The 115,343-nt window shown below is 43.5% G+C and carries 95 protein-coding genes, 1 rRNA gene, 1 other RNA gene and 2 pseudogenes (1 of these 99 running past the window's edge); 37 read left to right on the top strand and 62 right to left on the bottom strand.

Going from position 1 to position 115,343, the window contains the following annotated elements:
• Together arsC and arsH are read left to right on the top strand one after the other, a co-directional pair.
• Positions 1–242, top strand: the 3' portion of a protein-coding gene (gene arsC / locus L5L98_RS12060) for a glutaredoxin-dependent arsenate reductase (RefSeq protein ID WP_198573266.1). The gene continues 193 nt to the left of window position 1, outside the view; only the last 242 of its 435 coding nucleotides appear in the window; its start codon lies beyond the left edge, outside the window; it ends in the stop codon at positions 240–242.
• The gene (gene arsH, locus L5L98_RS12055; protein WP_317633953.1) at positions 239–961 is read left to right on the top strand and encodes an arsenical resistance protein ArsH; all 723 of its coding nucleotides are present in this window, start codon (positions 239–241) and stop codon (positions 959–961) included. The genes arsC and arsH overlap by 4 nt, the downstream gene beginning before the upstream one ends.
• Before the next feature lie 158 nt (positions 962–1,119).
• Here the strand turns inward: arsH and L5L98_RS12050 are convergent, their stop codons facing one another.
• The 8 genes from L5L98_RS12050 to L5L98_RS12015 all read right to left on the bottom strand — a co-directional run bounded on the left by L5L98_RS12050 (position 1,120) and on the right by L5L98_RS12015 (position 14,059).
• On the bottom strand, positions 1,120–4,227 hold the full coding sequence (locus L5L98_RS12050; protein ID WP_131524961.1) for an EAL domain-containing protein: 3,108 nt from the start codon (positions 4,225–4,227) through the stop codon (positions 1,120–1,122).
• A 586-nt stretch (positions 4,228–4,813) separates the two neighbouring features.
• Entirely contained in the window at positions 4,814–6,064 is a 1,251-nt protein-coding gene (locus L5L98_RS12045) for a response regulator (protein ID WP_263141089.1), read from the bottom strand.
• Entirely contained in the window at positions 6,057–8,405 is a 2,349-nt protein-coding gene (locus L5L98_RS12040) for a hybrid sensor histidine kinase/response regulator (protein WP_263141219.1), read from the bottom strand. The genes L5L98_RS12045 and L5L98_RS12040 overlap by 8 nt, the downstream gene beginning before the upstream one ends.
• Positions 8,395–8,727 carry a hypothetical protein gene (locus L5L98_RS12035; protein ID WP_263141088.1) on the bottom strand — a complete coding sequence of 111 codons (333 nt, stop codon included), beginning with the start codon at positions 8,725–8,727 and terminating at the stop codon, positions 8,395–8,397. The genes L5L98_RS12040 and L5L98_RS12035 overlap by 11 nt, the downstream gene beginning before the upstream one ends.
• Positions 8,728–8,759: 32 nt before the next feature.
• Positions 8,760–9,980 (bottom strand): EAL and HDOD domain-containing protein, encoded by a 1,221-nt coding sequence (locus tag L5L98_RS12030; protein ID WP_263141086.1) that lies wholly within the window; start codon positions 9,978–9,980, stop codon positions 8,760–8,762.
• 960 nt (positions 9,981–10,940) lie between these two features.
• A complete protein-coding gene (locus tag L5L98_RS12025; protein WP_263141085.1) occupies positions 10,941–11,231 on the bottom strand; it encodes a hypothetical protein in 291 nt (96 codons plus the stop codon).
• A 119-nt stretch (positions 11,232–11,350) separates the two neighbouring features.
• A complete protein-coding gene (locus L5L98_RS12020; protein WP_263141217.1) occupies positions 11,351–12,217 on the bottom strand; it encodes a PhzF family phenazine biosynthesis protein in 867 nt (288 codons plus the stop codon).
• Positions 12,218–12,673: 456 nt separating this feature from the next.
• A complete protein-coding gene (locus L5L98_RS12015) occupies positions 12,674–14,059 on the bottom strand; it encodes a PLP-dependent aminotransferase family protein (RefSeq protein WP_263141083.1) in 1,386 nt (461 codons plus the stop codon).
• 161 nt (positions 14,060–14,220) lie between these two features.
• On the opposite strand from L5L98_RS12015, the gene L5L98_RS12010 reads away from it, so the two are divergent.
• From L5L98_RS12010 to L5L98_RS12000, 3 genes are all read left to right on the top strand, one after another.
• On the top strand, positions 14,221–14,829 hold the full coding sequence (locus tag L5L98_RS12010) for an FMN-dependent NADH-azoreductase (RefSeq protein WP_263141081.1): 609 nt from the start codon (positions 14,221–14,223) through the stop codon (positions 14,827–14,829).
• Between the two features lie 102 nt (positions 14,830–14,931).
• Complete coding sequence (locus L5L98_RS12005; RefSeq protein WP_263141079.1) at positions 14,932–15,996, top strand: redoxin family protein; 1,065 nt, start codon at positions 14,932–14,934, stop codon at positions 15,994–15,996.
• A gap of 29 nt (positions 15,997–16,025) precedes the next feature.
• Positions 16,026–18,086, top strand: a complete 2,061-nt coding sequence (locus L5L98_RS12000) for a protein-disulfide reductase DsbD family protein (RefSeq protein ID WP_263141077.1) — start codon at positions 16,026–16,028, stop codon at positions 18,084–18,086.
• A 497-nt stretch (positions 18,087–18,583) separates the two neighbouring features.
• Here the strand turns inward: L5L98_RS12000 and L5L98_RS11995 are convergent, their stop codons facing one another.
• The 4 genes from L5L98_RS11995 to trpC form a co-directional block, all read right to left on the bottom strand.
• Complete coding sequence (locus L5L98_RS11995; RefSeq protein ID WP_263141075.1) at positions 18,584–19,030, bottom strand: GNAT family N-acetyltransferase; 447 nt, start codon at positions 19,028–19,030, stop codon at positions 18,584–18,586.
• Between the two features lie 546 nt (positions 19,031–19,576).
• Positions 19,577–20,269 carry a response regulator transcription factor gene (locus tag L5L98_RS11990; protein WP_263141073.1) on the bottom strand — a complete coding sequence of 231 codons (693 nt, stop codon included), beginning with the start codon at positions 20,267–20,269 and terminating at the stop codon, positions 19,577–19,579.
• Positions 20,270–20,402: 133 nt separating this feature from the next.
• Positions 20,403–21,128, bottom strand: a complete 726-nt coding sequence (locus tag L5L98_RS11985; protein ID WP_263141071.1) for an SDR family NAD(P)-dependent oxidoreductase — start codon at positions 21,126–21,128, stop codon at positions 20,403–20,405.
• A 176-nt stretch (positions 21,129–21,304) separates the two neighbouring features.
• Positions 21,305–22,108, bottom strand: coding sequence for an indole-3-glycerol phosphate synthase TrpC (gene trpC, locus L5L98_RS11980; protein ID WP_263141069.1), 804 nt, complete (start codon positions 22,106–22,108; stop codon positions 21,305–21,307).
• Positions 22,109–22,832: 724 nt separating this feature from the next.
• Between trpC and L5L98_RS11975 the strand changes: the two genes are divergently transcribed.
• From L5L98_RS11975 to L5L98_RS11965, 3 genes are all read left to right on the top strand, one after another.
• On the top strand, positions 22,833–26,444 hold the full coding sequence (locus L5L98_RS11975; RefSeq protein WP_263141067.1) for a transporter substrate-binding domain-containing protein: 3,612 nt from the start codon (positions 22,833–22,835) through the stop codon (positions 26,442–26,444).
• Positions 26,445–26,629: 185 nt separating this feature from the next.
• The gene (locus L5L98_RS11970) at positions 26,630–27,223 is read left to right on the top strand and encodes a RidA family protein (RefSeq protein WP_263141065.1); all 594 of its coding nucleotides are present in this window, start codon (positions 26,630–26,632) and stop codon (positions 27,221–27,223) included.
• Between the two features lie 98 nt (positions 27,224–27,321).
• On the top strand, positions 27,322–27,711 hold the full coding sequence (locus L5L98_RS11965) for a VOC family protein (RefSeq protein ID WP_263141063.1): 390 nt from the start codon (positions 27,322–27,324) through the stop codon (positions 27,709–27,711).
• A gap of 118 nt (positions 27,712–27,829) precedes the next feature.
• On the opposite strand, the pseudogene L5L98_RS11960 reads toward L5L98_RS11965, so the two are convergent.
• Positions 27,830–28,009 (bottom strand): annotated as a pseudogene (locus L5L98_RS11960) (IS5/IS1182 family transposase); the annotation flags it as partial.
• A gap of 480 nt (positions 28,010–28,489) precedes the next feature.
• Between L5L98_RS11960 and bla the strand changes: the two are divergent.
• On the top strand, positions 28,490–29,362 hold the full coding sequence (gene bla / locus L5L98_RS11955; RefSeq protein WP_263141060.1) for a class A beta-lactamase: 873 nt from the start codon (positions 28,490–28,492) through the stop codon (positions 29,360–29,362).
• A 456-nt stretch (positions 29,363–29,818) separates the two neighbouring features.
• Positions 29,819–30,043: pseudogene (locus L5L98_RS11950) on the top strand (transposase); the annotation flags it as partial.
• An 854-nt stretch (positions 30,044–30,897) separates the two neighbouring features.
• Here L5L98_RS11950 and L5L98_RS11945 read toward each other — a convergent pair.
• The 9 genes from L5L98_RS11945 to L5L98_RS11905 all read right to left on the bottom strand — a co-directional run bounded on the left by L5L98_RS11945 (position 30,898) and on the right by L5L98_RS11905 (position 41,499).
• Positions 30,898–31,731 (bottom strand): TIGR02391 family protein, encoded by an 834-nt coding sequence (locus tag L5L98_RS11945; RefSeq protein WP_263141057.1) that lies wholly within the window; start codon positions 31,729–31,731, stop codon positions 30,898–30,900.
• Positions 31,732–31,840: 109 nt separating this feature from the next.
• Positions 31,841–32,527, bottom strand: coding sequence for a hypothetical protein (locus tag L5L98_RS11940; RefSeq protein ID WP_263141055.1), 687 nt, complete (start codon positions 32,525–32,527; stop codon positions 31,841–31,843).
• A gap of 68 nt (positions 32,528–32,595) precedes the next feature.
• Entirely contained in the window at positions 32,596–33,039 is a 444-nt protein-coding gene (locus tag L5L98_RS11935) for a hypothetical protein (protein WP_263141053.1), read from the bottom strand.
• A 684-nt stretch (positions 33,040–33,723) separates the two neighbouring features.
• The gene (locus tag L5L98_RS11930; protein WP_263141050.1) at positions 33,724–34,842 is read right to left on the bottom strand and encodes an IS91 family transposase; all 1,119 of its coding nucleotides are present in this window, start codon (positions 34,840–34,842) and stop codon (positions 33,724–33,726) included.
• Positions 34,821–35,684 (bottom strand): tyrosine-type recombinase/integrase, encoded by an 864-nt coding sequence (locus tag L5L98_RS11925; RefSeq protein ID WP_263141048.1) that lies wholly within the window; start codon positions 35,682–35,684, stop codon positions 34,821–34,823. The genes L5L98_RS11930 and L5L98_RS11925 overlap by 22 nt, the downstream gene beginning before the upstream one ends.
• Before the next feature lie 812 nt (positions 35,685–36,496).
• Positions 36,497–37,108: a type I-F CRISPR-associated endoribonuclease Cas6/Csy4 gene (gene cas6f, locus L5L98_RS11920; protein WP_088213010.1), complete on the bottom strand. Its 612-nt coding sequence runs from the start codon at positions 37,106–37,108 to the stop codon at positions 36,497–36,499.
• Position 37,109: 1 nt separating this feature from the next.
• Positions 37,110–38,159 carry a type I-F CRISPR-associated protein Csy3 gene (gene csy3, locus L5L98_RS11915; protein ID WP_263141044.1) on the bottom strand — a complete coding sequence of 350 codons (1,050 nt, stop codon included), beginning with the start codon at positions 38,157–38,159 and terminating at the stop codon, positions 37,110–37,112.
• 9 nt (positions 38,160–38,168) lie between these two features.
• Positions 38,169–40,274, bottom strand: coding sequence for a type I-F CRISPR-associated protein Csy2 (locus L5L98_RS11910; protein WP_263141041.1), 2,106 nt, complete (start codon positions 40,272–40,274; stop codon positions 38,169–38,171).
• A 100-nt stretch (positions 40,275–40,374) separates the two neighbouring features.
• Positions 40,375–41,499 carry a TniQ family protein gene (locus tag L5L98_RS11905; RefSeq protein WP_263141039.1) on the bottom strand — a complete coding sequence of 375 codons (1,125 nt, stop codon included), beginning with the start codon at positions 41,497–41,499 and terminating at the stop codon, positions 40,375–40,377.
• Positions 41,500–41,780: 281 nt separating this feature from the next.
• Here L5L98_RS11905 and L5L98_RS11900 point away from each other — a divergent pair, with 281 nt between their 5' ends.
• From L5L98_RS11900 to L5L98_RS11870, 7 genes are all read left to right on the top strand, one after another.
• Positions 41,781–42,986: a hypothetical protein gene (locus L5L98_RS11900; RefSeq protein WP_263141036.1), complete on the top strand. Its 1,206-nt coding sequence runs from the start codon at positions 41,781–41,783 to the stop codon at positions 42,984–42,986.
• Positions 42,987–43,243: 257 nt separating this feature from the next.
• Positions 43,244–44,383 (top strand): reverse transcriptase family protein, encoded by a 1,140-nt coding sequence (locus L5L98_RS11895; protein WP_263141033.1) that lies wholly within the window; start codon positions 43,244–43,246, stop codon positions 44,381–44,383.
• A gap of 289 nt (positions 44,384–44,672) precedes the next feature.
• Positions 44,673–46,142, top strand: a complete 1,470-nt coding sequence (locus L5L98_RS11890; RefSeq protein WP_263141029.1) for a type I restriction-modification system subunit M — start codon at positions 44,673–44,675, stop codon at positions 46,140–46,142.
• Complete coding sequence (locus L5L98_RS11885) at positions 46,139–47,356, top strand: restriction endonuclease subunit S (protein WP_263141026.1); 1,218 nt, start codon at positions 46,139–46,141, stop codon at positions 47,354–47,356. Before L5L98_RS11890 ends, L5L98_RS11885 begins: the two co-directional genes overlap by 4 nt.
• 40 nt (positions 47,357–47,396) lie before the next feature.
• Entirely contained in the window at positions 47,397–49,952 is a 2,556-nt protein-coding gene (hsdR, locus tag L5L98_RS11880) for an EcoAI/FtnUII family type I restriction enzme subunit R (RefSeq protein ID WP_263141023.1), read from the top strand.
• 127 nt (positions 49,953–50,079) lie between these two features.
• Positions 50,080–50,250 (top strand): hypothetical protein, encoded by a 171-nt coding sequence (locus L5L98_RS11875; RefSeq protein ID WP_259529719.1) that lies wholly within the window; start codon positions 50,080–50,082, stop codon positions 50,248–50,250.
• A 56-nt stretch (positions 50,251–50,306) separates the two neighbouring features.
• Positions 50,307–51,836, top strand: coding sequence for an anti-phage dCTP deaminase (locus L5L98_RS11870; protein ID WP_263141019.1), 1,530 nt, complete (start codon positions 50,307–50,309; stop codon positions 51,834–51,836).
• A gap of 47 nt (positions 51,837–51,883) precedes the next feature.
• Here L5L98_RS11870 and L5L98_RS11865 read toward each other — a convergent pair whose 3' ends face one another.
• Positions 51,884–52,192, bottom strand: coding sequence for a helix-turn-helix domain-containing protein (locus L5L98_RS11865; protein ID WP_259529707.1), 309 nt, complete (start codon positions 52,190–52,192; stop codon positions 51,884–51,886).
• A gap of 220 nt (positions 52,193–52,412) precedes the next feature.
• Between L5L98_RS11865 and L5L98_RS11860 the strand changes: the two genes are divergently transcribed.
• A complete protein-coding gene (locus L5L98_RS11860) occupies positions 52,413–52,934 on the top strand; it encodes a hypothetical protein (RefSeq protein ID WP_259529705.1) in 522 nt (173 codons plus the stop codon).
• Positions 52,931–54,349: a DEAD/DEAH box helicase gene (locus L5L98_RS11855; RefSeq protein WP_263141014.1), complete on the top strand. Its 1,419-nt coding sequence runs from the start codon at positions 52,931–52,933 to the stop codon at positions 54,347–54,349. Before L5L98_RS11860 ends, L5L98_RS11855 begins: the two co-directional genes overlap by 4 nt.
• Here the strand turns inward: L5L98_RS11855 and L5L98_RS11850 are convergent.
• The 9 genes from L5L98_RS11850 to L5L98_RS11810 all read right to left on the bottom strand — a co-directional run bounded on the left by L5L98_RS11850 (position 54,331) and on the right by L5L98_RS11810 (position 63,089).
• Positions 54,331–55,353 (bottom strand): TniB family NTP-binding protein, encoded by a 1,023-nt coding sequence (locus L5L98_RS11850; protein WP_263141011.1) that lies wholly within the window; start codon positions 55,351–55,353, stop codon positions 54,331–54,333. The genes L5L98_RS11855 and L5L98_RS11850 overlap by 19 nt on opposite strands.
• Entirely contained in the window at positions 55,350–57,200 is a 1,851-nt protein-coding gene (locus L5L98_RS11845) for a Mu transposase C-terminal domain-containing protein (protein ID WP_263141009.1), read from the bottom strand. The genes L5L98_RS11850 and L5L98_RS11845 overlap by 4 nt, the downstream gene beginning before the upstream one ends.
• Complete coding sequence (locus L5L98_RS11840; protein WP_263141007.1) at positions 57,200–57,829, bottom strand: TnsA endonuclease N-terminal domain-containing protein; 630 nt, start codon at positions 57,827–57,829, stop codon at positions 57,200–57,202. Before L5L98_RS11840 ends, L5L98_RS11845 begins: the two co-directional genes overlap by 1 nt.
• Positions 57,830–58,032: 203 nt before the next feature.
• Positions 58,033–58,638, bottom strand: a complete 606-nt coding sequence (locus L5L98_RS11835) for a hypothetical protein (protein ID WP_263141214.1) — start codon at positions 58,636–58,638, stop codon at positions 58,033–58,035.
• 94 nt (positions 58,639–58,732) lie between these two features.
• Positions 58,733–59,770 carry an acyltransferase family protein gene (locus L5L98_RS11830; RefSeq protein WP_263141004.1) on the bottom strand — a complete coding sequence of 346 codons (1,038 nt, stop codon included), beginning with the start codon at positions 59,768–59,770 and terminating at the stop codon, positions 58,733–58,735.
• Between the two features lie 2 nt (positions 59,771–59,772).
• On the bottom strand, positions 59,773–61,170 hold the full coding sequence (locus L5L98_RS11825) for a hypothetical protein (RefSeq protein WP_263141001.1): 1,398 nt from the start codon (positions 61,168–61,170) through the stop codon (positions 59,773–59,775).
• Between the two features lie 193 nt (positions 61,171–61,363).
• Positions 61,364–61,714 (bottom strand): YkvA family protein, encoded by a 351-nt coding sequence (locus L5L98_RS11820; protein WP_168826089.1) that lies wholly within the window; start codon positions 61,712–61,714, stop codon positions 61,364–61,366.
• A 49-nt stretch (positions 61,715–61,763) separates the two neighbouring features.
• Complete coding sequence (locus L5L98_RS11815) at positions 61,764–62,522, bottom strand: helix-turn-helix transcriptional regulator (protein WP_263140998.1); 759 nt, start codon at positions 62,520–62,522, stop codon at positions 61,764–61,766.
• Positions 62,523–62,546: 24 nt separating this feature from the next.
• Complete coding sequence (locus tag L5L98_RS11810) at positions 62,547–63,089, bottom strand: YbhB/YbcL family Raf kinase inhibitor-like protein (RefSeq protein ID WP_263140996.1); 543 nt, start codon at positions 63,087–63,089, stop codon at positions 62,547–62,549.
• Between the two features lie 470 nt (positions 63,090–63,559).
• Between L5L98_RS11810 and speFL the strand changes: the two genes are divergently transcribed.
• The 4 genes from speFL (at position 63,560) to L5L98_RS11795 (ending at position 68,845) form a co-directional block, all read left to right on the top strand.
• Positions 63,560–63,676, top strand: a complete 117-nt coding sequence (speFL, locus tag L5L98_RS22450) for a leader peptide SpeFL (protein ID WP_100199882.1) — start codon at positions 63,560–63,562, stop codon at positions 63,674–63,676.
• A 322-nt stretch (positions 63,677–63,998) separates the two neighbouring features.
• Positions 63,999–66,161, top strand: a complete 2,163-nt coding sequence (speF, locus tag L5L98_RS11805; protein WP_105250508.1) for an ornithine decarboxylase SpeF — start codon at positions 63,999–64,001, stop codon at positions 66,159–66,161.
• Positions 66,162–66,247: 86 nt separating this feature from the next.
• Entirely contained in the window at positions 66,248–67,567 is a 1,320-nt protein-coding gene (potE, locus tag L5L98_RS11800; protein WP_105250509.1) for a putrescine-ornithine antiporter, read from the top strand.
• A 123-nt stretch (positions 67,568–67,690) separates the two neighbouring features.
• Positions 67,691–68,845, top strand: a complete 1,155-nt coding sequence (locus L5L98_RS11795) for a porin (protein ID WP_263140989.1) — start codon at positions 67,691–67,693, stop codon at positions 68,843–68,845.
• Between the two features lie 353 nt (positions 68,846–69,198).
• Here the strand turns inward: L5L98_RS11795 and L5L98_RS11790 are convergent, their stop codons facing one another.
• Positions 69,199–69,774, bottom strand: a complete 576-nt coding sequence (locus L5L98_RS11790; protein ID WP_131525390.1) for a gluconokinase — start codon at positions 69,772–69,774, stop codon at positions 69,199–69,201.
• Between the two features lie 85 nt (positions 69,775–69,859).
• Between L5L98_RS11790 and gntU the strand changes: the two genes are divergently transcribed.
• The gene (gene gntU / locus L5L98_RS11785) at positions 69,860–71,203 is read left to right on the top strand and encodes a gluconate transporter (protein WP_105250511.1); all 1,344 of its coding nucleotides are present in this window, start codon (positions 69,860–69,862) and stop codon (positions 71,201–71,203) included.
• A gap of 53 nt (positions 71,204–71,256) precedes the next feature.
• Here the strand turns inward: gntU and gntR are convergent, their stop codons facing one another.
• The 3 genes from gntR to L5L98_RS11770 form a co-directional block, all read right to left on the bottom strand.
• Complete coding sequence (gene gntR / locus L5L98_RS11780; RefSeq protein ID WP_263140984.1) at positions 71,257–72,255, bottom strand: gluconate operon transcriptional repressor GntR; 999 nt, start codon at positions 72,253–72,255, stop codon at positions 71,257–71,259.
• A gap of 222 nt (positions 72,256–72,477) precedes the next feature.
• Entirely contained in the window at positions 72,478–74,928 is a 2,451-nt protein-coding gene (locus tag L5L98_RS11775; protein ID WP_263140983.1) for a YgiQ family radical SAM protein, read from the bottom strand.
• A 215-nt stretch (positions 74,929–75,143) separates the two neighbouring features.
• The gene (locus L5L98_RS11770) at positions 75,144–75,554 is read right to left on the bottom strand and encodes an MAPEG family protein (RefSeq protein ID WP_263140982.1); all 411 of its coding nucleotides are present in this window, start codon (positions 75,552–75,554) and stop codon (positions 75,144–75,146) included.
• Positions 75,555–75,712: 158 nt separating this feature from the next.
• Between L5L98_RS11770 and L5L98_RS11765 the strand changes: the two genes are divergently transcribed.
• Positions 75,713–76,933, top strand: coding sequence for a threonine/serine exporter ThrE family protein (locus tag L5L98_RS11765; RefSeq protein ID WP_105250515.1), 1,221 nt, complete (start codon positions 75,713–75,715; stop codon positions 76,931–76,933).
• Between the two features lie 191 nt (positions 76,934–77,124).
• On the top strand, positions 77,125–78,771 hold the full coding sequence (locus L5L98_RS11760) for a hypothetical protein (RefSeq protein WP_263140981.1): 1,647 nt from the start codon (positions 77,125–77,127) through the stop codon (positions 78,769–78,771).
• Positions 78,772–78,836: 65 nt separating this feature from the next.
• Here L5L98_RS11760 and L5L98_RS11755 read toward each other — a convergent pair whose 3' ends face one another.
• Positions 78,837–79,541, bottom strand: coding sequence for a DJ-1/PfpI family protein (locus tag L5L98_RS11755; protein ID WP_263140979.1), 705 nt, complete (start codon positions 79,539–79,541; stop codon positions 78,837–78,839).
• 238 nt (positions 79,542–79,779) lie between these two features.
• Between L5L98_RS11755 and L5L98_RS11750 the strand changes: the two genes are divergently transcribed.
• Positions 79,780–80,406: a TetR/AcrR family transcriptional regulator gene (locus L5L98_RS11750; RefSeq protein ID WP_263140977.1), complete on the top strand. Its 627-nt coding sequence runs from the start codon at positions 79,780–79,782 to the stop codon at positions 80,404–80,406.
• A 28-nt stretch (positions 80,407–80,434) separates the two neighbouring features.
• On the opposite strand, the gene L5L98_RS11745 is transcribed toward L5L98_RS11750, so the two are convergent.
• The 5 genes from L5L98_RS11745 to rsmI form a co-directional block, all read right to left on the bottom strand.
• Complete coding sequence (locus tag L5L98_RS11745; protein ID WP_263140973.1) at positions 80,435–80,689, bottom strand: hypothetical protein; 255 nt, start codon at positions 80,687–80,689, stop codon at positions 80,435–80,437.
• Between the two features lie 11 nt (positions 80,690–80,700).
• Positions 80,701–81,204: a hypothetical protein gene (locus L5L98_RS11740; RefSeq protein ID WP_263140970.1), complete on the bottom strand. Its 504-nt coding sequence runs from the start codon at positions 81,202–81,204 to the stop codon at positions 80,701–80,703.
• Between the two features lie 9 nt (positions 81,205–81,213).
• Positions 81,214–81,537, bottom strand: a complete 324-nt coding sequence (locus L5L98_RS11735) for a DUF883 C-terminal domain-containing protein (RefSeq protein WP_263140969.1) — start codon at positions 81,535–81,537, stop codon at positions 81,214–81,216.
• Between the two features lie 372 nt (positions 81,538–81,909).
• Positions 81,910–82,261: RNase P RNA component class A (rnpB, locus tag L5L98_RS11730), an RNA gene on the bottom strand.
• A 65-nt stretch (positions 82,262–82,326) separates the two neighbouring features.
• Positions 82,327–83,169 (bottom strand): 16S rRNA (cytidine(1402)-2'-O)-methyltransferase, encoded by an 843-nt coding sequence (gene rsmI, locus L5L98_RS11725; protein WP_263140967.1) that lies wholly within the window; start codon positions 83,167–83,169, stop codon positions 82,327–82,329.
• Between the two features lie 88 nt (positions 83,170–83,257).
• Here rsmI and L5L98_RS11720 point away from each other — a divergent pair, with 88 nt between their 5' ends.
• The 4 genes from L5L98_RS11720 (at position 83,258) to dolP (ending at position 86,727) form a co-directional block, all read left to right on the top strand.
• Positions 83,258–85,153, top strand: a complete 1,896-nt coding sequence (locus tag L5L98_RS11720) for a penicillin-binding protein activator (RefSeq protein ID WP_263140963.1) — start codon at positions 83,258–83,260, stop codon at positions 85,151–85,153.
• Positions 85,150–85,476 (top strand): YraN family protein, encoded by a 327-nt coding sequence (locus tag L5L98_RS11715; RefSeq protein ID WP_219251813.1) that lies wholly within the window; start codon positions 85,150–85,152, stop codon positions 85,474–85,476. The genes L5L98_RS11720 and L5L98_RS11715 overlap by 4 nt, the downstream gene beginning before the upstream one ends.
• Before the next feature lie 94 nt (positions 85,477–85,570).
• A complete protein-coding gene (locus L5L98_RS11710) occupies positions 85,571–86,164 on the top strand; it encodes a phosphoheptose isomerase (protein ID WP_105250525.1) in 594 nt (197 codons plus the stop codon).
• Positions 86,161–86,727, top strand: a complete 567-nt coding sequence (gene dolP / locus L5L98_RS11705) for a division/outer membrane stress-associated lipid-binding lipoprotein (protein ID WP_105250526.1) — start codon at positions 86,161–86,163, stop codon at positions 86,725–86,727. The genes L5L98_RS11710 and dolP overlap by 4 nt, the downstream gene beginning before the upstream one ends.
• A gap of 75 nt (positions 86,728–86,802) precedes the next feature.
• Here the strand turns inward: dolP and L5L98_RS11700 are convergent, their stop codons facing one another.
• Positions 86,803–87,687 (bottom strand): DMT family transporter, encoded by an 885-nt coding sequence (locus L5L98_RS11700; protein ID WP_219251814.1) that lies wholly within the window; start codon positions 87,685–87,687, stop codon positions 86,803–86,805.
• A 120-nt stretch (positions 87,688–87,807) separates the two neighbouring features.
• Here L5L98_RS11700 and L5L98_RS11695 point away from each other — a divergent pair, with 120 nt between their 5' ends.
• On the top strand, positions 87,808–88,680 hold the full coding sequence (locus L5L98_RS11695) for a LysR substrate-binding domain-containing protein (RefSeq protein ID WP_173913161.1): 873 nt from the start codon (positions 87,808–87,810) through the stop codon (positions 88,678–88,680).
• Between the two features lie 61 nt (positions 88,681–88,741).
• Here L5L98_RS11695 and trpS read toward each other — a convergent pair whose 3' ends face one another.
• The 3 genes from trpS to rpe all read right to left on the bottom strand — a co-directional run bounded on the left by trpS (position 88,742) and on the right by rpe (position 91,160).
• Entirely contained in the window at positions 88,742–89,740 is a 999-nt protein-coding gene (gene trpS, locus L5L98_RS11690; protein WP_113941452.1) for a tryptophan--tRNA ligase, read from the bottom strand.
• Positions 89,741–89,805: 65 nt separating this feature from the next.
• The gene (locus L5L98_RS11685) at positions 89,806–90,483 is read right to left on the bottom strand and encodes a phosphoglycolate phosphatase (RefSeq protein ID WP_263140955.1); all 678 of its coding nucleotides are present in this window, start codon (positions 90,481–90,483) and stop codon (positions 89,806–89,808) included.
• A 2-nt stretch (positions 90,484–90,485) separates the two neighbouring features.
• Positions 90,486–91,160 (bottom strand): ribulose-phosphate 3-epimerase, encoded by a 675-nt coding sequence (rpe, locus tag L5L98_RS11680; protein ID WP_012090481.1) that lies wholly within the window; start codon positions 91,158–91,160, stop codon positions 90,486–90,488.
• Positions 91,161–91,436: 276 nt separating this feature from the next.
• On the opposite strand from rpe, the gene L5L98_RS11675 reads away from it, so the two are divergent.
• Together L5L98_RS11675 and L5L98_RS11670 are read left to right on the top strand one after the other, a co-directional pair.
• On the top strand, positions 91,437–91,802 hold the full coding sequence (locus L5L98_RS11675) for a hypothetical protein (RefSeq protein ID WP_105250531.1): 366 nt from the start codon (positions 91,437–91,439) through the stop codon (positions 91,800–91,802).
• A complete protein-coding gene (locus L5L98_RS11670) occupies positions 91,802–91,987 on the top strand; it encodes a DUF2970 domain-containing protein (protein WP_131525403.1) in 186 nt (61 codons plus the stop codon). Before L5L98_RS11675 ends, L5L98_RS11670 begins: the two co-directional genes overlap by 1 nt.
• A gap of 18 nt (positions 91,988–92,005) precedes the next feature.
• Here the strand turns inward: L5L98_RS11670 and L5L98_RS11665 are convergent, their stop codons facing one another.
• The 9 genes from L5L98_RS11665 to L5L98_RS11625 form a co-directional block, all read right to left on the bottom strand.
• Entirely contained in the window at positions 92,006–92,845 is an 840-nt protein-coding gene (locus L5L98_RS11665) for a Dam family site-specific DNA-(adenine-N6)-methyltransferase (protein ID WP_131525404.1), read from the bottom strand.
• 48 nt (positions 92,846–92,893) lie between these two features.
• On the bottom strand, positions 92,894–94,330 hold the full coding sequence (locus L5L98_RS11660) for an AAA family ATPase (protein WP_263140949.1): 1,437 nt from the start codon (positions 94,328–94,330) through the stop codon (positions 92,894–92,896).
• A gap of 18 nt (positions 94,331–94,348) precedes the next feature.
• A complete protein-coding gene (gene aroB / locus L5L98_RS11655) occupies positions 94,349–95,425 on the bottom strand; it encodes a 3-dehydroquinate synthase (RefSeq protein WP_113941457.1) in 1,077 nt (358 codons plus the stop codon).
• A gap of 9 nt (positions 95,426–95,434) precedes the next feature.
• Complete coding sequence (gene aroK, locus L5L98_RS11650) at positions 95,435–95,950, bottom strand: shikimate kinase AroK (protein ID WP_006083542.1); 516 nt, start codon at positions 95,948–95,950, stop codon at positions 95,435–95,437.
• A gap of 216 nt (positions 95,951–96,166) precedes the next feature.
• The gene (locus tag L5L98_RS11645; protein WP_212601377.1) at positions 96,167–98,218 is read right to left on the bottom strand and encodes a type IV pilus secretin PilQ; all 2,052 of its coding nucleotides are present in this window, start codon (positions 98,216–98,218) and stop codon (positions 96,167–96,169) included.
• 21 nt (positions 98,219–98,239) lie between these two features.
• Positions 98,240–98,755: a pilus assembly protein PilP gene (locus L5L98_RS11640; RefSeq protein ID WP_105250537.1), complete on the bottom strand. Its 516-nt coding sequence runs from the start codon at positions 98,753–98,755 to the stop codon at positions 98,240–98,242.
• The gene (locus L5L98_RS11635) at positions 98,755–99,378 is read right to left on the bottom strand and encodes a type 4a pilus biogenesis protein PilO (RefSeq protein WP_263140934.1); all 624 of its coding nucleotides are present in this window, start codon (positions 99,376–99,378) and stop codon (positions 98,755–98,757) included. Before L5L98_RS11635 ends, L5L98_RS11640 begins: the two co-directional genes overlap by 1 nt.
• On the bottom strand, positions 99,375–99,959 hold the full coding sequence (locus L5L98_RS11630; protein ID WP_105250539.1) for a PilN domain-containing protein: 585 nt from the start codon (positions 99,957–99,959) through the stop codon (positions 99,375–99,377). The genes L5L98_RS11635 and L5L98_RS11630 overlap by 4 nt, the downstream gene beginning before the upstream one ends.
• Positions 99,947–101,026 (bottom strand): pilus assembly protein PilM, encoded by a 1,080-nt coding sequence (locus L5L98_RS11625; RefSeq protein ID WP_263140930.1) that lies wholly within the window; start codon positions 101,024–101,026, stop codon positions 99,947–99,949. Before L5L98_RS11625 ends, L5L98_RS11630 begins: the two co-directional genes overlap by 13 nt.
• Before the next feature lie 188 nt (positions 101,027–101,214).
• Here L5L98_RS11625 and L5L98_RS11620 point away from each other — a divergent pair, with 188 nt between their 5' ends.
• Positions 101,215–103,737, top strand: a complete 2,523-nt coding sequence (locus tag L5L98_RS11620; protein ID WP_263140927.1) for a penicillin-binding protein 1A — start codon at positions 101,215–101,217, stop codon at positions 103,735–103,737.
• A 100-nt stretch (positions 103,738–103,837) separates the two neighbouring features.
• On the opposite strand, the gene argH is transcribed toward L5L98_RS11620, so the two are convergent.
• The 5 genes from argH to argC form a co-directional block, all read right to left on the bottom strand.
• Complete coding sequence (gene argH / locus L5L98_RS11615; protein WP_263140925.1) at positions 103,838–105,205, bottom strand: argininosuccinate lyase; 1,368 nt, start codon at positions 105,203–105,205, stop codon at positions 103,838–103,840.
• Between the two features lie 108 nt (positions 105,206–105,313).
• Positions 105,314–106,552 (bottom strand): argininosuccinate synthase, encoded by a 1,239-nt coding sequence (locus L5L98_RS11610; RefSeq protein WP_173248114.1) that lies wholly within the window; start codon positions 106,550–106,552, stop codon positions 105,314–105,316.
• Positions 106,553–106,611: 59 nt separating this feature from the next.
• Positions 106,612–107,517 (bottom strand): ornithine carbamoyltransferase, encoded by a 906-nt coding sequence (locus L5L98_RS11605; RefSeq protein ID WP_219254166.1) that lies wholly within the window; start codon positions 107,515–107,517, stop codon positions 106,612–106,614.
• Between the two features lie 12 nt (positions 107,518–107,529).
• Positions 107,530–108,312 (bottom strand): acetylglutamate kinase, encoded by a 783-nt coding sequence (gene argB / locus L5L98_RS11600; protein WP_219254164.1) that lies wholly within the window; start codon positions 108,310–108,312, stop codon positions 107,530–107,532.
• 31 nt (positions 108,313–108,343) lie between these two features.
• Entirely contained in the window at positions 108,344–109,324 is a 981-nt protein-coding gene (argC, locus tag L5L98_RS11595; RefSeq protein WP_219254162.1) for an N-acetyl-gamma-glutamyl-phosphate reductase, read from the bottom strand.
• A gap of 623 nt (positions 109,325–109,947) precedes the next feature.
• Between argC and ppc the strand changes: the two genes are divergently transcribed.
• Together ppc and L5L98_RS11585 are read left to right on the top strand one after the other, a co-directional pair.
• Complete coding sequence (gene ppc / locus L5L98_RS11590; RefSeq protein ID WP_113941466.1) at positions 109,948–112,617, top strand: phosphoenolpyruvate carboxylase; 2,670 nt, start codon at positions 109,948–109,950, stop codon at positions 112,615–112,617.
• A complete protein-coding gene (locus L5L98_RS11585; RefSeq protein WP_263140922.1) occupies positions 112,617–113,162 on the top strand; it encodes a DUF1439 domain-containing protein in 546 nt (181 codons plus the stop codon). The genes ppc and L5L98_RS11585 overlap by 1 nt, the downstream gene beginning before the upstream one ends.
• Positions 113,163–113,253: 91 nt before the next feature.
• Here the strand turns inward: L5L98_RS11585 and L5L98_RS11580 are convergent, their stop codons facing one another.
• Positions 113,254–114,528 carry a CinA family nicotinamide mononucleotide deamidase-related protein gene (locus tag L5L98_RS11580; protein WP_263140920.1) on the bottom strand — a complete coding sequence of 425 codons (1,275 nt, stop codon included), beginning with the start codon at positions 114,526–114,528 and terminating at the stop codon, positions 113,254–113,256.
• A 566-nt stretch (positions 114,529–115,094) separates the two neighbouring features.
• Positions 115,095–115,210, bottom strand: a 5S ribosomal RNA gene (rrf, locus tag L5L98_RS11575).
• Between the last annotated feature and the right edge of the window lie 133 nt (positions 115,211–115,343).

The following is a 115,343-nucleotide window of genomic DNA, read 5'->3' as shown; positions in this document are numbered from 1 at the left end:
TTGAACCATTTGAACGACTAGGACTTTCTGAAGACACATTTACTGATGAAGAACTGGTTAACTTCATGCTGACTTATCCCATTTTAATTAACCGTCCTATCGTCGTTACGCCGCGAGGCACAAAACTCTGTCGCCCGTCTGAGACAGTGCTTGATATTTTGACCAAAGCACAACAAGGCCCTTTCACCAAAGAAGATGGCGAAATCATCATTAATGAACAGGGACAAAGAGTTCGCACATGAAACCACTAAACCACGATATGCCAGCGCTCAAACAAGAATTAATATTTAATAACATGGATATGGATTGTTTTAATCTAACTCCTTTAACCCACCCGCCTAGAATACTGATGCTTTATGGCTCAGTACGAGAACGCTCCTATAGCCGACTGACGACGGAAGAAGCCGCACGACTATTAACACACATGGGCGCAGAGGTGCGTATTTTTAACCCTTCTGGACTCCCACTTCCTGATGATGCGCCTGACAGTCATCCCAAAGTCATGGAACTAAGAGAAATGGTACGTTGGTGCGAAGGTATGGTGTGGTGTTCACCAGAACGCCACGGTGCGATGACCAGTATTATGAAAGCCCAAATCGATTGGATCCCTTTGGCTGAAGGTGCTGTCCGGCCTTCACAAGGTAAGACATTAGCAATAATGCAGGTGAGTGGTGGTTCACAGTCCTTCAACACACTAAACCAAATGCGTATATTGGGACGATGGATGCGCATGTTCACCATACCCAACCAATCTTCAATTGCAAAAGCTTGGTTAGAGTTTGACGAAGCAGGCCGAATGAAACCTTCGCCTTACTACGATCGTGTAGTTGATGTTATGGAGGAATTGATGAAATTCACTTTACTCCTGAGGGGCAATGTTGATTTCCTCACGAACCGATATAGCGAACGCAAAGAAAGCGCTTCAGAGCTATCAACCCGAGTAAATCAAAAAGAAATATAGATTAAACACTAAAAGTATTCTGAACTATGGAGCAAAAGATTAGCCCAGCGCCAACTTTTGCTCCAGATAAGAACCATCACGCCAAATAAGTACATTCCAAATACACGAGTGAGCACCTAAATCCTTAAAGCCAGCTAAAAACTCTCTGTAACTTGCTATTAAAGATGCAATTCGTCCATTTGCTTGAATTCATGTTTAATCTGTTGATATTGCGATGGCCATTCATCGTACCAAAGAGCAAACTCCTCTACAGGCATAGGCCGAGCAATGCCATAGCCTTGGCACAATTGGCAGCCCAATTCAGCTAAACTTTTACCATGGGCAATGGTTTCAACACCTTCAGCAATCACATTAAGATTAAATACTGACGCTAAACGGATAACACCCTCCACGATACGCCAATCATCTTCGCTATCGAGCATACCTCGCACAAAACTCTGATCAATTTTTATCGTCGATATGGGTAATTGGCGTAAATACGTTAACGACGAATAACCTGTACCAAAATCATCTAGGGAAAAATGAACCCCCAAACGCTTACATTCCTGAAGGATATCAATTGCCAATGTCATATCTTCAATGGCGGCACTCTCTAAAATTTCCAATTCTAGATCCGAGGCCGTCAAATCGGGATATTGCATTAACGTCGATTTTAAGAACGCGCTAAAGTGTTCAGCCAATAGCTGCCGAGCGCTTACGTTAATACTTACTGCTATCGGACGACCACTCTGCTGCCAATTTTGCCATTGCGCTACTGCAGTATTGATAACCCATTCACCTAAAGCAATTTCAAGATCACTGCCTGCAATATCCGGTAAAAACTCACTCGGACCGACTATGCCTCGCAGTGGATGACGCCAACGAATTAAGGCTTCCGCACCAATAATTTTACCGGTAGCGAGATTCACTTTTGGTTGGTAAAACATCACAAATTCATGACGTTCAAAAGCTGACTTAAGTTCTTCTAACCAAGTTCTCCGAGCAATAATGTTACGATCAATGTCAGGATCAAACATTTGGAAACGATTCTTACCTGCCGATTTTGCCATATACATGGCTTGGTCGGCATGGCGCAATAAAATGTCGGGGTCAACGTTATCCTCTGGATACAAACTCACGCCAATACAAGCCGTTAAACAAAGATTTAAATCGCCGATTGATATCGGCTGATCGACCGCCGCCAGTATTCGTAATAGTACTTGAGTACATTCTTCCTCAGACATCATCTCAAATAAGATAACGAACTCATCGCCTCCTACCCGGGCCAACGTATCTTGCTGCCGAATCACCACAGACACATTATTTGCAATCGCGATCAACAGTTGGTCACCAACCTCATGGCCATAACGATCATTGACCACCTTAAACCCGTCAAGGTCCATAAAACACACGGCACAGATACTGCCATTACGTTGAACATGGGCAATCATTTGCTGAAAACGGTCTAAAAGTAAGCGACGATTTGGTAATCCTGTGAGTGCATCATAATTTGCCACGCGATCTAACTCAGTCTCATGGGTCTTTAATAACGTGATATCGGCTTGGGTTCCCGAAATCATCAACGCTCGACCTTGACTATCCTCTTCAACGACTCGCCCCTTACACAATATCCAGCACAGCTCGCCAGTCTTTTTAATGCAGCGCACTTCCAACTCTATACTGCTTGTTTTATGGATGAGATGCTGTAGAACCTGTTGCTCTATATTTTGCACATCTTCGACATACACATATTGGCGCCAATTATTAACCGTCAACTTCATCTCGCCAGCTTGATATCCCAAAATGGCTTCAAATCTTGGGCTGATTTGCACTTCTCCAGTAACAGCATTCCAGTCCCAGAATCCTTGTTCAGAACCTTGAATAACCCTTTGCAATTGTGCTGTTTGAGCCGCTAGTTGTTGTTGAAGCTGTCGCGCCTGGGTAATATCTTGCACTGTACCGTGCAATTTAAATATCTTACCGTGCGGATCACGCTGTGCTTGACCCCTAGCCATAATCCAACGATGGGCACGATTAGGATCTAGCAACTCAGCTTCGCATTCATACTCTTCTCCCGTATGCACACATCGCATCACCAGCGTACTTAACGCTTGCCAACTCTCAGGAGTAAATAATTTCTGCACTTGTTCTATCGAAGGGGCAGCTTCTTTATATGGCAAGCCATAAATCACAAAAACCTGTTCAGACCAAGTATGCGAATCAGTAACTAAATCCCACTCCCAACTGCCAATCCCTGATAATTGTTGTGCTTGTTTTAATCCCAACTCACTAATGAGTAAATGTTCAGCATTTTTTTCTTGAGTCGTGACATCCCTTGCTATTCCAAATAAGCCACAAATTGCACCTTGAGCGTCAAACACAGGACCTTTGGTCACTTGAAAAATGGCTGCTTCACCCTGAATATGTAAATACTCTTTATGTGTGGTGACCATTCCGGACACTAATACAGTGCGATCTTTTTCTTGGATAATATCAATAGAGTCAGCATCAAAAATATCAGTGTCATCTTTGCCCAAGATGTCACCCATGCTCTTGCCGACAAAGGTAGCGGCACCTTGGTTGACCAAGATATAACGCCCCGCCAAATCCTTCACAAAAATACCATCAGTTGTTTGAGAAACCACAGAATCGAGCAGTTGATGATTCACATCCAATTTCTGTAATGAAGCACGTAAATAGCCGCTTAGTGCACTGATCACTATGCCGTAAACACTTAGACTAATAAGCTGTAACCAATCTACCGAATGAATATTGTCGAGACTATTGGCGGTTGGATGAAGATAATAGACACACAGAACAGAGAGACATGTCGCGACTAATCCGGGGGCGAATCCGCCACCAATAGCGCTTAATGAAATAGGCAACATAAAAATCAGCAATAGTAAGCGCTGGTGCTGCTCAGCTGAAAGCGAATTGGCAAACCATAGCGTTATCAGCGTAAAACTCAATATCGCAATGTATTTAAGCCATGAGATATTGCTTATCGCTACAGAGCGAGCAAAGGTTATTTCTAGCAAATTACCCGATGGAGCATTATGACGGTCAGGAACGGCATTCAGAACAAAAAGTAGGATAAAGGCACTGGTAAATACAAAGAAAAAACCTTTAGCGAGGGATAAACGAAACACAGTTTCAGTGTCCGTAAATACAAGCAACAATTGATCGGATAAAAAGATCCACCCAAGCGCTGCAAGCGCATAAATAGCCACAGCTAAAATAATATATTGAGTCCGAGATTTATGATTATGTACAGTATTGTCAACCATCCTAACTCCATCACAACTAGCGCCATCAAAACGACTCCCTTGATCTATGATTGGCACTAACGCCAGCCAACAATAGGTGGTCATTCCACAGATGAACATCATATTCAAGCTAAAGACTATAACTTAAAAAGTATCAGTATAATCTAATAAAAACCCGAAAGAATAATGTACAACATAAAAATGCAAATCAAATACATGCCTAAAATATAGCTATCAGATATTAAACTGCAAACAGTATCTAAAAATGATTATTGAGCGTTCAATCATTAACGATAGAAAGCGATATATTGCTAACTTACAGTAAATTTCCTAAGTAAATGCACAGCATATCTGGCTCACAGTGCGATGAAAATCCAAAATCCCCGGCGTAAATCATTAGGAACTCAGTCACCACATCGCATTTCTAACACACCAATAAGATGAGTGCTGAATCAGCCATGCTGACATAAAACCTCTACCTCCAAAACATAAAAAAACCATAATTTAAATACCTAAAAAGGTAGATATTACGGGTAAGGATATAAGCCCATACCTGTGAGGTTAAAAGAAAAATATACAAGAACTATTAAAACCCATGTCTATAGAACTATCGCAAATGCAATGGAATATCATACTTCCTAAAAAGCTTGACTATTGAATCCTTATATAGTGGCTTGATAATGTAACCTTTAGCTCCTGCAGCTATTGCCTGCTGAACTGATGACTTATTTTTATTCCCAGTCAACATAACAATGGGCGTAATTGCATTTATTCCATTAGACTTATTAATGTGGTTAATAATATAAAACCCATTAGTATCAGGAAGATTTATGTCCATTAAAATAACGTCATATTTTTTCTTAGAAAGTAAATCTAACGCCATACGTCCAGACAATGATGTATCAAGTTCAATGGCATACGTTCTAAGAAGCATAATAGTTAAATTCAAACTAATGTGATCATCCTCAACAATTAACATCTTTGGCACTACAGGAACTTCAACTGATACAAGAGAATTTTTTGACTCCGAATACAATCGATTATACGTGTATTTAGTATCAGGCACGGTTGGAACTGCCTTGTTGCTAACCTCAATATGCTCCTGTTCTGGCAAAGGGGCTTCTGCGACCGTCGCCACATTTGATACATCAGTAACAACAAGTTCAAGTAAGTGCAACGCCTTACTTTGTAGTTTCAACAAAGCTGGTCTAATTTCATTAGAACGAATAAATGATAATATCTTCTTCAATGAAGCCAGATCTAACTCAGCGGTTCTATTACTTGCAAGGTGCGCTTCTGCCTTATCTAATGATTGCTCAATTTCAATCAAACTTAATTCAAAGCTATGTTCTAAATCCTTCTTGCGCTGAACACCTTTAAGGACAATCTCCTTGATATGCGAAGAGTAGTTATCTTGCACATTTACAAACTCTTCTACTTTTTTATATTTTCCTCTTAACCCAATTTCCCGCAATAAATGTGTACATATTATAATTGCTCTATGCACTTCATACATTGGCCTAGCAATTAAATAATCATTAATCACTCCACTACGATAAGCCTCGTACGCTTCTCTTTCTTGATGTTTTGGAATAAGAGAAACAACAGCATGCTCACATATTTCTACAGCCTGCAATTCCTCTATGGCTTCGTAATAAATAAGTAAAGTTTCTTGTAAAGTTTCAGCAGCAACAAGAATCACTTTTGGGGTTGATTGTTTGATTTGCTCAACAAGCTCAGCATTCGTTTTAATCACATGAATACGAGAAAAATGACGAATTAGAACACTTATCAATAATCTATCATTATCTTGGTCGTTCGTATAGAGAACGATATGCTCAAAATTGACTCTATCCACTAGCATTACTCCTTTGCATAAAAAACTCAATTAGCGCAAATAAATCATCATCAACCTCTTGCCAACATTTTAAGATAACTTTGTAATCAATAGCATTGTTATGCGAAACACACTCTAGTTCTTGGCAAGATAAATTTAATTTTTTTGCTCCTATGTAAAGAGAATTACTTTTAAGGGTATGGCTAATTGCAGTAATAATACGAAGATCATTATCCACAATTGCAGACCTTAATGCTTCACGCTTAACAAGTAAATTACTGTAATATTGCTCTAAAAAAATAGATAATTCTTCATCGCTTATATCTTCACCTACAAAGTTATATATATCTGATAAGTTGACTATCTGTAAGATATTCACTAATTCCTGCGGTGCTTCATCACAACAGAAAAAGCTATTATCAAAAGAAGTATTATCAGTTTTAACTGTAGACTTTTTTAAACTTGCATTATTTGACAAAGTGACTTTTACTTCATCTAAAAGGCCAATCAAATCATTCAACGTCAGAGGCTTTACAAGTACGCGATTTGCTCCAGCCTGCAAACATTCATCTTTACATATGTCGCCATGATCAGCGGTCAACATCACAATAATCGATGGCGCTAATTCCCGATACCCTTCAACTTCTCTAATGACGCCAATGAGGTCTGAGCCCGATATAGTTGGCATTATCACATCAGAAATAACGACATTAAATTTATTTGTCTTAAAAAGCTCAATTGCTTGCATCGGATCTTGAACACAGGAAACTATGACTCCAACAGATAATAACTGTTTTTCGATAACAAATAAGTTTTCTTGACAATCATCAATAACTAACACACTAATATTACTATAATCAGCACTATCCGAAGCCTGCTCGTCAATAATATTCAAATAATTTTTAACATTAACGAAATCAGTTACTGATTGAATTCTGAGTGGTGGATATGAAATCACTTCGTAGTCGGAGTTAGACTTAGAAAGTGACACTCTCCTTAACTCTGCAACTCTTTCTTTTCTTGTAAAAAGACTAGTTACAAATTCATTCTTTGAGATAATATCATTTTGATTCAAGTCAATAAAAAGTATTGAGCTTTCAGTTTCAAATTCCAGTAATTCATTACTTGGTAAATATAGCAACTCGAAATCAAGCTCTTTGGAATATCTTGAAACTGATTCGTGAAAAATGGAACTGTTAGTATATGCTGTTACTGAAGCATCAATATCAGAACGATAGGAGCCGCTTACATCAGGTGCCGTAAAGTGACTATCTAAAGCAAAATCAATAACAAAATAGAAAACGCTACCATCACCGATACGACTAATAACCTGAAGATCACTTCCCATTGAACGACATATACTTTTACTTATGTATAGGCCTAAGCCAACACCACCATACTGACGGTAAGAATTTGATGATGCCTGCTCATACTTACCGAACACTTTTGATTGTTCCTCTTCAGTTAAACCGATACCATTATCAATAACAGAAAACTTTAGTTTTACATTTTCGAATGACTGTTCCAGAACTTCTACTTCTAATAGAATCGACGAGTCAATTTTATTGGAAAACTTAATTGAATTGGAGATTAAATTATAGATAACTTGATTTAGTTTAACTTCATCACAAATAACTCTGCGATTAAAATTTAATGGCATAAAAAAGTCTAAATTAATGTCTTTTTTATCTGCTTGAAGGCTAAACGCATCAACAACAGATTCGCCTAACAACCTAACATCTACCGAGTCATTTTTAACATCTGCACTACTCTCATTTGTCTTTTTAAAATCCAACATACTATTAATGAGTAATAAAACTTGTTTTGAAGTACTGAATGCGACAGATAATAACTTCTTATCCTGTGCCCTTACATTACCTAAACTGAGCTCAATTAAGCCTAGCACTGCATTTAATGGTGTTCTAATCTCGTGACCTAGAGTGGCAATAAAATCACTTTGAAAGCTATTCAATTGTTCCAGCTCTGAACATTTCTCTATTAATACTTTTTCTTTCTCATATCGTTTAGATTCATCTATAATTAACCCAAACCGAGCTCCATCATCAAGGAATAAATCTCTATACTCAAAATACAACCCTGATTTAGTTTTAAAAGATAGACATATTTTTTTATTAGTTGCAAATTTATATCTAAACCACTTCATAATTCTATAATTATTTCTACCAACAATCTCATAGATAACAATATCTTGAATTAAACTAAAAAATGACTTACCAATATAATTATCAAAATGTAAATATGGAAACAGGTATTTAACCCCGCCACCAATAAAATCAATATTGCCAAGAATATTTATGACAAGAAAACCGTCTGAAGCAATTTGCTGATATCTAGATATCATCACCCGCAGGCTCCTCACGCCTGAATTGGTTATACTCAAATTTTTTTATTATTGGCGCATCATGCTCTACAACACAGAGCACAATAAAATTTTTATTGACCATCTTTAATAGGCTAAACTTTAAACAGTTACTTCCTATCATTAAGCATTCATTAGGCGTGATATCCTGTTTAAGTTTTTCAAAATGCTGAATTATTTTTTTCTTGGCATTTTTTAAAAAATTATTATTTGAGAAAATTTGATTCTCGCCTAACCACTCCCCCTCAGGTGATAGCATAAATGCACAAGAATCAAACAAGTCTAAATCAATACCATTCATCATCGCATATCCTTATTGCAAACTAGCATTCATTACTACTGAACTGAATTTTTATACTGATTAAACCAGCTATACACTTTATCACACGCTGAGATGAGCCTCTCAGGATCCATATTATAATTATCAATGAAATAATCGACAGTAACCCAATCACCTTCCATATACGCCAGAGTAAGTTGTAAACAATGAGCTAGGTATCCATGATTATTAAGTAAAGCACGCTTTATTTGCTGTTCAAGAGGAAGCTGCTCTATCGCTCTGTTCATTGGCTTATCTAAAATGGCATCTAAAGTAGATAATAATCCAGTCAAAAATGCTGACTCTTTCAACAAAGGAAATCCCATTAATGATATTAACTCTTCACATAACCGAGCCCTGATTATAGTATTATTAATTAACACAACTGGTTTATTGGGATTAAGTTCAGCCAAAATAATGAGACTTACAAACTTACGAAGTTTATTTTCACCTAAAAAAATCATAGTCTGCTTAATTGAGGTAAATTCATTCACATGCTCAAACTGACTTGAATTGACATACCTTAGTAATTTATAGGTAAGATCTAAATCTTGAGAAAAATAATGTTCAAGTTTTTTATAACTAAAATCAGACTTAAAAACCTCATTGTAAATAGACATAACAAAATGTTGTGTAGCACCTATTTCACTCCCCTCTATGAGTTCTGGCTTATAAAAATAATAACCTTGAAAATAATCAAAACCGAGTGACTTAGCTAGCCTATACTCTTCCAATGTTTCAACTTTCTCTGCAAGTAGTTTTAAATTATACTGTCTAAATTTAGGAATCAGATGAGAAACACTATCTAAAGGCGTTGAAATTATATCAATTTTTATAAGTTTAAAAAAAGGAAAAAAACGTTCCCACTCAGGAGAATAAACAAAGTCATCTAAAGCAAGATAATAACCCAAGTTAAATAACTCTTTAATTAAAATAAAGTTATCCTCGCTTGGGCTAACAGTTTCCAATACCTCAATAATAATATTTTTGTATGGAAACATGTATAACAAATGGTCTCGCAAGAAATGAGATGGAAAATTAATTAATGCTGGCTTCCCTTCGGTTAAATCCTCTAGATCCATACTTAAATAACTATTTACAAAAACTTTAGCTGTAGCAACATTGTCTGTAACACCCTGTGGGAAATAGTTATCCCGACTATTTCTAAAGAGCAACTCATAAGCAACAACGTTTTTATTTCTATTCAGTATAGGCTGTCTTGCCATATAAAAGCGCATAGTTCACCTCTTCCCTTTGGGTCACTTAACTTTATAATCATTAGTGAATCAGTCCTTTAATTTTTCATTCTAGACCTAGGTGCATCATCTTTCAACAGCACTTTCTCAAGCCTACACTATAAATTGATATAAGTAGCGATTAAATCCGGCTTAAATCTCAGATTTATACTTAATTTAGGTGAATATTTAAGAAATCATACTCAAGATATAAATACCTATTTTGAGGTATAACTATCTTGTTTATCCATAAAAATCAAGTATTAAATGAACCGCTATTCTAGTATCCCGCAACGAAATAAAATGAGTAAAATGAACAGTTAAAACTGAAAAAAACTATTATTAATCCTTTTAGACATAATGGACTTATTGGCTTATTGGCTTATTGGCTTATTGCCAGTTAATGGCGTCATTACATAGCAGTGATACTAGATGAAGAACTTACCGCACTAGGGTTTGTTGGCGAGGATGTCACAACGATTTGACTGGATTTGATGCGAGGCTGAGCCCGTGTAGTGTCGTTATCCACATAAACGGGCAACATAAGCAGGTGATGAACACAATTTTGAGCTAGCTTGATAACAACACTGTCGCAGAACCTAAATCATGACATAGCAGTGTCAATAGGAACAATTACTTAGCTAAATCATGTAACCCTACATTGACATAAAATGTACCCATAGCCTGACAAATAGGAGTAACCAAAAATAACTCAAATGGGAAAGTGTGATGTTACAACGAATGTGATTTAAACCTTTGCAAACTTACAATTGGACAAAAGCGAGTGAGGTATCTGCTAGAGATAAATGACAGGTTTCAGCTTGTAAATCAAACTTGCCTAGTTAGATTCAAAGGCACAATTAGAGGCTAAATAATCATTAGAGAAGCTATGGTTAACGCCAAATGAACGGGCTGAAGAATAGGCCACCGTATTTAGTCATATTAATACTTGTTAGTTCCGATTTACTCCAAACTACTCAGGGCGGTATATGAATCAAACCCTATTTCCTGATAGGTACCTTTATCCAAACTCACGGTATGAAATTCTGGCTTCCCCTCGCAATTAATAAAATTGACTTCAAGCCAAACTTGCTCGTGCTCATCAATAAGCCAGACTTTCCAAAGTAGCTTAGAATCTATGAGCAATTTATATACTCTATAAGTTCTGTAGAGCTCTGACTTTGTATTTTTAGACACTTCTAGTAAATCGCTAGGTAAGTTGGTTACTTGAACCAAATAGTCGATGATTTTCATTTTCTATCAGCCTTTCTCATGCTTCTCCCCAAATAAGAATTCCACCAAGTCGCTGCACACCTCTCAAACTCACTGCAATCCCATAGCGGCAAGCGTTACGGATTTGCTTAAATTATTTGTTATACGGAGATTTCCAGCAGCCCAACCTCATGCGCAAATCCACCAACCATAACCCTGAGAATATCCTGCTCCTTCGACGTAACTGACGCCGTAATTATTGAAATACAGTCCATTGCCCTGCCCTGCTCGAAAGTAAAACGACTCGTATGTTCACCGCCAAGGTGCTTGGTTAGATAACATGCTAATGCTCCACTAGCACTCCCCGTGGCGGACTCTTCTGGAATACCAAACAAAGGAGCAAAATTCCGACAACTCGCTGTCAACCCACTGTTTTTATCACATAATTCAAAAGCATGAATACCAATAACATCATGTTTTTTACAGAAGTCACTGAGCAAACTTTCATTCACTTGGATTCTATCTAGATATCCATATGGCACTGGAACAATAATATCAGGCAAGCCTGTTGAAATAACCTCAATAGGTAACTGAGTTGACTCTAGTACTGCCGGATCAATGCCAATTAACTCTGATATTGCCTCGTAACTAAACATCCCAAGGTATTCAGGTAACTTCAGCTCCATCACTATATTGCCATTAGACTCTATCGTTACGGTAAGTAAACCCGCTTTAGTCCTTTGAACATATTGCCCTTCGGCTACCATCCCTTTTTGATGCATTGTTGAAAATGCCGCTAATGTTGCGTGACCACAGAAATCAACTTCACCCGTTATGGTAAAAAAAGACAACTCAAAGTCGACTTCGTCATCTTGAGAAACAAAGGCAGTTTCTGAATAACCAACGGCTTGTGCTATTGCTAATTTAGCTTCGTTAGACAGATTATCGGCGTTCAATACTACGCCTGCAGGGTTGCCTCCGCTTCCATTGGCAGTAAAGGAATTAACCAAATAAGCTTTAACTTTCATCAATATCAATTTCTCCATATACCGTCTTAGTATTTATGCGTTGCGATGATAGCAGGGCATAAATCGCGTGTTGACTCAATCTCGACTATGGCCGTTGCCACGTCCATGCTAACTGATGTTAATGAGCTATAGAAACTTGCTTTTTAGGGATAGCTGTTTCATGCGGCTTTGTGCGTAATCATTTGATATCATTTTTGCTTTTTTATTCACTCTAGCTCACCTAGAGTGATTCACGGGCACGATTTAACGCATTAATGCAATGGTTTCTACTTCGAAAAAACTGCTAGCCTTTGTTTTTTGTAAGCAATGTCTTTGCTATAGAGCCCCTTTAATGCAGAAAAAACGACCAAATATCCCATTGCTACTATGTGACGCATAGTTTTCCACTAAGCTCAACTTTCGTAATCACTTCAGCTCATTTTTCCATAATAAAATCCAGCGATTTTTATAACTCTCTCACATACAATTAGCATTGCCTAAAATATCTTTGAAGCGAGAAACTAAGGTTCGACATTCTTCTTCAGTACTAATATTGGTAAAGCTTAAAATTAAGCTTGGGTGAACAGGTCTTGATGACCATTGCGATAACCCTTGAGCAAATAACCCTGCCTTCATCATCCTGTTGGCCAGCTCAGCATCATCAATATTGGGGTCGGTCAGCTTTACCATCATATACATTCCACCCGGTTGTGGTTCAATCGATACCTTATCGCCTAACACTTGTTTAAAGACTCTGGCGGTTAATTCTCTGCGCTCTCTATATAGATTTTTCATCCGTTGAATATGCCGGGAAAGATGGCCTTCCTGCATAAAAGCCAACACGCAAGCTTGGGTAAGCCCCGAAACATTGCCGGCATACAGTTCAGAGCATTGCTCGAACGCTGACACTTTACTTTTGGGCACCACTATATAAGCCATTCGCAAACTGGGGAAAAGCACCTTACTGAAGGTGCCTGAATAAATAACCCTATCAAAATTATCCAAACTTTTTAACGCCGGTAGCGGCTGACCTGTATGGCGATATTCACCGTCATAATCATCTTCAATAATCCAACTTTGGTTAGTCTCTGCCCAACTGAGTAATTCCTGTCGACGCTGGAGCGATAAGGACACGCAAGTTGGACTCTGGTGAGCAGGGGTCACAATCACCGCGTCCGCTTGGGTGTTGGACGGTAAATTTATGCCTTCTTTATCGACAACGATTGGCACAATATTGAGGTTCTGATTAGCCAAGATTTTCCGGGTCAGTGGGTAACCGGGATCTTCTACGGCGACATTGGCTTGTGGCGTTAGCAGCACATGGGCTATCCAGTTAATGGAATGGACATATCCAGAGGTGATAAACACTTGGGTGGGCTCACATTGTACCCCTCGGGAAAGCTGTAAATACTGCGCTATGGCTATCCTGAGTTGCGGGCTGCCATAAACAGAAGGATAAATCAGATCATCCATCTGGATGTTACGGGCGCATCTTGCCGCCATTCTTGACCAAGCTTGCCTTGGAAAGGCATCTAACGCTGGAATACCTAGCTGAAAGGGAAGTACGGCAGAAGTTTCTATTTCAGTGTGGAAGCCGGGCTGGCGAGTGTGTAGCTGAATGGTTTGGACCTTAGCTAGCTCGAAAAAATGTCGACTGACCACAGTGCCAGCTTGGCCTTTAGACTCAATGTAGCCTTCGGCTTTTAAGATGGCATAACCTTCCTCTACCGTTCCGCGTGCGACACCCATTTCCTTGGCAAGGGTACGAGCAGAGGGGAGCCGCTCACCGGACTTGAGTATCCCTTGCAAAATCGCAGTATGAATGCGTTGATAAACTTGCTTATAGGCCAAGACTTTAGTCATTCCTCTGCCCCTAGAACTCAGTAATAAGCGACACACACCTGCCAACATGGTCCACTAAAAAAATAACTTTATGGCTCTTATTATGAGCCATGGGTATTTGTATCATATCGGCGTATTGGGGAAAACTGAAACATGACAATGCTTATCTGTAGAGAGAAAATATGAAGATTTTAGTGATTAACTGCAGCCCGCAACAGCTAGCGTCCTCGACCTATAGTGTGGCGCAAGCCATGATTGACCAACTCACTGATTTACATGAACTCAATATCGACATGCTCGATGCCACAGGCCTGCCACACATCGGCAGTGATTATGCTAACTCACTCTGCGCGGCTGACAGTGCTCATGATCTTAACAAGGGCAGCTTAGCCATTTCGGATCGATTAATCCGCTCACTTGAGAGGGCAGATCTGGTGATCATAGCTTCTCCTATGCATAACTACTCCGTACCTTCCTGTCTTAAAAGTTGGCTGGACCACGTGGTTCGAGTCGGCAAGACCTTCAATATTACCGCCACCGGAAAGCAGGCATTATTGGCCGATAAGCCGGTTTATGTTTTAGTCTCGTCGGGCGGAGTGTTTTCTGGTGAAGCCGCCTACCAACCCGATTTCTTTACCCCCTATATCAAAGCGATCTTGGCCACCATTGGCCTCAATAGTGTCTTATTTTTCACGATTGAAGGCACAGCAAATCGCACTGACTTAGTACAACAAAAAATCGCAGATGTTCAACGTCGAGTATGTGAGCATTTAGCGACCGTCTTAGCTTAATCAACTGTCTTTACAGCCATTTAATTCATGACCTTTTAGGCGCTGGGACACTCAGGCTAAAAGGTATCTTACGTTTTCAGTAAAAATGATAGGAAAATTGTTATGACTACCGGCTTTAATACCTTACTAAAAACGCCATTGATCGCATTGTTATGTTTATTTACCTTGGCTCAAGTGGCCCATAGCGCAGACGATTATTCGGCCGAGGGTGAACGAAGAGCTAAATCAGCTGGGGAGTCCTTGGTTGGCACGCCAGCCCCTCAAATGAAGATGACAACCATTAATGGGAAGACGATTGATCTTGCTGATTTTTATGGTAAGAAGCCAGTTTACATTAAGTTCTGGGCAACCTGGTGTGTCCCGTGCCGTGAACAAATGCCGAGCTTTGAAGATATCTATAAAAAGTACGGTGACAAGGTTCAAGTCATTGCGGTGAACACAGGTATCAGCGATAACATAAAATCTGTCACCGAGTTTAGTAAAAAAATGGGCTTGACCATGCCCATTACTATTGATGATGGCAAGCTAGCACGTGCGTTCCACTTACGTGTTACCCCTCAACATTTATTGATTGATAAAAATGGTAAATTTGCTTATTTCGGTCATAAGGATGATAAAGAGTTCCATCAGGCTTTGGATAAAGTAGTCGCTGAAAAAGCGACAGGTAAACCTTTACATAATCCGACCTTTGTAGCGAAAGATTCAGGTTATAACTTGGGCGATACAGTGCCTGATCTCGCTTTTTCTACCATTGACGAAAAGCCGCTTAATATTAAATTTAATACAGCCAGCAGTAAAAAAGTGGCAGCGGTATTCTTTGGCCCTTGGTGTGAGTGGTATTTAGAAACAACAGAGCCTAAGACTTCGCAGGCCTGTACTCGGGTGCGTGAGCTGTTGGAGAAAAAATCGCAAGCATCCACAGTGCAATGGGTAACGGTTTCGACCAACTTATGGTCATCAGTTGCTGAGCTTAAGGATTATCGTAAGAGTTATGGCACGACTATGCCAATCGTGTTTGATCGCGATGGTGAGTTGTTCAAGCAATTTGGTGTTAACCAAGTACCAAGCATTAGTTTAATCGACGCTGACGGTAAGGTTATCCTAAAATCCTCGATTCAAGATGATGATTTTGATGCCGTTTTACACACGATTTCAGCATTAAAATAACCCCTTCATCTTGATAATAAAGGCGTGACATGAAACGTTTAGCTCAGTTTATAACAGGATTTATTATCCTAATATGTTCGTTGCAAGTTATGGCCAATGAGCTAAGTCAGTCTCAGCGCCTAATTTCTATTTCCATGATGATGGAGTCTGACAAGCCTGCAGCTGGAACCCACGAGCTCGCTATCACCATGACACCTCAAAAAGGCTGGCATGGTTATTGGCAAAATCCCGGTGATGCAGGCTTTCCAACGCGGTTTGATTGGCAGTTGCCCGAAGGCGTGACGATAGGAGAGGTGCAATATCCGGCGCCGAGTCAGCTGGTGACCAGTGATATCATGAATTACATTTATCACGGCGAATATACCTTGCTTGCGCCTATCACTATTGATAGCAGCATTGCAGTTGGTACTTCGTTGCCCATCAAGCTCGATATCAGCTATCTAGTATGTAATCCAACAAGCTGCTTGCCAGAACAACAGACGATCGAGCAAGACTTCATGGTCGGGAATGGCAAGGTTGAGCAGCATCATCAGCGGCAATTTAGTCAATGGCGTCAGATGCTACCTAGACCATTGGATGCTAAGGGGCAGTTTGCAGTCGAGAACAATACTCTGACGCTGTCTTTACCGCTACACGGTTCAGTCGACAGCCGTAATGCCCATATCTATCCCATCATCAATAACACCCTAGTAAACAATGCACAGCAGATCCTGAACCATGAAGGCGATGTGCTGAGTATGCAAACGCAAGAGGGTGATGAATTAGCTGATTTATTTCAAGGAGTTTTAGTATTAGAAAATGGTACCGCATTACGCTTTGATGCCCATAAAACTGACCATGTCGCGTTTATTGTACCGCCGATAAATGAAGATAATACCAGCAATCAAAACATCTGGTTGATTGGCATCACGGCTTTTGTGGGCGCAATTCTAGGCGGCTTACTACTTAACATCATGCCCTGTGTATTTCCTATCCTGAGCTTAAAGATTTTGAGTCTGTCACATCAAGGTTCGGAAAAAGCGGCGAGGATGGGCTCAGTTGCTTATACCTTAGGTGCGGTGTTGGTCTGTATTTGCTTAGGTGGCGCTATCTTAGGCCTTAGGGCCTTGGGGCATCAAGTCGGCTGGGCATTCCAGTTGCAAAGTCCAGCTGTAATTGCCGCATTGATCCTGTTAATGAGCGCGATTGGGTTTAATTTGGCGGGCTTGTTCGAAATAGGGACATTAACCTCAGGTTCTAAATTGCAAGATCAAAAAGGCCCCATGGGAGATTTCTGGACTGGGGTATTAGCGGCATTCATTGCAACGCCTTGTACCGGGCCCTTTATGGCGACAGCTTTAGGTGCCGCCTTAGTATTACCAACGACGGTGGCATTGGTAATTTTTGCCAGCTTAGGTTTTGGCATGGCATTACCGTTTCTATTGGTGGGTTTTATTCCGGCATTACGTACTCGCTTACCTAAGCCAGGGGCTTGGATGGTCACCGCAAGGCGGATCCTTTCTTTGCCTATGTTTATTACCGTATTAGGCCTAGTGTGGATTTTGATGCGCCAATCAAATGATAATTATGTCTTGTCTGTACTTGCAGCAACCATGCTATCCACCTTTGGTCTATGGCTTACTGGTTTGTGGCAACACTCGCAGCATAAAGGCCAGTGGTGGCCTAGCCTCTTATTGACGTTACTGCCTCTGTTGGCAATCCTTTATTGGGTTCCACAGGCTGAATCCCATGCACAGGGTGAACAAAAAGAGGTGGCGGAAGCGCTTGTCTTTAGCCAAGAACAACTCAATATCTTAGGCGCGCAGCAAGATGTGTTTGTGTATTTTACGGCTGACTGGTGTTTAACCTGCAAGGTAAATGAGAAAACATCGATTGAGCGCCAAGAAGTCAAAGCAGCGTTTAAACAACATAATGTCGCGACTATGATTGGCGACTGGACGAACGGAGATAGTCAGATCACTGAGTTTTTATCACAACATGGGCGTTCTGGAGTACCTTTGTATTTGTGGTATAAAAAAGGCGTAAACAAACCGATTGTTCTACCTCAAATATTGTCTCAAACAATATTAATTGAACGGGCCAAAGGATAAAAGTTTAAATACGACACTGTAATGTCACATTTTAAGCATTAATTTAACCATCTGCACTTAGTGTTGGCTTTGCTGAATAAATTCTAGCATTAATCAACTTTGACGTAATAAGCAGTCCTGATAACTCATTAGGACTGCTATCACCTAGATGCCATTGAGATATAGAGCTTTGATTACTTGGGATTTACTCTATTCTATCCCTGAATATTAAGGAAGCTACCTCACAAAGATGCACCACCAAACACCCGATCAATCACGAGTGTCATGGCAGCGCACGGTCCTCCGAGCGGCAATGAGCAGGACATCGCAGCCCCCTAATTTGCCGCTCAGCCCTTCGGGCAACTCGAACAGCAGTGCTTTAAATATCGTGGAGGTGATCAGAGCGTGAGCGTAGTCCATGTCCTACGGTAGCAATGGATTAGCCCCCAGTTCGCATTCAACCAGTTAGTACAGGAACTGGCTCGCATGCGGACCGGCATTGATCAACAAAACATTATTCATGCTTGTTCCCCACCCCGAAGTTTCTGGGTGAAGTGCATACCACGAGCCAGCAACCCATGACGAAAATAGAAGCGTTGTGCTAAGGGCTTATGCAGGCCGGTATCCAAGACAAAGTGATCACATTGACGCTTCACAGCCTCATCACGCACTGCAGCCAACAGTCTTCCTCCCAAGCCGCTGCGTTGAAGGTCTGGGCTCACGACTAGGTCATCGACGTAGATGAAACGTCCGTAGATCAGGTTTTCCAGCTCGCGGTAACCCGCCAAGCCGACGATGTGAGCACCGTCCCACGCTGCGAGCAAACGGTAATCTTGCTCGGCCTGACGCGCCAATTGCGCGACATAGACAGCTGGAGAGGTGATATGCGGCCGCAAGATACGCATTAGGTCAAAACTGGCCCCAAAGGCCTCTTTGCTATCAAGGTGTTGAAGTGTGTAAGCCATACCCGTTGTCGGCTAAAAAGTGATGGTCAACTTTAAAGCCGCAATGACTTAAGCTACAGGGCCAAAAAGTGCATAAATGACTAGGCCATGAATGCTCCATTCAAATAATACCGCTGAAGTGGTCAATAAAAATGGTGCCAACTTTATGGAGCTATGTGGATAACACTGCCAACGGTATGGGTTCAGCGAAACTACTGTCGCTGAAACCAAACCATGACATCTCAGCGTGTCTAGGAACAAGTACTTAGCTAAATCATATAACCATACATTGACATAAAATCTACCCATAGTCTGACAAATAAGGAATCCCAAAATAACTCTAGTGATAAAGTGTAATTTTACTACGAATATCCATTAAACCTTTGCAAACTTACAATTGGACATTTCTGAGTTAAACCTTTAACTCTAACTTGTGAGTTTCAGCATAAAATATCTATGGGGTAACGACGCATTAAGGTGTAAACAACGCTACAGATAACACTACAGTAGCGCCGAACTTCAATCACATGAGATGAGATAACAACGGTAATGGAGTATGAGAGTGCGTCAGTGCGTTTTGCTAAGCTCTGCCTCCAATTTGAACAGCTCTGAGTCGGTACTAATACCAAGTTTGCGGAAGGCGGCTTGCTTTTGGCCGCTGATAGTCTTTTTGCTACGCGAGAATTTCAGGGCGATCTGGTTGACCGTAAGGCCTGTGAGACAGCAGCGAAGCACTTCGCTTTCCTTTGGTGACAAATCAGAATAGTTAACTAAGCCTTGTTTACTCTCGTTAGGGCAAGCAACATCAATAGATTGGGAAAAGGACTGTTTTTCCTGCTCTGTTGCAAAACTCGGCGACAAATATAACCGTCCGCGCGCGGCCATTCGAATAGCCTTAATCAGGTCGTCGGTATTTTGCGATTTGCCGACAAAGCCGTTGGCACCAGTGCGGATACTCATATGTACAGTAGCGGGACGTTCAGCGGAGGAAAAGATAACTATGCGCAAATCGGGATAACGTTGGCGAATTAGACCTATCAGACGCAAACCATCCAACTCACCGTCACTCAGTTGGTAGTCAAGCACCAGAAGATCGAAGGTATTCCGGCGCATTGCATTGAGCAGCTCGGTGCTGGTTGAGTAGACACCTTGTAAACTGAAGTCGGGTTCTGCTGAGATACGCATACTCAGCGCCTCGCGGATCAATGTGTGGTCATCCAGCAGGGCAATTCTGATTAGTGGCTTGCGTGACCATTGCATTGGTGTCAGCTCCTTTGGATTACCTGGTACTTTAATCTAATACAGTCAATTCCTGCAAAGGTAGCAGGTTTTGTCGGATGTTAAAACCTAATGCCCTGCTTAAGGAGTACTGCTCAATCAAGTTAGCTTTGGCTTACAAACTTACTTTTAACTGCTCAAGGCTTAGGGCTTTGGAGTGCAAATCAAGCCGTGGTGTCAGTACATGCTCTCCCTGTGTTAGAAGAAAATCCACAGCATTAACTATGTCGACTACCTGAATCTTGCTTGCATTGTCGATGCGACCATCGTTGGTCATGTCCGTATTGACTACACTTGGACACAGGCAGGTGACATGCACATTGAATGGTAGTAGTTCTTTGTATAGCGCCTCGCTGTAGCTGATCAGCGCTGCTTTACTAGCCGCATATACACCTAGTTTTGCAAGATTCTCTACACCAGCTCGGGATGACAAGATGAAAATATAGCCTGCTCCGATCCTTTTCATATGATCGGCTAAGTGATTGGTAATTATCATCGTCGAGGTTATATTTATCGTCAGCATTGTACTTACTTGCGCTGCACTTAGTTTCGAGGTCCCTGCCAACAAAATCCCGGCGCTATTAACCAATATGTTGATGGGGGCTGAGTTAGTTAATAGCGAAGTTATGGCTTGGTCAACCGCTTCGGGGTATTGCATATCCACTGGTATCAGTTGGATTTGGCAATTGGGGTGTGTGGACAATATATCCCTCCTAGCTCGCTCAAGATTCCTAGAATTCTTCGCTAGTAATATTAAATCTGAGCCCTGTGCCGCAAAGCTTTTGGCAATTGCTAAGCCGATACCGCGGCTACCACCGGTTATTAAAGCACGTTGGTTCATCGTTCTACTGTCTCATTTAAAGAGTTTGCACAAATTTTCTTTTTAGTTTTGGGAATTCATGTAGAGCTCTGCATGTCCATGAAGCATGGAAACCGCTGGAAGCAAGCCTTGCATGAATCTATATACTATCTATGAGAGATTGGTATGTTTGTTGTTGGTCAACGTCTAATGAATGTTCAACTTTGGGGAAGGCCAGTTAATAGCTCTCTGGTTGCATTTGCAACGTCCTTTTTCCTCATCAAACTTTCACCAACTAAGAAACTATTAATTCCCACGTTTTTCAGGCGTAGGCAGTCACTATGGTTAAAGATTCCGCTTTCACCTACGAGCAGTTTACTGTCTGGGACCATATGAGCCAGATTTTCGCTCGTATTTAGGCTAACTTCAAAGGTATTCAGGTTCCGATTGTTGATGCCGAGCAGTGGTGACCTCATTCGCAACGCTCGTAACAATTCCTCTACGTTATGGACCTCGATCAACACATCCATACCAAGTTCTAACGCGATATCTTCAAGCTCGGCCGCTTGTTCATCGGTTAATACAGCCATGATTAGCAGGATGCAGTCACTTCCCCAGGCGCGAGACTCATAGATTTGGTAGGGATCAAACATGAAATCTTTGCGCAGCGTAGGTAGATTGCAAGCACTACGCGAATCGATAAGGTGCTGTGGCGCTCCACGAAAGCTCAGCATGTCGGTGAGCACGGATAGACAAGTAGCACCACCTTCTTCATAAGCCCTTGCTAAATTTGCCGGATTGAAGTTTTCTCTTATAAGCCCTTTTGATGGGCTGGCTTTCTTTATCTCACCTATCAACCCAAGTTGACTATGCTGATTTTGAGATTTAAGTGCATTGTAGAAACCACGAGCGGCAGGCTGTTCCATTGCCATCATCTTGATCTCATCAATATTAATTTCGGATTTAGCTACTGCAATTTCCTGAAGTTTGTAGGACTTGATTTTTCTGAGGATATCGCTCATTTATTTTCCTTATTCGTCAGAGGTTAGCGTAACCTAGAGCCCTAATTTATAAAATTAGCTGGATTAAAAAGAGAGTACACACTTCTATCTAGGTATTGAGTAACCACTGACGTGGAGTTCTAAAACTTTGCTCCCAAGGTTCAACTGCAGACTCAATGTTTTCAATTTTTAGTGAGCAGATTTTGCAGCTTATATGCCTCTATGGGTAGCAATCTTAGTTAGTTCTAATTTCTTCTCTGTACAGCTATTAATATGGATTTATCTAGATGCTTGACAATTATATCGAGATTACCTTCGATTGCGCATAAGACTGGTCTTAAATATGTGGCGGCAAGTCAATATTTTCATCGGACATTGAATGCGGTCAGGAAAGGTATTTTTCTATGACGCTGTTACGAGCATGTGAGTATAATACATAATAAGCCCAGTCTATCCGTACCTAATGTCTCGGTAGTACCTTTGCAATACAGTATGTGGGAATGGCAGTATGTGTAAAGTTAGAAAACTCGCCGCGCTCAACAAAGCGCAGGCGAGATTCTTTGATGCCTGCCAGTTAATAGACGCGCTTCTGTAGCTCCTAAGGTTGCACTATGTTACTCAAAACCGCTCATGTGTCGCCATGGATGATGAGGCGATTGAATTTGCTTGAGGTTTAGTTCGAAACTTTGATTCATTAACTTAACCATCCTTCGATTTAAATCCTCAGTTTTTGGTACAAACCATTATGAAATACTCATATTTCCTACTTCTATTTTTAGGTTTTGCTACCTCCTGCCTGTTTCGCGCTGTGGCTTATGGTGAGGAGACGGATAGCGTACGGCTCTTGAACCGTACGCCAGTGGTGAGTCCAAAAGTACATTTCAATACGCAAACTCAGTCTTGGCTTGATAGAAAATTAGAGGTTAGAGTGGCTATATGGGGCGAAGCGTGGCCACCTATGCATCTGGGACTTGATTCGGCTCACTTTGAGGGAGCTACGGCTGATGTTTTGGGGGCATTAGAGCAGACATTGGGGGTTCGCTTCAAAATTGTCCGCTATTTAGGTCGCGAGGACGCGATGCAGGCGCTAGTCGCTGGCGAAATCGAGATTCTTGCCTTCAATGATACAGGGCAACCGAGTGATTCGCGTGTTCGCCAGTCGGTTGCCTATTTGGTTAATCACCGTGTTGTCATCCGACGTACGAGCGATGCCTATAATACTGATCCGAAAATGGCCAATGAGCGGCTTGCCTATGTTGGCTCCTCCCTGCTGGAAAAACAGCTCATGCAGCGCTACCCGCTCGCTAAACTGATGAGGTATCGCAATCGCACGCAAGCACTCACTGCGGTGGTTTATGGCCAGGCGGATGCCATGTACACGAGCTCCACCACTGCAGCATATCTGATACCGCAAATGTTTCCTAACCTGCTTTATTTCGATCACATAAAGGATGTACCTGATGTTGGGAACATTAACTTCGCCGTCAGCGCCAAACAGCCCGAGCTGCTAGACGCAATTAATCAGTCGCTCTCAGCTATTTCCCTGTCCGAGATGCTAAGAATTGCTTCGCGCTGGGAGCTGAGCGAAGACTTCGTGATCCCCAGAAAACCTCTTCGGTTAAGTGCAGAACAGCAAACATGGGCGATGGCGAATCCGGAAATCAGAGTGATTGTGTCCGCCCTTGATGCGCCGCTGACCTTCTATGATAAACATGGCCAGCTGCACGGGTTGAGCGTTGACCTGCTTAAGCAGATTGAGCGCAGTACTGGCCTGAGGTTCGAGTTCATACGCGGCGATGGCGTTGGGGATATGATCGGAAGGGTTCAGAGAGAGCAGGCTGACCTAATCGTTGCACTAAGCGTCGTTGGTTCTGTGACTGGACCTTTGCATTATACACGTCCTTACCTGATGAGTCCGTTGGTGGTAGTGACCCGGCGAGAACAGGCCAATATTCACGGCCTCGATGATCTTCATGGCCGGCGTTTGGCTATTGTACGTGATACCCCTGGTTTTGCATGGTTGGGCAAGCATCATCCGAGTATCACCGCGGTAGCAGTCGAGAACACCTCGCAAGGACTGGAGATGCTGATAAGCGGGGAAGTCGATGGCAGTGTGCAGAGCCAGTTCGTTGCCGATTACTTCATCAAGCAGTATTTCCAGGCTGACCTGCATGTTGCTTCGGTGTTTGGGCCGAGGCCTGACAGGATCGTCATGGCTGCAGCCTCCGACAAGCAAATATTGAAGGACATCATCAACGAAGCTTTACTGGATATCCCACCCGAGCGCCTCAGACAGTTGACTGATCGCTGGTATAACCATGACGCACCTGCAATTGCTAGCTCATGGAGCACATACAAAAACGAGATCTACACAGTTATCGGTGGTGGTGCGCTGTTTGCGTTGATCTTCGTCCTTTGGAACTACTACTTAAGGAGGCAGGTTCGTCGCCGACAAAGGGCCGAAGAGGCTCTGAAGGATCAGTTGGAGTTCACTCGAACCTTAATTGATGGTTCACCAGTCGCGTTGTATGTACGTGACCAGCATGGACGCTTGATTCATTGCAATCAGGCGTATCTGGACTTTATGCAGGCGTCGCGGGAGGAGTTCGTCGGTAAGACATTGCTGGAAAACAGCTACGTCGCACCTTGGCTGGTCGCGCGCTATCACCAGATGTACTTGGAGGTAGTGAAAACGGGCAAGCCTGTTGTCGCGGATTTAGATGTAGATGTAAAAGGACAACCTTTCCATATTTATCATTGGATACTTCCGTTTCAGGATGGCATGGGCCGCTACCGAGGCGTGATTGGAGGATGGCTGGATATCACTGAGCGCGTGAAACTGCTGCAGCAATTGCAGCAGGCGAAAGAGCAAGCTGTTGAGGCCAGCCGATCCAAGTCGGTGTTTTTAACCACCATGAGCCATGAAATTCGCACACCTATAAGTGCTGTGGTGGGGCTGATTGAATTGTTGCGCCTGAGAACCGACGATCCCGAAAAAATGGCGCAGAACCTAGATGTGGCTTATCAGTCTGCACAGTCTCTTTTAGCGCTGATCGGCGATATTCTTGACTTATCTAAGATCGAGGCAAACGTCCTTGAGCCGTCTTTCAGAGCAACAGACTTGGAGGTGTTGATACAATCAGTTCATCGTCTGTTTGAGGCCAATGCGCGGAAAAAGAACCTCGAATACAAGCTGCTTATCGACGTTACCCATAGGGGAGTAATGATTGATAGCCTAATGCTTAATCAGATTATTTCCAACTTGCTCAGCAATGCTATCAAGTTCACAGAGCAGGGGATTGTACAGTTGGTACTACGTGAAGACATGAGCCGTATATGTGATGGATATGCTAGCTATGAGATCCAAGTCCAAGATAGCGGATCAGGCCTGAGCGATGCCGACCAAGAGGTGATATTCGAACCCTTCGTACAGGCCGGCGGTGTGCAGCAGCGTCGTGATGGTTCAGGCCTTGGATTGAACATCTGCCAAAGATTGGCCAAGTTACTAGGGGCAACGCTTTCGGTTGAAAGTGATCTAGGTAAGGGCTCGTGCTTCCTCCTGCGCTTCGAGGCTCCGCTTGTTCATGTGGACACCCAGCCACAATTGGTGCCATTGCAATCGGCATCTACCCACAGGTTGCGAATTTTGGTAGCTGAAGACCACGCTCCTAGTCGTCTGCTTTTGTGCCAGCAGCTTGAATACCTTGGTCATGAGGTTGTTCCTTGCGACGACGGCGAGTCAGCACTCAATGTTTGGGCCCATGCCTCTCTCTCATTCGACCTCACTATTGCCGACTGCAACATGCCTAACATGGATGGCTTCGAACTCAGTAGCCGTATCCGCGCGATTGAGGAGGAGAAGGCGGAAGGTTTTCATCCGATCTTCGGCCTGACGGCCAATGCTCAATCTTCTGCTGTTGAGAAAGGGCTGGCTGCTGGTATGACCAAATGTTTATTCAAGCCTGTCAGCATTGAGGAACTTTCGAGCTTAATTGGCGAAATATCCAGAAGCAGTGAGCTACAAGCAAAAGCCGCTGGCGCCAATAACGAACTGGAGAAGCTCCGCATTCTTAAACCGGAGGCATACGATGATCTGGTCGAGGAAATCTTGCGGACCTTACGGGAGGACTCGCTAAAGTTGGCCGAGATAGGTGAGGGAAACGATCTCAAGGCGCTTGCTCGGCTGGCTCACAAGATTAAAGGGGGGGCGCAGCTTGCCGGTGATGCGCAACTTGTCAAAGTGTGTCAGGTGCTAGAAGACGGTGCGGAAAAGGGAGATAAGAGATCTTTCGATAACATTAGTTTGGCGCTGCATCTCCTAGATGCGCTTCAGATGCGGCTGCTGGCGGAGAGTTGAAAAACCAATTAGCTCTATGCCGAGTTAATTGGTTTTTAAGACAAGTCTTATATCGACTATGTAAGCTTAATGGTTAAATCTATCCGATAAGGATGTGTCTTAAACGATGAGCGGTCTGCCGCTATAAGAGGTTCGCAACTCATACTGGAATTTTCTCAAACCAAGTAAGTTAAAAGGATAGCAGAATGACTAAGTCAAGCTTGTCACGGTTAGCTGTATGTTTTTCTCTTTATACGGGGGCGATTTCGGCTAATGTTGTCGGTGCTACTGTTGTTAGTGCTAGTGATGCGGATAATTACATTATTCGTCATTCGGTCAGCGCAAGTGTTCCTGTTTCTGCCGCTGTTGAAGTGCCCGTCTCTGCATCCATGGTGTATTTATCTGGTAAACTCCCACCAATCCAAGATCACGATCAACCACTCGATAGCCCTCTAGCTTATGGTGGTGACACCCAGAATCAAACGGTAGCCGTACTACGTGAGATAGAAAAAACCTTGGTGAACATTGGCCTTGAGCTTGGTGATGTGGTGAAGATGCAGGTATTTCTAGTGGGAGACCCTGCGTTGGATAATAAAATGGACCTAGAAGGCTTTGCTAATGGTTATGCTCAGTTCTTTGGCACTAAAGCGCAACCCCATTTACCTGCCCGTACAACATTACAAGTGGCGAGTTTGGCCAATAGAGGGATGCGTGTTGAAATAGATATTACGGCGGTACGAAAAAATCCTAGTGTTATCGTATCGGAAAAGCTTGAAACGACTCCTTCTGATTGTAGGTAGCCATTCACAATTCGACGTTAGGCATTCAAGAGCATATTTTATCTCTGCACTCTATATGTAGCGCTAAGAATTGTTAATTTTATTTTCGGAATTTTAGTATGAGCAACTCAATCTACCAGAAGATTACGTTTCATCACGTAGGAATCCCAATAACTGAAAGGCTTCCTGATAAAACTTATAATGCTGGCTTGAAAATGCATGCCACAGGATATTTTGAATCCCCCTATGCTATGGAGTGGATGGAGTTTGATAAGGACAGTCCGCTACCTGAAATCATAAGAACACAGCCTCATATTGGCTATGTAGTTGAAGACCTGCAAAAGGCAATCAAGGGCCGAAAGGTGATTCTCGAACCAACGAGCCCCTGCAATGGGGTTACAGTAGCGTTTGTTTTAGAAGGTCGTGATTTGGTAGAGTTTCTACAGTTTGATATGCCAGAAGAAGAAGTATGGCCACACCCGACTAAGTTCCTTCTTGAGTGTTTTTAACAGGTTTTGTTGCCGAATTCTAGTTAAGACTCCCACATTATTAAACCATATACTTAACCTGAGATCGGTTTAACAAGCCATAACTGCAATAGCCGTTAATGAGGTTCAGTAGTGGCTGTAGTGATGTGATGGACGCCACATCACTATAGCTAAACCCGCGACCACGCACGCCATGATGTTCATGGCAGTACCACGCTTTTACTGCAGCTTCATCCACCCAGAAAGTGAGCGAGCCACAGCTCACTAATGCTTGGTTACATTGCTTCCAATTAACGATTTTATGTATTGATTTACCCATGTAGCCGCCCTGAAGGTGAGTCAGGAGATCTGATGATGGGAACACCGATTATTTCACTGATTTGCTCAACAACGCCGCATAAACCCATAGCCAGTTAGCTAATTGTAAGAACATAATTAAGTTCACTCGAATTCATAACAAAGCCAGTGAAGAGTTGAAAAAACTCGTAGCCACAAGATTGCCCAGTTTATTGTCTTTTAAGACAAGTCTTATGTCGGCTGTGTGAACTTGATGGTTAAATCAATCCGATTAGGGTTTGACTTGAGTCTATGAGTAGTCCGCATCTGCGAGCGGAAAGCCATTCATACTGGGACAGCTTCTCAAATTTATCAAACCAAATAAGTTAAAAGGATAGCTGATTGATTCAATCGAACTAAAAATTTGAGCTTCATAGTGGAATAAGATTCAACCTTAAAACTCTTATATAAATACGGTTATTTAAATGACTGCATTATCTATTTTAACACTTAAAGGAAAGTTATGAGCAAGTCAATAATACCTAAGTTATCACCTATCTATTCATTGTTATTTTCTACCTGTATTATTGTTTCACCGAACGTTGCAGCTTCTATACTGGGAGATAAAGTACAGTATTTTGAAAAACAAGGTTGGAGTATTGGGGTTACAGTATTGGACACCGAGTCAAACGAGATGGAATCCGTACATGGGGATAAGCGTTTCCATTTCAACAGTACAATTAAAGCATTGGCTTGTGCGAATGTATTGGCCAAAGTGGACAAAGGACAGCTTAGACTCAGTGATTCCATCATATTAAAAAAGAGTGATATTATCGAATATTCTCCAGTTACAAAAAATTACGTTGGTAAAGAACTCACTCTCAATGATGCTTGCGAAGCTACATTAACATATAGTGATAATACTGCTGCGAACTACACTATATCTGCAGTCGGTGGACCAAGTGGGTTGACTAACTTTATGCGATCAATAGGTGATAATGTCTGGCGTTCAGATCGTTACGAACCGGAATTAACGAAGAATATAGAGTATGATATAAGGGATACGACGAGCGCTAATGCAATGGCTGAAAGTCTAAATAAACTTCTTTTGGGTAATATTCTATCAGCAGAATCAAAGTTAAAATTGAAGCAGTGGATGGAAGGAAATAAAGTAGCCGATGGTCTTCTAAGAGCATCATTACCTAATGGTTGGTCAATCGCGGATCGTTCTGGCGCCAGTGATTATGGTGTGCGAGGTATTATATCAATGGCTTGGTCAGAAGCACAAAGTCCCGTGATTGTTACAATATTCGTAAGAAAAAGTGGAACAACAATTGAAGAAAGAGATAAAATAATCTCAGAAATAGGAAAAGTTATTTATATTAAATATCAATAACTTGATTAGTTGAGAATTACCTTTTTTATTAGAGGAGTCTACTCCTTCTATAAAAAAGGTAACTATCACATTGCATACTAGCAATTAAATCATTAAACACTAAGCTGCTTTACTTAATTTAGTTGAGGACTGTGGAATCGATGAATAAATCGAGAAAACTAACAAAAAATTAAAAACAGGATACATTCTGGCTGCATTAATTTAAACAGAAACAAGGCGATAAAACCGAACACGATTAACAGAATTGATGAGATTAGAACCCGTATAGGTCGGAAAATCATGAATTAGCCATCCATAGCCGGAGAATCAAAATACCATTTATCAATATGACAATAGTATAGATTTCTATCAGTGCAAATTGGGCTGGTGCGTCGCAATTAATTTTATCAGTGTTCTGATCTAATCCCATCGGACACTTAATTTGAGACAGTATGGTCAACAAATTAAGAGGTCTATATGAGTCTGAAGAAATCACATAAGAGTTATCCGCAGGCATTTAAAGATGAAGCCGTCTTGATGGTGTTAGAGCAAGGCTATCGCGTTGCTGATGCAGCATAGACTTTTGGGGTTAGTACTAGCCCGCTTTACAACTAGAAAGAAAAACACGATGCCTTGCAGCAAGGCATCACCTTAGAAGAGTCTGAGCGTGATGAGTTGAAGCGATTACGTAGAAAAAACAAATGATTACGCATGGAGAAAGAAATACTAAAAAGGCAAGCGCCTTGCCGATATATCAAGCTCTTTATCAAAGTGCATGTCAGGTAGTGTCACCAATATATTCATACTTAAAAATTCCCTATAAACTAGATATGCACATATATTTGTTAAACGCGCATGCACATTTAACCAAATGTATAGTTTAAGCTTTTCTAAATAAAAACTATTGCTTAACAAGGGCTCTAACTGAGTCGTGATGTATAAACGACCACTAAGTCAGCGCACAGCAAAATGGCTCGGTTATATACGTGAATCAGACTAGGTAAGCCTGATTCACGGTAACGATTTTTGAAGCCCCTTATGGTCATTTGGTATCTATTTCAAATTATCAGACAACAAAGGGCGGATCTTCGAGCTGGGGCAGAAATGAATTAGGAACTTTGTATCTTACAAATACAAACCTCTTCCCATAATAATGGGAAGAGGTCTTACTGCCGATTCGGCAACTACTTGTCGCTGAAACCAAACCATGACATAGCAGCATACCTAGGAACAAGTACTTAGCTAAAACATATAACCATACATTGACATAAAATGTACCCATAGTCTGACAAATAGGAGCAACTCTAAAATAACTAAAGTGAGAAACTGTAATTTTACTACGAATGTCTATTAAACCTTAGCAAAATCACTTTTGGACAAAAGCGTGTTAGAACTTCAACTGTATCAGGTGAATTTCGGATAAGAATTTCTATGGCTTAATGCCTGCCTAAGGGGCTGGCAACGCATAACACTAAACTCAAACACAACAACCATAACAACAGCTGCTCATTGGGACTGGAAACGCCACACGTTGACTGTCCCTCTTGAGGCGTTTGCTAGGCATTTTCTCGGACTTTTGAAGACTCTTCCAAAATAAAAAGTTGATTCAATAGCATGAATTCTCTTAAATCTTCATGGATGTCGTCATCTGGTTCTTGATGAGCGCGCCGATTTCTGTAAGCCATAAAAACGCATGAAAAAAGCGTTGCACGCCCCTTAGCTTCACTTCCATCAAGATCATCCCAGTATAGTGATGCATCCTCCCCCTGAAATGCTTTGGAGAATAGCTTTGCACCTGTTTCCTGAGTTAAACCCGACTTGTCCTTGATCAAGCGCTCTAACAATCTATAACCTGCTAACAGCGCATTATCGGGATTTTTTTTAAATGAAAGAGCTATTTCATATAGCCGAGGATCTAATAATGAAAATGGGATTTCTGGAGGAAAATATTGTCTTACGCTGAATTCAGAATAGTGTCGCTCATAAATATAGTCATACCAACGCAGGGGTCTTATTGGGCGTTGCTCTGATAACCAATTTAAGTCTTTTTCAGTTAGCGCAGATTTATTTATTCTCTCGAGGAATTTATAAGAAACCAGATACTCATCAATTTCTTCTGTGAATTTTCTGAGTATTGATAGTACATAAGAAAAAGATCTCGGACCTTCACCAGAATAGCCTGATGTGAATCCAGACTTTATTGCAACAATTACATCGGTATCGACATTTAATATAAGTGCATGATGACAGTCGTAACCACTTCCTGAAGTTAAGATTTTCACTTCGTTTATCTGCCTACCGAAGTGTATCATTTCGACAACTGCATCTATACAGTGCTGCGAAATTCCTCCAAATCCTCGATAATCTATGCCTGCTAATCTCGCTATCATAATCCTTTATTCCTACTAAATGCCTAACGCTCGGCTTTGGGGTTGACTTGGAGCTGCGGAAAGACAGTCCCTGCCCAGAAGGGGCGACAATAGCCGTTTGTTATGTTGTTTATGCAAGATGCTGGTCCGCAAAGCCTTGAACAAACAACAACATCATTTCTACTTGAGACTCATCGTATTCGTTGTACTGACCATGAGCTGCTTTATTCCGTATGTGCGCCCAACTTGTGATCTGCTTTTGTGTCAGCTTTGAGTAAACTTCATTTTTTGCCAACTCAGCATTTAACGGCTCAATTGTTAATGGAGAGCCGTTCGGCTTGGTAATAGCAATATTATTTTTCTTACATAACTCTCTAAGGCCATCTTCAAGAACAGCACCGATTGTAACTGCCGCTGCATCTTTATAGCCTTCAGATAATAAGTGCTCACCAATTTCTAAAAAGTTTGCAAAAATTTCAGCCTGTAGCAAGCCCTTAATGCTGCTAATGAGATCATTTTCAATATCATGCTTAACGGTTAAGGCTATTCCTTGGACTTGAGAAATATGGCCATACCAATTGCTATGAATTGTATAAAAATTCTTAGTCGAGATTGCACGATCAAAATTCACATAATGCTGGCTATTTTCGCCGTATAGCTTTCTTAAAAGTTGGCCGATTCTGGTTACCCATGAAGAAACCTCTGCCAAGTCACTGCCCTCTAAGCTACTATCAGCCCTAGATGCTTTCTGAAGAATTGTATCTCCAATCTCAATTAGCGCATTAATTTCGTTTTTTACAGTTTTACTTAATTCCATAATCCATTATCTCGATTTTAATGATGTCGCCTGAGAACAACATAACGCCGTCCCTCTGCAGCGCATTGTTATGTTTTTTGGTAGAGAAGGTGGAACTCCCTGCTACCAGTGCCATCGTAAACGTAAATATGACTAAAGATTGGTAAGGACTTACTTTCGACTAGGTTTTTAACATTCATTTTTTCTTCTTTCGAAACTGCGCCAGCACTATTAAAAGGCGTGAAGATTCCGACAAGGAGAATTCCTGGACCATGAGCTGAAGCAACTTTTTGCATTGATTTTTTATCATATTTATTTTCGATCACTGCCAACAACGATGCTCTAAAAGTATCATCTGGTTCCAAGATGAGACGACCACTATCAGATATATGCTCTACATCATCAGCGGCACCGGATGTTAGACCTTTAGCATGGGCGATATCCAAAAATGCATCGGTAATTTCAATCCAGGATTGCTTACCATCAATTTCAACGATTGCTTCAGGAGGCTCTGGTTTGGATATGACTTCCAATACTGAGCCCAATGACTTCAGATAAGATGTGAACCCTCGTAGAACGGCATCCTCGTGAACATTTTTTAGATTTCTTCGACTAACCACTACCACTCCTGATATTGATACTAAACATAACGCCCGCAGCACGGGAAAGTTGAAGCGCAGCGGAAACTTTGTCCCTATGACTGCGCTTGTTAGCCATTGAATGCACTTAGGCCAATAGGTGCAAACCTGCCACGCTGCTGACTCCGATAGCCCATACAGTTTCAAACGTAGAGCTTAAAAAAATACGAGTTCGAGCAGTTAATGTTTGTACCATAGACACCTCCTTATCACTGTTGTCGTTGGCCAAAGGAACCATACGGATACTAACGTCTTAGTATTTATGCGCTGTGCTGTTTGCAGGGCATAAATCGCTTGTTGGACTTGGCCGCTGCCACATCCGTGTAAATGGGTATGAATAATGCTATAGGAATTTGCTTTTTTGCGGTAGCGGTTTTTTATACAGTTTGATGGGTAATCACTTGATATCGTTTTAGCTTTCTCATTCTTTTACGCTCACTTTCGACTGATTATTGACCTTGGTTGACCGCATTTGGGCCCCGCATTCAGGCTGACACTCACACCCTATCCCCTCATCGGCTTAACCCAATAAGGCAGGCTGCTTTTCGCTGTCGGTTACGCTACGTCTTGAGGGAGTGGTTATCCTGACAGGCATATTGGCTGACTTTGGTTGTTAATCATCACTAATCCCTGCTGTCTTATCAGCCCAATAAACTGTAAATGACCTAACTGGCATTGCGGACATGACCACAAACAGTCCTCCTTAACTAAAGGACTCACCAATACCACCTGCGGCTTACGTAATTGCGGCTGGATAAGCGCGAGCTTTTTACGGCGGCAAGCGTTGGCGAGAAAACCAAAGTGTCTCACTCGCATCAGCCCTTTGGGCAACACATGCAATAAGTAACGGCGGATAAACTCATCACAGCTTAGCCGCATTTGCTTATGCTGCTGACCGTCACGATAGTCCTTGTAGTAAAAGCTGACATGCTCTGCGGTGACGTCGGCAATTCTTGATTCATGCAGCATGCCTTTACGGGTATAACGCCCGAGGTATTCCACCACGGTTTCGGCGCGGCTCAGACACGCTTTGCTGTAAACACACCACGGTTTTGCCATTAAGGTGTCAGCCGCAGGGATAGCCAGCTCATGTTGTCGAAGCACCCGTAATAACTTGGCCCGATACACGGTGGACAAGGCTTTCACCGGAAACAGATAATCCGTTTTCACGCTATGCCAATCTCCCGCTGACGTCAGCACCCCACCCGGGATTAAGCAATGCAAGTGAATATGCTGACTCAAGGTTTGCCCCCACGTGTGCAGCACCATAGTGCAACCCAATTGACCCTGAAGGTGTTTCCGTTTCATGCCAAACTGCGCAAGCGTCTGCCACACCGACTCAAACAGGGCGCTGTATAGCGGCTTGGCAGCGTAGTGCGCCAAGATGTTCAACTCGTGGGGTAAGGTAAAGACCAAATGGAAATAGCGGCAAGGCAAGACTTGCGCCTGTTGCGCAGCAATCCATGCTTGTGTCTGCCTTCCCTGACAACGAGGGCAATGCCGGTCACCACAGGAACAAAACACCTGCTGCTCATACTGGCAAGTATCACAACGCCAGTGCTGTATGCCTAAGGTTTGCGTGCGACACTGCTGAATATGCTGGCAGACTAAGGCTTGCTGTTCGGTCAGTTTATGCTGCTGTTGGTAGTGGGCTAAGTGCTGATGAAGGATATCGCTTAAATGGTAGGTGGTTGCCATTGCATCCCCCCAAGACTTGCTAGCAAGTCACACCCTTGATGACCCAATTCCGGCGACCAATGCAAGTAGCGCTCGGTGGACTTAATACTGTGATGACCAAGTTGGGCCTGTAATTGATGAAGGGGCATACCCGCTTGTAATTGATGGGTCGCATAAGCATGCCTTAGGCTGTGTGGGCTGCATGGCTTAGTGATACTCGCTAAGCGGGCCGCCTTCGCTAACGCTTTACGAAAGGTCGACTCATGCAGCGGATAAACCACATCATGATAGGTCGAGGCAAACAACCATTCGACGGGATGATACGCTTGCCAATACTGACGCAACAGGGTGAGTAAAGTCGGTGAGAGTATCACCCAGCGGTCGCAGGCCCCCTTGCCTTGACACACTTTGAGCAACTGCCGCTGCCCATCGATATCAGCAACCTTAATATGGGTTAACTCACTGACACGCAAACCACAACCATAACACAGCGCCAACATGGCGCGTTGTTTCAGGCTTTGACAGTGGTACAGCAGTGCCGCGATATCTTGGCAACTCAGCAATTGCGGCAGTTTGTGCGGACGTTTAGGTAAACTTAGCTGAATCGTAAAGTCACGTTTTAGGACATGTTCATAGAAAAAATGAATGCCATTAAGCTGTAACTTTAAGGTAGCTCTGGAATGATGCCGCTCAAGATTCAAATAACGAAAATAAGCCGTAAGCTGCTCATCCGTAATGTTATCGAGCGGTTGGTTGGCATACTGCTGCAGTTGGGTGATGGCATACAAATAAGCGTTACGCGTACGGGCCGAGTAACCACGTAAACGAATCTCATCATGGAATTGTTGCAGAAGTGATGACATGGTAGACCTCCTAGGTGAGGGGTTATCCCTAGGAGTAAGTGTGGAGCAGTGGTTCGCTTTAGGCTCCGCGCAGCGGCTTAGTTCAACAGTTTATTAGTGCGCATCTGCGTTTATCATGTTAGACCAGTGAAAACACGCACAGTTAATTGGTTGTATTGTAAAGAACTTATCAGCTTTTTATTAAATACACCATCTGTGAAAATGCGCATGCGCGTTTTCCAAACCTATTATCTAGCTAATGAGTAATATAAATTATTAATTTTAAAGCTATTTATTTTGAAAGTAATGAGAAAGTGTGCACGAATATGGACTAAAAATTCGTCTAAATGCTTGCGAATATGGTACTACGTATACCCATGCAATATTAGTCGCTTTACGGTAGGGCCAAACATTGAGTAAATAGATAAGAATTTGTAGGGCAACTCGTTTGTAAGTTTGCTGTTCATCAGCCGAGTGCTATCAAGCTTTGGGGCAGAAATGAGTCAGAAACGATGAATCTTACAGATAAAACCCTCCTCCCATAACAATGGGAGGAGGTTTAACTACCTTTTCGGCAGGCATCTCAAAGTCGACTTTAAAATCACGATTTTCGCGATTTTCAGCTGCCTATTCGGCAGGTCACATCGAGGGTTTTGTATAACTTTATTTGTAATAATTTTCAACTGCCTATTCGGCGGGTCACTATACACTTATAAAATAAACCTATATAAAATCAATTACTAGAGCCAAAACTCAGAAAATAACCATATAATTTCTCTAACAGATAATTGGCTTTAAAATTAAAATGTTACTGCAACAACAAAACCAAAAGGTCAGATTTTATCTACAAGACGAGATAGCTCCGGTACTGTTCCATTTTGTTGTTGATTGCTGGCAAATCCATAGCTACTAAATAATGGTTCAGTTTGCTTCTTTGCTACCATTTTCTGAATATGAAGAAGGTAATCTTGCTTATTACTACCGCTGCTCATTGCTATACGATGGAAAATGTTAAACTCTCTTGGCTGAGTATTTTTTATAGGATTAAACGTCTCACCTCGAGCTAACGCTCGTTTTTCCAAACGTTTTAAGCGTCTGCGGGCCTCGCCAACAAAAATCTTTGCAATTGCCTGATTACGTTTGAACATCACTTCAGCACAATCATCAGGTACAACGTCAACGTTACCAAGACTAAAAAAGCCACATTCTTTCATATCTTGAAAATAGGATTGCTGCTTCAGCTCACTCAATACAATTTCATCAGAATGAACAAAAGCAATGACATTACCGATAGAAGCGTTTGACCAAGCAGGAAATGTCACCCCAAGACCTTTAATTTCATGTTTACAGATGTATCCATGCATTACTGAGATACAACGCCCCATTAGCAAGGCCAAGTTTGCTTCTTGTGGTAAGAAACGCACCATAAAATAGTAGCGCTGCATATTATGCCTTCTTCGTTTCGGCTTTCTTCTGGAACATGCCACCCTTTATCAGGACAGCAAAAAGATAGAAAATATTAGGATGAATTGAATGCCCTGACTCTGCGGCCTGTTGCTTGAGTTCAGCTAAATACAGCTCTGTATTTACAAATAAGGTATAAAAACTCAGTGCAGATTCAGGTGAACGCCGTGCAATACCCAGCTCTTTGTCTGCACCGTACTCATGTACTCGTAATCGTTTAACATCGTCCTGATCCCACCAATTATCAATTGATTGAATCGCCGCACCTATCTTGACCGAATTAAAGCTCACCGCATAACGACCATCAGCACATTTAACCTTAGTAAACTGTTTTGAAGTTTCACCTTCTGCGAACTTTTCACCAAAGGTTTGGCTTGGGTAGATCTCTTGGCAAAAGACAGTCTCAATTTTTGCTGTAATATCGGCGTTCCAAAATACATTCGGATCAGTCAAAGCTAAGTGCATCTCTTTACTTAATTCATCAAGAACAGTCCGGGCTTCATCAGACCAAATATTCCAAGCTAACTGCCTCGTATTACTGATTTGATAATACTTTCCCGCACTGGTTTTAATATCTATTTGAGTGTTACCAGAGTTTTGATTACGCCAGAGCCAAGTTCCTAACAGCAGATTTTTACAAAAACGGCTCGCCAGCTCTTGGTAACCTTCGCACTCCTTAAATGCTGCAGACAACTTTTCAAGCAAAGTTGAAACTTCAGGATCGCTGCAGCCAGATGGTTTGAGTGAGTTAGCTTGTACTCTTAGCGAGAAACGGCAATAGATGTGCCCTACATTTGGCGGAACATAACATTCTTCAATCGTTAGAGGATTACAGTGTGTAAGGTCCTGGGGTGCTAAGTTTTTCGATTTAAATTGAGGAGTAAATGCTTCAGTGAATCCAGCTTTTTGACCACGTATACGAGTGATTTCAGCTTCAAGAGGAACAAAATCAGAATCGGCCGTTTTATAGAAAAATACCGCCTTACTTGGGTAGAGGGATCGGTCATACTTTAAAACATTGCATAGCTCCATACACCTTCCTTAAATCCGTTTCATCAGCATTGAATGCTCTTTTGCTTCTAACATCCAAAACGCTCTCTTAAAATAGTTTATTTGCCCCTGTAACCTTATCTCAATTGCCGATGCACACTCAACTACGCCAAGCGCTGGTTCAGCATAGCAATGTAAAGGCTCTAGGCTACCAACTCGGCTAACGGGTTCAGTTAATGGTAAATAGCCAACCATAGTGGGACACAGCGATGAATTTTTATCCAACAAAAACAGAAGATCACTAATATTATCTATTGAATATCTCGTCGGCATAATCCATTTTCCTGACATAGGCAGTCTTTTCAATGTTGAGAAAAGTTCAGCTTCGGATTGATAAAGCTGGCACCACGCACCAACAGCATCTAACTCGGGAGGATGCATTACTCCACCGGCAAAGTTCGCCGGAAAACTTGCTTTCAACATTTCAGTTCGATTATCTAAGATAACTAAATCGTCTTCATAACCATCAATATGAATGACAAGATCAAACACTAAATCACAATGTCTATTATCAATTATTCCAGCTCGTCTAAATTGATTCTCTTTCGATCCTTGCATGCCGTACTCAGGCAGTTTTTTGCCCGAGACAGATGAGTACTGACGAATAAACCACGAAAATGAGGTTAATCTAAGCTGAGTACCCAAGCCTTCGTTTAATCGCCGCTGGTAGTTATGCATCATTCCCCAAACAGCTGTGAGAGAAGGAATGCCAACACAATACGGATTAGATAAAGCTTGGGCATCAAACACTCGAATACCTTTCAAATGTAAATATCGCTGGAAATGCTCACCTTCAGCATCATTTTGTAGCAAAGGTTCTTTATAAGCCCAATGAGTTAACAACCATTTCAAGCTATTTCGAAGAAGGGGCATCAGTCTCTGATGAAAGGCATACTGACTTATCATTGCTGAATGCGACATCACCGAATTCAATCTGCCGAACAGAGGCAGCAGCAATTCAGGTAATAGCTCATTCTCAAAGGTTAAAAACTGATACTCTAATGAGCCATTAATAGGCTCAAGCTCGCTAAGAAGAATCGGCCCCTCTTTAACCTCTAATCGCCATTCCAACATTGGCGCAAGCCACTCAGATAACATCGCTCTTATCTGTCTAAGATTGGCGACTTTTTGTTGCCTGCGTTGCTTTAACGCCAATGCTGATTCATTCGATAACAGCTCATCCAATACCCTCACAAATCGAGGCTGTGACAATACATTTTGATTCAATACATCCTGACCAGATAAAACCCTAGCCAGTAAATTGTTGCCTAATCCGTGAGTTTTTTTATTAATACGAGGCGGATAATTCAGGGCTTTAGCATTACCGCCAAGAGATGCGACTAGCTCACTGACTGCCGCAGGACGAATAAACTCAAGACTGGTATATCGGCCCTGTTTTTTGATTGCTGCTTGCTGGAGTTCAGACTGAAGTGCATGGCTTACAACGGGGGTAATCGCTATATATCCATCACGGAATGGCATTCGAACCTGTACGGAGTATTTATCGACTTTATCTGGGCTTAACTGCGCAGGTAAAAAATGCTTCACCCTGCCGCAAATATTCATAAACTGTTTAACAGGCATGCCAAGTTCTTGAAAAGCCTCTTTCCAGTGTTTTGGTGCTTCACACATTAATGTTGCAAGGCAAGTTACTTTACCTTGCCAAATAAACTGGCGGCCAAACAGCTTGGCAAAATTGACTTTCGCACTGTCATGAGACCACCCTAAAGTACGCAGGCAATTAGCGCTACTCAACATATTGGGATGTAATTGAGGACTGAAGGCAACGAGCCTTTGTTTACTGACCCGAATATCTGGGTACTTGAGATTATGGGTATGCAGCCATTGTACTTCGTCAATGCAAATATCAATATGGGTTTGGTTGTTAACAGTTGTTCTAGCTAAGCTTTTATCTAGTAAGTCATCCACCAACTTTTTCGGATAGGTAAGATTAAGCAAAATAATTAGGGCAGAGCTTTCCTCGCCAGTCACATCTAACGGTTCTGTATAAGCAGCAAATGCACGCCTCAACGCTGCCGAACGTGCTTGAACATCTTCAATATCTAGCAGTTCTCGCAAATGTAAATTCTTTACCATGCCGATAAGTACATCCCCTGTCTATCACTGCCGAAGCTGCTTTTATACTCAATCACTTGTCTTAAATAAAAAACACCAATATGTGGATCAATCCTCTGCTTCATTTTTGCCTAAACGCCGACGTTAATATCCCATCTTGATGAAGCCGATAAACTTGCTCTTGGGTTGTTGACAGGAAAACCGCCGTTTCTGCAACTGTCACTAGAGTATCAGCCACGTTAGGCTTTTTCGATTTATGGTGTAGCTCAACTAATCTTTGCAAATAACACATTAAAGCAACATAGATAAAATGTGGATCTTTATCCTCTGGATACAAACAGCGGGAATGCAGAATTAACTCACCATAAATAAATCGAAATGCAGTGTGGTTAAATAACTTTATCAGCCTTAATTCAGCGCCTTGCGTCAGTTTATCCAGTTCTTGATAAAAGTTGTCAGGCCAGTTATCAAAATACTCAATTGCATCGCTAAAAGAATTGTCATTACTTCCACCATGACGCTTTTGGTACCAAAGTAGAGCCGCAAGTCGGTGAGTCGCAGATGTTTCATTAATAAGTGAATTTGTAGAGGTAACATCACCACCAATAAGGCTCCTCGCTAACATGAGATCAGGCTGTTTAGCGCGAACAATTTCCGCTTTTGAAAGCTCAAATCCACATGAACAATAGCCAATTGATTCATTCTCAATATAGTTGAGCGGTGCTTTGCATTCGGGGCAATGATGAATCAATTCGCACTCATGCTTGGTACAGGCAGTGTATGGCTTTAAATGCCAAACTTGCCGAATATAAGGCTCATCCTTTAAGCATTGAGGGCAAACGGGCACACTCTCAACATTATCCTCATTTGCATAACGGATAAAACTTAAAGGGATATCGATACCATTACGATGCACGGCAGCGTTAGACCCCATAAAGACTCTGTTCGATCTAAATAGGGCTATTTTCTCCAGTTCATGAGGAGGTAAACCAAGAAGGGATTCAAGCAAACCCAACGCCCTCATCCTAAAGTGGCTATTGTGCTTAGCATGATAAATATTGAGGCGTTTTAGCTCGATAGGAAAAGCACCATGGGCTTCAAAATCAAGCTCATGCAGCTCTTCTCGTATCGCCAGGCTGAGTTGCTGGTAAGAGTCAAAAAAGTTCTCAGCCACTACTCGCAGCAAGTAGCTTTCAAGCGACTCATCATTAAACGCACGAGATTTAGGTGAAAATAGAAAAGCCATACCACACCAAAACTAAGGAAGTCTTAGCTTAACTTATAAGCCTTTATCTAAAATTACAAGAAACAAATATGTTACATCGATAGCTTTGGCCGTATCGCTCTCATCAAAATTACAATTGGTGTGCAATAAACGCTTCAAACATACTTAAGTATTATGAAATAGTTACAATAAATCATTTGAAAACTTGACCAAAAACCATCACTTACTGCAAATTAGTTGGTAAGATGAGTTCGAAATTTTACCAAATCAAACAAAGCTATAGCTTTAAACGAGTTCGTTTGGTGGCAACACAAGGAGTTCACTTGCTTTCCAATATTCCTGCAACTCAAGATTGGCTGTCTCAGTTTTTGCCACAAGACCGGCCTGTTGCTTGCAATTTACTTGATGAATTAGTTTATATTCCTACAGATCGTGTGATTAGTGACCTTAAGTTGGTTGTAGAATCAATCTTAAAGCAGTATGAAAGTGCTGCAATTTATCCAATTAGGGAATTATTTTCAGAAGATGAAAGCTATTTTTCACTAACTGATGCTATAGAGCCTCCTACGATGCAACACGGGCAAGCTGTTCAAGGTAGCGAGGCATTCGTTTCAAATTTAATTACTAGATTAAGTAGGTCTTTGCAGGCAAAGGTAATCCTAGAAAAAGTATCCACTGAAAATGGCGAAATGAAAGCTTCTCCATCAATAACCACGATCAAAAATAAGAAAATCAAGACTCTCATTCTGATTGATGACTTAATTGGTTCAGGTCACAGAACTCGTGATTTCCTCGAAGCAGTATACAGACATCCCTCCATTAGAAGTTGGGTGTCAGGTAAGTATCTAAAAATTATTGTTGTGGCGTTTATGGCGACGAATCAAGGTAAAAAATGTGTTGAAAAGTGGTGCAAAAATGAAATGAAAGCCAAGTTGCTTGTTATTAACGAGTGCCCCACATTTCATAACTTACCTAATACTGAAGCGATTTTTGATTTATGTATTAGATATGCAAATAATAGAGAAGGAATTCCGTTAGGGTATGATAACACGGCTGTAAGAGTCATCTTTGGGCACTCTGCACCTAACAATATTCCTGCGATTTTGCATCGAAAAGTGGACAACTACAAAGCGAAATCTACGACTTTACGTGGTAGGCTTTCTAGCTGGACCCCTCTATTCCCTAGTAGAGATGTACCAGAACAACTAAAAGCTCAGATAATGACAAAGAAGAAAACGCTTACCATAAAAGCTTCTATTCGATTATTGCTGAATAAATTGGAACAAGCCACTTCTCTTGGCAAAGATAAATTATTTCAAACTCTCGAGTGGCCTGTTGCTGATTGGGAGCATTACGTGGCGTTGTGTTTAAAGCTCAACATGATCACCGAGAATGGTGACCAACTGAAAATTACAGAGCAAGGTAGGGTTGAGTTGGAAGTGCTTAACCGAATGAAATATACAATTGAATTTAATAACAAAAACTATTACCCTAGCTTAATTGAGTAGGGTCGTACGTGTCCCAATGCTAGTGTTAACCAATCGGTTTACGATTGGTGCATCTTTTTAGGTGTTCAGGCTTCAACTTAACTGTTGGCGGAGAGCATGTTTTTGCTTAACCAAATATGCTCTCTGGTATTGGTGTTACTTACCAATGCTATGGAAAATGTGAAACTTAAGTTTTTGGGGCGGCTCCAACTAATCGGTCGATGTCTCGGTCATAGTCGGAGCCGCCACAGCAAAACCTAAGCATCAAAGGTAGCTTTGTGACAATTGGCCCTGCTCATACTTATATACAAGAAGGCATTCGTAATGGTTATTCCGAAGCACAGCTTTCTGATCTTTTAAAGCTTTCCTCTCTTCAAAAAGAGAAAGGTATTTCATATCTCCATAGCTTGAATCACATTAGCCATATGACAGGTGCTCATTATCTTTTTTTGAGGGCTGTTGTCGACAGAACTTCTTCCCCGTATAAGCAATTTTCTATCCCTAAAAAGAATGGGGGCACACGAAATGTATCTGCACCTGATGAACAACTTAAAATTGTACAGAGATGGATTTGTTCCAATATTTTGTCGGAAGTACCCCCCCATTGGAGATGCTTTTCATTCCATAGAAAAGCTTCCATTATAAAATGTGCGAGAGAACATAGCGGAGCTAAATGGCTCGTGAAAATTGATATTGAGAATTTTTTTGATTCGATTAAAGAAACTCAGATATACAGTGTATTTAAGTCGATGGGGTACAATTCGTTAGTTTCTTTTGAATTAGCCAGACTCAGTACAGCGCTGCCAGAAAGCCCTGCCGATGAAACAAATCACGAGTTTAGCCGAGCAAGTATTGAGTCTCTGCCATATAAACGACAGCAAGGCCTTCTTGGAGGTCGCTTGCCACAAGGCGCTCCGACCAGTCCAATGTTATCGAACCTAGTTTTTGAGAAATTAGATAATATTTTTCAGCGTCTTGCCGAGAAAAAATCATTTGTTTATACACGCTATGCTGACGATTTGTGTTTCTCGTCTTGTAAAACCTCTTTAAAAAGAAATGACTGCCTACAAATTATCAAAATAGTCTCAAGAGTTTTACGTGCCAATAGTTATCAAATTAACCAGAAAAAAATAAAGATAATCCCTCCAGGTACCACCAAATCTGTTTTAGGACTCAATGTTGATTGGAATTCTCCGAAGCTGTCAAAGCAGTATAAAAAACGTTGCCAATTCCATGTCCGAGGCATCGCAGAATTTGGGCTAGCTGAACATGCCAAATATCGTCGGTTTGAATCTGTTTTTGGTATGATTAATCATGTTTATGGATTGATTAATTACTGCAAAGACGTCGAGCCTAGCTTCGGGGCTAATCTGGAAACACTCTTTACGAATGCTCTTGAAAAAGAGGGCGTTAGATAGTCAGAGCCTCTTATGCGCTTCCTATTGAGTAAAATACCAACCACGACATGTCTAAATCGTGCAATATATTCTCGCTAAAACTTGACCGAAAACCATAACTTACTGCAAATTAGTTGGTAAGATGAGCACCATTATTTTTAAGTACTGCTTCTAAGTACTGCAAGCCCTAATCGAGCGCTTATCAACCAGTTTTCAGTCTCTCTTTAAAAGCTCAAGGGCAAACCATATTTCACTAGCTCAAAGCCAAATCTTGCTGCTAGTACCATATTGCAATAGGTATAAATTACATATGTTTGAACAAACATTTAAAAACATCGATGACATTTTTCATAAAGACGCAGGTTGTTCTAGCGAGCTCGATTACACCGAGCAATCATCATGGATGTTGTTTCTTAAATACCTTGATGACTTAGAGTATGCAAAATCACTTGAAGCACAGCTAATGGGTCAGGAGTATCAATACATCATCGATGAAGACCATCGCTGGAGTAAATGGGCTGCGCCAAAAGACGCTGACGGCAATTTTGACCACAACAATGCCCTAACCGGTGATGACCTAATGGATTACGTCGACGGTGAGCTATTCCCTTATCTAAAAGGCTTTAAACAACGCGCAGAAAGCCCTAACACTATTGAATATAAAATTGGTGAAATTTTTGGCGAGATTAAAAACAAAATTCAGAGCGGTTACTCATTACGTGATGCTTTAGAAAAGGTCGACCAATTAAGTTTCCGCTCGCAAGATGCCACTCACGAGCTGTCTCACCTATATGAAACCAAAATTAAAAATATGGGTAATGCTGGCCGAAATGGCGGCGAATACTACACCCCAAGGCCACTTATTCGCGCCATGATCGACGTAGTAAAGCCACAAATTGGTGAAACAATTTACGATGGCGCAGCAGGTTCGGCAGGTTTTTTATGTGAAGCGTTTGATTATTTGCGCCAAGGCGGCCGCGAGAAAAAGCAACTTTCAACCAGTGACTTAAAAATACTGCAAGAAAGCACCTTCTACGCCAAAGAGAAAAAGTCACTGGCCTATGTTATTGCCATCATGAACATGATTTTGCATGGCATTGAAGCACCCAACGTACTGCACACCAATACCTTGGGCGAAAACTTGGCAGACATACAACCAAGCAACCAGCACGATATTATCTTAGCTAACCCACCTTTTGGCGGTAAAGAGCGTCCAGAAGTACAGCAAAACTTCCCGATTAAAACCGGTGAAACGGCCTTCCTGTTTTTACAGCACTTTATTAAAACCCTAAAGCCAGGTGGTCGCGCCGCCATTGTTATCAAAAATACGTTTTTAAGCAACACAGACAATGCCGCCATCGCTCTACGTAAAGAACTATTAGAAAACTGCAACTTACACACAGTGCTTGACTGCCCAGCTAAAACATTTTTAGGTGCAGGGGTTAAAACCGTCGTGTTGTTTTTTACCAAAGGCGAGCCGACTCAAAGCACTTGGTTCTACCAACTCGAACCAGGTCGCAGCTTAGGAAAAACTAACCCACTTAACGACAATGACTTGAAAGAATTTGTCGAGCTGCAAGCTGCATTTAAAGACTCGGATAAATCTTGGTCATTAGATGTATCTAAACTCGATCTAACAACCTGGGACTTATCTCTAAAAAATCCTAATACTGAAGTAGAAGTTACATTACGAACACCCAAAAACATTATTGAAGACATCATTACATTGGACAACGAAAGTAAAACTATTTTGGCTAAAATTCAGGAGTTGTTGAGATGAGTTGGCCAATAATTAAACTCGGTAATATTTGTCGCATTGAATTAGGCAAAACACCATCTAGAGCAAATAAAAAGTATTGGGATGAATCCAAAACTAGTGACAATACTTGGCTCTCAATAGCTGATATGCCTTTATCTACTAAACCCGTAATATCTAATAGTAAAGAATATATCTCTAACGAAGGGGCCAAGCTTTGCAAGATTGTGCCTAAAGATACGCTTATTGTGAGCTTTAAACTTTCATTAGGGCGTCTCGCATTTACTGGACGTAATCTATATACAAATGAAGCAATAGCAGCACTTTATATTAATGATGAAAATACAGTCTTAAAAGATTATCTTTATTGGTATTTAACATTTTTTGATTGGGATGTTGCTGCTGGTAGCGATATTAAAGTAAAAGGTAAAACGCTTAACAAAGCCAAATTAAAAGAAATAGATATTCCACTCCCTTCGATCCTAGAACAAAAGTATATTGTTACGATTCTCGACCAAGCCTTTGTTGAAATTGAACAAGTTCGAGATAAGACAGAACTAAACCTTAAAAATTCCCGCGAACTGTTTGAAAGCTATTTACATCAAATATTTAGCACAAATGGAGATGGATGGATAGAAACCACATTAGGTCAGGAAATAGATCTATTAACTGGCTTTGCATTCAAAAGTAAAGAATATGTCACCCATTCTAACTCTATCCCCTTGATACGGGGAGACAATGTGGTTCAGGGCGCATTACGGTGGGCAGGTGTAAAGCTATGGCCTAAAGAAAGTATTTCTGAGTATGAAAAATATCTTCTTCAAGAGAACGATATAGTTTTAGCCATGGATCGCACATGGGTAAAAGCAGGAATGAAATTTTCAAAAATTACAGCCACAGACCTACCGGCATTATTAGTACAACGAGTAGCAAGAATTCGCAGTCTAAATAATGTGGATTCGAATTATCTATATCATGTGATTGGTAGCAAACAATTTGAGGACTATGTTTTATCAATTCAAACAGGTCTTGGTGTACCTCATATAAGCGGTAAACAGATTCAAGCATTCAAATTCAGCAAGCCAAATCTAGAATGTCAAAAAGTTATTGTAAAAACAATGGATTATCTTTCAATAGAAATTGAACAACTAACAGGTATTTATCAATCGAAACTATTAGCATTAAGCGAACTCAAAAAATCAATCCTGCAAAAAGCCTTTGCAGGCGAACTAAAGTAAGTGGTTAGTAATGGAAATGAGCCAATAAGGATGTATAGCTATGCCGATGAATGAAGCCGATACCAGAGCCAACTTAATTGACCCCAAGCTCGTTAAAGCTGGCTGGGGTGAAGTTGTTGCGAGCTTCATTCGCCGTGAGGTAAGCATTACTCAAGGGCGCATTATTGGTGGTGGCAAACGCGCAGCAAGTTTAAGTAGCGACTATGTGTTGGAATACCGTGGCCGTAAACTGGCAGCCATTGAGGCGAAAAAAGAACAGTTAAGCTATACCGAAGGCGTGCGCCAAGCAAAAGACTATGCCGAGCGATTACAATGCCGCATTGCTTATGCCACCAATGGCCGTGAGATATATCAAATCGATATGGCCAGCGGTGTAGAAGAACTAGTAGAGCGTTTTTTAAGCCCTGATGAGCTGTGGGCACTGGCCTTCGATCCTGCCTTTAGTACCGATGCTAACGCAACCGAGCCAAACTACACTCCCATTTGGCGCGAACGTTTTGCGCAAATTCCTTTTGAGTGTAAAGGTGATTGGCAGCCACGCTATTATCAAGAAAACGCCATCAATAATGCCTTGGAAGCCATTGCCCAAGGTAAATCTAAGGTATTGTTAACCTTAGCTACCGGTACAGGTAAAACTTGTATTGCCTTTCAAATTGCATGGAAGCTATTTCAAAGTCGTTGGAGCTTACCAGCGCAAAAGCACCCTAGCGCAGCAAAGAAACGTCCACGGATATTATTTTTAGCCGACCGCAATGTGTTGGCTAACCAAGCCTTTAACGATTTTGGCGCTTTTGGTGACGATGCGCTGGTGCGCATGACACCTGCAGATATTCGTAAGCGTGGCGGTGTGCCTAAAAATGCCTCTATCTTTTTTACCATCTTCCACACATTTATGAGTGGCCCAAACAAAGATATTGAAGAAAAAGAAGACGGCGAAATAACCCAAGACGACGATGCTTATTACAAGCACTACCCAGCTGACTTTTTTGACCTAGTTATCATTGATGAGTGTCATCGCGGTGGTGCAAATGATGAAAGCTCATGGCGCGACATTCTTAAGCATTTCTCACTTGCTGTTCAACTAGGATTAACAGCCACGCCTAAGCGCACCGACAACACCAACACCTACACCTACTTTGGCGACCCGGTTTACAGTTACACCCTCAAGCAAGGTATTAATGATGGCTTTTTAACCCCGTTTAAGGTTTACCCCATTGTCGGCACCATGGATGAATATGTTTATACCCCTGGGGATGGTGTTGTTATACAAGGTGATCCAGAGCCTGGTAAGCTTTATAGAGAAGGCGACTTTAACCGTATTATTACCATTCCCGTGCGCGAGCAAAAACGTGTGCATTACTGGATGGATAAATTCAACCCAAAAGAAAAAACCATTGTTTTTTGTGCCACGCAAGAACACGCAGGCAAAGTGCGCGATGAAATTAATCAATATGCTAGGCAAAAAGGCTGGACGACCAATACAAATTATTGTGTTCGCATCACGGCTAATGACGGTAAAGACGGCGAGAAAGACTTAGAAATATTCAAGGATAACGAGAAGACCATTCCGACGATTTTAACCACGTCACGCAAGCTGTCTACCGGTGTTGATGCCCGTAATGTGCGCAATATTGTGTTAATGCGCCCTTGTAATAACATGATTGAGTTTAAGCAGATTATTGGTCGTGGCACTCGGCTATATGATGGTAAGGACTTTTTTACCATTTACGACTTTGTAAAAGCCCATCATAATTTTGCTGATCCTGAATGGGACGGCGAACCGGAACCAACACCACCTTGTGAAACATGCCATGAAAGCCCTTGTGTTTGCCAACCAGAACCTTGTTCAATTTGTGGTTTTACACCTTGTAACTGCCCTGACGAGCCATGTATTGAGTGTGGCAACGAGCCTTGCACTTGCGAGCAACCACCATGTACCAAATGCGGCTTAAGCCCTTGCATCTGCCAACCAGAGCCTTGTGGTGAATGCGGTAACCAACCATGTACTTGCGGCAGCGCTGAAAAAATAGTGATTAAACTGTCTGACGGCAAAGCGCGGCAAATATTACATATTTCATCCGTTATGTACTGGCATGGTGGTAAACCTGTTACCGGTAAAGAGCTGGTTGAGAGCTTATTTGGCGATATGCCGCAATTCTTCAAAGATGAAGAGCATTTACGCGCAATATGGAGTGATCCAGATACCCGCGAACAACTACTGTTAAACCTCGCAGAAGCCGGTTACGACCACGAAAAGCTTGAAGGGATGAAAGACCTCATCGATGCTAAACAAAGCGATGTATACGATGTACTGAAGTATGTCGCGTTTGCCACTGAGGTCCACACAAGACAGGAGCGAGCCAACAACGCTAGACCCGCTATCGTGCAGTCGTTTGGGGATTATAAACAACAGGAGTTTATTAACTTCATCTTGGGTAAATACATCGAAGATGGTGAAGATGAACTTTCACCCAAAAAAATGCGTAGCTTGTTAGACCTGAAGTACAACAACATCAATGACGCCATCGCCGAGCTAGGCACACCCTTAGTCATTCGAGACACCTTTATTGGATTTCAGAAGCATTTGTATGAATGAGGCTTTAAAAAACGATAATTTATGTTGATTTATCGACCAATCGGCTATAAGTTTTATTGAGTGCGTTTTCATTGAAACATGGAAGGCTCTGTGTATAATACGCGCTTCTTCTAGGAAGGATATGAACATGATTGCTAAATTAAGTGATTATCGGCCAGCGAAACCAGCGCCAACTAACAACAAAAATACAACCAATAATGGATCAAATGTTCGATCTTTTGAACAAAAAAAGGCATCCGATAAATTTGATAACGCTAAACGCCAAGTATCTGAGGCTGCATCAAAATTAGGCTGGTAAGTGTTTTAATTCTTATCCTCTGATATCCTCTAATTTTTCAATGATAGGATATCAAAATGGCGCAGCCGCAACTCGTTACCCAAATCGGTAAAAAATCCAAGAGTACTTTAGATACCATACGAGCAAGACACTCCAAGGAATTGGTAATTGGTCTATGTGGTGCTGTTGGCGCAGGTGTAAGACGCTTACATCAACAACTTACAGAAGAGTTAGAGCTTTCTGGTTATCAAGTTGAGCATATCAGATTAAGTGAGTTGATTGCTGCTCAGTTCGATAATCCAGAGGAAACACTCGCCCTTAAAGGTTATCCGCGCTACGAAAAACTGCAAGATTTAGGTGATAATTTAAGGAAGAGCAAATCTATTTCAATCATCGCAGATATGGCAATACGTCGGATATCAATTATTCGTACAGCTTTATTTGGTGATCCTTCACAACCTCAAACGACTGCTTTAAAAATTGATAAAAGAGTCGCGTACATCATCGATCAGCTTAAAAACCCTGCAGAAGTTAAAATTTTCCAAGAAATATACCGAAATAACTTTTATTTACTAGGTCTTTTAAGAACCGAAAATGAAAGAGTTAAAAATATAATTGATGAAGGTATTAGTAGGGAAAATGCATATAAGTTAGTAGAGAGAGACAGAAAAGGGCGAGATGATTTTGGTCAACAAGTTGAAAGTACCGCATTTTTATCGGATTACTTTATTAGAAACATTGATAATCAAGATAAGTTAAAAGCATCCGTTGTACGCTTTATTAAATTAGTTCATGGCGTTGAAAATATTACACCGACAAGAAATGAAAGTGGAATGTTTTCAGCTTATTCAGCCTCCTTACGTTCTGCATGTATGTCTAGACAAGTAGGCGCAGCAATCTCCGATACCGAAGGTAGAATTCTTGCCACTGGTTGTAATGATGTGCCTAAATTTGGTGGGGGACTTTATGATACTGATGACGACGATGATAAAAGGTGCTTTGGTTATAAATCTGGGGATTGTCATAATGACAAGCATAAAAATTTATTAAAAACTCAGATAGAAGAGATTTTAAAAGAAAACAAAGTCCCTAACAGTGCTGATTTAGCCATGCAAATAATGTCTAATTCTAAAGCGAAAAGTTTGATTGAATACTCACGAGCTATTCATGCTGAGATGGATGCAATCGTATCACTTGCCCGAGATACTACAACATCAACAACTGGTAAAATCCTCTATTGTACAACCTACCCTTGCCATAGTTGCGCAAGGCATATTGTTGCTGCAGGAATAAAAAAAGTTGTCTATATAGAACCTTATGAAAAAAGTCTCGCCTTAGACTTACACGACGATACAATCTGCTTAGTTGATGATCAAAAACCAAATAAAGTCATTTTTGAAAATTTTGAAGGTGCTTCTCCTAACCGTTACTCTAAGTTTTTTGCATACTCTAAAAAGAAAAAAGCTCATGGTAAAGTAATTGAATACAAAATAATTGATGAGGAGCACTTAGACACACAACCATTAGATTGTTATGGTGATTATGAATTAAAAGTTGTTGAAATGACAAATGAGATGCTAGGTGAAGATAACTATATGCCAGTATAAATAACCCCTGTAACAGGTCATGCCATTTGTTTATGAATGGCACTGAGTTATGTTTTTAACCGCTTTACCAAATCAGCTTTCTCTTCCTCAGTCATCTTTTCAAGCAAGCACAGCAGCTCAGCTGTGCTTTCTGACTCACAAAAAAAGTAAGCCACAGGTACACCTAGTTCATCGGCCATGGCCTTTAAGGTCTTGTAGTCAGGTGTATGCTTGCCTTTTTCATACTGATTCATACGCGCACTCGCGCTACCAACTTCCATGCCTAGCTGGATACCCAGCTGTTTTTGACTAATTCCCTTAGCAGTGCGAGCTTGTTTAAGCCTAAGAGGTAATGGATTGGTGATTTTATCTGCCACAGCTTCAACATGATTTGTCCTTTGATAACTCAGATTGTCTTAGTTTTTTCACATAAGGTATACTAAGGAATCCTTAGCTTTTTAGAGCTTGTTGTCAAGATTTAATCTGAGCTAAGTAATATCAAGTTACCTATCAATGAAGGCTCTGTTGATTTAAGCGTAACCAAATGTCATGGAGTGGCTCGTTAAGCATTGAAATTAAAAACTATTGGTAAAAACCGTGGCTATAAAATTAATCCGTATAAATGAAATTTTGTTTAGTATTATCATTGCCGTAGAGCTTGAAAAATTCACTATTACTCAGATAAAAAACTTGATAATAGAAGCAAATTCTTCAGTATCGCCAAAAGATATAGATCAGCTGGTGCGTCGTGCTTGTGCAAAGCTGGTCAATGTTAGATTTTTGGAGAAAAGAAATCAGGGGAATAAGCACGTTTATTATAAAACAGCACTGTTCGATAAATCACAGCTAGTACCCAGCAACGCGCGGGTAAAAGCAATAGTAACCACATCTTTAAACTCACAAGAACTAACGCGACTTAAGGCCACACTCAACCAATATCAAGTTGATTTACTTGGATACATTGGGGAAGCGGAAGAGTTTAAACGTCTCATTGAAGAGATCCCCAATTCGAAACCCAGGCTTTATCCGAGATACATGAATGCTCGTAATCAAAGTTCAACATTGATGGGGAAGATTAAAGCTGTAGAGTCATGCCTTAACGATCTCAAAGGCCTATGACTGTGAAGTTAAGACAATGGCAAAGCCAATGCGTTGATGCGGCGTTGGCACGATATCAAACTCAAAGTCACTTTATGTGTTTAGCCACGCCAGGTGCTGGTAAAACTATTATGGCTGCAGAACTAGCTGCAAGACTGATTGCTATGGGGAAAATTGATTTTGTACTGTGCTTCTCTCCGTCATCAGAGGTGAATGACAGCATTCGCTCAACCTTTTCAAAGCGTCTGAACAAGCGATTTGACGGGCTAATGGGTGCCATTGGTAGTGTCTATACCTATCAGTTCATGCCCTCCTTAACTGAGGCGTTTTGGCAGCTATTACGAACGCATAAAGTGTTTGTGATCATGGATGAAGTTCATCATCTAAAGGGCAATCTTCTTAGTAATGCCAATGCATGGGGAGAAGAGGTACTACTAAATATTCAATATAATGCGGCATATACGTTAGCGCTTTCTGGTACACCTTGGCGCTCAGATAAGGCCCCTATAGTGCTTTCACGATTCACTGAACCAGATAATACAATCCACTGTGATTTTAGCTATGGATTAAAGCAGGCAATTGCGGATAACGTCTGTCGTCAGCCTAATATCGTTTTAATTGATAACAACAAAATCAAACTAGAAATTGATCAAGAGATTGAGACATTTGCATCTATAGCTGAGCTCTTGTTAGGCCCAAGATATAGTTATCAAGCGTTAATAAATCATCATCAAATAATGCATTATATGTTGAATCAAAGCGTTAAAAAATTAGCTGAAACACGCCTGAGTAACCCGAATGCCGGCGGTTTAGTTGTCGCGGCATCAATTAAGCATGCTAAACGATTACTCCAAATACTTGTCTCTGATCTTAAGCAAAGTGCGTGTATCGTGACATCTAACTCAAAGCATCCTTCCTGTATTATTGATGGATTTCGACAAAGTCACACCCAGTGGATTGTTAGTGTGGGGATGATTTCTGAAGGTACTGATATCCCTCGGCTGCAAGTATGTTGTCATTTGAGCCGAATAAAAACTGAAATGCATTACCGACAAGTGCTAGGTCGAATATTAAGGGTTAATTCAGATGAGGCTCAACAAGCTTGGTTATTTACGTTAGCTGAAACAAGCCTGACGGAGTTTGCTTACAGAATTGACCAAGATTTACCAGAGCAATCTGTGGTTATCGAGCAGACTGGCTCACAGGATTTAGACCTAGAGTTACCGCAATTAACATCGAGTGAGGCTACCCAAGGGAATATAGGTAATGAGTTACATGTAGATCTGTCAGGTTTTTCATTATCCAATACTAATGGGCATGCTAGCGCTTCACATAAGTCAGCCATTGACGAAGAGAACTCTTACAATTTGGCATTGCTAGGTTCATATAAAGAGCAAATCGTCAGAATGTTTGATAATTATTTACTCAGTAGCTGAGCTAAGGTTTGTGGTTTAGAAAATACTCTAGCAATCAGCATGTCTTCTGCTGACATTGCATTTGAGTTATACCTAGAATGCTCAAAAACTTCAGAAATCAGAATATCCTCTATTGGTTGAGTAAATGGATTATTTGAGACAGTCCCTGATGTTCGATTGAAAAGTGTTGTATAAGCGTCCGCAAAATGTTGATTTTCTAGCGTGTTAGCACCTGCGAGTAGCGCATTCTTCAATGCTTCTAAAAGAAAGTGTTTTAGAATCCTATTTTCACCTCTACAGGCTGCAAATAAGGGAATTGCCACATGCTTGTCTTCCAGCTTGGGAGGCTCCTCAAAGGGCATGTACTTAGCTAAACCCATCAGATATTGGCGGTAATACTTGCTGTCTTTTTGAAGACTAAAATATTCAAGTTTTCTTCTTCTCACTAAGCGAGATGACCACTGTGGTTCTTCTGCAATTTGTTCGGCCCAAGGCATACCGACTAACACAATAGGAACTCTGGCTTCTTCACTTATATACTTGAACGCATTTGCAATCAGCTGTCTCTCTTGAACTGTTTTGAACTCGATTAATTCTTGAAACTCATTAATGATAAGCAGCTCAACTTTGGCTTTAACCAAGTTATCGACCAGTTTTTTCCTCAAGTCAGTGGCATAGCCATGCTTCTTTCTTTGATGGCTTCCAAACAGTTCAAGATCCATCAACATCTGAGTTAGTGTTGCATCTAATCCTTTGCCACTAGATATACGGCTAACTAGAACTGGTATAGATTCACGACCATAATTCTGACTAGCTAATACGCGTTTTTTATAGTGATTAATTAGGTGGCTCTTGCCTACTCCGGTATCTCCCGTTAAGAGCATACATTGCTGATCTGATTGAAAAGTTCGATTCAACCTTAGCTCATCAAAATCATTAAAAATGGTTATCAACTGAGGATGCATGACAATACAGTCGCTAAATTTACCCAGTTGTTCAATTTGAGTATGACTTAAGGTCTTCATTCAAAAGCCTCTAAATCATCATCCCAATTATCGAAAACATTGATTTTCTTAGTGTCTGATTTATTTGGTAAAAACAAGTCTAGTTCTTCTCGGTTTAGACTAATTGAACCTTGGCCCGTATTACTGATATCGGCCAATTGAGCTTGTTTTTTTACTGCTGTAATTTTAGCTTTTGTTTTTGATGCAATAAATGCTTCTTGTTCCTGCTTAACTCGCGCATGAATTGCCATACGGGCTTTAGCTAGCCCCAAATTATCTTTGCCTTCCCGAATCACCTCACGATTAATTTGCTTAATCACCTTATGCTCATGGAGGCTCAATCCATTGGTATACCCACTGTTATCTGTGCAGGGGACTTTAAGATAACCGCCTAATTCCTCAAGATATACATTGATACTTGATAGATCATCAGGGTCGATTTTAATCATTTTTTTTATTGTGTCGTTAGTTTGTGGGTAGCGTTTGCGATAATCAGCCAATGCCGTTGAGTCATACATTAGAGCTTCAAATTTAAAGCCATTTCTGGTTAAAGTTCGCTCATCTGAAATGCCCATTAAAACAGTGAATCGCTGTTCGTCCTCTGTACTCATTTTTAATGGCGGGTAAATATCAAAGCCATGTTGCCACTGTTTGATGGGGATACGCGTTTCGCGTGAGTTTGAATCTTGATGATATATATCAACAATCCAACGATGGAATTCTTCAACAAAAGTAGAGAAGCGCATAATGGCGTCTTTTTCAGGTTTATAGTCCTCTTTTGCAAGGATATTCGAGAAAGTCTTACCAGGTAACTCAGTTAAAAAGCATTCGTTTATCATCCCGAAGAAACGCTCTACAAATGGCTTCAACCAAGGTTTGCGAACGGGGTTATATTGAATGTTTATACCTGCTTCTTTACAGGCATGCTCTAAACTTTTTGACCAAAACTCAGCTCCATTATCCACAACTAGGTTTTCAAATTTACCAAAGCAAGGCCACTCATTTTGAAGCTCTATATCAAGACCTTCAAATGATTTAGGTTTTATTGCATGTACGATTGCCTTGGCAGCTGAAACATATGAAGGCGACCGATAACTTAAGTGGAACCCCAAAACACAACCACTAAAAACATCGACGATTAAGGTTAAATAAGGTCTGCCAAGTGGGATAGATAATTCATCATCAAGCAGGATTAAATCAAGCGGTGTGTGATCGATTTCGACACGCTCTAATATTCGCGTAGGGGGAATATGAGATGAGCAATAAGCAAACCATTGATCTGCTTTAAATTTACCATATCGCGCCACTGCAACAGGATAAGGAGGTAGTGACTTTATTCTTTGGTTAAAGCTTTTGTAAGAAATTATAGGAATTTGTCCATCAACAATGTTTTCATTCTCAATAGTGATGGCGTCTTTATAGTATTGATATGCTGTAGATACTTTGGGTCTTTTTGCATCTAAAAAACGAGTTAGTGCTTGCTCAAAAAATGCTTCATCACCCTGAACTCGACTCGTTCTGTTGCCCATTTTGTGTCGCTTGGCGACTAATGACGCAAGATCGCCGTTACTGTCAATGTAGCTTTTACGCCAACGAACTAACGTTCGCCAGTTAGGGCGCTTTTCCATGGCTGTAGTAAAAAGTGCATCAAGAATTGGGTCTAGATTTTTTTGAGTCCATCCACCAGTGATTGTTTTTTCGATGAAGGCAATGAGCTGGTATTTATCGAGCGCTTTGTTTTTTAAAAAGTCAGGAAAGGTATCTAAGTCTCTTTTGACTAATGCTGCATCTTCTAGCTTCACATATTGAATGGGGGTATCGGGCTTCTTGACTAATTCAGACTCACTGAATTCATCCTCGAAGTCCATCAATCATTGCACCATACTAAAGGGTTACAAGTAAGATCCTCTTGATTTAAGTTGGTTTTGATTAATCCTTTATGTATAAGAGAATAAAGATATGCCCTAGCCTCACCTAAAGGTAATGCCATCTTAATTGCGACATCACTTACGCTAATTTCCCCTTTATTCCTTATAAGCTTAAGCAATTCAGTTTGAATGATACTCAAGTCATATTCCCCCGAATAACGGTGCAACATTTTTAGGTTATTTAGAATAGGATTAACGCGAATTTGTCGTTCTGTTACCAAGATAAGATCTGCTCCCAAAGACTGAGCAGCCGCTTTCTTGGCTACAAATTTAGCTCTAAAGATTGGATCGAATGTTTTGCTATAAGGTTTGTATTCATGGAACTTTACAGTCCCATCGATAAAGTGAATTATCGCATCAGGAGTATAGGGCAATTTTTTGCCCTCAAAATCGTAATAGAACCCTTCGGGCTGGCTACCAAACACCTCTATACAATCATTGTATTCATGATGAAAGCACGCATCAAACTCCAATGAACTTTCACACATTATCGTTTCGCTAACTTTTGCGCTAGCGAATTTAAATACATTTTTGTTCGGTGATGGTTTGCGTAAGCTTCTTATATACATGAGTGAAATCCGAGCGAATAAAGTATATTTAGCATACTTAGGCGCAAGAATTTGTCAATGTATGGGTTATTAATCTTTCAAGATACTGATATTAAAGAAAATGACTTTTGTAATATAATTACAAAAAGTCATTTTTATGTCATTGAATGGGTTAAATTTGTCAGACTATAGGTATATTATGTCAATGTATGGGTTCAGCGACACTACTCATGCCCCCAAGGCTTTGGCGGTAATGCGACGGGTTGAGTGAGATCAAAATCGACTTTGAAATTGCGGTTTTCGCGCGTAAGTTGATAGCTAAACGTTGTTGGGGTAATTTCCATGTGCCACACATTCGTGATCGACTGGGTTAGCCCATTCTTAACGAAGTTATCGATAGATTCCCGATCAATGGGGAACGATTGTTTCAACACTGTCCCATCATTCATGGTATAGCCGCCATACATAGTCACAGCATCTTCACTGCCATCTTGATGGCGATGGTCGTGTTTCAACTTAAGTCCTTGCTGCGTCTTAGTCAGCACCCAAGTACGTGAATGGTCATCACCGACATGGAACGGGATCTTAAGCTCAGTGTCGCTGCATTCGCGCACGTGCATAATTAAAGACTTACCGCTAAAGGCCGAGTCCGCAGTGTCACCCGAAACCACTTTGCCCGCAAAAGCTTGGCCACAATGGGCGGCAATTTGTGCAAAGAAAGTATTCTGGGTCTCAGTGGATATGGGCTCAGCTTGAGCCGCTATGGATGGTAAGGCAATCGAAGACAAACTGGCGAGCGCGAGACTCTGTAGGGCAATTCTGGACTTCATCATGTTCTCCATTTTTTAGATGAAAAACACCCTAACACTAGGAAATAAATTCAAACTGAATTTTCCCTAGTGTTAGTGACGATAAGCCAAGTGATTACCAGCCGATATAAGTACGCGAACGATTACCGAGACGCTTCTTGATAAAGCGAGCCGTAATAATACTTCCCATCATCAGGAAGATAAAAATCCCCGCAGAGAAGAGCACGCTAGTGACCCAAGATCCCGGCGGTAAACGGTAACGCATTAAGGTAGCAGTAGCGTTAAACATCATGTCGAACAGCGGATGAATAAAGAAAATCGCAAAACTCATCTCAGCCACTTCCACTAACCAAGGCAATCGACTGCGCCCCGACAACCATTCACAGAAATTCAGTACTAATACACATAAACAAAGTTTCTGAATAAACTGCCAATCGATACCGTTATACTCAAACGGTGCCTTATGATAGTTACCAATATGCTGCACTATGTAAGTTTGTTCGACTAAGCTCACCACTAAAAAAATCATCGCTAGTGCGGTGAAAATAGAGCCAAAGCGCGTCACAATATGTTCATCTTGCGAATATAAAATACCAATCAAGTAGAAAGGTACAAAATACACGACTGAGTGAATGAAATTGACGTTACCTATAGGTCTATGCAATAGGATTGCTACCACACAACTCAGTACAAATAGTGTCCAACGCATCTGCTGTGAGCAACGGATAAACCACAAAAATATCGGCGAAAATAAAAACACCGCCATGATGAATGGAATATACCAATGCGGATACAGGATATAACCGTTACGTATTGTGTAAAAAATACTCAGCAAGAGTTTATCGAGCGACTGGTGCTCCATAAAAATCCAGCGTAAACACAAACAGAACAAACCGATCAGAGAGACGACTAAAAAAGGATAAAGTACGTTCTGTACTTTGTTCTTCATGAACTTGCTGTAGTCGAAATCCTTATAAAAAATACGATGGAAAAAGTATCCCGAGATAAACACGAACAAGGCCGTGCCACCGCGTAATAGGTTTTCCAATAACAGCGGGAAACCTTCTCCAGAGTTGTAAATACTGTGGCCAAGCACGATAAAGATAATCGCAATGCCACGCATGTAGGTAAATTCGAGCTGATTTTTTCTCATTATTAATTCATCGCACAGTAGAGGGTTCTTCCATCAACAACACTCGCAGAAACCCTAATAGTTCCATGGACTTCTGCTTCATTGAATACCAGATACTGACCCTCACGCTGAAAGGGGAATGCCAAAGGTAACAGAGTTGCAGCCTCAATGCCCTCACAATAATTTTGTACAGGAACATCGAGTAATGGACTGCCACTCACTGACAAGTTACTAAATTGCGCGCTCATCCCTAAATAAGCTTGAGTCATTTCCTCTTGATAGGGCACCACATAAAAGCCAGAACGTACGTCACCCACATCAATAAAACTGCTACTATCGCTCACGCTCGGCATAACCAATAACGGCACTTTTGGATCCTGCACATTCAACAACAACTGAGACAGTTTTGCTTGAGTGGCAGGGTAATACGCTAGCATCTCCTGCAGCTGTTTCTTCTGTTTAGTGTCTTTCTTGTCTAGCGGGGATACTGGCTTTACGCGGTTCAGTAGTAAATCCACAGGCAACATACCCGACATGACCGACTCTTTCCACACATAAGGGTCTTGAGTGCTATCCAACAATATGCCCGCCAGAGCGCCAATATTTGCCGCCTCAGCCGTCCAACCAACCCACATCTTCTGCTGTTGATAATAGTCATACACATATTTTGTCAGTATTTGCTGATAACCAAGTAAAGTTTGATTTTGACTCAATACACGCGCACCAGCGACCAATTCCACATACTTAGCGCTGCCTTCAACGAGATCATTGATGTAACCGACTTTATCTTCATTCGGCGCAATTTGGCGCCATTGCTGCAACCAATAAGCTGCATAGCTAAGGTGTAATGACTGTTGCTCGGGTTGTGCCAGCGCCGCCATTAAAGCATCAAATAACTGTAAACGATAATAGCGAGCATCGAAGTTGAGCGGAAAGACTTCGCCCTCATAACGCTTACCGTCTTCCAATACTCGCCATTCGGATTGGGCATAAAAATGGAAGGCTTCATGCAAGCCATTGCTCGCCCAGATTAAAAAAGCTAAATCCGTAGGCTTAGTGTCGCGAGTAAATTGGATGTTCGGCACTTCGAGCTGGATCAATACGCCTGGCTGGCCATTATATTGCGGAAAGCCGAAACTCACCGATAGACCAGAATGCAGATTGACCGACTCTAACACACTGTTATCTTGGATTATTTCGCCACCAGGCTGTCGAAGCCAGACATTACCACCATAACTAAAAAGGTGTACTTTATCTTCAAGGCGAAAACCGGGCCACAAAGCTTCGCTCTGGCGACTATTCTGTGCCATAAAATCGAGGTAAAGACGGGCGAGTTGTTCCGGAGAGGCCTCATCGGCAAGCGCGGGGGTAGCGGCAGAGACACCTAAAAGCCATAGGATCACTACCATAATATTTTTCATTTATCTGCCTAAACAAACACAAGGGGTTTACAAAACAGCGCTAGCATATAGCGCAATCAAGCAATAGTGAAACATTTGCAAAAAAATATTTTTACCCCAGAAAATCTCAGTCAAAACCAAATCAACGACTCCTAATGAAATCATATTTTTAGCACAATTTTGCATCACTTAGGCGATTGCGTTCGCAATAGGCTTAAGTCTTAGGTTCGCTCGGCTTATCTCCAAACCACAGTGCGAGTTTATCCGCTGCAAGGGATTTCACTTCATCATCGATATATAAGGTCACCATAGTCAGGGCAGCGGCAAGGGCACCTAAATCATCGGTAAAGCCAACTAAAGGAGTCAGATCGGGAATCGCATCTAAAGGCAAAACAAAATACGCTAACGCGCCGTAGATGACTGACTTAGCCCACTTAGGCGTATTGGGTTGTTGCGCTGCATAATAAAGCCATAGTGCCCGCTCGATGACCTCTCTACCTGCTTGACGGCTAAAGAGTTTGATCTTGTTCCAAAATCCGCTGTCAGTAAATTGCTCATCCGCCATCATATTTCTCCAATACCCTAAAGTTGTTTGGGTATACACCCATGCCACTTCACAGTGTACGACGATAAGCCGCAGGGGTCAGGCCAAATTGTTGCTTAAAACGTAAGGAAAACTTTTCCGCAGATTGATAACCACAGGCCAAAGCCACTTGTAATACTGGCTCACTCGAATTCTGCAACATGGCTAAACCATGACAAAGCCGCACTTCTACCAGTAACTGCCTAAAACTGGTGTCTTCTAAGGCCAATTTACGCCTAAGGCTTGCCGTGCTCATGTGTAACTTGTCGGCAATATCCTCCTGCTGCCATGACGCCGAAGGACTCACACTCATCAAGGCCAAGGCCGCTTGAGTCACGCTGCGTTGGGTGTGTCCATACAACCAGTTCACACTGCGTTTATCCGGCAAACTTAACAGTAACGCGGCCAAATAATGCAGTTGAACAGGATCGGCCAGAGACAAGGTCAAACTCTGTAATAGCGCACTCCAAGCTAAGTCCACAGCGCGTGATACGTTTTGGACTGGCATAGGGTCACGCCAATCGGTAGCGCTTGATAAAATGCCTTGGGGTAAATCGTGGGGGAGTAATAACTGCACCGCCCGATAACGCCCAAGAAAAGGTCGATTAACAAAGCTAATATGCGAACCAGCAGGAATTAACAGTAACTGCCCTTGGCCTACTAAAACAGATTCATCTTGCCAGAGCAGAGACTTTTCACCATAGATAACCCGAATAATCGACGGCTGATGTACAGGGACTTGAGATAAAGATTGTGCCTGCTTCGAATCATATTCAAACATACGGATCATGACACCAGCCTAATTATCAATGGATTATCGATTATATACCGCAGTCAACTTGGCGCTGCCGAGCGCTTGTGCCCTGAGCATAAAGCCCAATAAGGCAGGGCTAGCATCCTTTGGCAATTCTAAAGCACTGGGTAATGCCCACACAGTAAATTCATACCTGTGAACACCATGACCTTGGGGCGGGCATGCGCCACCAAAATTTGTAGTGCCAAAATCGTTCTTCAAGGCAATAGCACCTTTGGGCAGTGCATCAACATGCGAGCCCGCACCTTGTGCGAGCGAAGTTTGCGCTAAGGGTAAGTTATATACGGCCCAGTGCCACCAACCGCTGCCCGTTGGCGCATCAGGATCATAAGCTGTCACTGCAAATGCTTTAGTTCCTGTGGGCACCTCAGTCCAAGTCAGTTGTGGCGAAATATTTTCCCCTTGGCAACCAAAGCCATTAAACACTAATTGCGATGTCAGTTTATTGCCCTCGCTCATATCTTTGCTCGTTAATGTCATAGCACTTGCTTGTCCAACGAATAACCCAAGCACTAAACTCGCCCCTAACCACCCTTTATTCATGTCTATCTCCTATTCATGTTCGACCTGACTCACTTTACGTCAATCAAAAAAATAACATCTGCCCTAAAACGACAACTTTCTGCCCCAAATGCTCAAATGTGAGAAAAAAGTTATCATTTTTGCATTTTTCAAGTAGAAAGATGATTTTATAACGAAAATATCTGCATAACAATTCAAATATGGAATACGGTATAAATCGGAATGATGATTACAGCAGCCTTTAAATTAAGATTAGATATTTGAAATAAGATATTTTATGCAAATAATATTATTTAAATAATGCTGACAATATTTACTTTCATAATTTAGATAAAGATACTTAAGCATGATTGACTCCATTTAATATTGATAAATTAAGTTAAATTGACGTGCTAATTATTTAAAAATAAGACATAGGTCATGATTTTATTTATAACTCGCATATAAACTTCATTACGTAATAAAAACCTAACCATTTTCTCTAAGTCATAATGGAGTCGTATATGAAGAGGAAATCTAAAATTATGGCGCATATCAGGCGCACACGGCATATCATGATGCCTAGTCAACGTGACTATTTCGATCACTCCTTTATCTTCCTCCGCTAACCTTAGCGTAGGTAGTAGGCCAATTAACAGGTCTAAAGTGCTATTTCCCTAATAGGCGAAAAACACTTATCGTACTGTTTTCATTTGGTTTATTATCTAACACCTTAATCAAAGCATTCTTTTATCAGTGCAGTTTTTCTGCGGCTAAGCTATTCATACGCTCAATAAATATATTTCTACTTATATTTATTTCGTAACTTTGGCATAACCACATTTAATCTGCGCACGGAATAGCTATATCTAATTTTCATACCATTAATGTTTTTAATTAGGTATAGGCACACTTGTATCTATTTTTTATAAAGTAAAAGGGAAATTAACTATGAAATCATTAAAAGTAGCCGCTAGCTTATCTGTTAGATCTTGTTTCGATATCGACAGAGAAGTTGTCAATGTATTAACCACAGATTTTTGCGATGTGGGCGCGGCTGTCGTCTCTGTTGATGATGTTAGAAATGGTATTGTTGAAAAGATTAAAAACACCGGATTGAAACTGCCCATTTTCGTTTCAGTTTGCTGTGAAGAAACCTTCCCTGATGATGTTTGCTCATCGATTACAGGGGTATTTGAACTCTGCGGTGATAACACTGACTTCTACGGAAAACAGGTTGAGACTGCAATAAGTAAATATGAACAAGCGCTATTGCCACCTTTCTTCGGTACGTTAAAAAAATACGTCGAAATGGGTAACTCTACCTTTGCCTGTCCTGGTCACCAAGGCGGACAATTCTTCCGTAAACACCCTGTGGGCCGCCAATTCTTCGACTTTTTTGGCGAAACAATTTTCCGCGCGGATATGTGTAATGCCGACGTGAAACTGGGTGATTTACTGATCCATGAAGGCGCTCCACTGGAAGCACAGAAATACGCTGCCAAAGTTTTTAATGCCGATAAAACCTATTTCGTACTTAACGGCACTTCGTCATCAAATAAAGTCGCGACTAATGCGCTGTTAGCGAAAGGCGACCTCGTGTTATTCGACCGCAATAACCACAAATCAAACCACCATGGCGCATTAATTCAAGCAGGTGCTACACCTGTTTATTTAGAAACGGCACGTAATCCCTTCGGATTTATTGGTGGCATTGATGCCCACTGTTTCCAAGAGTCCTATTTAAGAGAGCAAATTCGTGAAGTCGCGCCAGAAAGAGCCGATGAAAAACGCCCATTCCGCTTGGCGATAATCCAACTCGGCACCTATGACGGCACCATCTACAATGCTCGACAAGTTATTGATAAAATTGGCCATCTTTGTGACTACGTCTTATTTGACTCAGCTTGGGTGGGTTATGAACAGTTCATCCCTATGATGAATGACTGCTCACCACTCTTGCTCGAACTAACTGCTGAAGATCCAGGCATTATCGTGACTCAGTCGGTGCATAAACAGCAGGCCGGTTTCTCACAAACCTCGCAAATCCATAAAAAAGATAAACATATCAAAGGCCAAGATAGATATTGCAACCATAAACGCTTCAATAACGCCTTTATGATGCATGCCTCTACCAGTCCCTTCTATCCTTTATTTGCGGCGCTAGATGTAAACGCGAAAATGCATGAAGGCGCGAGTGGTCGTTATCTGTGGCGCGAAGCGGTAAAAGCGGGTATCGAAGCACGTAAGCTATTACTCAAAAAGTGTAAATATATCAAACCATTCGTGCCAACAATGATCGACGGCCGCCTATGGCAAGACTATGAAACCGAACAAATGGCCGATGACTTACGCTTCTTCGAATTCGAACCTGGTCAGAAATGGCACTCCTTCGAAGGTTATGAAAAAGGCCAATACTTTGTTGACCCTTGTAAGTTCTTATTAACAACACCGGGCATAGATGCTGAAACAGGCAAATATACCGAATTTGGTATTCCAGCGACTATTCTGGCTAACTTCTTACGGGAAAATAATATTATTCCAGAGAAGTGCGACTTGAATTCGATTTTATTCCTGATGACACCTGCGGAAGATATGGCCAAGATGCAACATCTGGTATCACAAATATCTCGTTTCGAGAAATTAGTCGATGAAGATGCGCCATTATCTGAAGTATTACCTAACGTTTATAACGCCAATAAAGCCCGTTATAAAGACTATTCTATCCGTCAACTCTGCCAAGAAATGCACAATCTTTATGTCAGCCATGACGTAAAACAACTGCAGAAAGAAATGTTCCGTAAAGCGCATTTTCCTACAAAAGTGATGGACCCACAGGAAGCAAACCTAGAGTTTATTCGCGGTAAAGTAGAACTAGTCCCACTCTCGCAAATTGAAGGCCGTATCGCTGCCGAAGGTGCGCTGCCATATCCACCAGGCGTGTTATGTATGGTGCCAGGTGAAATATGGGGTGGTTCTGTTCAGCGTTATTTCCTTGCCCTTGAAGAAGGCATCAACCTATTACCTGGATTCTCACCAGAACTGCAAGGTGTTTATCTCGAAAATACCGCAGACGGCAAAATTCAAGCAATGGGCTATGTACTAAATAAATAATGAAGACTGACTGCAGAGTTTATTAACCCCACTCTGCGGTCAAATTCATTCCTCCTATAATAAGTCACCTAAATTAGGTTATTAGTATGAGTAAATCAGAAAATAAAATTGGCGTCGTCCAATTAACTATTATCACCATAGTCAACATGATGGGTTCGGGCATTATTATGCTGCCAACCCAATTAGCTCAAGTCGGTACTATCTCCATTTTATCTTGGTTAGTAACAGCAGCAGGGTCAACGGCCCTCGCCTTCGCCTTTGCTAAGTGCGGTATGTTCAGTAAAAAATCCGGTGGTATGGGCGGTTATGCCGAGTATGCCTTCGGCCGTTCTGGCAACTTTATGGCCAACTACACCTATGCCGTCTCGCTGTTAATCGCCAACGTCGCGATTGCCATCTCTGCCGTGGGTTACGCTGCCGTGTTGCTGGAAGTTAACTTAAGCCCGATGGCAATTTGTCTTGCGACCATTGGCGTACTTTGGTTGGCAACCATTGCTAACTTCGGTGGTGCCCGCATCACGGGTCGCGTCAGTAGCGTGACTGTGTGGGGGATTATTCTGCCTGTGATTGGTGTATCTTTAATTGGTTGGTTCTGGTTTGACATCGACCTCTATAAAGGCGCATGGAACCCGCATGATATGCCATTCTTCAAAGCGTTAGGCGGTTCTATCGCTATGACTTTGTGGGCGTTCCTCGGTTTAGAATCGGCCTGTGCAAACTCAGAAGCCGTCGATAACCCAGAAAAAAACGTACCTATCGCCGTTATGGGCGGTACCTTAGGTGCAGCAGTGATTTATATCGTTTCCACTAACGTCATTGCCGGTATTGTGCCAAATGCCGAGCTTGCCATGTCAAATGCGCCATTCGGCTTAGCCTTCGCACAAATGTTTAATCCAGTAGTTGGTAAAATCGTGATGGCCTGCGCCATTATCTCCTGTACTGGATCACTCTTAGGTTGGCAGTTCACTATTGCCCAAGTGTTTAAAGCCTCTGCCGATGAAGGATTTTTTCCGAAAATTTTCTCTAAAGTCAGTAAAGCCGATGCGCCAATTTGGGGCATGACTATTATCGTCTCGATCCAAACAGCATTATCGCTGATGACCATTAGCCCATCACTGAGCAAACAGTTCGAAGCACTCGTTAACCTCGCCGTCGTCACCAACATTGTGCCTTATATCTTATCTATGGCCGCGCTTGGCATAATGCAAAGACAGCAAAAAGTGCCGATCAATAAAGCCCGCGTTGCCAACGTGATCGCCGTAATCGGTGCGTTATATAGCTTCTATGCTCTGTACAGCTCAGGCGAAACCGCAGTGATGCTTGGCGCCATAGCCACCTTCTTCGGTTGGACTATTTTCGGCGTGATCTCAAACCAAGCGCCTGTTGCCGATACACGTCCAGCCTAAATACGGCTAACGCAGATCGGAAACAATTAATACCAACATCCACATCAAGACTAACGATAACTCAGGGATCATAGGCCAAGCCTATGATCCCCTGGAGAATACTTGCTCATTATCGGGGGATTTATGAATAAGACTTGTCTCGCTTTAGTGTTACCTATGCTATTAACGGCCACCACCAGTCAGGCGGTTGAACTCTATAAAGATCAAAAAAATACCTTAGATTTAACGGGTTGGTTAGGGTTTGCAGCATTAAATGACAGCCACGATACTTCAGTTATCGACGACTCATCACGACTAAGATTCAGCTTCGAGCGCAGCGAGAAAAATGGTTGGACCGCTTTTGCTACCACAGAATGGGGGATCAACATGGTCTCCAGCGACGATGGGCTAGTGATGCAAGGGGGCAAACTAGCCGCCGAAAAAACCGATGATTTTCTCTATAACCGCTTAGGTTATGTTGGCATGTCCCATGATACATGGGGCAACCTGAGTTTCGGTAAACAATGGGGAGCCTATTACGATGTCGCAGGCACTACAGATTTACCGAACGTATTTGCAGGTTACAGCGTTGGCGCTTACACCTTCGGTGATGGCAGCCTCACAGGTACAGGCCGTGCCGATTCCGCATTCATTTACCGTAATAATTTAGGCCCAGTACAAATCGCCCTGCAATATGCCGCCAAAACCAATGGTGATGTCAGCCTAAAGAACGATGACGGTAGCGAGATGACCAACTCAGAACTGAGTTTTGACAGCAGCTACGGCGCCAGTATCACTTATGCGGTAACCGATAAATTTAAGCTACTCGCAGGTTTTAACCGCGGCGATTTTGAAGGCCACTTAGGCAATACTCAAGTCGATGAAACCAATGAAATTATGGGCATTGGTGCCATGTATGGTGACTACTATCACTATGCCGAAGGACGTGAGGCCAGCGGTCTCTATGTGGGCTTTAACGCTCACAAAAGTAAAAATAATGAACTGGTCAACGGCGATCTCTACGACGCCACTGGTGCCGAGTTGATGACTGCCTATCAATTCGACAACGGATTTGTGCCCATGGTTGTACTCAGTTATTTAGATTTAGACACAGATGCAGCTACGCCGATTCAAGGTCAATGGACTCGCCAATTTGCCATGCTGGGGCTGCATTATCGCTACAGTAACGACACTGTGATGTTTGCCGAGATGAAGCTAGATTTCAGTGATATGGATGATCCTGCACTCGAAGCACAGGAAGACAACAGCTTCGCAGTGGGGATTAACTACTTCTTTTAAAGCTCAAGGAAGTTTTACCAAGGTTGCTACAGCACCCATTCAACTTTGGCATTGCTTAGTCGCATGAAGCAGGACGATTTTGAGTAACAGTCTTTAGTGACCGTTCTAATCACATGTTGAGTTAAATCATGTTTAGCAGGATAGGCAGCTCGCGTCATCGCTCATATGCGTGAGCTTATTTGAGACTGAGGTGCGGCGCACGTTCCGTCTACAAACGCTCGCCGTAACACTCATTGGATGGTACCGCAGGCTTACCATTATCTCTACGCCACTCCAAGTTAGCTTCTGGAGTGGCTTTTTTCTAAAAAATTGAGCGGTTTAAGCCGATGTGCATTACGACTTTGCGCTTGACTTCAATGGCCAACGTTTAATCCTTCGCCATTTATCGCATTAATACAGCGTTGTACGACTTCTTCGAAAGTGCCATCTATACTCACTTGGATAACGTCAGCTTCATCAGTCGCGGGCATTTCCAGCGTGTCGAACTGACTCTTGAGTAGCTCAATCGGCATGAAGTGGGCTTTTCTGGCAAACATGCGTTCTTTGACTAATTCAAAATCTCCGTATAGATGAATGAACACCAGCTTGCTGTTGTTCTGACGGATTAAGTCACGATACTGGCGACGCAGTGCAGAGCAGACAATAACCCCCTGCTCCCCCTTTTGCTCAATGCTATACACAGCGTCGTTGATGCGCTCAAGCCAAGGAGCGCGATCGCTATCGTTGAGCGGTGAGCCAGATTTCATCTTGATAATATTGGCTCTAGGATGCAGATCATCACCATCAATAAATTTCGTCTCTAAAGCCTCTGCGACCGCGGCACCAATTGAAGATTTGCCACAACTAGAGACGCCCATGAACACATAGCTATTGCCTTTTTTTCTCTCAGTCACTTTGTTAACCTCATGCCAATTCTCGAATTTAGTCACTTCCCACTCTACCATATTACGGGTAACATGTTACCGGTAACCTACAAAAATGTGGACAACTTAACTAACAAGGAAAAGTCCTCTTATGTCTGATATGTCATTGATTCTGACAGCGCTGGGTTCAATTGCCCTGCTACTGTTCTTAGTGATGAAAGTGAGATTACATGCAGTAGTATCACTGATACTGGTGTCGATCATTGCCGGCCTTTTCTCTGGCATGAACCCAGCTGATATTACCAATACAATTCAACAAGGTATGGGGGGAACACTGGGCTTTGTTGCGGTTGTGGTCGCTTTGGGAGCCATGTTTGGCCGGGTAATGGAAGAGACTGGCGCGCTAGATCAGATAGCCCATACACTGCTGAATAAATTTGGTAACGACAAAGCTCACTGGGCCATGACCTTTACAGGCTTTATCTGTGCATTACCTCTCTTCTTCGATGTTGCTGTGGTACTGCTGATTGGCATCGCCTTTGCCGTGGTTCGTAAAGGGGGCGGCAGCGTCGTTAAAATTGGTATTTCACTGCTCGCGGGTATTGCCACCTGTCAGGCATTTCTCATCCCTGCACCGGGGCCTATTTTGGTCGCTTCCCAGCTCAATGCCGACTTTGGCTACATGATAGTCTTCGGTTTATTGGCATCGATTCCGGCGATGATTCTAGGCGGCCCGCTCTTTGCCAGCCTCATCTCCCAAAAAGTCCATGTTGAGCTGCCTGCCCACGAGCAGCAGGAAAAAGGTGAACGAGAAGGCGGACCGATCCCCTCATTCGCGCTATCAATCAGTATTGTGGTGTTCCCACTGCTGCTTATCGGTTTAAAGACGGTGGTGTCACGCTTTATTGATGAAAAATCCGACCTGCATAATTGGCTCGCCTTGATAGGTCATCCCTTCACCGCCATTTTGCTAGCATGTTTAATCGCATTCTATGTACTGGGCGTGAGACGCAATATTCCCAATGAGCGCATCATGGAAATCTGTAGCAGTGCGCTCCAACCTGCTGGGATCATTATTCTCGTCACCGGTGCTGGCGGCGTGTTTAAGCAAGTGCTGATTGACTCAGGTGTCGGCGATGCATTAGGCAATATGTTGGCAGGTTCGGGATTACCGATTGTAATACTGGCATTTATTTTGTCGGCGTCGGTGCGCGTGATCCAAGGGTCGGCAACCGTGGCCATGTTAACGGCTTGCGGCCTTATCATCCCAATACTTGAACCACTAAACTTAGATGGTGCTCAATTGGCGGCAATTACGATTGCCATTGGCGGAGGTTCGATTGTGCTCTCGCACGTTAATGACTCAGGCTTCTGGCTCGCTAACCGTTTTCTTGGATTATCAGAAAAACAAACGCTGCAAACGTGGACTGTGATGGAGACCATTATAGGTACGACGGGCGGCATAGTCGCAGTCATCATCTCTGCGTTTCTCTAACGATAACCTGTGATGACAAACATAAGTCGTTAAGCGAAAGAACGAGGGGAAGTCTACAGTGTTTCCCCTAAATCAATACGATAGCCCAGATCGATAACCGATTCTGCTATCTCTTTGCCATTTAACCTGTCTAATAGCTCAGTAGCAGCAATTCGACCAATCTCTTTTCTCGGCGTAATAATGCTCGCCAATTTTGGCGTCATAGATTGGCCAATATCATGGCCATGAAACCCTGCAACGCCAATTTGTTCAGGGATCTTGATGCCTTGTCTTTGACACTCAAATATCACCCCCGCCGCTAAATCATCGTTGGTGCAGAAAAAACTATCCACATAGGGATATTTCGCTAATGTTTGTTGCAATAACGACGCCCCCAAGGAAAACGACGAGGCCTCATTTGTGGTCATCGCCAAAGGTGTAAGCTGAGCTTGCTGCATCGCTAACTCGTAGCCTCGCATCTTAAGCTGAGTGCGAATATCCATGCGCGCACCTAGGTAAGCAATGTGGCGATAGCCTTTTGCAATCATGGCCTTAACCATTTCGCATGCGGCCGCGGTGTTATCGAAACCCACACACTGTTGAATCGAAGGCGACACACTATCCATCATTTCGATGACCGGAATGCCCGCCGTTTCAATCATTCGCACGGTACGCGGCGTGTGGTAACTTTCGGACAAGAGTAAGCCATCGATATTGTAAGAGAGCAGTGATGCCACCCGCTCTTCTTCTAATTCGGCCTGATACCCGTAGTGAGCCAGCATGGTTTGATAACCGCGTTTGCCGGTCACATTCTCAATACCGCGCAGCACTTCAGCAAATACTTGGTTGGTTAACGAAGGCACTAACACGCCAATAGCGCGACTGGTTGCTTGCGCTAAAATTTCCGGCGCGCGATTAGGAATATAACCTAAGGTTTCTAACGCGATAGCAATCTTCTCTTGAGTGCTTTGCGCCACCCTTGTTGGATTTTTTAAATAGCGACTCACCGTCATTTTGGTGACCCCAACTTGATCGGCAACGTCTTGTAGACTGGGTCTACGCTTTTTATTCATAATATCTAATGTTAGTTAACGAACCGCGGATATGGGTGAGATGTATAGCTAAAATATCGAATATAAACAAATAGTAGACATAAACATCAGACAGGGATCTTATAATAGTTCGCCCAGCGATACCAGTTGAGGACTATTTTAGCGGAATGACCATGCTAGCTAGGCCACTCCAAACTCATATCTGGAGCGGCCTTTGAACATTATTTGTGATGGCGAAAAGTGTTACTTAGCCTGTTGGCGACCCTGAGCGGGTTTACCTGCAGGTTTACCACCACTCTTTGATGGACTTCCGCCTTTAGCACTGCTTTTAGCTTGAGCGCCTCCGGCCTTAAAACCAGACTGGCCGAAGGGCGCCTTCGCTCCCGGACGGCTCGAATGGGCTCCGCTAGGTTTAGAGCCAGTTGGTTTAGCTCCTGCTGGCTTAGAACTGGCAGGCTTAGCGCCATTCGCTGCTGGTTTTCCACCTTTGCTGGCAGGTTTTGATTCAGTACCAGCCTGAGCTTGCGCGCCGCCTTTAGCCGGACTTTTAGATTTACCGTCGCCCTTGCGGTCATCAAACTGATTACCCGAGAAACGCGTAAAGGCTTTTTGGCCTTGGTTGGCATCTTTCATCCACTTAGGTCCGCGCTCATTTCGACCTTCTGGTGGCACTAACTGATGCGGACTATTGCCGATCAAGTCTTCACGTCCCATGGCAGTTAACCCTTCACGGATCAATGGCCAACCCGCAGGATCGTGATAACGCAGCAATGCTTTGTGCAAGCGACGTTGGCGCCCTTTCTTCGGCACAGAGACCACTTCGCTGGTGTGCTTGACGTTTTTCAGCGAGTTTAACTCGGTATGATAAATCGTGGTCGCATTCGCCATCGGTGACGGGTAAAAGTTCTGTACTTGGTCGAGCTTAAACTTACGCTCCTTCAACCACAGCGCTAAGTTCACCATGTCTTCGTCGGTCGTGCCTGGATGCGCCGAAATAAAGTAAGGGATCAGGAACTGCTCTTTGCCCGCTTCCTTAGAAAACTTGTCGAACAATTCTTTAAACTTATCGTAGGCGCCCATGCCGGGCTTCATCATCTTGCTGAGCGGACCTTCTTCGGTATGCTCAGGGGCGATTTTTAAGTAGCCGCCCACATGGTGCTGCACTAACTCTTTAACGTAGGCCGGATCTTCGATCGCCAAGTCGTAACGCACGCCAGAGGCAATCAATACTTTCTTGATGCCAGGTACCGCACGCGCAGCGCGATACAAGTCGATTGTATGTTTATGATCTGTGCCTAAGTGGCCGCAAATCGATGGAAACACACAGGATAAACGACGACAGGTTTTTTCAGCCTTTTCGCTGGTACAACCTAAACGGTACATGTTGGCGGTAGGGCCGCCTAAATCGGAAATCACTCCAGTAAAGCCTGGCACTTTATCCTGAATATCTTTGATTTCTTTAACAATCGATTCTTGTGAACGACTCTGAATGATTCGACCTTCATGCTCGGTAATCGAGCAGAAAGAACAGCCACCAAAGCAACCACGCATGATGTTGATAGACGTCTTGATCATGTCATAGGCAGGAATTTTTTCCTTGCCGTAAATCGGATGAGGAATACGCTGGTAAGGTAAATCGAATACGGCATCCATCTCATCGGTATTGAGCGGCCATGCGGGCGGATTCACCCAAACGGCGCGGTCGCCATGGGGTTGAAATAACGCGCGGGCACAACCTGGATTTTGCTCTTGGTGCAAAATCCGTGAAGCATGGGCATATAAATATTTGTCTTCAGAGACTTTTTCAAACGCTGGCAGCAGCACATAGGTTTTATCCCATGGCTTAGGTTTAGGCGGTTGAACGCTAATAGGCTTAGGGGCTTCGTTATCGAATATCTTCACATCGGACGGGCCAGACAAGTTAGCACAACCCACATCATCGGCGCCGTAAGGATTCGGCAGCGGCTCTATCTTGTGCAGTTGGTCAATCTTGCGCGAGTCCATACCGCGCCATTCGGGCAGCGGCTCTTTACGGATAACGGCTGTGCCACGCACATCATGCAACGAGCTGATCGGTTCACCGGCAGCTAAGCGGCGTGCCACTTCGACTAAAGGACGCTCGGCATTGCCGTACATCAGAATGTCGGCCTTGGCATCGAAAATCACACTGCGACGCACTTTATCCGACCAATAATCGTAATGGGCGATACGGCGTAAACTGGCTTCGATACCACCAATAATCACAGGCACATCTTTAAAGGCTTCTTTACAGCGCTGGGTGTACACAGTCACGGCGCGATCTGGGCGCTTACCGCCAATATCACCGGCGGTATAAGCATCGTCGGAGCGTAAACGACGGTCGGCGGTGTAACGGTTAATCATCGAATCCATGTTACCGGCGGTGACGCCAAAAAACAGATTCGGGCGGCCCAATTGCATAAAGGCTTCTTTGCTCGACCAATCTGGCTGGGAAATAATCCCAACTCGGTAACCCTGAGCCTCTAACATACGGCCGATCACCGCCATGCCAAAGCTTGGGTGATCCACATAAGCGTCGCCTGTGACTATGATGATGTCACAGCTATCCCAACCAAGCTTATCCATCTCCTTGCGAGACATAGGTAAGAAAGGCGCAGTGCTGTCGCCCGTGGCCCAATACTTGGGATGACTAAAGAGTGTGGATTCAACTTGCATGGATTGTGACCCGAAAACGTAATGTCGAATAAAGGCGCCACGAAAATAAGTTACGCCAATTTAGGGACGCGGAGTATAGCAGGGAATGGAGGATAGATGCGATTAAAAAAACACCACTCGAGGCATTTTCAGGGGTATTTGAGCCGGAAGCGTAATACCCCTAAATCCGCTATGGATATGGCTTAGGGCGGAACTGACCGCCCAAACCTGCGAGCCTAGAGACCCTTTCCTAAACCTTGAGCAAAATGCAGCAAATTCACCAACGCCAAACTGATAATCACTAGCCAAGTGAGCAATACGCCCCAAAAACGACCAAAATGATAACCACCTTGGCCTTGAGTTAAGCCAATAGCATGGAGTAAGCGCGCCACTATCCACACAGTCCCAAAACAGTGTAAATAAAATGCAGGCAAGCCACCCGCTTCGGCCACCAGCATTAAAATCAATACGATAGGCGCATTTTCGATCAGGTTAACATGCACTCGATTAGCCAAAGCTAAGGCGCTGTTACCACCATCCCCTAGGCCGATTTTCTGACCTCGCCTTAATTTCACTACTCGATAAGCCAAAGCGACAATTAATAGCCCTGTGAGGCTAGCGTAAAGACCCGTTACCATCAAAGACATGCCTATTTCCCTTTTATCAAAAAGCTGACTATAGCCCGAGCTGCAAAAAATCAGCAATTTATTTGTATTAAGGTTAAAAGCCATTAACCTTTTATAGACAAGATAGGTTAATATGCGCGCGTCATTCCCTACAACTTTTTATACAGTGAATACCCCGATTGGATAACGACGAGTTTATCGAAAAACGCAGATTTATCATAAAACTAGGAAAAGCCTTGCATAAGTTTGGCACACCCGCTTATCGTCTAGAAACCCACTTACAAACCGTTGCTCGCACCTTAGGTATCGAAGGCTATTTCCTTATTTCTCCGACGTCGATGACCTTCGTTTTGCAACATGATACCGATCAAGAATATAACCATGCTGCTCGAGTTAAGCCCGGTGAACTCGATTTAGGCTCACTCGCCCGCACCGATGAATTGGTCGATGAGTTAACCTCAGGTAAACGCACTTTGGCCGAGGCCTTAGATCGCTTAGAAGAAATCGCCAATAAACCCAATCCCTATGGCCCTGTATTAACTTGCTTTTCTTTTGGAACTTCTGCCGCCGCTTTCGCTATGCTGATGGGCACGGGTTGGAACGATGTATTTTGGTCAGGATTATTAGGCTTATTCGTCTATGGCTTGGTATACCGTGCCGAACGCTCGGCCCGCATGGCCGAAGTGCTCGAACCCTTCGCCACTATCCTTTGCGCCATCGCAGCCTGTGGCATAGCGCGTATCGATCCAAATATTAATATCCCAGTAGTGATCCTTTCCTCCATTATTATTTTTATTCCCGGCTTAGCCTTAACCTTAGGTTTAGCCGAACTCGCCGCACGGGATTTAATTTCTGGCACGGCGCGCATCATGGATGCGAGCATGCAATTATTTAAGCTGTACTTTGGTGCAGTGCTCGGCATGGCAATCGGTAAAGCTATGTTCGGCGAAGCGATTCATATTGAACCTGAGGGTTTACCTCGCTGGGCAATTTGGTCGGCGGTTCCGATTCTATCTATGGCGCTGGTTTTTATCTTCAAAGCACGGATGCAAGATTCGCCTTGGGGCGTATTGGCTGGGATAGTGGCGTTTTTCTCAGCCATGCTCGGCGGACATTATTTTGGTGATTCGGTGGGGATCTTCTTTGGTGCCTTGGCAGTAGGAATTTATTCTAACCTCTTCGCCCGCTGGATGAAGGCGCCTGCCTCCATCGCCCTGTTGCAGGGAATAGTGATCTTAGTCCCCGGCAGTAAAACCTATATCGGACTCAATGCACTGATCTCAGGTGAGACCATGCTCAATCAGTCGCACATAGGCTCGCAAATCTTTTTGATTTTTATGTCGCTAATTGCGGGGCTCATCTTTGCTAACGTCGCTGTCCCACCTAGGCGTACACTGTAACAATCGCTAATCCGGCTGGAGCCCGCGCCCAGCCGCTACCTCAAGATAATCTTAAGCTAACCTTAAGTAAAATAAGAAACTTATTAAAATGTTTCCTTGACTAACACTCGTTTTCAATGTGTTATTAAATTGTGAATTGCAACGTGAAATTGTTTTCGCTGCAGTCGTCGATTTCATGGGAGTGGCCTTTTATGCAGAAATTTTTTCAGTATGCATGCATCCTATCTTGTTGTGTTGGCAACCTAATCAGGATTGCCCAAGCAGAAGAGGCTAAGCTCGCCGATCCCGCAAACCAAGATCAAACAAAACAAAAAGTCAGCAAGATTGTGGTGGTCAACAACCCCATTTTTGATGAGTCAGATCCCGATGCTTTTTTCATTCACCGCTGGGCTAACTCTCTGCATATCAACACCAAAGAATACGTGGTACTCGATAATTTAACTTTCAGCGAAAATGATACTGTCACCCAGAAAGATCTCAACGAATCCCAACGCCTGTTACGCGCAGTGCCTTACATTCGCGACGCCAAAATTTATATCGCAGAAAAAGATCCCCAAGCCGATGTCGATCCATCCGTTGAGTCCGTGGTGGTGGAGACCTGGGATAATTGGTCATTATTACCGACAGCGAGTTTGAGTAGTTCAGGTGGCGACACCCGTTACTCCTTCGGGCTCAAAGAAGACAACTTGCTTGGAACTGGGATCCGCACTCGACTTAAATATCAATCCAATGAATCTCGGAATGGCTATAAATTTGCTTTTGAAGCGCCGCTCAGCATTATTGAACACGGCACAGTTGCCGCTGAGTTCTACGACAATAGCGACGGCCAAGCTAAACACGTTTATGTGAGTAAACCCTTCTATTCCCTCAATACGAGTACTATGTATTCGGCGGAGTTTTTAGACGATAACCGTACAGATACCCTCAGACAAAATGGGCAAGAGGTGAATGAGTTCACACACACAGTCGACTATCTCAATCTGCAATACGGCTGGTTAATTAATAAAAACAGTCAGCACCTTTCTCGCTTTATTACTGGTGTCACCCAAGACAAACACGAGTTTATCCATTCTGAGCGCTATCCTACTTCCATGCTCCCTCAAGACAGGGACTTTATGTACCCTTGGGTCGCCTACGAGTTTATCGAAGATGATTTCCACGTACTGAATAATGTTCACCTGATCACCAACAATGAAGACTTTAACTTAGGTTGGCATCACTATTTACAATTCGGTATAGAAACCAATGATATAGGTGATAATAATCCCTTAGGCTACCACGTTAACTGGCAAAGCACTGGCGGGTATAAGTTTAACGATCAACTGTGGCTGTTAGAAATGGGGGGAACAAGCACTATCGGCACCACCCAAAAAGATACTTATAAGTTTGATATTCAAGCCGAATACTTCTATCAAATTCATCCTAAGTGGACGGCTTATGGCAAAGCTTGGGCTAGCCTTTCACAGAACACTTATCTGGATCTAACAAAAGGATTAGGGGATGAAACTGGCGTGCGCGGTTATCCAAACGAATACCAACAAGGGGATAATCAGTGGTTACTGACCGCCGAGATACGCAACTACCCCAATATCAACTTATACCAACTGGCTGAATTAGGCTGGGCAGTCTTTGCCGATCTGGGTCAAGCCTCCGGCGGCCAACTCGCCGAGAATAACGAAGTCAGCGGTCCACTGGGTAGCATAGGCATAGGCGCGCGGATTTATTCCTCTCGATCCAGCTATGGCAACGTAGCCCATATTGATTTTTCACTCCCTTATACGGGCGGCGAGTCAGTAAACAGCTGGGAATGGCGATTCCTAGTGAAAAGCAGTTTTTAAACCTAAGGTACATAATAATCGTATGAACTATGTACTTTTTAAGACAATCCTTGACGCCTTGTGGCCTAAAATAATCCTGACGCTATCTGCCTAACCTCCTGCTCAACCCTCTGTACCAAAGAAGCGTCTGCCAATAAGGGAGAACCACAATTAAAGGGAGGTTTAGGATCATATTCAAACAATAACTGCAGTGTTTTAGCCTGTTGTTCACCCTCTATATTGGCAATGAGTGCCAAAGCAAAATCGAGCCCTGCAGTAATACCGCCGCCACTGATCCGATTACGGTCAATCACAATACGTTTATTTTCAAAAGTAATTTGAGGATATTGTGCCAATACTGAAGCATAAGCCCAGTGAGTGGTCGTGCGATAACCATTAAGTAAACCTGTTGCCGCAAGAATCAAGGCTCCAGTGCATACAGATGTAATGTATTGCGCTTGCTCCCCCTTGCGTTTTAAGAAAGAAATGACTTGCTCATCCTGTATTTGCGCCAAAGGATTTGCGCTCCCAGGCACTAACAGGATATCTATCGGCGGACAATTATCGAAATCGTAATTAGGTTGTAAGTTAACGCCCGCATCACAGGGTAATAGCATGCAGGTTTTCGCAAAAGTGAAGGTTTCAAAAGATGGCACAAAGGCTAAAAACTGTAGTGGCCCATAGGCATCGAGCATCGTCATGCCGGGATAAAGAAAAATACCTACTCTTAATTTGTGTTTGATTGGATTATTTATTTTATCACTTTGGGCCGTTTCAATATTTTCACTCATCACAGATTCTCCATCGGTAGTGACAATTTCATATTTCAGGTAACACTGTCGTTGCAGCTAACCCTATGATCATCACTATAAAGCCCATTATTCCTAACCATCAGGCACAAACTCGCCCGAATGTTTCAAATGGTACACCTGAGCCTATCTGTTCCACTTAAGCAAAAATCACAACACAAGAGCCATTGAGGCTAATGTATAATCAAACGCCTGAATTGAATTTGGAGCAAAATCCAGTATGCACACCAAGCCCCACATGCGCATAGAACAAAACCCGCGAGCGATGCTCAAGGTTCTCCACGTTTTCAAGGAAATGCTTAAACAGCAAGATTATCGTGATATTGCAGTGGCAGATATTGCGCACAAAGCCGATGTCGGGCGCACGACGTTTTATCGCTACTTCAAACGTAAGCTGGATATTCTTATTGCACTACATCAAAATATTTTTGAAAATATCTTTGAAGATCTACGGTCAACCGAAGACTGGCTTTCAACTAACACACCACCCTCATTGGAAAAACTGCTTATTACTTTTAGCCGAAACAGCATGTTTCGCCGTTCCATGTCATTTAGACTAGGTAGCGACCTCGATGCTGCAACTAAACAATTACAAACTAAACTTGTGCAACATATCGAAAATAAATTGATCAACACCTTCAACACTGACGAATTTATTATTCCAAGCTACACATTAGCCCATAGCATAGCAGCTCTTTATTTATGCCAAATTCAACAACTTATCGCCAGTCCCACACCTTGTTCTACACAACAAGCAAAATACTTACACTTACTGACTCGAGGCATGATTGTAGCTGCATTGACGACAACTAATAGCAGCGAAGCCCACACCAATGGAAATCATTAAGGTAAAAATCACAGCATTTACATCATTCTCAAGCGATGAGTTTGGTAATCCAACGCAAACCAAAGGTGCTACGCAGTAGTTTTACAGTGCTGTTGTGGCGCATTTGAAACAGGCAGCCAAGGCTAAAACTGACGATTAAACCTGGTGTCGACCCTATAAAATCACGACTGCTTTGCGCTAATTGTCGTTTCCTCATCAGTAACAAATCATGCTGCAACTGGCCTTGTTCCGTCAGCACAGTCAGCTTAAACTGCTGTTTTTTAAGTAACTGTTGAATTAGCATAGTCGCGCCTCCTATTTTTGGTGTTCCGACTCTCGAGTCGAGAGCAAAAGCTGTAATTGCTGCCAAGTCTTCGAAAAGCCAGTTTGTGACAGCACATAGCCAAGACTACGCCAACACCAAAGCAATAAAACAAACTGTAGCACCACCAAAGCGCTCACTGTGGCCAATAACGAACCGCTCAATTGAAACAGCATATAGCCCAACAGCAATAAAATACTGCCCCAGAATAACGTAATGCCAGTACCAAAACAGACGACTAAAGCCGCAGCGATAATCAGGCTACGCCCTGTTAACCGCCATTCTGCCGTTGCTATTTTCCCGGCCAACTTCAACTGCTCGAGATAGGCTTGCTTCACTGAACTGCTAAGAACAGCTATTTCAGCCAGTTGATCCATTGCCTGATCAATAACTTTATGCTGGGCAGCAGCTGATGCTGTCTGCCCAGTTTTGGCGGTTTGCGCACTATGCTGGACGGGCCTTTGTTCTGGCGCCTCTGACCTTGCACGGTTTTGCATAAATCCACCTTAGCGACGGCGCAATAAAGCCGTTAATACCACGCCAGCGGCAAAGGCAATCCCAGCTGTGGCCAATGGATTTTGCACTGCCAACTCACGGGTTTTGCTATAAGAACTTTGCAGTTGTAATTTGATTTCCTCCTGCTTGAGCGCCAGAGTTTCCTGTGAGCTAGCTGCCGTTTTACGCAAAGTGTCTTCTGCAACTGCGGCTTTCTCTGCTACTACATCAACAGCATGGTGCGTCACTTCAGTTGCTTTCGCTGTTGTGGGTGAATTTAAAGCACCGCTATCTTTACTGTTAGTTTGTTCTGCTACGCTTTTTGAACTGGCCATAGAAAGCCTCCTTGGTGAACACTGTGCAATGCAACAAGATGCTGCACTTTGCGTACAAACCAATGCAATGGCTATACCAAACAATATAAACGCATAAAAACAATAAGTTATAACTACTTTATTTCTATTAACCCTCTCAGTTAACGGTAGATGTTACCTGCATTGAGTAATTTTTACCTGCGACGAAGAAAGGCGAGAAATGGCTGTAATGGCGGCTAAGCTGAAAGCTAAATAAGCGATAGACTGAAGGGACGGGAGAACAAGATAACTCTTATTTTTTAATTAGTTAATCAAATAAAATTTATCATTACCGTATAAATTAAAAAACAAAAAGCCCGTTTGTCATTACGACAAACGGGCTTTTTGTTGAATGAGGTGAGTTGGCCGATAAGCCGGGTCCTGTCTTGGACAGTCATTCATCTAGGCCTGCAATCGCTCACAGGCTCAAGCGACCTACCCGGTTCCAACGCGAGCCACGCCATACGGAACCCTATTTGGTCTTGCTCCGGGTGGAGTTTACCTTGCTACGAACTATTGCTAGCCGCACGGTGCGCTCTTACCGCACCCTTTCACCCTTACCGACCTGATAAATCAGGCAGGCGGTCTACTCTCTGTTGCACTTGTCGTCGGTTCGCACCGCCCAGGCGTTACCTGGCACCCCGCTCTTTGGAGCCCGGACTTTCCTCCCCGTTCTTGCGAACGCGGCGACTGTCTGGCCAACTCGGCGCGGATTATAGCCTAAGCCACCCTGATGCACCACAGATAATCCGCTCGTAACCGTTTTAGCGCTTATAAATCAGACTCTAGGCCGTATTTATACAGAGCATTCTTTTTAAGTCCATGAATTTGCGAGGCAATTGCTGCGGCTTTCTTCAATGGTAATTCTTCACATAAGAGTTTGAGCGTATTAATAGCGACGGTGGGAATCGCTTCGTCATCACTCAAATGGTAGCCATGCACCATAAGCACGATTTCACCCTTCTGCTGATTCGGGTCAGTACTAACAGTGGCAAGCACCTCTGAGACAGGACCAGATAAAAAAGTTTCGAAGGTTTTGGTCACTTCACGCGCCATGACGACGTGGCGTTCGCCACCAAGCACTTCAACCATAGTCGTTAGACTGTGCTCAATGCGGTGGGGTGATTCATAAAATATCAGCGTGCGCGGATCTTCTTTCAATGCCAATAACTTATCAGCGCGGGCTTTTTCTTTAGACGGCAGAAAACCTTCGAAAGAAAAACGGTCCGATGGCAAACCCGAGGCGCTCAGGGCGGTAATTGCCGCGCAAGGGCCGGGTAAGGGGATCACATTAAACCCAGATTGGCGCACATGGGAAACCAAGTGATAACCCGGATCGGAAATCAACGGGGTACCCGCATCTGAAATTAATGCAATCGACAGTCCAGCTGCAAGCTGATCGACAATCCACTGGGCACGAGCACGCTCGTTATGGTCATGCAGCGCCGTAGTTTTTGTGGTAATACCAAAGTGGCTCAATAACTTACCGCTGTGGCGAGTATCTTCACAGGCGATCAATGAAACCTGATTCAGCACCTCTATTGCCCGTGAGCTCATATCGCCCAAATTACCTATGGGAGTAGGAACTATGTAGAGTGCGACGCTTTGGTCCATATATACCTCTGTAATGACAGTGCCAAGACTTTCGTCAAGCGCGAGAGAAGGTTAAACTAGAGGCTGCATCTTACCAGAGTGAAGCCCAGTGTTAAAAAGCCTGAATACAACTAAGTTCGTTTCCGTGGCCATTTTATCGGTAATCTTGGCGGGTTGTGGCACTTCAACGCCCACCTCGACCGAAACTGCACCCACAGTGGCCACCTCTTTAGCATCCGCACCTTTGTCGGCCAATGTGTATTTGGCACAAGCCGCCAATAGCAAAGATCCGCAGCAGCGCGATACTAATCTGCTGCTCGCAGCCCATGCCTACATCAATGCCAACGACTACGCAGCAGCGCAGAAGCTACTAAAATCGATACAGCCAAGCTTGAATCAGAGCCCAACATTTCTGGCCGAACATAAATACTTGACCGCGCGCGTGCTTGAACATACGTCCACCTATAGTGATGCACTTAAAGTTCTCAATTATCCAAGCAATTGGAGTTTGCCAAGCTGGCAGATGACGGCTTATCACCAATTCAAGGCGCATTTATATCAATTGAATAAACAGCCTATTGAGCAAGTGCGTGAACTGAGTTTACTGACGACTTACTTGCCCCCCGCCCAAGCCAACGAGGTGAATAACGCGATTTGGCAAGTGCTGCAGCCAATGCACGAACAAACCTTAAAAGCCTTTACCCAAGATGCTAAGACTCCTGTGTTTACGGGTTGGTTGCAATTGGCTTATATCGCGAAGCATTATGCTGTCGATCCGACACAGTTAGTACGCTACTTAGGCGAATGGCAGAAACAAAATCCTTATCATCCTGCAGCGGCTAAGCTACCCGCCGATCTTGACAGAGCCTTAAACGCTAAGCCATTTACGCCAAAAAACATTGCTGTGCTGTTGCCGCTGACGGGCCCAAGAGCTAACGCTGCCAATGCAATTCGCCAAGGCATATTAGCCAGTTACATGGCAAAGCAAAATGACCAAGTCGCAGTCAACTTTTATGACACGGCAAACGATGCTGCCAGCGCTTACCAACAGGCGCTAACTGCGGGAGCCGAATTTATTATTGGCCCATTATTGCCTACTGAAATTGAACAACTGCAAGTGAGCAATGCGGCAAACACTGCCGCCACTAATGCGGTGACTAATACTGCTAACCCAGACAAAACGGCCAATACAGCACCTGCTACGCCTGTGCCACAACTATATTTAAATCAAGTAGATAAGTTCACCCCCGATCCGAATAAGTTCTACTTTGCATTATCTCCCGCACAAGAGGCGGCCGATGCGGCGGAGCATTTATATCAAGATGGCGTAACTATGCCGTTACTGCTCGCCAGTAACGATGCCCTTGGCAAACGCATGGCCGAAAGCTTTATTCAAGCATGGAAAAAGAAGAGCGATAACCCTGTCGAAGTTCACTACTTCGATGGCGGTGATAAAATGCGCACCACAGTACAAGATGCCCTTGGAGTGCGCGATAGCCAAGAGCGGATCGCCCGTATTAAAGAGTTGTTAGGCAATTCAGTACAAGCCGACTTCCGTTCACGCCAAGATATTGATGCCATTTATATGATTTCAACGCCACAGGATCTAACCCTGCTCAAGGCCTTTATCGACGTAAACTTTAGCGTTTTCACACAACCTGTGCCTTTATATACCTCAAGCCGCAGCCGAGTTGAAAATGAAAGCACACAAACGGCGCAGGATTTAAATAACCTGACCCTAAGCGACGCACCTTGGCTAATGCAAAACGGCGAAGAAAATCTGATGGTCAACACACTATTTTCGGGCTGGAATAACAGTCAGAAACGTTTGTTTGTTATGGGTTATGATGCAATGGATTTGATCGGCCGTTTAGCGCAAATGCGCTCATTCACAGGTTATCAATTCAATGGTCGCAGTGGTGCTTTATCTGTCAGTCCAGATGGAATAGTCAACCGCCAATTAAGCTGGGGACGTTATGAAAGAGGTAGCTTCCGCCAGTTATGACACTCGGACAGCAGGCAGAATCGCAAGCCCAACGTTACCTTGAACAACAAGGCTTAACTTTTGTCGAACGTAATGTCCGCTATCCGTTTGGGGAAATTGATTTAATCATGCGCCATAAAAGCTATTGGGTATTTGTCGAAGTGAAGTATCGTTCGGCAAATCAATATGGCGGCGCATTACAGGCCCTAAGCAGCGCGCAGATTTCGCGAATTCGCAAAGCGGCTAGCCACTATTTACAACTCAATAGACTCGATGTGCCCTGTCGTTTCGATGTCATCGCCATGGAAGCCGATCAAATTCATTGGCTAGTCGATGCCTTTTAAGTGCCAATAGTGAAAATTATTTTAACGTCTGTGCCTCAACACGCTTGTGGAAATATGGCATGATAGCAACACTTTATCCTGAAAGGATTTATCCATGTTAGAACGCATTAAAGACAGCTTTACTGAATCTATCCAGACAAAAATCGATGCAGCCGAAGCACTGCCAGAATCCATCGCCAAAGCGGCCGAGATGATGGTGCACTGTCTTTTGGGTGGCAATAAAATCCTTGCTTGCGGTAACGGCGGCAGTGCTGGCGATGCGCAACATTTCTCAGCAGAACTGCTAAACCGCTACGAGATTGAACGTCCACCCTTACCGGCCATCGCTCTGTCTACCGATACTTCAACCATCACAGCTATCGCCAACGACTATAGCTATGATGAGATTTTCTCAAAACAGATTTTTGCCTTAGGTCAACCGGGCGACATTCTGCTAGCAATCTCGACCAGTGGCAACTCAGGTAACGTGATTAAAGCCATTGAAGCCGCATTAAGCCGCGACATGACTATCGTAGCGCTAACAGGTAAAGATGGCGGCGCTATGGCTGGCCTACTGAGCGTGAACGATGTGGAAATCCGCGTACCTTCAAATGTCACTGCACGTATCCAAGAAGTGCACTTACTGGTGATCCATTGCCTGTGTGACAATATTGACCGCACCCTCTTCCCACAGGACGAGCAGCAATGAGACACGCTGCCCCGCTGTTAATGGTTTGCTTGCTGCTTCAAGGCTGCGCCGGTGCCGTTATGGTGGGCGCAGTCAGTGGCGCTATGATGGCCAACGACGAACGTACTGTTAAGACTCAGCTTGATGATACCAATACTGATTTTAAGATCACCAGCGCACTGCTAGAGCAAGAAGATCTTAAAAAACAAACGAATATCACGGGTGTATCCGTCAATGGCAATGTACTTATGATAGGCCAAGCCCCTAACTCTACGTTAAGGGATAAAGCCATCAAGGTCGTACAAGATCTTAAGCTCGGCGGCAAAATACATAATCAAATCCGCATTGGCAATCCAACCTCTTTCACCACCCGCAGCAATGACACTTGGGTTACAACCAAAGTGAAGGGCCGCATGCTGAACGAAAAAGATTTGGATGTGACTCGCATTAAAGTCATCACTGAAAATGGTGAAGTCTTCCTGCTGGGGGTGATTCATCGCTCACAAGCAGACTTAGCTGTTGATATCGCCCGTAATACTGCTGGCGTGCGTAAAGTGGTGAAAGTATTTGAGTATGCTAAGTAATTTTGCAGTTTATCTATTTAAAACTTAAGCCTAAGTGGTGAGCCAACTCGCCCACTTAGGCTTAAACCCTCGCTGTTATTTTCCCGTGAGTGTATCCGCTATCTTAGGTGCCGATTTTGATAGGATCGATCCTAACCAAGGTAAAAACAACGAAGGCAATACGATTAAGGCTGCACCGAGCCAACTTAAGTTATCCAACCATTCATCGAACAACAACCAGCCTAAAAAGACAATAAACAACAAGCCTGTGTATTCCGCAATCGCGATATCACTCGCCTGTGCCTTGCGGTAAGCCAGCACACAAAACCAGTGATAAACCAATAAAAATGCGTTGCTCAGCAAGGCCACGCCCACCAGCTCCCAACTCAAACCCTCAATACCCTGAAACGCTGCAATCACTAACGTTGCCGGAATACCCAGTAAGTTATATAGCATTAGCGTTAGCACAGGATGCTCAGCATGGGGCACTTTTTTAAGTGCTAACTGATTCACTGCAAAAGTAAAAGCAGAAAACAGTACAGCAATGCCGTACCAGTTCATTTCACTCGGTCGCAGGATAATCAAGATGCCGACAAAACCTAAGCCAGTACAGATTGTCTGAGCAGCGGTGATCCTCTCGCTCAGGAAGAAATACCCCATCAAAATAATCATTAGCGGTGCGGAATAAAACAATGAGCTAACTGTCGCGAGCGGCAATGCCATTAAGCCAATAATTAAAAAAAGCGCGCCAACTGAGCCTATGTTGGCACGCCAAAGGTGAACTGAGATATGTGTCGTCATCGGACGCTGCGAATACAACCACACTGGCAACAACATAAATACTGAAGAGATTTGCCTGACAAGGAGGAAAGTCGAGGCACTCGCATCGTCCGGTAACCACTTGATCGACACATCATAGAAGGCACTGAATAGATTACCTACTATCAATAAAATCAAACCAATAACTACTGGGCGTTGCATTTTTTAACATCCATAAATCTCAATGGCGGCATGATAATCCTCGCAAAACTTAAGCTGAAATGATGCTTTCTCATGCTAGATGAATTAAATTCATACTAAAGCCTTTAGATATTGAAAATCATGAGAAAGCTCCCGCCATTACGCGCTCTACAAGTATTTGAAGCTGCCGCCAGACAGCAGCATTTTTCTAAGGCCGCCGATGAACTGTGCATCACCCAAAGTGCAGTGTCTCACCAAGTGCGAGTATTAGAAGAGTATTTTGGCGAGCAACTGTTCGACCGTCAGGGGCGTAAACTGCAGTTAACGCCTAAGGGGCACGGACTATTTTTAGAGTTAGAGCGGATATTCAACGAGTTAAGCGACCTCAACTTGAAAGTACGCGATACGCCAAATCAACAGCTGTGCTTAGCCGTTTACAGCTCATTCTCAGTAAAATGGTTAATCCCAAGACTCGCCGATTTTCGCCGCCAATATCCGAGCGTGAAAATTCGCCTCGAGATGATCACCCAAGATCCTGACCTAAGCACCAGCACCGCGGATATCTTCATCGCCGGTAAGCTAAATCAACGTGGCTATTGGCAACAGTTACTGCACAAAGAGCGTTTAATTCCTGTATGCAGCCCCAGTTTTTACCTTAAATGGCGCGACATAAGCCTGAGTAATTTCCAGCAACAAGCTCTGCTTGTGGTTGATGAAGGACCATTAGGGCTCGACTGGCACAAGTGGTCATCGGCGCACCAAATACCACTCGATAACGAACAACAGCATGTGTTTAGTCATATTGTGATGGCGATTGAAGCGGCGATTGCTGGCCAAGGCTTAGCCCTAGCGCCGGACTTTATGGTGGCTGGCGATATCACAACGGGGCGTTTAGTCGCCTTGAATCTGCCCGATGTGCATACCGGATTTGAATTTACCTTCTTTTGTAAGCAACGCCGTTTATCAGAACCTGCGATTGCCGCTTTCTCATCTTGGCTAAAATCACAGGCTTAGGATGAATTTACAGGCACAAAAAAGCCGACGCGAACGTCGGCTTAATTTATCGACCGATTGATTACACTAACAAACCAATCTTCTCATACACTTTCTTCAGGGTCACTTCGGCGCGCGCCTGCGCACTCTGTGCACCAGCTTTCATCACTTGGTCTAAGTAAGCGCGATCGCTACGAATCGCACGGTAACGCTCTTGCAGTGGCTCTAACATACTCACAACCGCTTCACCTGCCGCACCTTTCAAATGGCCATACATCTTGCCTTCAAACTCGGCTTCTAGGCTCGCAATGCTTTGCCCTGTCACACCCGACATGAGACTCAGCAGGTTAGAAACACCCGGTTTATTATCCACATCAAAACGCACGACTGGCGGCTCATCACTGTCTGTCATGGCTTTTTTCAGCTTCTTCAGCACTGATTTCGGATCTTCTAGCAGGCCGATAACGTTATTACGGTTATCGTCTGACTTAGACATCTTCTTTAGCGGCTCCTGCAGTGACATGACTTTAGCGCCAAGCTCAGGAATAAACGGCTCAGGAATGGTGAAAGTATCACCATAGGCATTGTTAAAACGAGTAGCGATATCACGCGTTAACTCAAGGTGTTGCTTCTGATCTTGGCCAACGGGGATTTCGTTCGCTTGATAAATCAGAATATCCGCCGCCATCAACACTGGGTAGCCAAATAAACCCACGTTGATGTTGTTAGCGTGCTTTTGTGATTTATCTTTAAACTGAGTCATGCGGCTCAACTCACCCATTTGGGTATAGCAGTTTAATGCCCAACCCAATTGCGTATGTTGTGGCACCTGTGACTGGATAAACACTGTACTCTTTTTAGGATCGACGCCACAGGCCAAATACAGGGCTAAGGTATCTAAACACGCTTCGCGCAACGCTTTAGGATCTTGGCGCACGGTAATGGCATGCAAATCAACTACACAATACAGACAGTCGTGGCTATCTTGCATCGCAACCCATTGACGCAATGCACCCATGTAGTTACCTATGGTTAATTCGCCGGACGGCTGTGCACCGCTGAGTACTATGGGTTTGGTCATTACGTCATTGCTCCACTATCTATATAAAAAGACTAAAAAATCGACTAAAGAACAGGTAACCCCCATTACTTGGTAGGTTTTACCCAGTTCAGAATCTCACTAAATTGCTCACATACGGCATCTGGGCCACTGAGCCCAATATCTTCACCGTAGTTGTAGCCGTAGGTCAAGCCGATTGATGCTATCCCAGCCGCTTTCGCCGCTAAAATGTCGTTTTTAGAATCGCCGACCATCAATAACTCAGTTTTCTCCAATTGCCACTCATGCAATAAATGCTGCAGCGGCAAAGGGTCAGGCTTCATCTTCGCTAAGGTATCGCCACCTAACACTAAGCTGAAAAAGTCGTTAATCCCAAAGGCATTGAGTAATGGCATGGTAAAACGATAGGGTTTATTGGTGACAACCGCTAACTTAAAGCCTGCATCAAACAAAGTTTGCAGCACTTGATGCACGTCGCTATACAGCGCACTGTGCTTTTCAAGATTCTCTTGGTAATGATGCATAAAAATCGGCATAGCCGCATCAAGGGTTGATTGCTCAACATCCGTTCCCAAAGCATGACTCATAGCACGGCGCATCAACATCTCTGCACCGTTACCGACCCAAGTACGAACTTGCGCTTCAGAGCAGCTCTTCAAACCTAACTCAGTCAAGGCTTCCTGCGTAGCAACGGTTAGATCCGGCACACTGTCAATCAGCGTGCCATCTAGATCAAACGCAATCGCTTTAATCTTATCCCACATGGCTATGCCCCAACTTTAGCAAGTTCGGCACGCATCTCATCAACAACGGCCTTATAATCGGGCTTGCCGAAAATAGCCGAGCCCGCAACAAACATGTCCGCACCGGCGGCCGCGATTTCGGCGATATTGTCGACCTTAACGCCGCCATCGACTTCTAAACGAATATCAAAACCACTGGCATCAATACGCGCACGCACTTGGCGCAGCTTATCTAAGGTTGATGGAATAAAGGATTGACCACCAAAACCAGGGTTCACTGACATCAATAGGATCACGTCGAGTTTATCCATCACATGGTCAAGATAATGCAGTGGTGTCGCAGGGTTAAACACGAGACCCGCCTTACAACCGCACTCTTTGATGAGCTGAAGTGTGCGATCGACGTGCTCAGAGGCTTCTGGGTGGAAAGTAATAATAGACGCGCCCGCTTTAGCAAAATCAGGCACGATACGGTCAACCGGCTTGACCATCAAATGCACATCAATATCAGCGGTAATCCCATAGTTACGCAGTGCTTGGCACACCATAGGGCCAATCGTTAAGTTAGGAACATAGTGATTATCCATCACATCAAAATGTACTACGTCGGTTCCCGCATCTAACACAGCTTTTACATCGTCACCCAAACGGGCAAAATCGGCAGATAAAATTGATGGAGCAATCAAGAATGGACGCATAAAACACTCGCTGCTATTTGGATAAAAAGTGCCTTATTTTACCCTGAGCCAAGCTAAGCCTCTATAGCTAAAGCCACATTTCTGGCAATTGATCCGCTATGTCTATGTCAGTAAAGCAGCGCACTCTGCAGCTATCGCAGTAAATTAGGGCTTAGATTCGGTAAAATAAGCTAATATTTCCGAGCATTTTGGCTGGAATTGATAATTTTTTGTTCATAAACTAAGCGAGTTTGTTATACTCGAGGCGCAGTGCTGGTTCATTCCAAAGGAAGCGTTATGATGGAGCGGTTTAGTCAGTTTTCACACTATGTTAGGTCGGTGACATTCAAGTCATCTATGATGTTGGCATTTACTGCAGTTGTAGTGGCCACGCTAGCTTTTGGCGTTGAAAAACTGACGGAAAATACCGAAACAGCATCTTGCGCTTGTAGCAATGACACTCGTTACAACAATGCACTGCCCAGTAGCCACCCTAATAATCGCTGCGCCGATCAAGCACAAACCTTAAGCTGGAAAACGTGGCTTACAGGTAAAAACCGTTCGAGTCAGTTCCACTTTGTCGATCTACTTGAACTATTACATGGTCATCAAGATAAACCTATGGATGATCTCAAGCCCACTACGTCGCATCTCGCCTATTAATGCTTAGCCGCATTTGGCAAGTATTCCACAGTACCATTGCCGCCTTTTTCGGGGTACAAACTAGCGAAAATCGTAAAAAAGATTTTCAAACCAGTTCCCCATTGCCCTATATAGTGATGGGCATTGTGTTAGCTGTCATCCTAGTGGCAAGTCTGATGTTTCTCGTAGGACAAGTGCTTAGCTAAACGTTATTTATGTTGAAACTAGTCGTCTTTTGGATCGTAGTTTTCATCATATAGCGCCATCAACTCATCCACTTTATTACGACCACTGCCATTTTGGCTAATGTTGCGTTGCACTTGAATTTTCGCTAAATGCGCGCCGCGATATAACTCGCGAGTTAATGGAATATCGTGATTACTAATCAATACCGGAATACCACGCTCTAACGCGGTATGGCGCGAATGACGAGCCAGCAGTGCTTGATCGTCTAAACTAAAACCTGCACCAACATATGTCGTGAAACTGGATGTAGTAGATAACGGTGCGTAAGGTGGATCGCAATAGATAACATCGCCACTGCGTGTCTGCTCAAAGGCTTTTTCGTAACCAATGCATTTAAACTCAGCACGTTGCGCTTTTTCAGAAAAGGCCCAGATTTCCTTTTCGGGGAAATAAGGTTTTTTATAGGAGCCAAAGGGCACATTGAAGCCACCCTTACGGTTATAACGGCATAAGCCATTAAAACCATGGCGATTTAAATAAAGAAAATACACAGAACGCTGGAAAGGGTCGCGACATTTATTAAAATCGGTCCGCACCTGATAGTAAGCTTCCTTTTGGTTCATCTCATCGACAAACAATGCTTTAGCTGCGGCAATGTATGCTTCTGGTTGATGCTTCACTATCTGATATAACTCGATCAAGTCTTGATTAATGTCACAGAGCAGGTAGCTAGGATAATCCGTATTCAAGAAAACGGATCCTGCACCCACAAACGGCTCGACCAAACGGTCTCCTGCGGGTAAATAACTGGCTAAATCATCCACCAATTTAAATTTACCGCCAGCCCACTTAAGGAAGGCTCTGTGTTTTTTTATCATTTAACTTGATGAATGCCGACAAAAATAAAGGCCATGATTGTACTCTGTTTATTCTGAAATTTCACGATTTGAGAGACTTTCTTCTACTTGATAATCTTTCAAATCGGCCCATTTTCTAACCCAAGATTGCTCAAAACGATACTCCTTAACCAATTGCGCCGCCGCATTCGAAGCCAATTTGCTACTGCTGTAGTGACCAACGAGAACAACCCACCGCTGTTTATACTTTGCGACTCGAACGCCCTCGACATTCTCAAGACTCTTTAATGTCGAACGCAAGGTCTCTAACTGAGCAACACTCGCTATTTGTACTGTATAACCTTTGAGTGGCTTTTGCGGTTCCAAAACTGTTTTATCAACCTTTGCCGCCTCTGGCGCTGGAGACTGAACATCTACCGTTTTAGCTTGAGGCTCTGCATCCACAGTTGGCTCATCATCACCAAAAGACTTGCTACTCACTTCACCAACACTCACTAAGGCTCCATCATCAGGCTCTGGATGTGGTGCCTCACCATGAAATTCACTTAATGGATCGACAGCCTGTTCTGTTTTGGCTTTGGATGTATCTAGTTCGTTAACTTTCACGGTTACGGCGGCAAACTTTAATTGTTCAGCGCGCAGAGCAAAATAGGGGGCTAAGATTTTTTGCCCATAGGACAAGAAAACGGGGGAATCTATCGCAGGAAAAGTCGCAGCCTCTAGGGCTTGCTTTTCAGAAAATGGTTGAGTAACACCAAGCCAAATACCTAGCGCTAACAACATGCTCACAGCTGTCACCACCACAGCTTTATATTTCACCCAAGAAGATGTTTTCTCTTGCGGACTATGCAAGGCTTTATCTAACAGATTGACCACTTCTTGCGGCGTACCCGTTTGCTTCTCAAGCTGACTGCGTACGATTTCCCTTGGCGTAAAAGGGTTTTGATCGCTGTATCTCAGCAATGTTTGATACAAAGCTTCACGCTCTGCCATGGTTAACGGCTCAATACTGATAGGTAATATTTGCCGCCGCAATTGCTCGGGTAATTGTGGCAATAGGTCCGCTAAGAATGCCGGTGGAACCGTGAGCGTGACGGCAATATTCTTACCCGCACACTGGATCTGATTGAGAATAATACACTCAGCCCATAGCGCCTTAGGTAATAAATGCGCATCATCGATAATAATATGTAAAGGTTTAGTTTGCGTGCTCGCAAGCCGCAACAGAGTATCGGCAAGGGGAATGTCGTCGTCAAAAATAGGGGATGAAATTAGCTGGACTAGAATTTTGCGGCGTATCTCAGCGTTATCGGCATGCATAGGACAAATCACAAATGCCGCATTTGACTCGTCAAAATCGGTCGCTAATCCGGTAACTAAGGTCGTTTTTCCTGAACCGCTGACACCAGAAAGCACCAGCAGCTGATCGCTATAACTGGCAACATGATGCATTCTTTGTATGAGGGCTTCCTGAGAAGGAAGCAAGACAGAACCCTGAAACGTCACTCGCCCACCACACAGTTTTTATGCGCAGCGAATAACCTGTTCAAGGGTAGATTCTGTGACTTGACTAAACACATCCGCGCGGCCTATTGCCGTTGGGAGCACCAGTCGAATCTGACCGCCTAAAACTTTTTTATCGCGTCGCATATGTTGAATGAAACTGTCGAAATCCATAGATTCCGGCGCACTCACTGGAAGATCAAAAGCTTGTAGTAACTGTATGATACGACAAACGATTGACTCATCGATAAGCCCCAGTGCCTTAGCTGTTTTAGCAGCAAGGACTGTGCCAGCTGACACGGCTTCACCATGTAGCCAATTACCGTAGCCCATTTCGGCTTCAATCGCGTGACCAAAGGTATGACCCAGATTCAACAAAGCACGCACGCCCTGCTCAGTTTCATCTTGGCTAACAACATCGGCTTTAATCTCACAGCAACGAGAGATAGCATAAACTAATGCTTCGGCATCTAAGGTTTTTAGCGCCGTTACATTATCTTCAAGCCATTGAAAAAAATCAGCATCCCACATGATGCCATACTTGATGACTTCCGCCATTCCCGCCGCAAACTCGCGCGCTGGAAGCGTATGTAAACATAAAGTATCGATAAGCACGATTTGTGGCTGATAAAAGGCCCCAATCATGTTTTTACCAAGAGGATGGTTAACAGCCGTTTTACCGCCGACGGAAGAATCCACCTGCGACAATAAAGTTGTCGGAATTTGAATAAAATCAATCCCACGTTGATAACATGCCGCGGCAAAGCCCGTCATATCACCAATCACGCCGCCACCCAAAGCCACCAGCACAGAATCTCGACCATAGTTTTGTTGCAGCAATGCAGTAAAAATAGTATCTAGATGTGCTAAGTCTTTGAATTGTTCGCCATCGGGAAGGATAACACTCTCTACCTCACCAAACGAAGCCATCGTCTCTTGTATCTGTTTAAGATACAAAGGCGCGACAGTTTCATTGGTGACGATAAGAATACGTTTTTTAAGCAGGTAGCGAGACAAGGTCTCGCCATCACTCATCAAATTCTGGCCAATGTAAATGGGATAACTACGTACACCTAAATCAACCTGAATTTGCTTCATAAATTCTGCCTAAAAACCTAATTGCTCAATGATCTGATTTGCGACGATCTTTGCGCTTTGATCATCGGTTTTGACAATCACATCGGCAATTTCTTCGTACAATGGATTACGGATCTCTGCAAGATTCTCCAACACTTCTCGAGGATCATCCACTTGCAATAATGGGCGTCGCTTGTCTCTTTGAGTACGAGCAACCTGTTTGTCGATAGTGGTTTCCAGGTAAACCACAATGCCACGAGCAGACAGATGATTACGGATATCTTTGCTTTGTACTGAACCACCACCGGTGGCAAGGACGATACCTTGTTTCTCAGACAAATCAGCAATAACCTGAGCTTCACGACGACGGAAGCCTTCTTCACCTTCGACGTCAAACACCCAAGCAATATCAGCGCCTGTGCGTTGTTCAATCTCTTGATCCGAATCGTGGAATTCTAAATGCAGCATTTGCGCCAGATGGCGACCAATTGTGCTTTTACCTGCGCCCATAGGGCCTACCAGAAAAATATTACGTTTTTCAGCCATTTCTTGTACGTCTGAATCTTATTGAAAAGTATGCCTATATCGACTCAACATCAAGCCGACCTATATGTTACCTTGCTCTTATGAGACTTGACCGAGGATTATCTCAGCTTAGGGTCTACTATGGCAAGCCATGTGCGCTATTTATGCAAAGAATTGTATTCCAGTAATAATAAAGCCAGCAATCACTGCTGGCTTTAGTCGATACATAGCAAGTGCTTAGATCTTCTCACCGACTATTTTGGGGGTTACGAAAATAAGTAGCTCTTGGCGCTCATTTTTGTCTGTTGTGTTCCTAAACAGGAAACCTACTAAGGGAATGTCACCGAGAATAGGGACTTTACTCACACGGCTGATCAAGTTTTGCTGATAAATACCACCTAGGACTATGGTTTCACCGTTATCAACTAGCACTTGAGTGCCAATACGCTGGGTATCGATGGCGACAGCGGGGCCCGTTGGTGTGTCAACCGTCTTGCCCTGAGAGTCTTGGGTGATTTCCAAATCTAAAATAACGCGGTTATCAGGTGTAATTTGTGGTGTAACTCGCAAGGACAACACGGCTTTCTTAAAAGTGACCGAGGTTGCACCGCTTGAAGTCGACTGCACATAAGGGATCTCCACACCCTGCTCAATATAAGCCGCCTTTTGGTTAGAGGTGGTAATACGAGGGCTGGCGATAATTTCACCCTTATTTTCTTGCTCTAACGCACTCAATTCCAAATCAAGAATAGTACCATCTGCCAACTTAGCAACGTGGAATGCGATACTTGTTGGATTGGTCACTGCCGCAGGCAAATTAACGTTCAAACGTTGGTCAGGAGTTGGAATGATGCCGTTGGCAATACTCTGAGCACCTTCTAATGTACCTGAGGTTCCCTTACTGCCCTGCTGATCCGTGACGCCCCAACGTATGCCTAAGTCTTCAGAGACATCATCTTTGACCGTTACCATACGTGACTCGATCAGTACTTGACGAATAGGGATATCGAGTACTTCGACTAAACGATGGATGTTCTCAATCGTTTCTGCCGTATCTTTCACGAGTACAGTGTTGGTACGTTCATCGACCGCAACTGAGCCGCGTGGCGAGAGTAAACTAGAATCTGCGCTTTTAAGCAGCTCAGCAATATCGATCGCTTTGGCATAGTTAATTTGCAAGTACTCAGAATACAAAGGTGCTAACTCTTTAACTTCTTGCCTATTTTTGAGATTTTGGCTTTCACGAATAGCCAACTCTTCGCTCGGTGCCACCATTAAGATGTTGCCTTCGATACGTTTATCTAGGCCTTTGGTTTGTAGAATCAAATCTAATGCTTGGTCCCAGGGCACATCATCCAATCTCAAGGTGATGTTGCCTTCGACAGTATCACTCGTGACTAAGTTAAAATTGTTATAGTCAGCAATGATCTGCAAAACAGTACGTACAGGGATATTTTGAAAGTTAAGCGACAAAGTACGGCCATTGTATTTTTTAACATCTTTCTTGGCGGCAACTCTCTCAACTTTATTCATAGAGAGTCTAAAGAGATTATCCTCTTGCTTATAACTGAACTCATATTCCCCAGCAATATCAACTAAAATGCGCGTTGTTAGATCTTCTTTAAATGTCTCGAAGCTTTTTACTGGCGTTGAAAAATCTTTCACATCCATAACATAAAGCAGATCACTATTAATATCAGTGTTATATAACTTAACTTCGAGTTTAGCGCCCACTTGCTCAACGTTAACGGCAACAGAGCGGTTATTCAAATAGACCAATAACTCACCGCCACCATTTTCATTACGACGAAAATCGATATTTTTAATGCTATTAACGAAGGGATTTTCTGCCTGAGTCTGAGCGCCCGCAACCTCATCATTAATAGTGAGTCGATATGAGTTGCCCATGACTGAACCTTGGTAAGGTTTTACTTTGGACATACCTAAGGTGACTTTAAGACGAGTATCTTGTTGCTCAGTCACCATGTCAGTTACACCAACTTGATTAATGGGTAAGCGATCCTTGGATAAACCAGAAATACTATTATCAAAGGTTAATACGAGCTCTGCAGGCGAGGCATTAGAGTCAATAACTGGCGGAGTGACCGCTTCTTCAAATACCAACTCTAGCTCTAACTGATGGTCAACCAAGGCATGGTACTTAACATCCATTAATCGGTTTGCAGCATAACTCGATGGCAAAATGCCAAATACCAATGCGATCCCAATAACAGACTTGATTAAGCCTGAAGAAATTAACGGGACTTTTATCGCGGCAGAAGATTTCATTATTCCCTCATCCTTCGCTCGTTATTCTCCAGAAAGTTCTAAATTGCTCGTCCTTTCGGACCAACAACCTGAACCATCTGGAATTAATTCTACTACTTCGACATTTTGTGAAGTAACTTTAGAAATGCGTCCATTAAACAGACCTAAATACTCACCAACGCCCATCCGATAAACACTGCCGTCATTTGTTTCAACTAACGCCCAAGTTGTATCGGCTTCACTTAAGGTGCCACGCATTTTTAAATTATCTAAAGGATAAGTTTCTAATCGTCCTTTTCGACGCTTTAAGTCCGGTTGTAAACAATCTTTGCTGGTATCAACAACTTCTTCCGTTAACTCACGCGAAGGTGGTACAAAAGGGCTACGCATTAACTCGGCTTGATAGGCAAAGTGCTCAAATCTTGGCGGCTCTTTCAAGGGCGGGATATGAGCAACATGTTGCGCTTTGGTTGTAGTAACAAATAGCTCTAAATCACTACGATCGCCAACACAACCCATTAAAAAAAGACTCAAGGCTAACAAAGGTAAGAATTTCATTATTTCTTCCCCTTATTAGCAGGTTTTTCAGGCGGTAATTCAGCCCCTTCTTTAAAGCGATATGTCTTGGCTAAGATATCCATTGCTAAGTTACCGGCTTCATCTCGCTTAATGGTGAAATCATGGAGGCTAACGATACGCGGCAGCTTAGCGACACCACTCACCATACTACCTAGCTGATGGTAATCTCCCGTCACAGACATTTTAATTGGAAACTCAATATAGAAATCCCGCTGGATTTCGGTCTCCCAATTCAAACTATTAATTTTGAGTCCTGCATCCGTTGCCACAAAAGTTAAATCGTCTAGCAAACCTGGCATTTCATTTTCAGATGGCAGCATCTTCAGTAACTCTGCAAACTGTACTTCCATCGTCGCTAGCTGATCTCGGTAGAGTTTTAAATTTGCCGCAAGTTGATACTTATTCTTGAAATCATCTCTAAGCTGCACTTCTTTATCTTGCTCTGCGGTATAAATATCTACTGAATCGGAGACGACCAAAAAATATCCCGCAGCAAAAACACAGAGTGCTAAAAGGATCGCGAAAAAAGTTTTAACTTGATTTGGCCAACCACCAATATTTTCAAAGTCGATATCATTAAATTGACTTAGATCGAGTTTCATTTACTCGCTCCTTTTGTCATTTTCTCAGGCTCGTCTACACTCGCGCCTTTAATAGTGACTCTCAAACTAAAACGCTGTAATTGCCGTAACTCTTCATTTTGGGTCACGATCGACTGCATATTAGGATCGGTTAACCATTCGGATGTTTTCACTTTTCGCATCATGTTGGCGACGTTATTGTTCGATTCACTACGCCCTTCAATCAGCAACAAACTGCCCTTTTTCTCTAGGCTAGACAGATATATTCCTGGAGGTACAATTCGAACAAGCTCATCTAACACGTGAGTAGGCAAATTACGGGATTGCTGTAGATTAAGAATAATTTCTGTACGCCGCTCAATATCTTTCTTACGTTCAGTAATTTTCTTGATCTCAGAAATTTGTGTTTCAAGCAGACTGATTTCCGATTGCAAATAAGCGTTACGTGCTTTTTGCTCATCTGTCATAACATCTAATAAAGATACTGCGACATAGACTAAAATCGCCGACGCTAAAAATACTGCCGCTAAAATACCAATATAGTCGCGCTTTTGTTTTTCTCTCGCCTCTTCTCGCCAAGGGAGTAGGTTTATGTTCGCCATTGACCGTAACTCCTCAATGCTAAGCCACAAGCAACCATATATTTGCTGATTGTAGGTTGCAGCGCACTTTTAACAGACTCATCGGCATGCAAACACCCTTGAAAAGGATCGGCGATAATAGTGTGAACACCCAATTCATTCGTCAGTAAATTAGCCATACCTTCTAATTTAGATGTCCCACCGCATAATACGAGGTAGTCGACTTTATCTTTACCGCTGGAAGTGCAATAAATCTGCAGCGTACGTTTTATTTGTTGTAATAGCTGAGTTTGAAAAGGTGACAAAACTTCAAACATATAATTTCGTGGTAAGTCACCTTCAATCTTTGCTTTCTCAGCTTGATCATAAGACATGCCATAGAAGGATAATATTGACTGAGTAAATTGCTCACCACCGAAAGCTTGCTCACGAATAAAAGTCGTCTCACCCGATTCAACCACAGAGAAAGTCGTCATATTCGCGCCGATATCAACCATAGCGACGGCTTTATGTTTCGCTCCTTCTGGAAGCTGGGCCATAATTAGCTCGGCAGCTCGACCTAGAGCGTAACCTTCAACATCCACCACTTTAGCCTCAAGTTCAACGCTATCCAGCGCATCGACTCTGACATCAATATTATCAGTGCGGCATGCGCTCAACAGCACATCAACTTTAGTAGGATCGGTACTGTTTACGTTTAGCGTTTCAAAATCTATGCTAACTTCATCGAGTGAATACGGAATAAGGTTATCGGCTTCAATTTCTATCTGTGCCTCCATTTCTTCCTCACTAAGGGAGGCATCCATGTAGATCACTTTCGTCATCACAGCAGAACCCGAAACAGAAACAGCGGCATATTTAACGGATTTAGGCAGGCTACGTTTTATTTGCTTAAGGCATTCAACAACGGCATCAGCATCACGAATATCATGATCGTTAACGGCCCCCTTCTTAATGGGTACCGCGGCATGACTCAATATTTTGTATCCGTCAGCAGTCTTACTCAACAAAATGGCCTTAACTTCATGGGAACCGATATCGATTCCCACCATCTGCGGAGCCTGACGCTTCCATAAATTTGAAAGCATATCCATTGTCACTTTTTTATTTATATTTCAGTAAAAGAGATTAGCACAAAATCAACTTGTTATACTTACTTGTATCGAATGTTTCATCATTTTACAAATGCTATTTTGTGAGTCTCACGTTTTTACTTCACCAAGACGTGTGCGCCTTATATACTGTCGCACTTAACAGAACATTAGGATAAATTTTGGTGAAGTGGTTAAAACGTATTGTTATAGCACTATTCAGTCTAGCCCTTTTGGGCGTAGGCGCCATTGTGGCAGCATACTTTTATGTTTTGCCGGATTTACCGGATGTTTCAACACTAAAAAATGTGCAACTTCAAACACCTTTACGTATTTACAGTAGTGACGGCAAACTTATTTCTCAATTCGGTGAGAAACGTCGCATTCCACTAACGTTAGACGAAGTGCCAAAACCTCTGCTACAGGCGTTTATCGCAACCGAAGATGCCCGCTTTTATGAACATGGTGGTATAGATCCTGTTGGCGTGCTTCGCGCTGCATTAGTGATGTTGACCACTGGCGAGAAAAAGCAAGGTGCGAGTACGATTACCATGCAGGTCGCACGTAACTTCTTCTTAACCCGCGATAAGACTATTATTCGTAAAGTGAAGGAGATTTTTATCTCCTATCATATTGAAGAGTTACTCACCAAAGATGAAATTTTAGAGCTCTACGTAAACCGCATTTACTTAGGCCAACGGGCCTACGGTGTTGGGGCTGCTGCGCAAGTGTATTTCGGTAAAAACGTGCAGGAACTCAGCTTATCTGAACTGGCCGTTATTGCAGGCCTACCCAAGGCGCCCTCTACACTCAATCCAATCACGTCACCTTCGCGTGCATTGGCTCGCCGTAATGTCGTCCTCATGCGGATGAATGAAGTCGGCTACATCAGCCAAACCGAATACCAAGCGGCACTACAAGAGCCATTGGTGGCCAGATATCATGGCGCTGAAATTGATCTCTATGCCCCTTATATTTCTGAAATGGCTCGGGATTACATGGTACAGAAGTACGGTGAAGAAGAGGCCTATACCAATGGCTACAACGTCTATACGACTATCTCATCGGATCTACAACTTAAAGCTCAACAGGCACTGCGTAATAACGTCTATGCCTATGATGAACGCCATGGCTACCGTGGTCCTGCTGCCGTATTGTGGACGGACGAAAAACCTGAGCCTGCTCAAATCAAAACTGAACTAGCCAAGATTGCTTCAGTACAAGAATTGCAACCCGCCGCAGTCATCAGCATTGCAGATCAGCAAGCCAGCATAATGACCGCCAAGGGCGAGACCAAAGTCATTACTTGGGATGGATTGAAGTGGGCACGTAAGTTTATTACTGATAAGCGTCAAGGCAGTGTACCGAAATCAGCTTCTGACATGCTCAAGGTCGGCGAACGTATTTGGATCCGTGATAACGGCCAATATTTGCAACTATCGCAAGTACCAGAAGTCGCCAGCGCAACAGTATCACTCGACCCCAAAAATGGTGCTATTCGCACTTTAGTTGGTGGTTATAGCTTTAGCCAAAGCCAATACAACCGAGTGACTCAAGCGAAACGTCAATTAGGTTCGAATATTAAACCTTTCATCTATGCCGCAGCATTAGAGAAAGGCTTTACCTTAGCGACCCTCATAGACAATGCGCCAATTAATAAACCCGATATCAGCCAAGGCACAGCATGGCGCCCTAAAAACTCACCCGATATCTATGGCGGCCCCACTCGTTTACGTGTGGGTTTAGCGCAATCTATTAACGTTATGTCTGTGCGTGCAATGCGTCATGTCGGACTCGACGAAACCATTGCTCAACTCGTTGAATTTGGTTTTGATCCTAACGACTTACCTCGCAACGAATCGATTGCATTAGGTTCGTCTTCAGTCACGCCATTGCAAGTAGTTACTGCATTTAACGTATTTGCTAACGGCGGTTTCTTACTCGAACCTTTCTATATTGATCGCGTAGAAGATGCTTACGGCAATGTTATCGAAAAAGCGAACCCTACATTGGCCTGTAAGCCTAGCCAACCAGTTACACCGAGCGACTCTATAGCGTTCAGCGTAAGTGGAGACTCTGGTGCTGAGCGTAGTGCACCTGTTGCCCAGTGTTTCAATCAAACCGGTCGCTACGCTCCGCAAATTATTTCAGAGCAAACGGCATTCCTCATTACCGAAGCACTGAAGAGCGTGATCTGGGGTGGGGGCGATTGGAGTAAAGGCACGGGTTGGCAAGGTACGGCTTGGCGCGCGGCAAAATTGATTAAGCGCCATGATATTGCAGGTAAAACGGGTACAACCAACGAATCGCGCGACACTTGGTTCAGTGGTTTTAGCCCAGTCATCACTAGCACTTTCTGGGTCGGTTTCGACGATCACGGTCGCCAACTGGGCAGAACCGCATGGAATGCAAACGGCGAAAAAGATCAGATAACTGGCGCCGAAGCGGGAGCGAAAACAGCAGGTCCGGGCTGGAACGAGTTTATGAACAGTGTCTTACAAGGCACACCAGAGACAACCTCGATTCCGCCAGAAGGCATAGTTTCGGTACGCATCGATTTAGCGACGGGTAAACTTACCCGAAAAACCGACTATACCAGTGCGTTCGAGTACTTTATTTCAGGTACGGAGCCGAAGGAATACATCAGCGAAACTCAGGATGAAAACAATTTATTCATCGATGCACCAACCGATGATTTATTCCAATAAACAAATGCTAAAAAGTCATTACCACTAATTGTGGCCCAATAAAAACGCGACCTAATGTCGCGTTTTTTCTTGGCTTGAATTGTGGATTTGAATAACTCGCTTAACGAACTTTCTTGGCCGCAATCGCCTGCTGAATTTGTGGCAATGCAGTACCACCGAGCACGTCGCGTTTCGCTAAACAAGCTTCAATAGTCAGGTTTGGATAGACATCATCTTCAATGATAGCGGCAAAAGTTTTTAATTCGGCCAAGGAGAAATCCTCGAGCGGAATTTGCTTCGCTATCGCGGCAACCACGACTTCACCCACAACATGGTGCGCCTCACGGAACGGCATGCCTTTAGACACGAGATAATCCGCAAGCTCAGTAGAATTTGCATAACCTTGCTGTGCGGCTAACAGTGCATTAGGGCGATTGACCTTCAAACCTGACAACACTAACGCCGCCATATCGAGGCAAATTGCCCAGCTATCGACCACATCAAACAGGCCTTCTTTATCTTCCTGCATATCTTTGTTGTACGCCAAAGGCAGTGCTTTCATCGTAGTGAGAATGCCCACTAAGCTGCCATAAACCCGACCAGTTTTGCCACGGATAAGCTCTAATGCGTCTGGATTTTTCTTCTGTGGCATCAGGGATGAACCCGAGGTCACTTCATCACTCAGGGAAATAAAGTTCGCTTCACCTGAGTTAAAGAAAATCAGATCTTCGGCCATACGGCTTAAGTGCATCATGCTGATCGATGCGGTTGAACAAAGCTCTACCACGTGATCTCTGTCTGATACACTATCTAAGCTATTCAGCGTTGGCGAGGCAAAATTCAGCGCCGCGGCCAGAGCATGTCGATCCATCTTATAAGCTGTGCCTGCTAATGCTCCAGAACCTAAAGGACAGGTATTAGCGCGGGTTAACGCATCGCTTAAACGGCTGATATCCCGCTCAATCATTTCCACATACGCTAAACACCAGTGGCCAAATGTCACAGGTTGCGCGCGCTGCAAGTGAGTATAACCCGGCATTACCGCATCAAATTCACGCTCAGCCAACGCCAGTAATTCAGCATGTAAGCCTTGAAGGCGCGCGAGTAATGCTTTGCCTTCGGATTGACACCAAAGCTTTAAATCGGTGGCAACTTGATCGTTACGGCTACGACCAGTGTGCAATTTCTTACCGAGATCGCCCACTTTGGCAATCAAGGCCGACTCGACGAAACTGTGAATATCTTCGGCGCCCGAGGCAAGAATAATCGCCGGATCGCCCTGCACTTCCACCAGCAAATCATTGAGCGCTTTTTTCAAGTCGCTGCATTCAGTTGCCGAGATAATTCCCACGCTGGCAATCGCATCCGCCCAAGCAATGGAGCCGACCACATCCTGTTCGAACAAGCGATAATCCACGGGTAACGAATCGTTGAATAATTTGAATAGCGCGCTCGTTTCGCCCTGAAATCTTCCACCCCATAAAGCCATGCTAACTCCCCTTACTCACTGCTTATTTGAAATCGACTCATCTGAATCAAAAACTAAATCAAAACCTAAAAACAAAAAAGGGCGCTAGGCGCCCTTTTACACGACCTATTACTTAGACTTTACATCGTTAGCGTTGAGTGCGCGGATGCGGCTCGCCAATGAGTACAGGCGGATAAAGCCTTCGGCATGTTTTTGATCGTACACTTGATCTTCACCAAAGGTGGCAAACGCTTCAGAGTACAAGCTGTTAGGTGAACGTTTCTTCACTGCGCTCGCTTGGCCTTTGTAGAGTTTAACCACAACTTCACCGTTCACTGATTCAGCCAGTGACTCAGATGCTGCCAGCAATGACTTACACAGTGGCGTGAACCAACGGCCGTCATACACTAAATGCGCCATTTGTGCGGCAACTTGCTCACGCCAGTTACGGCTAGTCTTGTCGAGTACAAGCTCTTCAATCGCACGTAGTGCTGCGAACATCACAGTGCCGCCGGGTGTTTCGTAACAGCCACGGGACTTCATGCCGACTAAACGGTTTTCGGTAATGTCGATACGACCCACACCGTGTGGCGCAGCAATGGCGTTTAATGTCATCAGCGCAGCATAAGGCGTTAGGGCTTCACCATTCACTTTAGTAATACGGCCATGTTCTACTTCTAGCGACACATATTCAGGCTTGTTCGGTGCATCTTCAGGATCGGCAGTCAGTGTCCATACGCCTTTGCTTGGCTCGTTCCATGGATCTTCTAACTCACCACCTTCATGGGAAATATGGAAAGCGTTGGCATCACGGCTATAGATTTTAGTCGCTGACGCTGACGTCTTGATGTCACGTTCAGCTAAATAGGCCAGCAGATCTTCACGGCTCTGCATAGTCCATTCACGCCATGGTGCAATCACTTTTAAATCAGGTGCTAATGCGGCGAAGCAACCTTCGAAACGCACTTGGTCGTTACCTTTGCCGGTACAACCGTGACACAGAGCATCGGCGCCCACTTTACGAGCCACTTCAACCTGCGCTTTAGCAATAATAGGACGCGCCATTGACGTACCGAGTAAATAAGTGCCTTCGTAAATCGCACCGCTCGCAATCGTTGGGTAGATATAGTCTTTAACGAATTCTTCTTTTAGATCGACGATATGACATTCAGAAGCACCTGAAGCTAAGGCTTTTTCAGTCAAGCCAACCAGCTCTTCTTCGCCTTGGCCAACGTCGGCGCAGAATGCGATGATTTCACAGTTATCGTAGTTTTCTTTTAACCAAGGAATAATGGCCGAGGTATCTAGACCACCTGAATAGGCTAAAACCACTTTTTTCACGCCAGTATTTTTTATCTCGATAGACATCTTAAATTCCTATGACTCGTTTCTCTCAAGGAGAAAACAGGCTGCTAAACAGGGTTAATTTAACTAAATAAGGTTACCAGTACCGCATTTTGGGCATGCATCCGATTTTCGGCTTGTTGCAGAATTAAGGATCCTGCACCGTCCATCACTTCATCTGTTACTTCTACACCACGGTGGGCGGGCAAACAATGCATAAAGAAGTTAGCGCCCGCTTTCGCCATCAAAGCTTTGTTTACTTGGTATGGTGCAAACTTCGCTTTGATATCCGACAAAGGCGTTGGATCGCCCATTGAAATCCAAGTATCAGTATAAATAGCGTCGTGACCTTCAATCGCATCGATATCTGAGGTCAGCACTATCTTGCCGCCATATCGTTTGGCGAGCTCTTGCACTTCTGCCACTACGTAGCCATCAGGAAAGTGACCCGCTGGGCAGATCACTGTCATGGTGGCACCGAGAATAGCCGCACAGTACATCAGCGAGTTAGTGACATTATTACCATCACCAACATAAGCTAATTTAGCTTTACTGACATCCTCAAACTGCTCTGCCAGAGTTAAAAAGTCAGCTAAGGCTTGGCAAGGATGATAAAGATCCGACAGCGCATTGATCACGGGCACTGAGCCGAACTCGGCTAATTGTTCGATAGTGGTGTGTGAATAGGTTCTCGCCACAATTGCGTCGGCCCAACAGGACAGGTTAGAAGCAAAGTCAGCAACCGATTCCCGCTTTCCCAGTTCACCATTTTGCTGGTCTAGGTATAAACAGTGGCCACCGAGCTTATTAATACCGATATCAAAGCTAACGCGTGTTCTGAGTGAGGGCTTTTCAAATAACATCACCACACTCTTGCCATCCAGCGCATGACGATACTCAGCCGGATTGGCTTTGATCGTTTTTGCCAAGGCAATTAGATCCAGTAACTGCTGCTGGGTTAAGTCTTTTATCGATAGTAAATGCTTCATAACCTACTCCACTTATGGTTGGATTTGTGTTCCTACTGCTTCACCTTTTGCTAATGCGATTAATTGGCTTGCATCACGCCACGAGGCAACTTGTACCGCCTGCCCCATCCACTGTGCTACTTCGAGCGCAGCTTCAACTTTGACCTTCATTCCTTTTTCGATCACACCTTGCTTAACAAGGTCTGCTATCTGCTTGCCATTTAAACTGTGGATGAGCTGGCCTTTACCATCAAGCACCCCAGAAACATCCGACAGTAGCACTAACTTGCCGCCCACTAATTTGGCTAATGCCGTTGCCGCTTGGTCTGCATTGACGTTAAGCATTTGGCCATCGTCCATCATGGCGATGGAGCTACAAATCGGCATCCAACCTTGCTCGAGGATAAACTTAAGATAAGTGCCATCGTTTGGTGTGACTTCGCCCACTAAGCCTAAACGCTCATCTTTAATCTTAGCCGAAACAGTATTGCCATCGGCAAGGCTCATGCCCACACTCACAATGCCAGCCTTAGTCGCTGCGCCTTGAAGAATTTTGTTCGAAGTGCCCGCCAATGCGCCGGCAATAATCGGCATTTGCTCAGGCGGAGTCACACGCAAACCTTCTAACTTGACGGTTTCCATACCGTTTGCTGCTAACTGCTCATCCACCAGACAGCCGCCGCCATGTACCATCAACACTTTCTGACCATTGGCTAACATAGCCGCAGCCGTATCCATCAATCGCGCCATCCCCATTTCACATTGCAGCAGCGCGCCGCCCACTTTAAGCACTAATACTGAGTTGTTTGTAGACATCTTGACGACTCTCTTAAATAAGGATGAACAATTAAAGGTTAAAATGAATCTTTATGCATTGCAGCGCTTGGCTGGCAGCACCTTTCATCAAGTTATCGATGGCACTGGCTACCACTAAGTAACCGCTATTCTCATCAAACTTCCAACCTAAGTGGCAGTTAGGTGTCAGTACCACATCGTCCACTTTAGGGAACTGATTATGCTTCACGGTGACCAATGGCGCCTGGTCATATACGCTATAGGCCGCTGCCACATCGGCAGTCGTAGTGCCTGGTTTTAGCTGCACGGTAATAGTCGCTAAAATGCCACGCTTAAAGTTGCCAAGATGCGGGGTAAATATCACTTCTTGACCAAGCTGAGTGGCGATTTCGGGTTGATGTCTGTGGCCTAATACGCCGTAAGGTGTCAGGCTCACTTCACAAAAACTGGTATGTAACTGCGCTTTACGGCCCGCCCCTGTTACGCCGCTCACGGCATTGATAACCGGATAAGCCGATGTCAGTAAACTCGCTAGCGGTTTTAATGCTGTCAACGATGCAGTCGGGTAACAACCTGGCACGGCAATCATTTTAGTCGCAGCGATTTCTTTAGCATTCCATTCGGCAAGGCCATACACGGCTTTGGCTAAAACTTCAGGATATTCATGCTCAAAGCCATACCACTTCGGATATTGCGCCACATCACTGAAACGATAGGCACCGCTTAAATCGAATACCGCTAACCCTTGGCTATAAAACCAAGCCGCTAAATGCAGGCTCACCGAGTGCTCAGTCGCGAGCACCACAGCATCGGCTTCGGCAACGATTTTTGCCTTAGCTTCATCGGACAATGGCGACAGCGTTAATGCGATATGGCTGTAGCTAGGATACAAATCCGCTAAAGGTTTACCTTTATCTAAACTGTTTTCAGAAACATACAAACCCTGAATCGTCAGATCTGCTTCTGCATGGATTAAAGCGGTCAGTTGCGCGCCTGTGTAACCACTGGCACCAATAATGGCGATATTTTTCATGTTTTTTGTCTTATTAACCGAATCAAAGAAACTTAAAGAGTAGATGAATAGCTTACACGCAACCGCGCATATCTATGATGACAAGACTATCGTCGCAGGAAATCGTAATAGGTTGTTATTTTATTCACTGTCAGGCTAATACTGTGCATCATGATATTCACTCTACAGGTCACAAGAGGTGACTCATCTCAACTGATGGCTAGACTACCACAAAGATCTACTTATGCAATATATGTGAATATATATTTTTAATTTATTTTCATCTTTTAAGCTCAAATTAGGATATCGAAGACACAGTTCCCATTCAGCTAACTCGTTAATAACACAGTTATCCAGGGTCAACATGAGTCAAAATCAGTCCTTTTCATTAACAGCTAAGATACATGTCTGCAAAGCATAAAATGATGCACTTCATATTCACTTGCACTAATCATCAAAAAATATTGCGTGACTTCGCATTTCTATTGAATATTCTTCATCAAATACCGTGATTGGTTGCATATCGGATAAGCCAGTCGTATAAGTTATAAGTTCTGCTGTTGACCATAGCCCCAAGTGATAGGTATTGTGCTAACGGGCTAAATGCACAGCGGAATTTTCATGTTTTTCTATTCGGAGTAACTATGTCAGTAACCATGGCAGACAATATGACAGATATGTATGCGTCATTAAGATCGAACGTGAGTATGTTAGGCCAAATCCTTGGCGATACTATGCGTACCCATCTTGGGGACTCTTTTCTTGAGAAGGTTGAACAGATCCGTAAGCTTGCCAAAGACTCACGCCGAGGCGATCAAGCCGCCAGAGAGCAAATGCTCGAGTTACTGACAGCTTTGCCAGACGAAGAATTAGTCCCTTTTGCAAAAGCTTTTAACCAATTTCTTAACTTAGCTAACTTATCCGAGCAATTTCATACTATCAGTCGTAATTGCGACGAACTTGTCTGCGTGCCAGACCCAGTGGAACAACTCCTAGGCCGCATGCTCAATGGTCGTGTCGACCAAGCTAAAATGCTCGACTGTCTAAAAACACTGGATATCGATCTGGTGCTAACAGCGCACCCCACTGAAATTTCCCGTCGCACCCTGATCCAAAAATACGCCGCCATTGTCGACTGCTTAACAGAGCAAGAAAACGACCAACTATCGGATAGAGAACGTCAACAGATCAATCTGCGCCTGCGCCAATTAATCGCGCAAATATGGCACACCAATGAGATCCGCCGCGAGCGCCCAACTCCAGTAGATGAGGCTCGCTGGGGATTATCCACCATTGAAGAGTCACTCTGGCATGCGGTGCCTGACTTCTTAAGACAACTTAACGATCGAGTGCAGCAACGCACAGGGCAGCAATTACCGATTGATATCGCGCCAGTGCGCTTTTCAAGCTGGATGGGCGGCGATCGCGACGGCAACCCGTTTGTTACCGCAAAAGTCACCCAAGAGGTGCTCGATCGTAACCGCCATGCTGCCGCCAGATTATTCTTAAAAGACATAGTCCTACTGGTCGGTGAACTGTCGATGGAAGAAGCCAATGATGAGTTAAAGGCTTATACCAATAACAGCTGCGAACCTTACCGACACGTGCTGCGATCTATTCGTCAAAGACTGCGTGACACCATAGATTATTTAAATGCGCGCATCGAAGGCCACAATCCTGAAGTCGATAAGTCGAGCCTGATTTGGCAAGAAAGCGATCTCAAAGCGCCGCTAGAAATGCTCTATAAGAGTTTAACCGACTGCGGTATGCGCTTAATCGCCAACGGTTTATTGCTCGACATTCTCCGCCGTCTCGCCTGCTTTGGCATTCATATGCTCAGGCTCGACATTCGCCAAGATGCCAGCCGTCACAGCGATGTGCTCGCCGAGTTAACTCGCTATCTCGGCATGGGTGATTTCAACCATTGGGACGAGACTGAGAAGCAAGCCTTCTTATTACGTGAACTCAGCAACCGTCGTCCACTGATCCCAAGTAACTGGCAACCCTCGGCCGATGTGGCCGAAGTGCTTAATACCTGTCGTTTGATTGCTAAACATCCGGCAAAAGCACTCGGATCCTATGTGATTTCGATGGCGGGTAAACCATCGGATGTCTTAACGGTTTTACTGTTACTCAAAGAAACAGGCTGTTCGCATCCAATGCGCGTGGTGCCACTGTTTGAAACCTTAAGCGACTTAAACAACGCCGCTGCATGTATTACCGATTTGCTCGATATTGACTGGTATCGTGGCTATACCAAGGGCATGCAAGAGGTCATGATTGGCTACTCTGACTCAGCTAAAGATGCCGGTGTTATGGCGGCGGCTTGGGCTCAGTATCACGCCCAAGAGCAGTTAGTGGCAGTCTGTAAACAAGCGGGCGTCAAGCTCACACTATTCCATGGCCGTGGTGGCAGCATTGGTCGCGGGGGTGGTCCTGCACACAAAGCAATCCTATCGCAACCACCAGGTTCGGTAGATGGCCGCATTCGCGTGACTGAGCAGGGCGAGATGATCCGCTTCAAGTTTGGCTTACCAAAACTCGCGGTTCAAAGCTTGGCCCTGTATACCTCGGCCGTATTGGAAGCAACCCTGTTACCACCGCCAGAGCCGAAGCAAGAATGGCGCAATTGCATGCAACGTATCGCAGAAGAATCAGTGGGTGCTTACCGTGGCATAGTGCGTGATGAACCTGATTTTGTGGCTTATTTCCGCGCGGCAACGCCAGAAGTGGAATTAGGAAAACTGCCACTCGGCAGCCGCCCAGCCAAACGTCGTGTCGATGGTGGGATCGAAAGTCTGCGAGCTATTCCGTGGATTTTTGCTTGGTCGCAAAACCGCTTGATGTTACCTGCATGGCTCGGCGCAGGTGAAGCACTACAAGCCGCCAGTGAACGCGGTGAGATGGGCTTACTGCAAGATATGGAGCGGGAATGGCCCTTCTTCAGCACTCGCATTTCAATGCTGGAAATGGTCTACGCCAAGGCGGAACCTAATTTGGCCCGCTACTACGAAACCTGTTTAGTACCTAAGGAATTGCATCACTTAGGCGAAACCTTGCGCCAACGCTTAGATCTGGGCATTAAAGTCGTGCTTGAGCTGACAAAATCGGATAGTTTAATGGCGCATACACCGTGGAATCGCGAATCAGTTAAACTGCGAAATCCGTATATCGATCCATTAAACTTCTTACAAACCGAGCTATTAGCGCGGACACGTAAGGAAACAACCGAAACTCCTGCGTCTGAACATGTACAGTTAGCGCTAATGCTAACCATTGCAGGTGTGGCAGCGGGTATGAGAAACACTGGTTAATGAAAAAACTTTCCCGCACGATTTGCTTGGGACTGACTGTACTGCTTGGCGGCTGCGTCTCGCAGTACAGTATCAGCGAGCATGAAATGGAGCAGTACCTCAGTAAAGAGATCCACTTTGAGGTTAAACAAGGCAATCAATTAGTTGGCGCTGAAGTGCGCATTAACGACATCAGTGTCAAGCTAGGTGTAAAACCTGACACTATGAGCGTAAGTGCCGCAACTCAAGTATCAATTAAGAATCCGATCTTTCCATTGAGCGCCAAACTCACTACGACTTTCGAAGCCAAGCCTTGGTATGACAGCGCAACGCACAGTGTCTATCTGCGCCAACTCGAATTAGTCAAAGTGGAATCAACGCCCAAGGATATTGAAAAAGCGATTAGCAGTGCCACGCCGCAGGTGATGGGTTATCTAAGACAATTCTTAGAAAACCAGCCTGTGTATGTGCTGGATACCAAGGACAGTAACCAAGCACTGATGGCAAAAATGACCGAAAGCATTCAAGTTGCCCCAGGCAAATTAGTGCTTAAGTTCACTAAATAATCTGCCATTTTTGTATCTCTGTAGAAGTTAAAATGCTCCCTCGGGAGCATTTTTGTTGGCGGGCATAAATGGATATATACCCGTATAAGAGTTACTTACTGAATCGCCCAATCGACTGATAATCGACGATCACAGCTTCAGCTAAAAGCTCACGTCTTAGCATATCGTAAGCCACAGCAGCACTTAAACTGCGTACCAGATCCCGTGAACGTCTCGGTAGTTTAATCATCTGACTGTAAACACCGCCGCGAGTTGCTAAAGCGATCGCCACAGTGCCCACAGGTTTCTCATCTGTGCCACCATCGGGCCCCGCGATTCCACTGGTTGCCAGCGCATAATCACTGTCTAAAATTTGCCTTGCCCCCTTAGCCATTTCTTCCACAGTCGCAATAGAGACTGCACCATGATCATCTAAGGTTGAAGGATTAACACCTAACACGCGCACTTTAGATTCATTACTGTAAGTCACTAATCCGTGCTGTAAGTAAGATGAACTGCCGGGGAAATCAACTAACTGGCTAGTGATCATGCCGCCAGTGCAAGACTCGGCAACGCTTAAGGTCAAGCCTGAGTTAAGTAGCTTATAATGAATTTCTTCGGCAAGAGTGGCTTTATCGTCCGCGACAACCGCAGTACCCAGCACCATTTTGATGTGCCCAGCGACGCGAGGTAATACTGCAATCGCCTTCTCGCCACGGGCGAAAATCTTAATCTCAATATGCGGCATAGAAGAGCGGTAACCAATAGTAATGCCTTCTGGCAGCTCTAGCGGTTCTAACTTATCTGCCAAAGCGGACTCACCTTGGCCTATGGTCAATAGTTTCTTTAAGGCGACCTTAGCATCAAGGTTAAACTCTTCGCGAATAAAGGGCACAAACTGCTCTGTAACCATGTGCTTCAGCTCAAAAGGCACACCAGGCGTAAAGAATAACCAAGCGCGGTTAAGCTTAACTCTAAAACCACAAGCGGTTCCCACTGGGTTATCAACCATCACAGCTGACGCTGGCAGCATAGCTTGCTTGAGATTACTTAAAGGCATTTCACGGTTATTACGGGTAAACCACTCCTCTAAACGCTCACGCCACTCCGCATTCTCAACCAATGGTTCGCCCTTCGCCTTCGCCATCGCTAAAGCAGACATATCATCACTCGTCGGCCCGAGACCACCATTAACGAGAATCACATCTGCATGTAAGCTACGTTCTTGGAAAACCGCAATCAGATCCTCGAGGCGATCGCCGACTGTTACTCGACGCTGGATCTCGACACCATGCTCCATCATAGTACTGGCAAACCAAGCGGCGTTGGTATCAACAATCTGTCCCGCCAACACCTCTTCCCCAGTGCAAATCATCTCTAACTTCATCTCAGATCCTTATCTACCCCAATAAATTAAAACATAAGGTAAGTAACCGCTTAACTAATAGCAATAGCTAGGCTCGATCGAGAACTAAGATCGCTGTAGCAAAATCGGAGCATTGACAAAATAACCGTACAAATAACCAACAACCATTACTTATTATTGATGTCATGAAGAGTGAAAGAGAGTGTTAAGGAGAGAAAAATAGGAGGAAAACTGACTAATTAAATAGAAAATAGGCTGGATTTCACAAATTGCAGACGCAAAAAAGCCAGCTTATTCAGCTGGCTTGGTTACATCTCAATGAGATAATTAGGCACTTAGCGATGGCCTACTCTCACATGAGGGTGAAATCATAGCACTATAAATACGGAGTATTTAGCCATGATTGAACGCGAAGAAGCTTGTCTTCGTAGCCGGGGAGTCCGCTTAGCGGCGGGCGACCGCCATGGATGGTGGAAGTGTCAATATTGGAGGAACATTTATTGACCGACATCGAGGTAGGTTTTCGCGAAGCGTATAAACACCAAAGCCCTAGCGGTTTAGGCTAGGGCTTTGGTGTTTATTTGGATGCTTGGCGATGACCTACTCTCACATGGGGAGACCCCACACTACCATCGGCGCGTTTGCGTTTCACTTCTGAGTTCGGGATGGGATCAGGTGGTTCCACAAGGCTATTGTCACCAAGCAAATTCTGTTTATTACCGTGTCCATCTCTGGACCACGTTAATAATAATTTGAAAAGCTGATTTTCTGTTGAGTCTTTAACTTTATCAAGTATCTGTATTCTGTCTAAGGTCCGTAAAACCCATCTGGGTTGT

Source organism: Shewanella sp. SM23, from assembly GCF_025654295.1.
In the GTDB taxonomy this organism is placed as follows: Bacteria; Pseudomonadota; Gammaproteobacteria; order Enterobacterales; family Shewanellaceae; genus Shewanella; species Shewanella oncorhynchi.
The sequence above is the reverse complement of the archived record's forward strand: the minus strand, read 5'-3'. Positions and strand labels throughout refer to the sequence as shown.

Coding starts and splice junctions, on each gene's coding strand:
- arsH (WP_317633953.1), top strand. CDS start 239: ATGAAACCACTAAACCACGATATGCCAGCGCTCAAACAAGAATTAATA.
- L5L98_RS12050 (WP_131524961.1), bottom strand. CDS start 4,227: ATGGTTGACAATACTGTACATAATCATAAATCTCGGACTCAATATATT.
- L5L98_RS12040 (WP_263141219.1), bottom strand. CDS start 8,405: ATGATATCTAGATATCAGCAAATTGCTTCAGACGGTTTTCTTGTCATA.
- L5L98_RS12035 (WP_263141088.1), bottom strand. CDS start 8,727: ATGATGAATGGTATTGATTTAGACTTGTTTGATTCTTGTGCATTTATG.
- L5L98_RS12030 (WP_263141086.1), bottom strand. CDS start 9,980: ATGCGCTTTTATATGGCAAGACAGCCTATACTGAATAGAAATAAAAAC.
- L5L98_RS12025 (WP_263141085.1), bottom strand. CDS start 11,231: ATGAAAATCATCGACTATTTGGTTCAAGTAACCAACTTACCTAGCGAT.
- L5L98_RS12020 (WP_263141217.1), bottom strand. CDS start 12,217: ATGAAAGTTAAAGCTTATTTGGTTAATTCCTTTACTGCCAATGGAAGC.
- L5L98_RS12015 (WP_263141083.1), bottom strand. CDS start 14,059: ATGACTAAAGTCTTGGCCTATAAGCAAGTTTATCAACGCATTCATACT.
- L5L98_RS12010 (WP_263141081.1), top strand. CDS start 14,221: ATGAAGATTTTAGTGATTAACTGCAGCCCGCAACAGCTAGCGTCCTCG.
- L5L98_RS12005 (WP_263141079.1), top strand. CDS start 14,932: ATGACTACCGGCTTTAATACCTTACTAAAAACGCCATTGATCGCATTG.
- L5L98_RS12000 (WP_263141077.1), top strand. CDS start 16,026: ATGAAACGTTTAGCTCAGTTTATAACAGGATTTATTATCCTAATATGT.
- L5L98_RS11995 (WP_263141075.1), bottom strand. CDS start 19,030: ATGGCTTACACACTTCAACACCTTGATAGCAAAGAGGCCTTTGGGGCC.
- L5L98_RS11990 (WP_263141073.1), bottom strand. CDS start 20,269: ATGCAATGGTCACGCAAGCCACTAATCAGAATTGCCCTGCTGGATGAC.
- L5L98_RS11985 (WP_263141071.1), bottom strand. CDS start 21,128: ATGAACCAACGTGCTTTAATAACCGGTGGTAGCCGCGGTATCGGCTTA.
- trpC (WP_263141069.1), bottom strand. CDS start 22,108: ATGAGCGATATCCTCAGAAAAATCAAGTCCTACAAACTTCAGGAAATT.
- L5L98_RS11975 (WP_263141067.1), top strand. CDS start 22,833: ATGAAATACTCATATTTCCTACTTCTATTTTTAGGTTTTGCTACCTCC.
- L5L98_RS11970 (WP_263141065.1), top strand. CDS start 26,630: ATGACTAAGTCAAGCTTGTCACGGTTAGCTGTATGTTTTTCTCTTTAT.
- L5L98_RS11965 (WP_263141063.1), top strand. CDS start 27,322: ATGAGCAACTCAATCTACCAGAAGATTACGTTTCATCACGTAGGAATC.
- bla (WP_263141060.1), top strand. CDS start 28,490: ATGAGCAAGTCAATAATACCTAAGTTATCACCTATCTATTCATTGTTA.
- L5L98_RS11945 (WP_263141057.1), bottom strand. CDS start 31,731: ATGATAGCGAGATTAGCAGGCATAGATTATCGAGGATTTGGAGGAATT.
- L5L98_RS11940 (WP_263141055.1), bottom strand. CDS start 32,527: ATGGAATTAAGTAAAACTGTAAAAAACGAAATTAATGCGCTAATTGAG.
- L5L98_RS11930 (WP_263141050.1), bottom strand. CDS start 34,842: ATGGCAACCACCTACCATTTAAGCGATATCCTTCATCAGCACTTAGCC.
- L5L98_RS11925 (WP_263141048.1), bottom strand. CDS start 35,684: ATGTCATCACTTCTGCAACAATTCCATGATGAGATTCGTTTACGTGGT.
- cas6f (WP_088213010.1), bottom strand. CDS start 37,108: ATGCAGCGCTACTATTTTATGGTGCGTTTCTTACCACAAGAAGCAAAC.
- csy3 (WP_263141044.1), bottom strand. CDS start 38,159: ATGGAGCTATGCAATGTTTTAAAGTATGACCGATCCCTCTACCCAAGT.
- L5L98_RS11910 (WP_263141041.1), bottom strand. CDS start 40,274: ATGGTAAAGAATTTACATTTGCGAGAACTGCTAGATATTGAAGATGTT.
- L5L98_RS11905 (WP_263141039.1), bottom strand. CDS start 41,499: ATGGCTTTTCTATTTTCACCTAAATCTCGTGCGTTTAATGATGAGTCG.
- L5L98_RS11890 (WP_263141029.1), top strand. CDS start 44,673: ATGTTTGAACAAACATTTAAAAACATCGATGACATTTTTCATAAAGAC.
- L5L98_RS11885 (WP_263141026.1), top strand. CDS start 46,139: ATGAGTTGGCCAATAATTAAACTCGGTAATATTTGTCGCATTGAATTA.
- hsdR (WP_263141023.1), top strand. CDS start 47,397: ATGCCGATGAATGAAGCCGATACCAGAGCCAACTTAATTGACCCCAAG.
- L5L98_RS11875 (WP_259529719.1), top strand. CDS start 50,080: ATGATTGCTAAATTAAGTGATTATCGGCCAGCGAAACCAGCGCCAACT.
- L5L98_RS11870 (WP_263141019.1), top strand. CDS start 50,307: ATGGCGCAGCCGCAACTCGTTACCCAAATCGGTAAAAAATCCAAGAGT.
- L5L98_RS11855 (WP_263141014.1), top strand. CDS start 52,931: ATGACTGTGAAGTTAAGACAATGGCAAAGCCAATGCGTTGATGCGGCG.
- L5L98_RS11850 (WP_263141011.1), bottom strand. CDS start 55,353: ATGAAGACCTTAAGTCATACTCAAATTGAACAACTGGGTAAATTTAGC.
- L5L98_RS11845 (WP_263141009.1), bottom strand. CDS start 57,200: ATGGACTTCGAGGATGAATTCAGTGAGTCTGAATTAGTCAAGAAGCCC.
- L5L98_RS11840 (WP_263141007.1), bottom strand. CDS start 57,829: ATGTATATAAGAAGCTTACGCAAACCATCACCGAACAAAAATGTATTT.
- L5L98_RS11835 (WP_263141214.1), bottom strand. CDS start 58,638: ATGAAGTCCAGAATTGCCCTACAGAGTCTCGCGCTCGCCAGTTTGTCT.
- L5L98_RS11830 (WP_263141004.1), bottom strand. CDS start 59,770: ATGAGAAAAAATCAGCTCGAATTTACCTACATGCGTGGCATTGCGATT.
- L5L98_RS11825 (WP_263141001.1), bottom strand. CDS start 61,170: ATGAAAAATATTATGGTAGTGATCCTATGGCTTTTAGGTGTCTCTGCC.
- L5L98_RS11820 (WP_168826089.1), bottom strand. CDS start 61,714: ATGGCGGATGAGCAATTTACTGACAGCGGATTTTGGAACAAGATCAAA.
- L5L98_RS11815 (WP_263140998.1), bottom strand. CDS start 62,522: ATGATCCGTATGTTTGAATATGATTCGAAGCAGGCACAATCTTTATCT.
- L5L98_RS11810 (WP_263140996.1), bottom strand. CDS start 63,089: ATGAATAAAGGGTGGTTAGGGGCGAGTTTAGTGCTTGGGTTATTCGTT.
- speFL (WP_100199882.1), top strand. CDS start 63,560: ATGGAGTCGTATATGAAGAGGAAATCTAAAATTATGGCGCATATCAGG.
- speF (WP_105250508.1), top strand. CDS start 63,999: ATGAAATCATTAAAAGTAGCCGCTAGCTTATCTGTTAGATCTTGTTTC.
- potE (WP_105250509.1), top strand. CDS start 66,248: ATGAGTAAATCAGAAAATAAAATTGGCGTCGTCCAATTAACTATTATC.
- L5L98_RS11795 (WP_263140989.1), top strand. CDS start 67,691: ATGAATAAGACTTGTCTCGCTTTAGTGTTACCTATGCTATTAACGGCC.
- gntU (WP_105250511.1), top strand. CDS start 69,860: ATGTCTGATATGTCATTGATTCTGACAGCGCTGGGTTCAATTGCCCTG.
- gntR (WP_263140984.1), bottom strand. CDS start 72,255: ATGAATAAAAAGCGTAGACCCAGTCTACAAGACGTTGCCGATCAAGTT.
- L5L98_RS11775 (WP_263140983.1), bottom strand. CDS start 74,928: ATGCAAGTTGAATCCACACTCTTTAGTCATCCCAAGTATTGGGCCACG.
- L5L98_RS11770 (WP_263140982.1), bottom strand. CDS start 75,554: ATGTCTTTGATGGTAACGGGTCTTTACGCTAGCCTCACAGGGCTATTA.
- L5L98_RS11760 (WP_263140981.1), top strand. CDS start 77,125: ATGCAGAAATTTTTTCAGTATGCATGCATCCTATCTTGTTGTGTTGGC.
- L5L98_RS11755 (WP_263140979.1), bottom strand. CDS start 79,541: ATGAGTGAAAATATTGAAACGGCCCAAAGTGATAAAATAAATAATCCA.
- L5L98_RS11750 (WP_263140977.1), top strand. CDS start 79,780: ATGCACACCAAGCCCCACATGCGCATAGAACAAAACCCGCGAGCGATG.
- L5L98_RS11745 (WP_263140973.1), bottom strand. CDS start 80,689: ATGCTAATTCAACAGTTACTTAAAAAACAGCAGTTTAAGCTGACTGTG.
- L5L98_RS11740 (WP_263140970.1), bottom strand. CDS start 81,204: ATGCAAAACCGTGCAAGGTCAGAGGCGCCAGAACAAAGGCCCGTCCAG.
- L5L98_RS11735 (WP_263140969.1), bottom strand. CDS start 81,537: ATGGCCAGTTCAAAAAGCGTAGCAGAACAAACTAACAGTAAAGATAGC.
- rsmI (WP_263140967.1), bottom strand. CDS start 83,169: ATGGACCAAAGCGTCGCACTCTACATAGTTCCTACTCCCATAGGTAAT.
- L5L98_RS11715 (WP_219251813.1), top strand. CDS start 85,150: ATGACACTCGGACAGCAGGCAGAATCGCAAGCCCAACGTTACCTTGAA.
- L5L98_RS11710 (WP_105250525.1), top strand. CDS start 85,571: ATGTTAGAACGCATTAAAGACAGCTTTACTGAATCTATCCAGACAAAA.
- dolP (WP_105250526.1), top strand. CDS start 86,161: ATGAGACACGCTGCCCCGCTGTTAATGGTTTGCTTGCTGCTTCAAGGC.
- L5L98_RS11700 (WP_219251814.1), bottom strand. CDS start 87,687: ATGCAACGCCCAGTAGTTATTGGTTTGATTTTATTGATAGTAGGTAAT.
- L5L98_RS11695 (WP_173913161.1), top strand. CDS start 87,808: ATGAGAAAGCTCCCGCCATTACGCGCTCTACAAGTATTTGAAGCTGCC.
- trpS (WP_113941452.1), bottom strand. CDS start 89,740: ATGACCAAACCCATAGTACTCAGCGGTGCACAGCCGTCCGGCGAATTA.
- L5L98_RS11685 (WP_263140955.1), bottom strand. CDS start 90,483: ATGTGGGATAAGATTAAAGCGATTGCGTTTGATCTAGATGGCACGCTG.
- rpe (WP_012090481.1), bottom strand. CDS start 91,160: ATGCGTCCATTCTTGATTGCTCCATCAATTTTATCTGCCGATTTTGCC.
- L5L98_RS11675 (WP_105250531.1), top strand. CDS start 91,437: ATGATGGAGCGGTTTAGTCAGTTTTCACACTATGTTAGGTCGGTGACA.
- L5L98_RS11670 (WP_131525403.1), top strand. CDS start 91,802: ATGCTTAGCCGCATTTGGCAAGTATTCCACAGTACCATTGCCGCCTTT.
- L5L98_RS11665 (WP_131525404.1), bottom strand. CDS start 92,845: ATGATAAAAAAACACAGAGCCTTCCTTAAGTGGGCTGGCGGTAAATTT.
- aroB (WP_113941457.1), bottom strand. CDS start 95,425: ATGAAGCAAATTCAGGTTGATTTAGGTGTACGTAGTTATCCCATTTAC.
- aroK (WP_006083542.1), bottom strand. CDS start 95,950: ATGGCTGAAAAACGTAATATTTTTCTGGTAGGCCCTATGGGCGCAGGT.
- L5L98_RS11645 (WP_212601377.1), bottom strand. CDS start 98,218: ATGAAATCTTCTGCCGCGATAAAAGTCCCGTTAATTTCTTCAGGCTTA.
- L5L98_RS11640 (WP_105250537.1), bottom strand. CDS start 98,755: ATGAAATTCTTACCTTTGTTAGCCTTGAGTCTTTTTTTAATGGGTTGT.
- L5L98_RS11635 (WP_263140934.1), bottom strand. CDS start 99,378: ATGAAACTCGATCTAAGTCAATTTAATGATATCGACTTTGAAAATATT.
- L5L98_RS11630 (WP_105250539.1), bottom strand. CDS start 99,959: ATGGCGAACATAAACCTACTCCCTTGGCGAGAAGAGGCGAGAGAAAAA.
- L5L98_RS11625 (WP_263140930.1), bottom strand. CDS start 101,026: ATGCTTTCAAATTTATGGAAGCGTCAGGCTCCGCAGATGGTGGGAATC.
- argH (WP_263140925.1), bottom strand. CDS start 105,205: ATGGCTTTATGGGGTGGAAGATTTCAGGGCGAAACGAGCGCGCTATTC.
- L5L98_RS11610 (WP_173248114.1), bottom strand. CDS start 106,552: ATGTCTATCGAGATAAAAAATACTGGCGTGAAAAAAGTGGTTTTAGCC.
- L5L98_RS11605 (WP_219254166.1), bottom strand. CDS start 107,517: ATGAAGCATTTACTATCGATAAAAGACTTAACCCAGCAGCAGTTACTG.
- argB (WP_219254164.1), bottom strand. CDS start 108,312: ATGTCTACAAACAACTCAGTATTAGTGCTTAAAGTGGGCGGCGCGCTG.
- argC (WP_219254162.1), bottom strand. CDS start 109,324: ATGAAAAATATCGCCATTATTGGTGCCAGTGGTTACACAGGCGCGCAA.
- ppc (WP_113941466.1), top strand. CDS start 109,948: ATGTCAGTAACCATGGCAGACAATATGACAGATATGTATGCGTCATTA.
- L5L98_RS11585 (WP_263140922.1), top strand. CDS start 112,617: ATGAAAAAACTTTCCCGCACGATTTGCTTGGGACTGACTGTACTGCTT.
- L5L98_RS11580 (WP_263140920.1), bottom strand. CDS start 114,528: ATGAAGTTAGAGATGATTTGCACTGGGGAAGAGGTGTTGGCGGGACAG.